Here is a 115,343-nt window from a genome sequence, read left to right as displayed (position 1 = left end):
AACCTATCAAATTATCGTTGGGAATTCTTGGCTAGATATCATTGATAATTATACCGATTTAACAGGCAAGCAGCCTATGTTGCCACGTTGGGCTTTAGGTAATTTTTCAAGTCGTTTTGGGTATCATTCACAAAAAGAAGTTGTTGAAACTATTGAAAAATTTAGAGACGATAATATCCCTGTAGATGCAGTAATTTTAGATTTATATTGGTTTGGTAAAGAGGTTATGGGCACTATGGGAAATTTAGAGTTTTACAGAGATTCTTTTCCGAATCCTGAACAAATGATAAAGGATTTAAAGTCAAAAAATGTCGAGACAATATTAATTACAGAACCATTTATTCTTTCAACGTCTAATCGTTGGAATGAAGCCGTGGAAAACAATGTGCTTGCTAAAGATTCGCTTGGAAACCCCTTTAAGTACAATTTTTTCTTTGGAAATACAGGTCTCATCGATATTTACAGTACAAAAGGAGAACAATGGTTTAAAAATATTTATAAAGACTTATCAGAACTAGGTGTCAATGGGTTTTGGGGTGATTTAGGAGAACCAGAAGTGCATCCATCTGCATTAATTCACGCCACGGGAACAGCCGACGAGGTTCACAACATTTATGGTCATGATTGGGCACGATTGGTTTATGAATCGAGTTTAGAAGCAAACCCAGATAAGCGACCATTTGTTTTAATGCGCGCTGGCTATTCTGGTTCACAACGCTATGGTTTAGTGCCATGGTCTGGAGATGTAAATAGAACTTGGGGCGGGTTGCAATCACAACCTGAAATAGCGCTTCAAATGGGCATGCAAGGCTTAGCGTATATGCACAGTGACTTAGGTGGGTTTGCGGGTGCAAATCTCGATGACGAACTTTATGCTAGGTGGTTGCAATACGGTGTTTTTCAGCCGATTTATCGTCCGCATGCGCAAGAAGAAGTTGCCAGTGAACCTGTTTTTAGAAGTGAAAAAGCGAAGGCTTTGGCAAAAGAGGCTATTATGCTTCGCTATAAAATGTTGCCATATAATTACAACCTTGTTTTTGAAAATAATCAAACAGGGAAACCTTTAATGCAACCGCTTTTCTTTGGAGAACCAGACAATACCATGTTGCAAACATATTCTGAAACCTATCTCTGGGGAAGTGATATTTTGGTTGCACCTATTTTAAAAGCTGATGTAAAAAATTTGGAAGTTTATTTCCCAAAGAGTTCAAAATGGTTTGATTTATACACTGATAAAAAGTTTGATGGCGGCCAAATCAAAACAATTCAAACAAAAGAAAATTCAATACCAACGTATGTAAGGGCCGGTGCATTTGTTTTGATGGCAATGCCTATGCATAGTACAAAAGCGTTCGATGGAAGCAACCTCGAATTACATTATTATCATGATGCTTCAATAACTGAAAGCGAGCGTTATATTTATAATGATGATGGTAAAACTCCACGAGCATTTGAAAAGGAACAGTTTGAAATGTTAGCATTTGAATTTGAATCTAAAAATAAACAAATTGAGATTGAATTTGAATCAGAAATTGGTGAAAACTATTCAACCACAAGTAAACACATCGAACTTGTAATTCACAATTTCCAAGAGGAACCAAAGCGAATAAAAATTGATAATAAAAAATCTGAATTTCGATGGAATGAAGTTAATAGAACCCTTGTCATTCCAGTTTTATGGAATTCTAAAAACGAATTAGAAATAAAAGTAACATTAAAAAACTAGTAGGATGATTAAAACCTTTAGAAATTTTTTAATATTGATTCTAGTACTAAGTTTAGCCTGTAATAAAAGTATGAAAACTGATATCGAACTTACAAAAACAGCAGTTGATAAAAAACAAAAAACAGTGGTATATCAAGTGTTTACGCGTCTTTTTGGAAACACTAACACAACTAACAAACCTTGGGGTACTATTGTAGAAAATGGTGTTGGTAAGTTTAATGATTTTACAGATAAGGCATTACGTGAAATTAAAGGCTTAGGAGTAACCCATATTTGGTATACAGGTGTACCACATCACGATGTTATAACAGATTATACTAAGTTTGGTATTTCAGATGATGATCCGGATGTTGTAAAAGGGAGAGCTGGATCTCCTTATGCGGTTAAGGATTATTATAATGTAAATCCAGATTTAGCCGAAAACCCAGAAAATAGACTTGAAGAATTTAAAGCCCTTATCGAAAGAACCCACAAAGCCGGATTAAAAGTAATCATAGATATTGTACCTAATCATGTGGCACGAAATTACCATAGTTTATCAAAACCAAAAGGCGTTGAAGATTTCGGAGCCAGTGATGATACAGCCGTTGTTTATAATGTAAATAATAACTTTTACTATAATCCTGGAGAATCGTTTCAAGTTCCAGAAGGTTTAATTACGCATAAACCTTTAGGAGGGGAAGAGAATCCGTTAAGTGATGGTTTATTTGATGAGAGCCCTGCAAAATGGACGGGTAATGGCGCTCGTGTTTCTCGGCCAAATTTAAACGACTGGTACGAAACTGTTAAAATTAATTATGGTATTTCACCTGAAGGAAGAAGGGATTTTAATTTGCTTCCAGAAGGTTTTGAAAATGAAAATTATGTCAAGCATTTTGAGTTTTGGCAAGATAAAACGGTTCCAGATTCCTGGTTTAAATTTAAAGATATTGCCTTGTATTGGTTAAATTTTGGTGTAGATGGTTTTCGGTATGATATGGCCGAAATGGTACCTGTCGAATTTTGGAGCTACATGAATTCTAATATTAAAATGATTAATAAAGAGGCCTTTTTAATGGCTGAGGTTTATAATCCAAGTCTTTACAGAGATTATATTCGAAAAGGAAAAATGGATTATTTGTATGATAAAGTTCAGTTGTATGATACCATAAAGCATATTATGCAAGGTCATGGAAAAACAGATAATATTCCACCCATACAAGAAGATTTAAAAGATATTGAACATCATATGCTTCATTTTCTTGAAAACCATGATGAACAACGAATAGCAAGTCCTGAATTTGCTGGAAATGCAGAAAAAGGAAAACCTGCTATGGTGGTTTCGGCAACAATAAGCACCTCGCCAACCATGATTTATTTTGGTCAGGAAGTTGGCGAACCAGCCGCCGAAGATGCTGGATTTGGAAAAGCTTCAAGAACCTCCATTTATGATTATATAGGCGTGCCACATTTGCAACGCTGGGTAAATAATAAACAATTTGATGGCGGGCAATCAACCAATGAAGAATTGGCATTGCGTGATTTTTATAAGAGATTACTCAATTTTACCATAAATAGTTCTGCATTGGCAAAACATTATCAGGATATTCATCTATTCAACAGAAAACATACCGAATGGTATAATGATAAAGTCTTATCATTTGTGCGTTGGAGTGAAGAAGAAAAGCTTGTTATTGTTTCTAATTTTAGTTTAGAAAAAGCCTATGGGTTTGAGTTACAAATACCTCAAGATATTATAAAAACTTGGGATTTAAAAGATGGTGAATATCAAGTTCAAGACCAGTTATATGATGAATATCATTCAACTTTAAAGATTAAAAACCAGCAAGCTACCACACGTATTGATATAAAACCTTTAGAGTCATTCATTCTTAAAATTAAGTAAGTCATGAGGTATTTAATTATTATAATTACAGTACTACTTTTTTCAAGTTGTAACCAATTCCAAGGATTAACGAATAAGGAAGCTAAAATAATTCCTTTTGTTTGGGAGGGTGCTAATGTTTATTTTTTATTAACCGATCGGTTTAATAATGGAGATTTATCAAACGATGTCAATTATGAAAGAACGCAACAAACAGGAAAACTTCGCGCTTTTGAAGGCGGAGATATAAAAGGTGTTACTCAAAAAATAAAAGAGGGGTATTTTACAAAACTAGGAATCAATGCTATTTGGATGACGCCAATAGTTGAGCAAATTCATGGAGGAACAGATGAAGGCACAGGAGTTACTTATGGCTATCACGGGTATTGGGCAAAAGATTGGACAGCTATTGATCCAAACTATGGGACAAAAGAAGATTTAAAACAATTAGTAGAAACGGCTCATGCTAAAGGTATTCGTGTGTTACTCGATGCTGTGATTAATCATACAGGTCCGGTAACTGAAAAAGATCCAGTTTGGCCAACTGATTGGGTGAGAACAGAACCTCAATGTCAATATAGCAATTACGAAAATACCATTACGTGTACCTTAGTAAAAAATTTACCAGACATTAAAACTGAAAGTAATGAATCAGTCGAGTTACCACCTCAATTGGTGGAGAAATGGATAGTAGAAGGCCGTTACGAGCAAGAGGTTGAAGAACTCGATGCTTTTTTTGAAAAAACAGGATATCCTAGAGCACCACGTTTTTATATTATGAAATGGTTATCAGATTATATTTCTGAGTATGGAATTGATGGGTATCGTGTAGATACCGTAAAACATACCGAAGAGTTTGTTTGGCAAGAATTTAGAGACGTTTGCGATGATACTTTTGCTGAATGGAAGCTAACAAATCCAGATAAAGTAATGGATGATAACGATTTTTACTTGGTTGGTGAAGTCTATAACTATACAATTTCAGCAGGGAAAGCCTTTGATTTTGGGGATAAAAAAGTGAATTATTTTGACGATGCGTTTAATAGTCTTATCAATTTTGAATTAAAATGGGATGTTGCTCAGAAAAGCAAGGAAGAGGTGTTTGAAAAATATTCTAAATTTTTAAATAACGATTTAAAAGGTTATGGCGTTTTAAATTATTTAAGTTCCCACGACGATGGTGAACCTTTCGATGCTAACAGAGAAGAACCTTATGAGTCGGCAACAATGTTAATGCTTACTCCAGGTACTGCTCAAATGTATTATGGTGATGAGTCTGCAAGATCCTTAGTTATTCCTGATACTGAAGGGGATGCTACCTTACGTTCATTTATGAATTGGGATTTTATAGCCAATCAATCAAGAACTAAAGACGTTTTAAGCCACTGGCAAAAACTTGGGCAATTTAGAGCCAAACATCCAGCCGTAGGGGCTGGCGTGCATCAAATGATTAAAGCATCACCATATTATTTCTATAGAAATTATAAAAAAGGAGATTTTAAGGATATAGTTGTCATTGGATTAGAGTTACAAAAAGGAACCAAACTAATAGATGTTACTAAAATATTTGAAGAAGGTGATACGCTTCGTGATGCCTATTCAGATACAACTGCTAAGGTTGAGAATGGAAAAATAAAAATTGACTCAGATTTTGATATCGTATTAATTGAAAAAATATAATCATGAAAATGAAACTATATATATTTCTAGTTGTTCTAGGGATTTACTCTTGTTCAGACGAAAATAATGCTGTTTTAGAGGTGTATTCACCAAGTTCTAAGATTGTTGTCAATTTTCATGTGAGTCAAGAAGGAAAACCTTTTTACCAAGTTCAGTTTAATAATAAAACCATAATAGACACTTCATATTTAGGTTTTGAATTTAAAGACTTACCTGCGTTCAATAAGAATTTTAGTATTAAAAATACGTTTACAAAATCCTTTAATGAAACTTGGCAAATGCCTTGGGGAGAACAGCTAAACGTGGTTAATAATTATAACGAACTAAACGTGGAACTTCAAGAAAAAATAAATCCAGAACGTCTTTTAAACATTGTGTTTAAAGTCTATGATGATGGCGTTGGATTTAGATATGAGTTTCCTGAACAAGATAATTTGAAAGGAGACGTTTTTATTACGGAAGAACATACTGAATTCAACCTTACAGAAGACTATAAAACCTTTTGGATTCCTGGAGATTGGGATATTTATGAACACTTATACAATACCACAAAACTTTCTGAAATTAATGCCTTGCAGTTTGCAAATCATAAAAACTTAGCTCAAACTTACATTCCAGAAAACGCCGTTAATACTCCTGTAACTTTGATTGGTGCAGATGGGACACATTTAAGTTTTCACGAAGCTGCCTTAATCGATTATTCAGGGATGACCCTGCAAGTTGATACAAAAAAATTAAATTTCGAAAGTAATATTGTTGGTTCTGAAAACACCGATTATAAAGTAAAGAAAACGGTTCCGTTTCATACACCATGGAGAACCATTCAGATTGCGAATAATGCTCCAGAATTGATAGAATCTAAACTAATTGTAAACTTGAATGAACCAAATAAACTAGGGGACGTGTCTTGGTTTAAACCTATGAAATATACGGGTGTTTGGTGGGAAATGCATTTGGGGAAATCCTCTTGGGATTATGGTATGACACAAGATATGAATACTTGGACTGATAGTGGAAAATCTCATGGCAGACATGGTGCAACCACCGAAAATGTAAAGAATTTTATTGATTTTTCTGCTAAAAATAATATTGGAGGTGTTTTAGTTGAAGGCTGGAATACTGGTTGGGAACATTGGATTGGCTTTGAAGACAGAGAAGGCGTTTTTGATTTTGTAACGCCGTATCCAGATTACGATATTGATGAGGTTGTGCGATATGGAAAAGAAAAAGGTGTAGATATTATCATGCATCACGAAACATCAGCGGCAACTGAAACTTACGAAAAACAGCAAGATACAGCCTATGCTTTAATGCAGAAATACGGTATGCATACTGTTAAAACAGGTTATGTAGGTAAAATTTTACCAAAAGGCGAATACCATCACGGACAATATATGGTCAATCAATTTAATAATGCTATTGAAAAGGCAGCAACATATCAAGTCGCGATTAATGCGCACGAACCTATTAAAGCAACAGGCTTACGACGAACCTATCCGAATACCATTTCTAGAGAGGGTCTTCGGGGACAAGAGTTTAATGCTTGGTCTAGTGATGGCGGAAACCCGCCAGAACATCTACCTATCGTTGCTTTTACCAGAATGTTGGCAGGTCCAATAGATTATACACCTGGTATTTTTAATATAAAATTTGATGAATACAAGAAAGATAATCAAGTGAATACAACGATTGCACAGCAATTGGCATTGTATGTAGTGATTTATAGTCCTGTTCAAATGGCTGCCGATTTAGTGGAGCATTATGAAGCCAACCCAGAACCATTGCAATTTATAAGAGATGTTGGCGTAGATTGGGAGACTACAAAAGTTCTAAACGGAGAAGTAGGTGATTTTGTAACTATTGCCAGAAAAGAAAGAGAAATAGGAAATTGGTTTGTTGGCGGTATCACTGATGAGAACTCAAGAACAGTTGAGATTACATTTGATTTTCTTGATGATGGTCAGGAATATATGGCTAGAATTTATAAAGATGGAGAAAACGCTCATTGGAATAATAATCCTTTAGATATTACTATAGAAGAAAGGATAATAACCAAAAATACGACCTTGAGTATCAAAATGGCTGAAGGAGGTGGATTCGCCATTAGCCTTATGAAATAGAAAAACACCTCTTTAAGAGTCACTTTTTATATGTGTAGGTTTTATCCGTTCATTAAACAACAATCTTAATAGCATGGTTTTTATTACATTTATACAAACAAATTAATTTTTAATTCCATATATAAATGACTTCTGTAAAAGACCTACTAGACCTTTTAATATTAGAAAAAGAATCTGAGACCAGGTTTATTGGCTTTAGTAAAACTGTTGGTAGTCAATATGTTTTTGGTGGTCAGGTTTTGGCTCAAGCCATAAATGCTGCATCTAGAACTATTACGAATCAACGAATTTTGCATTCAATGCACGCTTACTTTTTAGAAACAGGCCAACTAAATTTACCTATCGCATTTAATGTGAGTTTAGTAAGAGATGGTGGAAGTTTTTCTGTAAGAAGAGTTACAGCGCAGCAAAACGATAAAATTATTTTTATTCTCTCGGCGTCCTTCCATAAAAAAGAAGAAGGCTACAACCATCAAATTGACATGAAGTCTAATCTAAATCAGCCAGAAGATTTATTGAGTTGGACTGATATTTTGAATAAATATGAAGACTATTTACCAAAAAGTTTAAAAGCATTTTTTTTAATTGAACGCCCAGTGGAGTTTAAACCAACTGTGATTGTCAATCCATTGAATAGAAAGGATTTACCTCCTTTTAATGACGTATGGTTTAAATTAAAGGGAGATGTAAAAAATTTAGATTTAGCGACGAAGCAGCAGATTTTAACTTACGTTTCAGATTACAATATTCTTATTTCTGCACTAAATCCGCATGCCAGTGTTGCCCATTGGGGAAATACACAAACCGCTAGTTTAGATCATTCAATGTGGTATTTTAGAGACTTTGATTTTAATGATTGGTTATTATATTCAATGGAATCCCCAAATGCCTCAGGTGCTAGAGGCTTTGCAAGGGGTAACATTTTCTCAAGAGATGGTAAACTTATAGCTTCAGTGGCTCAAGAGGGACTTATGCGTCGAATAAATAAGTAATAAAACTTACTTTATTGTAATAAAATGCATCGTAATTCGTCTAATTATCAACATATGGAGATTCCTTTTTTTTTTTTTTTAATAAGTTTTATAAATTATTTGAAGAATATGAGAAACTGGTTGATCATAGCGATAAATTTACTGCTTGCAAAGCATAACACATATTAAAGATAGCATTTGATATCCCAGTTCTAAGAGAAGGGTTTTCTGATGCTAGCCTTCTTGAAACCTACAAGGATGAAATTCGAATCATTTTACAAGATTCATTTAGTCCTATTTTAGCAAGCAACGAAATTAAGGTGGCTTCTGTTACATTTCAAAAATGCCTTTGTACTAAGTACTGACTTGCGTTTCAATTTACGAAAGGGGAAAACAAGTTTATTACCACTTGATATTGGTTTCTATGATGGTTTTGATTACGGACGTGTTTGGTCATATTATGCTGCATCAAAAAAATGGAATACTTATATTGGCGGCGGAACTTTTGCAAGTTTATCAGAAATGATTATCTTTAACTTATTCGTATTTTAAAATTTAGATGAAATACGTATCGCTCTCAAAATGGGCTTTAATTTTTAAATATCATTACAAATGAAAATTTTAATTACGTTCTTCATTTCATTTCTATTTCTTTCTTTTAATACAAATATCTTCAGTCAGAATAATTGTAAAGTTATTAGTGAAGAAATGTCAGGAGAATACAAAGGTGAGTGTAAAAATGGGCTTGCTGAGGGTAAGGGTAATTTTACCTTTTCGAATAAAAGGTTTATGTATCGAGGTGAGTTTAAACAAGGGATGATGAATGGTAAGGGTGCTATGTATACCTTGAAAAATGGCAAATATAAATTGGTTAGAGAGGGTGTTTGGATTAAAAATGTATTTTCTCCAGATTTACCTCCATATGAAGTAAAACAGACAACGAATTTAGATAGATATACGGTAAGAAAAGTTGATTCTGGTAATAAAGTTATGATTAATTTTTTAAAGAATGGTGCACGTAATTCTGTTAGGAATCTAAATATTTTGGTTAACAATGGTGTTGAGGTTGTTGGTGGTAGTATTAGAGGATATGAAAATGTAGAATTTCCTTTTTCATGTAGATTATTGTATTATACGTCTACTAAACTAGGCACTTCTAGTTTTGAAGTAACTTTTGATGTTGTAATAAATGAACCTGGTAGCTGGGAGATAACACTTAACAATTAGATAATTAGATTAAATTCATACAAAAAGCCATCACTACCATACGCTTTTTCATCTGTAATATACAGCGTCGTATTATTTTTAAAACAAAGACCTTCTTTTTGAGAAGTATGATTTAAAGGTATTTCTATTATAGAGCCATTAAAAAAATTAGTATCCTTAAAATTAGAGAATACCCATACTGATTTTGGAGTTAGTAATGCTATAATTTTACCATCGTTACTAATGTCTGCCGCCGTAATCCAACAATCTATTTCAAAGCACGTATTAAAACTAGAAACGAATTCAGCCACATAATTACCCTGTTTAGCAGGTATTTTATATAGGTTTGTTTTTCCAAAATCGTTTTTTACATGACTTTTTGTAAATAGAAATAAGCTATCGCGATAATGGAAAAATGCTTCGCAATCAAAATACATACCCTCCTTTTTTGGTGGAAATTTTTGTTGGTTTGGATATTTAAACGAAATACGTTCAACGTCAATTTCATCTGAAGTATTCATGGAATTTTTTGTAACTTTTAAAACAGCTAAGTTTTTTCTTTTGTTATTATTATTTCCGAAATCACCAATATAAAGATTACCTTCTTTATCTGAAGTTATATCTTCCCAGTCATTATTTTTAGCCTTAATTTTCAATTCCTTTAAAATCAATCCTTTTTCATTTATACCGTACAGTTTTGGTGAATTACCACTATCATTTATCACCCAAATTAAGTCAGATATTGTGGTTATTTCATTTCCGGAAGCTTCTTTAAGAATTTCAGGTAAGTCGGCAATGATTTTTAAATTTCCAGAATTACAAGATATAAGAGATGTAAAAAGTAATAAGATAAATTGCTTAACCATAAAACAGAATTTTTAATGCTAAATTTACAGGGATTTTAAGATAAATGTAGTATAATGGTTGAAAGATGTTTAAAAATTGGACATAGAGGCGCCAAAGCTTATGTGGCAGAAAATACGATTGAATCTATTCAAAAAGCATTAGATTTAGGGGTGGATGGGATTGAAATAGATGTGCACGTATGCGCTTCAGGAGAATTAGTGGTATTTCACGATTTTACCTTAGACAGAATGACGAATGGAACTGGAGAAGTTGCTAAAAAAATACTTTCTGAGTTGAAAGAATTGCAGGTTGATGGTCATTATAAAATTCCAACTTTAGAAGAGGTTTTGGATGTCATAAATAAGACTTGTTTGTTAAATATAGAATTAAAAGGGAGGGATACAGCAGCTAAAACAGTTGAAGTTATTGAAAGATATATCAACCAAAAAGGTTGGAAATATGGCGATTTTATTGTGTCCAGTTTCCAGCACCATGAACTAGAAGATATATGTAAACTCAATAAAAAGATTCCTTTAGCAGTCCTAACAAAAGCCAGTGTCTTTGATGCATTGGAATTTGCCGAAACTATAAAAGCAGTTGCTATTCATCCAAATTTTGCATTACTAACAAGAGAGAATGTAAAGCGAGCCATATCTAAAGGGTTTAAAGTTAATACATGGACTGTTAATGATGATGAAACTATTAACCGGATGAATGATTTTGGTGTAGATGGTATCATCTCAGATGTTCCTGATAGACTATGAATCAAGTATACTATTAATCATATCGCTCGAAGAAATGATTAATAGCGAACAACATGTGACCATTGAGAAACAATAAAATAAACACATGAAAAAAGATATTATTGTCGTGGGCGGTGGTGCGGCTGGTTTTTTTGCAGCGATTAATATTGCCGAACAAAACCCAACATTAAACATTGCTATTTTAGAGCGTGGAACGGAAGGCTTAGGGAAAGTGAAGGTTTCTGGTGGCGGACGCTGTAATGTAACACATGCAGAATTTATTCCGCAGGAATTGGTATTGAATTATCCGCGCGGTGAAAAGGAATTGTTAGGGCCTTTTCATCAATTTATGACGGGCGATACGATAGAATGGTTTGAAAAACGAGGAGTAGAGCTAAAAATTGAAGAAGACGGACGCATGTTTCCAGTTTCGAATTCGTCTCAAACCATTATTGATTGTTTTCTTCAAGAAGCTAAAACACATAAGGTTGAAATATATTATAATCATTCCGTATTATCTTTTAACAATGAAAATGAATTTTGGGAGATTGAAACATCAAAAGGCAACGTCAGTACTGAGAAATTAGTCATCGCCACAGGAAGTAATACTAAAATTTGGAAGCTTTTAGAAAAATTAGGACATACCATGTCGCAGCCTGTTCCATCACTATTTACATTCAATATTAAAGATGAGCGAATAAATAGTATTCCAGGTGTTGTGGCTTCCAATGTTGAGGTGCATGTTGAGGACTCCGATTTATATTCCGAAGGACCTTTGTTAATCACGCATTGGGGAATGAGCGCACCAGCTATCCTAAAATTATCAGCTTTTGGTGCTTTGGAATTGGCCAAACGCAATTATAAATTTCAAATAGAAATTAATTTTATTAGAAAAACATTTGAGGATTGTTTGGATAGTTTGAAAATTTTAAAACAGGAATTGGCAAAAAAAACCGTGTTTAAATTATCGCAATTTGATTTGCCTAAACGACTTTGGCAACAATTGGTTTTAGCCTCTCAAATAAATATAGAAACACGCTGGGCAGATATGAATAAAATGCAATTGGAGGCCTTAGTAAATCAATTAACAAAAGCTACTTTTTATGTTGACGGAAAGAGTACCTTTAAGGAAGAGTTTGTTACGGCCGGCGGTGTTGATTTAAAAGAAGTGAATTTTAAAACCTTTCAAAGTAAGCTGTTTAAAAACCTTTATTTTGCTGGTGAAGTCCTAAATATTGATGCCGTAACTGGGGGATTTAATTTTCAAAATGCGTGGACTAGTGGCTTTATAGTAGCGAAACATATTTCAAAATAAAATGATAACCTATATTGCATTACTCAGAGGAATTAATGTTAGTGGGCAAAAAAAAGTGCCCATGGCAGCATTAACTTTGGCAATGCAAGAACTTGGTCTACAAAATGTAAAAACCTATATTCAAAGTGGGAATGTGATGTTTCAAACCGTAAAAACGAATCAGAATCAACTAGAGGGATTAATAAAGGACAAGCTATTTTCTTATTTTGGTTTTGAGGTATCTGTGTTGGTAAAGACGTGTAAACAACTTGAAGCTATTATAAGTAAAGGTCCATTTTCAGATAAAAAAACAGAGCAAAGCTATTTCACATTACTACATAATAAACCAGATAAAGATTTAGTTGAAGTCCTTAAAGTTGTTGAATATCATAATGAAGAAATTTACATCACCAATGAATGCGTTTATTTTTATTGTGCCAGGGGTTACGGAAAAGCAAAATGTAACAATAATTTTTTTGAAAGAAAATTAAAAGTAACCGCAACCACAAGAAATTATAAAACTATGGTAAAGTTATTATCTTTGTGCTCAGATTAGTAGCTATGACAGAACAAGATTTTATTCCAAAAGCATATTCCGAATCTATCGAAAAAGGACAATTTACATGGTCCTCGCCGAGTAATATTGCTTTGGTAAAATATTGGGGAAAAAAGGACAATCAAATACCTCAAAACCCTTCTATTAGTTTTACACTAGACAACTGTAAAACAACAACATCGCTTAGTTTCTCTAAGAAAAAGAATCAGGATAATTTTTCATTTGATGTATTTCTTGATGGTGATAAAAAGGATGATTTCAAACCAAAAATTGAAACTTTTTTCAAGCGTATTGAAGTCTATTTACCTTTTTTAAAAGATTATCATTTTAAAATTGAAACGTCAAACACATTTCCGCATAGTTCAGGAATTGCATCGTCTGCTAGTGGTATGAGCGCTTTAGCGATGTGTTTAATGAATATTGAAAAACAATTAAGTAATACTGTCACTCCTAATTCAGACGGAGGGTTTTTTAAATCTTATGAGGATTATTTAAATAAAAAAGCATCGTTTTTAGCGCGTTTAGGGTCAGGAAGTGCATGTAGAAGTATTGAAGGGGATTTAATTGTTTGGGGTCAACATACCGAAATTGAAGGGAGTAGTGATCTTTACGGAACAAAATATCCATATGAGGTGCATCAAAATTTTAAAAACTATCAAGACACTATCTTGTTAGTTGATAAAGGTGAAAAGCAAGTAAGTAGTACTGTTGGGCATAACTTGATGCATAATCACCCATTTGCAGAACAGCGTTTTATTCAGGCGAATAAAAATTTATCTAAATTAATTGCTATATTTAAATCTGGAGATATCGAAGAGTTTATTGAAATTATTGAAAGTGAGGCTTTAACGCTTCACGCTATGATGATGACAAGCTTGCCTTATTTCATTTTGATGAAACCAAATACCTTAGAGATTATTAATAAAATATGGATGTTCAGACAAAATACAGGGTTACCTGTTAGTTTTACCTTAGATGCGGGCGCCAATGTTCATGTGCTATATCCTAAAAAAGATGCTTTAAAAATTTTAGAATTCATTAAGAATGAATTAGTTGCATATTGTCAAAATGGGCATTATATTTGCGACATAATTGGTTTTGGAGCGAAACAGTTGTAACTTTATAAAGCCAAATAGAAAATTTAATGAAAGGACCACTTTTTTATTCTAAAATCTTACTCTTCGGAGAATATGGAATCATTAAAGATTCTAAAGGTTTATCTATACCTTATAATTTTTATAATGGTGCTTTAAAAAAAGGTAATAATCCTTCAGAAAGTGCTATAAAATCAAACCAAAGTTTAAAACGATTTGTAACATATTTAGACGGTATTAATTCAGAATTAGTATCATTTGATATTAAGTTACTTCAAAACGATGTTCATCAAGGTATGTATTTTGATTCTTCCATTCCTCAAGGTTATGGAGTAGGTAGTAGTGGTGCTTTGGTAGCTGCTATTTATGACAAATATGCCTTTGATAAAATAACTGTTTTAGAAAATTTAACAAGAGAAAAGCTCTTAAAGCTTAAATCTATTTTTTCTGAAATGGAATCATTTTTTCATGGTAAATCTTCTGGTTTAGATCCTTTAAATAGTTATTTAAGTATTCCAATTTTAATTAATTCAAAAGATAATATTGAAGCTACAGGAATTCCTTCCCAATCTAGAGATGGTAAAGGTGCTGTGTTTTTAATTGATAGTGGTATTATTGGAGAAACTGCTCCAATGGTTAGCATTTTCATGGAAAAGATGAAGCAGGAAGGGTTTCGTAATATGATTAAAAATCAGTTTACAAAGCACACAGATGCTTGCGTTGATGATTTTTTAAAGGGAGACATTAAATCACTATTTAAAAACACCAAACAATTATCAAAAGTTGTTTTAAATCATTTTAAACCTATGATTCCTCAGGAGTTTCATGAACTTTGGAAGAATGGTATTAAAACCAACAAATACTACTTGAAACTTTGTGGCTCAGGTGGTGGGGGCTATATTCTTGGTTTTACAGAAGATTTTGAAAGCGCTAAAAGATCACTTAAAGGCTATAAATTAGAAGTGGTTTATAATTTCTAATTTTACGATTACATAAATTCTTTCACAAGAGTCTTTTAATTTTTTTTTATGTTAACTAGAAGGCAGAAACATATTCTAATTAAATTTTTTAGCATGTTTTCTGTAGTAAGAGGCTACAATATTTTAATTATTGTTTTAGCCCAGTATCTTACGTCCATATATATATTAGCACATAATAAACCATTAAGACAAGTTCTATTTGATCCTAATTTATTTGTTCTTGTTGTAGCATCTGCAGTCACCATTGCTGCTGGTTATATTATCAATAATTTTTATGATTCTGAAAAAGATTTAATCAATAAGCCTATAAAATCTAAATTAGATAGATTGGTAAACCAAAACACCAAGTTATCTTTTTATTTTGTTTTAAATTTTATTGCAGTCATTTTTGCTAGTTATGTGTCTTTTAGAGCGGTGTTGTTTTTTGCTATTTATATTTTTGGTATTTGGTTTTATTCACACAAATTAAAAAGACTGCCGTTTATTGGAAATTTAACGTCTGCTATTTTAACAATTACACCATTTTTTGCTGTCTTTATCTATTATAAAAATTTTGAAACTGTCATTTTTGTTCATGCTACATTTTTGTTTTTAATTATATCAATGCGCGAGTTAACTAAGGATTTAGAAAATATAAAAGGAGATTTAGCACTAAATTATCATACCATTCCTATTGTTTACGGAGAACAAGTGTCTAAGTTTATGCTAACTGTTTTATCGGTGTTAACCTTAATTCCAACGTTCCTGTTATTGTATCGATTTGAAGTAGGTTATATGTATATCTACTTTTATTTAAGCATTATTTTGTTAGTTATTTTCTTAGTGCTTCTATGGAAATCTAAAACAAAAATTCACTATTTAATTCTTCATAATATTTTAAAATTCATTATTGTATTTGGTGTCTTTTGTATTCTTTTAATTGATGTAGATGTGGTGTTAAACAGACTCTTTTAATATTTTTCACCTAAGTAATTAGTAAATAGAATTTGAAAATCAATAAATCGTAATTTATAAAGTATCTTTGCACAAAATAAATAGAAATGAGTAGACATCAAGGTGGTAAAGGAAAAGAAAAAGTTTCAGGAAGAGGATCTAATAATAGTCGCTCAAAAAGTTATGCAAGAGGTAATGCTCCTGTAAGGTCAAAAGCGGCAACAACTAAATCTTCAGGAAACAATAAATCACAATCAGCTAAAACATCCAATCCAGATGAAATTAGACTTAACAAGTATATCGCTAATTCTGGTGTATGTTCTAGGAGAGAAGCGGATACACATATAGCAACGGGATTAGTTTCTGTAAACGGAAAAATCATTACAGAGATGGGTTATAAAGTTAAGATTGATGACGAGGTGCGTTATGATGGCGCCAGAATAAACCCTGAGAAAAAAGCCTATGTTTTATTAAATAAACCTAAAGGGTTTGCTACTACTACAAGTGAAGGTAAAGGGAGAACTGTTATGGATTTGGTTGCAAATGCGACATCATCGCGTATTAAACCAATAGGAAGGTTAGGTAGAAATTCAAAAGGCTTGTTGTTATTTACTAATGACGAAGTTATCGCTGCTAAGTTTACAAATTCTAAGAATGGCGTATCACGCTTGTTTCATATAGAATTGAATAAAAACTTAAAGTTGGAAGACTTAAAGAAAGTTCAAGAAGGTATTAAAATTGAAGGTAAATTAATTTCGGTTGAAGAAATAAGTTATATAGACGGTGCTTCAAAAAAAGAAATAGGACTAAAAATTAAGAATACTGGTAATACCATTATCAGATCAATATTTGATTATTTAAAATATGAAATTGAAAACCTTGATTGTGTAGCCATTGGTCATCTTACAAAAAAAGATATTCCAAGAGGTCATTGGAAACATCTTACAGAACAAGAATTAAATACACTTAAAATGCTGTAATTTAATCCTTTATATTTTTTTAAAAAAAATAAAAAAAAGGTTCAAAATTCAATTTTTTATATTTCATTTGTAATGCATTTAGCTGAACAATTTTGAAATATGTTTCTATGTTTGGGCTTAAGAACATTGGGAAGTCGTGTTCTAAAGCAGCTTTTAGATTAAGCAACCGAATTTTAAAGCTAACTTCCACGTATTCAATTATGTCAAGCCAACATAACTATGGTTTTGCACCTACAACATGTGCACAAAAACAAATTTGATTTCCTTATTAATTATTGAATTAATACCTTATAATCAAAATATTTTTGAGAAATTTATACTTTAAATAAAATAATGAATACGAAATACATTGATCTTATTAGCCAAACTTTTGATTTTCCTCAAGAAGAATTTAAGTTAGAAGAAAAAAACCTTAAATTTCACGACATAGATTTAATGGAATTGGTTGAAACCTACGGATCTCCATTAAAGTTTACGTATCTGCCTCAAATATCAAACAACATAAGCAGAGCTAAAAATTGGTTTGATAAAGCTATTAAAAACAACAAATATAAGGGGAAGTACAATTATTGCTATTGTACCAAGAGCTCTCACTTTAAGCATGTTTTAAATGAAGCCTTAAAGAATGATATACATATTGAAACCTCTTCGGCATTTGACATTGATATTGTTGAGAATTTAAAAAAAGAAGGTAAAATTACCAATGATACCTATGTTATAAGTAATGGTTTTAAAAGAGCGCAGTATGTCTCTAACATAGCGCGCTTAATTAATACCGGTCATAAAAACTGTATTCCCATTATTGATAATTACGAAGAAATTGATTTATTATCTGAAGAAATAGATGGTAAATTCAACATTGGTATTAGAATCGCTTCAGAAGAAGAACCTAAGTTTGAGTTTTATACGTCAAGACTTGGTATAGGATATAAAAACATTGTACCTTTTTATAGAAATCAAGTAAAAGACAATAAAAAAGTAAAGTTAAAAATGCTTCACTTTTTTATCAATACAGGTATACGAGATAATGCTTATTACTGGAACGAATTGTCAAAATGTTTAAAAGTATATACCAGTTTAAAAAGGATTTGTCCATCATTAGATAGTTTAAATATTGGTGGTGGTTTTCCAATAAAAAATTCATTAGCGTTTGATTTTGATTATGAGTACATGGTAGATGAAATACTTAATCAAATAAAACTTGTTTGTGATGAAGAAGAAGTAAAAGTGCCCAATATTTTTACGGAATTTGGAAGTTTTACGGTAGGCGAAAGTGGAGGCGCCATTTATGAAGTACTGTATCAAAAACAGCAAAACGACCGCGAGAAATGGAATATGATTAACTCATCCTTCATTACAACATTACCAGATACCTGGGCTATTAATAAACGCTTTATCATGTTGCCTATTAATCGATGGAACGATAGCTATGAACGTGTTCTCTTGGGCGGATTAACTTGCGATAGTGATGATTATTATAATAGTGAGCAACATATGAATGCGATTTATCTTCCAAAGTATAATAAGGAAAAACCGTTGTATATTGGATTTTTTAATACGGGAGCGTATCAAGAAACTATTGGTGGTTTTGGAGGATTGCAACATTGTTTAATTCCATCACCAAAGCACATATTAATTGATAAAGATGAAGCCGGAAACCTTGTTCACCGCGTATTTAGTGAACAACAAAAGAGTGAAGATTTACTTAAAATTTTAGGATATAATGAACAATAATAAAGAGTTTGCAGGAGTTTCTGTATATTTTTTTAAATTTGAATATAGATATGAATACTAAAGGGGCTATTTCTGATTTTATTGAAAAGTACTATTTGCATTTTAATGCAGCTACTGTTGTTGATGCAGCGAAAGCTTATGAAGCTCAGTTAAAACAAGGTTCTAAAATGTTGGTGTCATTAGCAGGAGCAATGAGTACGGCCGAAATTGGTAAGATTTTTGCCGAAATGATTCGACAGGATAAAGTTCAAATTATATCTTGTACAGGTGCTAATCTTGAAGAAGATATTATGAATTTAGTAGCGCATTCGCACTATAAACGCGTTCCTAATTATCGCGATTTAACCCCGCAAGAAGAGTGGGATTTGTTAGAAAAAGGATTAAACAGAGTTACTGATACTTGTATCCCCGAAGAAGAAGCTTTTAGACGATTACAACAACATATTCATAAAATATGGAAAGATGCTGACGATAAAGGGGAGCGTTATTTGCCTCATGAGTATATGTATAAAATGCTCTTGTCTGGGGTTCTTGAAGAATATTATGAAATCGATTTAAAAGATTCTTGGATGTATGCTGCAGCAGAGAAAAATTTACCAATTATTGTCCCTGGATGGGAAGATAGTACCATGGGAAATATTTTTGCAAGCTATGTTCTTAAGGGGGAGCTTAAAGCGAGTACCATGAAATCTGGTATTGAATATATGACCTTTTTAGCAGATTGGTATACCGACAATTCAAAAAATGGCATTGGATTTTTTCAAATAGGAGGCGGAATAGCTGGAGATTTCCCAATATGTGTTGTACCTATGCTTTACCAAGACATGGAACGTACAGACACCCCTTTTTGGAGTTATTTTTGTCAAATAAGTGATTCAACAACAAGTTATGGATCTTATTCAGGAGCCGTTCCAAATGAGAAAATAACTTGGGGTAAATTAGATATTAACACACCAAAATTTATTATAGAAAGTGATGCGACCATAGTTGCGCCGCTTATTTTTGCCTACCTATTAGATATGTAATTATGAACAAAAAAGACAACCGAAAAAGAGTCATAGTTGACTTTAAAAAACTAACCCCAGAAATTTTAGGGCTTTTAGTAGAAAAGTATCCTGATGGTTATGATGAAGATGATATCATATCCTTTAAAAATGCAAAGAACGAATTGGTAGAAGCCGTTGAGGTAAATACTGACGATACAAAATACCTCATTAAAGTAAGTACTAAATTAGTGAAGACTATGGAGAATTATGATGAGGATGATTATGAGGATTTTGAAGATGATGATCCAGAAGCTGTTCAAGACCCAGATCTTACAGGAGAAGAGCCAACTGAAGAAATGGACGATTTAGATTAATATTTTAGATATGTCAGAAGCTATTTTTACATCCTACAAAAATGGATTTTATACCTTTTTGTTTGAAAGTGGAGAAGAAATGATATTTGATGAAGTTCATCCCAGAGCTTTAAAACAATACGACTTAAATAACGATAAAAGCTTAATAGGTAAATCTTTTAAGGTGGTTTTTATTGAAATTGAATCCTCTAATGAGGATGAGGTGATTTACAGAGTAGAGAATTTAAAGCCGATTTAAGATATTCAAAGTAATAATAAGACTAAGGTCATTACTACACGTAAAATTAATTTTAGATTTGAGTTGTCAAATTTCTGAAATTTAAAAGCAACGTGATTTAACTTTTTCACAATCAATCTATTGTATACTTTTATATAAAAGTAATTCGTTGTTTTGTTAGTGTAAAATAAATTATAAATGCAATGGGGAAAATATATTTAGCAATAATAGCTTTTTTAGTGACGCCTCTTTTTTCGTTCACAAATTTAAAATCTGATGAACTTTGTATTCTTAATCAAGATAAGATAACTGTAGTAGCTATTTTTGATGGACATTAAGACTATGGTTATAACTTTATAGCTAAAAATATAGATGAAGATTCTGAGTATACTTTAACGTTTCATAAAATTAGTGAAGTAGTTTCGAAAGAGTTTGATTTGAATTCAGACAATGTCATTGGTGTAAAATTCAAAATTACTTATACAACTGAAACTATAGTAACAAAGGATTCTGATGGATATGAAGATGAAGATATTATTAGCACCATTAAAAACTTGAAAAACTATAAAGTATATTAGGCCACCATTTTGGAGACCTTTTTTATAAACACTTCCCAGATAAAAACACTATAAATAATAGTATATTCTAAGGTTATTACCCAAAGGTTTTCAGTATTATCTGAATTAGTATAAGCTAAATAGCTTAATATCACTGCTAAAGTCCAAATCATCGGAAATTTATATTTAGTAAAAACGCTTAAAATTAGTAGTGTAGCGATATACCATGGGTGCACTGTAGTTGCTGTAAAGTAATAAAAGGATAATACAAATAACATACTGGTTATTAGTTCAATGGTTGTTTTATTTTTTCTTAAAAAAGATATGAGAAGAACAAATACAATTACGACTATAGGAATTACTTTTCCAATAAAGCCAATTTCATTATAGCCTCTAAACAAATAACCTGCTTCTCTGGCAATATAGTAAATACTGGCATTAAACTCAAAGCGTTGAAACCATAACGCTACTGTTTCAACATAATTGTAGGTGAATTCGGTATTAATAAATGGAGTAAAAGTAAGCATGCTTACAATTCCAACGATGATATAAAAACCTAAACTCTTTTTCCAGTTTAATTTCTGAAATAAAAGTGGTAAAAATATGAGGGGAATGAGCTTAATGGAAATTGAACAAGCAAAAATAACGGCCGATAATTGCCATTTTTCTTTATGTAATAAGTATAAACTCCATACTAAAAAGAAAATCATAACACTTTCAAAATGAAGGTTTCCTGTAAGTTCAATAATGATAAAAGGATTAAGGATATACCAAAAAATATTGTAGACAGGTATATGTAGTTTTTTTAGTAGTTTCTTCCCAAAATAAAGTGTTCCAAAGTCTGCAGAAATGATTATTATTCGCATTACAATGGCAGAACCAAAAATACTTTTACCGGCAAATATGCCTGCAAAAACAAAGCATAATTGATTTAAAGGAGGGTAATTAGTAAAGTGACTCCCATTTAATATTCCCATGCCATTATATAATTCAATGGCTTGTTTTACAGGATAATTAACATCTAAAATAAAAGATTCTGGTGTATGTAAATATGGATTAAAACCTTCGAGAATCATTCTTCCATCCCAAATAAATCTATAAAAATCTTGAGAAAGATTTGGAATAGCAAAAATAAAAGCGGCTCTAAAAATAAAAGCCAAACACATTAAAAAGCCAATTTGATTTTTTAAAAGATGTACGAGTTTAAAAAACAAAAAGAATAAAGCTGCATAGAGCATTAAAAGTTTTAGATAATCTGTTCTTTCTAATTGATATGCAAATGATACGTAAAACATCAGACTTACCAATGAAATTAGGATGGGAATTTTATTAATCTCTAAAAATGATTTGGTTTTAAGCATATTTCAAATATAAGATTATTCGATAAGACCTAAAGCCTAAAAAACTATCACGTTATAGTTAATAACTAAATTAAATTTTCAAAAGAAAATGATTTCTGTCATGAATTAGAATACAGCCCTACTCTAATTTTGTTGGATAAATAAGACAAAAATAATAAAACTTATCAGTTATGAATATTTCTCATATCGAACATTTGGGTATTGCTGTTGAAAATTTGGAAGAATCAATAAAGTATTATGAAGATGTTTTAGGAATGACATGTTATTCTGTAGAGGAGGTTGCGGATCAGAAAGTAAAAACAGCCTTTTTTTTAGTGGGCAATACGAAAATTGAATTATTAGAGAGCACCTCGCCAGAGGGCCCTATTGGCAAGTTTATTGCTAAAAAAGGACAAGGAATCCACCATATAGCTTTTGCTGTAGAAAATGCTACAAAAGCGTTAAAAATAGCAGAAGAAAGAGGCGTCACCCTAATTGATAAGGAATCTAGACGAGGTGCCGAAGGGTTAGATATTGGGTTTTTACATCCAAAATCGACATTAGGAGTTCTTACAGAACTATGTTCAAAACCTGAATAACTTGAATTATTAGAACAGATAAGTAAAAATAGATACATATGGCAAATCAGGATAAAATTAACGAACTCATTGAAAAAAGAGCTAAAGCAAGGTTAGGAGGCGGTGAAAAACGAATCGATTCTCAACATGCAAAAGGAAAATTTACGGCTCGTGAAAGAATAGATATTCTCCTAGATGATGACAGTTTTGAAGAGTTTGACATGTTCGTAACTCACAGAACAAAGTCTTTTGGATTAGATAAAGAAATATATTTATCAGACGGTGTTGTAACGGGACACGGAACCATCGATGGCAGAATCGTCTATATTTTTGCTCAAGATTTTACCGTTTTTGGAGGATCGCTTTCTGAAACGTATGCCTTGAAAATTTGTAAGGTTATGGATATGGCTATGAAAATTGGCGTTCCAGTAATAGGCCTTAATGATAGTGGAGGAGCACGTATTCAAGAAGGTGTAAGATCGCTTGCTGGTTATGCCGAAATTTTCCAAAGAAATATCATGGCATCAGGTGTTATTCCTCAAATATCATCCATTTTAGGACCATGTGCAGGCGGTGCAGTATATTCTCCAGCCTTGACAGATTTTACAATTATGACAGATCAAACCAGTTATATGTTTGTAACGGGCCCAAAAGTTGTTCAATCTGTAACAGGTGAAGTTGTGACTGCAGAGCAGTTAGGTGGGGCTACAATTCATTCTACAAAATCTGGAGTATCTCATTTTTTGGCAGATGATGATGAAGAAAACCTATTAATAATCAGAAAGCTATTGAGCTATTTGCCTTCAAATAATCTTGAAGACCCACCATCAATAACAACATCCGATCCTATTGATAGATTAGATGATATATTGAACACAATCATTCCAGAAAATGCGAACCAAGCTTATGACATGGTCGATGTTATTTCAACCATTGTAGATAATAGTGAGTTTTTAGAAGTGCACAGAAACTACGCTCGTAATATTGTGGTTGGTTTTGCTCGTTTTAATGGTCGTTCTGTTGGGATTGTAGCCAATCAACCTAAATTCTACGCTGGTGTTTTAGATTGTGAATCATCAAGAAAGGCAGCAAGATTTGTACGTTTTTGTGATGCTTTCAATATTCCTATTGTTACACTTGTTGATGTGCCAGGATTCTTACCAGGAACAGGACAGGAATATGGAGGTATCATTTTACACGGTGCTAAATTATTATTTGCTTATGGAGAAGCAACGGTTCCTAAAGTTACTATCACGCTTCGTAAATCTTATGGAGGTGCTCATGATGTAATGAGTTGTAAACAGCTAAGGGGTGACTTAAATTATGCCTGGCCTACTGCAGAAATTGCTGTAATGGGTGCCAAAGGTGCTGTTGAGGTTTTAGAAGGTTCTAATATTCGAAAGATTGAAGATGCCGACGAAAAACTGCACTACATTGAAGAAAAAGAGCATGAGTATACCACCAAGTTTGCAAATCCATATGTGGCTGCAAAATACGGTTTTATTGATGATGTTATTGAACCAAGAAATACGAGGTTTAGAATTATTAGAGCTTTAGAATTATTAGCAAATAAGAAAGAAGTAAATCCACCTAAAAAGCACTCAAATATTCCACTATAATGACACATATACTATTATATACAGATAAATTAAGTGAAGGATACGTTATCCTGGTTACAGGTCTAATAATCGTTTTTAGTGGACTGCTATTGTTAACCGTGTTTTTTAAGTTTGGGTTACCGTTCATGTTATATGTCTATAAAATAATCACAAAGGGAAGAGATAAAAAGGGTAATGGGATTTCATCAAAAGTAAACGAAGAATTTACAGGAGAAGTCGCAGCAGCAATCTCGGCGGCTATCTATATGTATCTTGATGTAAAACATGATAAAGAAAATGCCATATTAACTATCAAGCAAGCTCGAAAATTATATTCTCCTTGGAGTTCAAAAATATACGGAGCCTACAATAGAAGATCTTAGATTTTTTAAGAAACCTAACGAAAGACAAAACCATGAAAAATTTCACATTTAGAATAAACCATAATAATTATAGTGTCAAAATTGTTTCGCAAGAAAATAATGCTATAGACCTCGAGGTTAACGGAACAAGTTATTCCGTTAAAATGAAAGAGGAAATATCAACACGAAAAACACCAACGCTTATTCGTAAACCGTCTATAGCGGCAGCCGTAGAACCAGTGAAGGTAAACCCAAGTTCTTCTGGAAAAGCAAAAGTTACAGCACCAATTCCAGGTGTTGTATTGTCTCTTAATGTAAAGGTAGGAGATACTATTAAAGAGAATGACTTATTACTAGTTCTTGAAGCTATGAAAATGGAAAATAGCATTGTTGCAGAAAAATCTGGAGTGGTTACGGCTATATATGTTACAGCAGGACAGCAGGTTTTACAAGGTGAAATTATGATAGAATTCGAATAAAATTAGTTAATATCAATTTAAGTAATAAGAAAGTCTTTTTCTGAGATAGAATACTTCTAAATTGATCTATATAGAAAAAAATGAAGAAAATAATATTAATATTTGGAGTTCTATCACTACTCGTTTTTATAAGACCAGTCTTAGGATTTAATACGAGTTCTGAAAACAAGGAGGTTTCTGCAACGGTTTACGACGGCGATACGACTGTTGAAAAAAGTTTTGTTTTGGAAGCTTTTGATGGAATAAAACAATTTTACCAATACACGGGTTTTGCAAATGCACAATCTGGAAATTTGTTAATGATTTTAATAGGAATCATTTTTATATACCTTGGAATAAAATTTGATTATGAGCCACTATTATTAATCCCTATAGGGGCAGGCGTTATTATTGGTAATATACCATTTGTAGCTGGAAACCAAACGGGAATTTATGAAACAGGTTCCGTTTTAAATTACTTATATTTTGGTGTTGTAAAGGGCGTTTATCCTCCCCTTATATTTTTAGGAATTGGTGCTATGACCGATTTCTCCTCACTTATTGCTAACCCAAAGCTAATGCTTCTTGGGGCAGCTGCACAAATTGGTGTGTTTGCTACATTTTTAGGAGCACTTTATTTAGGGTTTAACCTTCCGGAGGCAGGAGCAATTGGTATTATTGGGGGAGCAGATGGTCCAACCGCGATATTCCTTTCATCAAAATTAGCGAATGGTATTAATGTAATGGCAGATGGTACAACGGTTAAAAACTTAATTGGACCAATAGCTATTGCGGCCTATTCATATATGGCTTTAGTACCGGTCATTCAGCCGCCATTAATGAAATTATTAACATCTAAAAAAGAGCGCTTAATTAGAATGAAACCGCCAAGAGCGGTATCTCAAAAAGAAAAAATGATCTTTCCTATAGTGGCGTTATTATTAACAACCTTTATTTCGCCTAGTGCATTGCCGTTATTAGGAATGTTATTCTTTGGAAATTTACTTAAAGAATCTGGAAGAACTGAAAGACTTGCAGATACCGCTCGTACTAAATTAATTGATATTGTTACGATTCTTTTAGGAGTTACAGTTGGGGCATCAACACAAGCAGATATTTTTATTACTAAAGATTCTATGATGATATTTGCTTTAGGAGCTGTCTCATTTGTAATAGCAACTTGTGGAGGTTTGCTTTTTGCAAAATTTATGAACTTATTTCTTAAAGGTGATGACAAATTAAATCCGCTTATTGGAGCGGCTGGTGTTTCTGCTGTTCCAGATAGTGCAAGGGTGGTACATGCCGTAGGTCTTAAAGCCGATCCCCAAAATTACTTATTAATGCATGCTATGGCACCAAATGTTGCAGGTGTAATTGGGTCTGCAATTGCAGCAGGTATTATATTGAGTTTTTTAGGATAGAAATTAAATATTATTGAAATAAAACCAGGAATAAATTAAAATGTTTTAAAATGAAAATTCCGAATATAATGTCAGCCTCAGAAGCTGTTAAACTTATAAAATCAGGAAATAGAGTATTAATTCAAGGAGGCTCTGCGACACCACAAGCATTAATAAAAGCCATGGTGGCTCGTGCTCCAGAACTTAAAAAGGTTGAAATTTGTCATTTACATACGGAGGGAGAATGTGGATATGCAAACTCAAAACTTAGAGATAGTTTTCATACAAGTGCTTTCTTTATTGGTGGAAATTTAAGGAAAATGGTAGGCAATACTGTTGATTATATTCCTATTTTTTTAAGTGATATTCCAAGCTTGTTCCGTGAAAAATATATGGAGTTAGATGTGGTTTTAGTTAACGTATCTCCGCCAGATAAGCATGGTTTTTGTTCTTTAGGTGTTTCTGTAGATATTGTGATTTCAGCGATTGAAAATAGTAAAAAAGTAATTGCTCAAATCAATCCTAAAATGCCTCGTACCTTTGGTGATGCCTTGGTTCATTTAAATCAGTTTAGCGCCTGTGTTTTAGTTGATGAGGATATTCATGAAATGCAATTTGTTGCACCAACAGAACAAGAACAGGCCATTGGAAAAAATATTGCAGGAATTATTGAAGATGGTGCAACGCTTCAAATGGGTATTGGAGGAATTCCAAATGCGGTGTTAACATACTTAACGAATCATAAAGATTTAGGTGTTCATACCGAAATGTTTTCAGAAGGAATTGTAGATTTGGTAGAGAAAGGTATTGTTAACGGTTCACAGAAAAAAGTAAATCCGTATAAAATTATTTCTGGATTTGCTATGGGAACAAGACGTCTTTATGATTTTATGGATGATAATCCGGAAATAGAAATGTTAGATATTGCCTATGTAAATGATACAGCTATTATTCGTCAGAATCCAAAAGTAACAGCGATTAACTCTGCTATTGAAATTGACTTTACAGGTCAAGTTTGTGCCGATTCCATAGGAACAAGAATGTTCTCTGGTGTTGGTGGTCAAATGGATTTTATGCGAGGAGCAGCCTTATCCAAAGGAGGAAAACCAATAATTGCCATAACATCAACGACTTTAAAAGGGGTGTCTAAAATTGTTCCTGCATTAAAACCTGGTGCCGGTGTGGTAACTACACGAGCGCATGCTCGATTTGTGGCGACCGAATATGGTATTGCAGAATTATTTGGTAAAACCTTAAAACAAAGAGCAGAGGCATTAAGAGATGTTGCACATCCCAATCACAGAGAAGAATTAGATAAAGCTATTTTTGAACGTTTTGGAACTAATAGCGTAATGATTTAATTTTATAGTTGAAAAAAATACATATAGTATGAGTACTAATAATAAAAAACTTTTTTCAGAATTTGCTCCTATTTCAAAGGAGCAATGGGTGGAAAAAGTTAATGTTGATTTAAAAGGTTCCGATTTTGATAAAAAGCTTGTTTGGAAGAACTTAAGCAAAATCAATATTCAACCTTTTTACAACACAGAAGATAAACTAAATTATATTACTAATACAGGTGAAAATTCACAGGCACTAATCAACTACAGAACTATTATAGTTGAGTCTGCAGAAAGCGCTAATAAAAAAGCTCAAAAAGCCGTCAAAGAAGGCATTACCGGACTTCTTTTTACGATTGAAGAACATGTATCGGTAGATAAGATTTTAAGTCATATCGATTTAAATAACGTAGCTGTATCCTTCATTTTAAAAAATAATGACTCTAGTTTTGCAAGAGATTTTTTTGATTTCGCTGAGCAAAACCTAAAAGACACAAAAGATCTTAAAGGGTATTTCGATTTACAATTAATATCGCAATATGTTACTCAAGGCAGTGTTGAGGCTTCACAATTTGATACCTTATGTAATATTGTTAAATTAGGGAAATCATACCCAAACTTTAAGACCATTACAGTGTCGGGTACTAATTATTTAGATGCCGGTTCTAATCAAGTTCAGGAGGTGGCGTATACTTTAAATTCTTTGGTTTATGTTATCGAACAGTGTTTAGATAGAGATATTCATATTGAAACCATTTTTAATAATTTACATATTCAATTAGCTATTGGCTCGGAGTATTTTGTTGAAATTGGCAAGTTTAGAGCCTTCAATAGTTTATTAAACGTTTTGGGAAAACAATACGGTGTTCCAGTCAAGCATATCTTAACAGGAAAAACATCTGTTTGGAGCAAGTCTATAACTGATGCTCATACCAATTTATTACGAGCAACTACCGAAGCCATGTCTGCCGTTTTAGGGAATGTTGATGGTGTTTTAATTGATGCTTACGATAAGGAATTTAATAATCCATCAGAGTTTTCAAGTAGAATAGCGGGTAATATCCCCACTATTTTAAAAGAAGAATCTTATTTCGGAAAAGTGTCAAATCCTGTTGACGGGTCTTATTATATTGAAGAAGTAAGCACCAAAATAGCCGAAAAGGCCTTAGCGCTTTTTAAAGTGATTGAAGCAGAAGGTGGTTTTTATAAAGCGTTTGAAAGTGAAATTATCCAGAAACAAATAGCCGAGATTCGTCAAGAAAAAATAAAGCTAATAAGCCAAAGGCGATTGCCCATGGTAGGCGTTAATAAATACCCTAACCTCATGGAAACGGTATCTTCAGAAATTTTATCATCTGGGGCTGCTGAAAATCCTAAAGTTTTAAGGCCAAGACGAGCTTCTTTAGAAATTGAGGCGATTAGAAAAGTAACAGAACAAATTGTTGATGACACTAAAAAAAGGCCGATTGTTGAATTAACAAGTTTTGGAAATTTAACTATGCGTAAAGCGAGAGCTGCTTTTTCTTATGATTTTATAGGTGTAAGTGGTTTTAAAGTGTTAGCAGAGCAAAGTTTTAATAATGTTGAAAAAGCTGCGGAACGCAGTGCGACTTCAGATTCAGATGTGGTTATTATTTGTAGCTCAGAAGAAGATTACGATGCTAGCGCATTACTTTTTGTAAAAGCCTTTAGAGCATTAAACAAAGATAAAGTTCTTTTATTGGCGGGAAATCCTGTTAATTTGTTAGATGCATTAACCGAAGCAGGTTTAGACGGATGTATTCATATGAAATCGGATGTGATTCAAATCATTTCAGGAATTCAGAAAAAAGTTCAGAAAAACATTAAATCTTTAGAAGTATGAGACGGGATTTTTCAAATCTAACTTTAAATACAGTTAGTGAACAAGAGACAAGAAAGAGCACAGAGCATCAAGATGTTTGGGACACACCAGAAGGAATTCCTGTAAAAAAACAGTTTTCAAAAGACGATATTAAAAATGCTGAGCACTTACAGTTTGCAGCAGGATTGCCTCCTTTTACAAGAGGGCCTTACAGCACGATGTATGTTACTAGACCTTGGACCATTCGTCAATACGCCGGGTTTTCAACAGCGGAAGAATCCAATGCGTTTTATAGAAGAAATTTAGCAGCCGGACAAAAAGGATTGTCGGTAGCCTTCGATTTAGCGACGCACCGTGGGTACGATTCAGATCATCCACGTGTAACAGGAGATGTTGGAAAAGCTGGTGTTGCCATCGATTCTATTCTAGATATGGAAATTCTATTTGATCAAATTCCGTTGGATAAAATGTCGGTTTCTATGACCATGAATGGTGCGGTATTGCCTATTATGGCATTTTATATTGCAGCCGCTAAAAAACAAGGCGTGTCTTTAGAACAACTTAGTGGAACCATTCAAAACGATATTTTAAAAGAATTTATGGTGCGTAATACGTATATATATCCGCCATTACCTTCGATGAAAATTATTGGTGATATTTTTGAATATACCACTAAATACATGCCGAAATTCAACTCTATATCTATTAGTGGTTACCACATGCAAGAAGCTGGAGCTACGGCCGATATTGAGTTAGCATACACCCTTGCAGACGGTTTAGAATATATTAGAACAGGATTAGCATCAGGATTAAAAATAGATGAATTCGCACCAAGATTATCATTTTTCTGGGCAGTAGGCATGAATCATTTTATGGAGATTGCTAAAATGCGTGCGGCACGCATGCTTTGGGCAAAAATCATTAAACAATTCAATCCTAAGAATCCGAAATCTATGGCGTTGCGCACCCATAGTCAAACGTCTGGGTGGAGTTTAAGTGAGCAAGATCCTTTTAATAATGTCGCCAGAACATGTATTGAAGCGATGGCTGCTGGTTTAGGTGGTACACAATCTTTGCATACCAATGCTTTGGACGAAGCGATTGCGCTTCCAACCGATTTTTCTGCGAGAATTGCACGTAATACACAAATATATATCCAAGATGAAACACAAATTACGAAAGCGGTCGATCCTTGGGCTGGTTCTTATTATGTAGAGTATTTAACTCAGGAAATTGCTAAAAAAGCTTGGAAACTCATTGAGGAAGTTGAAGAACTAGGTGGTATGGCAAAAGCCATAGAAACTGGCGTTCCAAAAATGCGTATTGAAGAAGCGTCTGCTAGAAAACAAGCACGTTTAGATTCCGGACAAGATATTTTAGTTGGGGTTAATAAATTTAGAACCGACGAAAAATCGAATATAGAAATTCTTGAAGTTGATAATTCTGTGGTAAGACTATCACAAATTGAACGTTTAAAGAAATTAAGAGCGAATAGAAACCAAGATATTGTAGACGTTAATTTAAAAGCATTATCTGATTGTGCCGAAACAGGAAAAGGTAATTTATTAGAATTAGCGGTTGAAGCTGCAGAAAATTTTGCAACTTTAGGAGAAATATCAGATGCTTTAGAAGTTCATTTTGGACGACATAAAGCAGATACTAAATTAATAAGTGGCGTGTATAGTAAAGAAGTAAATAACGATGATACATTTGCAAAAGCACAGCAAGTTGCTGATAAATTTGCAGAAATTGAAGGACGTCGTCCGCGCGTTATGATTGCAAAAATGGGTCAAGATGGGCACGATAGAGGTGCTAAAGTCGTGGCGTCTAGTTTTGCCGATTTAGGATTTGACGTTGATATGGGACCATTGTTTCAAACGCCGGAAGAGGTCGCGAAACAAGCCATTGAAAATGATGTGCATTTTGTTGGTGCTTCTAGTTTGGCGGCCGGACATAAAACACTCATTCCGCAATTAATTGCTGAGTTAAAAAAACTAGGTAGACCCGATATTATGGTGTTTGCCGGCGGTGTGATTCCTGAGCAAGATTACAATTATTTATTAGAACGAAAAGTTGTGGCTATTTTTGGACCAGGTACGGTTATTTCTGAAGCGGCTATTTCTATTATGGAAAAGTATTTAGAGCAAGACTAACTCATTATATTAAATAGGAGAAGAACCCGAGGCTAATTTTAGTATTGGGTTTTTTGTTTTTGAATGATGACTAATTAAAAAGACGCTTTAAATTGGTCTATTATTTTTTGTGCAGCCTTAACGGGAGAAATTTTAGAAGAAATAATATCTTTTTTTAAAATAGTAAGTTCCCTGGCGATCTCTTTTGAACCGTAAAACATATGTTTTAATTCTTCATTAATATTATCATACATCCACCGGATTTTTTGATTATTTCTGTTTTTTATGAAGTAGCCATTCTTAGTAACCAGTTCTTTATATTTTAAGACTTCATTCCATACAGCATCAATACCAGTATTTTTGGTAGAAGAGGCTTTAGTAACGACTGGAGACCAACCAGATTCAGATTGCGGAAAAATATGTAAGGCGTTTTGATATTGTAAACGTGCTATTTCACTTTTTCTAATATTATCACCATCGGCTTTGTTGATTACCACCATATCGGCCATTTCCATAATCCCCTTTTTAATCCCTTGAAGTTCGTCGCCTGCACCGGCAAGCATTAAGAGTAAGAAGAAATCGGTCATGCCATGAACGGCGGTTTCCGATTGTCCGACACCAACGGTTTCAATTAAAATAACATCATAACCTGCGGCTTCACAAAGCAACATACTTTCGGCAGTTTTATTAGCAACACCGCCAAGGGTTTCTCCAGAGGCAGATGGACGGATATAAGCGTTTTCTAAATTACTTAACTCTTCCATTCTTGTTTTATCACCTAAAATACTTCCTTTGGAACGCTGACTACTTGGGTCTATCGATAGAATGGCCACCTTATGACCTTGATTGATTATGTGTTTTCCAAAAACTTCAATAAACGTACTTTTCCCAACACCAGGCACACCGGTGATTCCGATTCTGATAGAATTTCCAGAAGCAGGTAAGATAGCCTGAATTATGTCTTTGGCAAGGAGTTTATCACTTTCTAAATTACTTTCTATAATGGTAATTGCTCTGGATAAAATTACTCTATCACCATTTAAAACACCATCAATGTATGCCTGTGCAGTTAGCCTATTTTTTGGTTTGTATGCTTTCATTTTTAGAATAGAAAGTTAATCTTTTTTATTGGTTAACTGCCTTGGCAAAGATACTCATATTGAAAAAAGCAATATAAATAACGTAACGTTTTTCTCTTATTGTTTCAAAAAAGTAATGCAACAATTTAACTAATCAACCCATTCTGCAATGAAAAGATTTGTATCTCTTCCGCCACCATTATTTCTGTTTGATGAAAAGGCTAAATATTTTCCGTTATTAGAAAATACAGGAAAGGCATCAAAGGTTTCACCATGAGTAACACGTTCTAAATTTTTTCCATCGAGGTCAATCATATATAAATTAAATGGAAAGCCTCTTTCCGCTTCAAAGTTTGATGAAAATAGTATTTTTTTGCCAGATGGATGAAAAAACGGACTCCAATTGGCATTTCCTAAATTGGTTAATTGACGTAGGTCTGTTCCGTCAGCATTACAGATGTACAATTCCATATCGGTAGGTTCTACCAATCCATTTGCCAAAAGATCTTTGTATGCTTTTATGTCTTTATCCGTCTTTGGTCTTGAAGAACGGAAAATTAATTTGGTGCCATCAGGAGAGAAAAAAGCACCACCATCATAACCTAATTCGTTAGTAATTTGCTTAACACCAGAGCCATCAATATTCATAGTGTAAAGTTCTAAATCTCCACTGCGTGTCGATGTAAATACAATTTTATCACCTTTAGGTGATACGGTTGCTTCAGCATCATAGCCTGGCTCATTGGTGAGCTGACCAGTGATGTTTCCATCTAAGTCGGCTACAAAAATATCGAAAGAATCATAAACGGGCCAGACGTATTTTCCATTTTTTCTTAAAGGAACTTCTGGACAATTTTCGTCGACTAAATGTGTGGAAGCATAAACAAAATGTTTGTTATCTGGAAGAAAGTAAGCACAGGTTGTTCGTCCATTGCCTGTACTAATCATAGGTGGTTTAGAGGCTTTAAAAGTCTCTCCAAAATTCATTAAAAACATTTGGTCACAATTAAGTCCCCATTCTTTAAAATTAGATTGAAATATTAATTGCTTATCATCAAAACTCCAATATGCCTCAGCATTATCACCACCAAAAGTGATTTGTTGTATAGATTTAAAGTGCTTTTCTTCTGAGAAAATTAATGAATCTTTTTTTACTTCAATGGCAGATTCTGTTGTGTTTTTTTCTGTTGAGGATTCATTTTTTTTATCCGTCTTACATGATAAAAAGCAGAAAAAAATTAATAAAATTGTGGTGAACTTCATTTTTAAACTATTTTTATATAAAATTAAGGCTTTCTTACTAATTCATGAATTAGTTATTCAAAATATTTATCAAACTTAATAATAATAATTTTTTATGAAATCAATTTATTTACTTTTTGCGATAGGATTATTTATTTCTTGTAAAAAAGAAAAGGCTGTTGAAGTAACCATGAAAGATGATGTTGTTTTATTAGCATCAGATAGTCTTCATGGAAGGCAAACTGGGACGTCCTATGAGCTTTTAGCTTCGGACTATATTGCTAAACGATTTAAAAGTTTAGGATTAGAACCAAAAGGCGATAATGAGTATTTCCAAGAGTTTTCATTTAAAGATAAAAGTGATCCGCATGGTAACGTTAATTATGTTAGTAAGGTCGAAGACAGCACAATCACAGGAACAAATGTTGTTGGTTATTTGAATAATAATGCAGAAAATACCATTGTTATCGGAGCACATTATGATCATTTAGGCATGGGTATTGATGGCTCATTGTATAGAGGGGAAACGCCTCAAATTCATAACGGGGCTGATGATAATGCTAGTGGTGTAGCCGCTATGCTTAATATTGCTAAGAATCTTAAAGGAATAAATACCAATAATAATTACTTGTTTATCGCCTTTTCAGGTGAAGAAATGGGCTTATTAGGTTCCAATTATTTTGTAAAAAATCCAACGGTTGATTTAAAAAATGTGAATTATATGCTTAATATGGATATGGTTGGGCGTTTGAATAGTGAAAAAACAATTGCTGTTCATGGCGTTGGGACCTCGCCAATATTTAAACAAGTTTTGTTTGCAAATAAGGGTGAGTTAACCGTTAAAGAGCATGAATCTGGTATTGGCCCAAGCGATCAAACCTCTTTTTATCTAATGGATATTCCAGTATTACATTTTTTTACGGGTCAACATGAAGATTACCACAAGCCGTCTGATGATGCTGAAAAGTTGAATTACGAAGGTATGGCATCAATAGCTCAATTTATTGAATCGGTAATTACAGACCTAAATGATGATGGGAAATTAACCTTTAGAAAAACAAAGAATGAAAGTCAGGAAGTACCTGCATTTAAGGTGACATTAGGGGTTGTTCCAGATTATTTGTTTAATGGTAAAGGCATGAGAATTGATGGTGTTAGTGAGGATAAACCGGCTCAAAAAGCAGGGATGCAGAAAGGTGATATTGTTGTTAAAATGGGAGATAATGAGATTGAAGACATGATGAGTTATATGAAATCTTTAGGGAAATTTGAAAAGGGAAATACAGCTAAAGTAACTATAAAACGCAATGAAGAAATTATAGTACTTGATGTTACTTTTTAATACAAGATTAAGTCTTAGAGGTTATAGAATTTAAAAACACATAACCAAAACCTATAAAAAGCATTAAGTGGAATGGAAATAGGCCAAAGTCACCGCCTTGGTTTCCAACTACGAATGCACTATACATTCCAAAAGCAAAGTAGAGCATTAAAAGACCTTCAAAAATAACATTTAAAGAAATATTTTTCTTTATGTATTTGTTGTCTTTCCAACTGTCTTTTATAGAGTTTATATTAAATTTAGGAGTACGAATAAATGCACTTTTTTTACCAAAATGGCCTTCTAACACAGCAATAGAATTGTGTAGTGAAAAGCCCATAGCTATTGAGAAAAATGTAAAAAACATGCCAATGTATTTAATAAAATTCTTAATACCGCTACCATAAATGTTCTTATACATTATCCAATAACATATAAAGAATATAATGGTACTAATAACAAAGAAACTCATGACATAGAAGTATGGTTTTAAGTGAGCATATTCATTTTTAATATATAACATAGGGATGCTTAATACAGCAACTATAAGAATATTTAAAAACATGGTGCTGTTAAGTAAATGCAAAACACCGTGAATTTTGGTTTTTGTAGATATATTTTTACTCTTTAAAACACGCCAAAGCATTTTTTTGAAATTTTCAGCACCCCCTTTATTCCATCTAAATTGTTGCGATCTGGCGGCACTTATAATTACAGGTAATTCAGCAGGAGTTTCAACATCTTCAAGGTATTTAAATTTCCAGTTTTTAAGTTGCGCTCTATAGCTTAAATCAAGATCTTCTGTTAAGGTATCACCTTCCCAGTTTCCAGCATCTATAATGCAGGTTTTTCTCCAAACACCAGCAGTACCATTAAAATTAATAAAATGTCCTTTACTGTTTCTTCCAACTTGTTCTAACGAAAAATGCGCATCTAAGGCAAACGCTTGAATTCTGGTAAGAATAGAATAGTTTCTGTTGATATGTCCCCAGCGGGTTTGAACAACTCCTATTTTTTCATCTTTAAAATAAGGTATGGTTTTTTTAAGCCAATCTTTTTTTGGAAGAAAATCAGAATCAAAAATAGCAATAAACTCACCTTTAGCTGTTTTTAGTCCTTCTTTAAGCGCACCTGCTTTAAAGCCTGTTCTATCAATTCTGGTGATATGTTGAATGTCTAATCCGGTTTGTTTTAACTTTTCAATATGATCAAATGTCGATTTTAATGTTTCATCGGTAGAATCATCTAAAACCTGAATTTCTAATTTGTCTTTCGGATAATCAATTAAAGCAATGTTTTCCAATAAGCGATCCATCACATACATTTCATTGTAAACAGGAAGCTGTATGGTTACGTATGGAATTTCTTCAGAATTTGAAAAATCAAATGTAACAGAATCATCTATATGTTTTTTTGATGCCAAATAATTAAACAATAAATTAAGCTGCGCCAATGCATACAAGAATATAAGTAAGAGTGCAATGGTATAAACAACTATAGTAATTGTAGCAAAAATCATTTTTTTATACTGTATTTAAAAATCCAACCTAAGATTATAAAGCCTGCATAAACAGCGCCTTTAAGGGTTCCCGACACTTTTGAGACACCTATTCTTTCTCTGTATTTTACAGGAATCTCAACATAAGAGAACTTTTGTTTTAATGCTTTTAATTGCATCTCAACAGTCCAACCATAGGTTTTGTCTTCCATTTGCAAAGCTAACAACTTTTCATATTTAATAGCCCTAAATGGACCTAAATCTGTAAATCGACCACCATAAATAAGTTTCATTAAAAATGTAGCCAACCAGTTTCCAAACACTTGTTGTAATGTCATGGAATGTTTCGCTCTTAAGTTTTTGTCACGCGCACCTATAACCAAATCTATATCGTCATTAATAATGGGTGCTACTAGTTTAGTAAGCTCTTCGGGATAATCACTATAATCGCCATCTAAAAACACAATAATTCCTGGTTTTATTGGTAGATTTGATATGTAATCCATTCCTTTCAAGCAGGCATAACCATAGCCCTTTTTGGCTTCAGTTAATACAGTGGCACCAGCATTGGTTGCATTTGTCGCAGTTTCATCATTGGAATTATTGTTAACTACGATAACTTCGTTAACAATTTTTGGTATGTCATTAATAACATTTGCTATTGAATCTTGTTCATTATAAGCAGGAATGATGACTTTTATGATGGGCATAAAGTATTAACTAATAGGTCGCAAAAGTACAATACTTTTACGAATTTTTTAACGTTTTATTAAATCTATTAAATCAACATCATTTCCTAACAAAATATCTTTTGGGTTGATACGGTTTTTAAGGTTACCGTTTTCTAGTTTTAATACACCTCTTGGGCAAACAGCACTACAAATGCCACAGCCAACACAGCTGCTTCTTACAATATTTTCGCCTTTTTGAGCATAAGCGCGAACATCAATGCCCATTTCGCAATAGGTAGAACAGTTACCACACGAGATACATTGTCCGCCATTAGTTGTGATTCTAAATTTCGAAAATAAGCGTTGTTGAAATCCTAAAATAGCGGCCATAGGACAACCAAAACGACACCAAACTCTATTTCCTAAAATAGGGTAGAAGCCAGTTCCAATAACGCCTGAAAAAATGGAACCAATATACAATCCATAGGCAGAGCGAAGACTACTTGATTTTATTAGGAAAATCTTATCGGTAGTTCCAGTATAATGCATTATGAGAAGCGCAGCAATCACTATAAAATACCCAATAGCACCATAACGAGCATCTTTCCCTAATTCTTTGTGTTTAAATATCATTACTAAGACAAAAATTAGGGTTAAAAGAATACCAATACTTAAAAGGAACGTACTGCGTGTTAGCCAAAATTTATTTGGGTCGCTTCCTAAAAAAGTATATAGCATAGCAACAGTCATAATCACAGAAAACACTAAAACACTATGTATGAGCCAGCGTTCTAACTTCCAAACGGATAGTTTTTTGCTGCTTAATTGTCTAAATGAATCACCAGCAGTTTCTGCCAATGCACCACATCCACAAACCCAAGAACAATACCAACGTTTACCATACTTATACGTTAAAATAGGAGACACAACAAAAATAGATGTAACACCAAAAATTAAAAGTGATAAACCAAGTATTCCTGATGATAGAAATCCATTTATAGACCAGCTATCAAAAAGATAATAATTGAGTGGCCACATACTTTTTAAATCATAATAGGGTAAATTATAATGAGGACTTTCATTTAATCTTGCCATAAACTCAGGAATTAAAAAAGCAAAACCAAGTTGAAAGAACATGACCGAAACGGTTCTTAACTGTTGGTAGCGATTATGGCGATATTTTATTATGAATTTATAACCAAAAACAAGGATGGCTAACGTATAAAGTGTGCCGTAAACAAACCATTGACTCGCAGGCCTTCCGCTTAATAAATAACTTATCGGATCGAAGAGTGCTATTAAGCCCGTGTTTGATGTGCCTTTGGAAGCAAGGCCAAAGTACTGAGGATAAAAATAAAGGACAATATAGAATGAGGTCAAAACAATTCCGGTAACCCACCCTAAAACACCTTTTGATGAGATAGATTTAAACCATACACCATCATTTTTTATGCCTTTTGATTTATTTAGATACGCAGCATTTGAAAATAAAATGACTCCAATAGCAATGCCACCTAATGCAACAGTAATGAACAAACCTTTATTTGGGAAGTCGACATTAAAAAGCGCTAATGCAAAAACAAAAAGTCCTAAAACTCCAATAAAAACTGATATTTTTTGGTTTAATGTTAGGTCTTGAGCATTTGGTTTTGCTAAGGACATACTTTCTTGTAAATTGTTGTTCATTTTATACTTTTTGCAGTTGGTTTTTATAAGTTGCTAGAATATCTTTTTCAAAATGATTATAAAGTTCAGGATCAAAATTAGCTTCACTTAAATGATTTATGACATAATCAATATCACGTTTCTCTGTTAACCATGTATCAAAGGTTTCATGACGCATTCTTATTCCGAAGGTATTTATTCCTATAAATTCATTCGTAATAGTATTGTATTCAATGGTAATGCATTTTGTGTCGTCATGATGTTTCCAATGAAAATGCGCATGGTTCTCCTTCGGTTTTGCAAATACCCAACCGTAGGTTTGATATTCGATATCAAAAAACTTAGCAGAATTAAACCAATGACCCGGATTATATTCCATTATATTTCCACATATTGTTTGGGCAATAACTTCGCCCATCATTCGTCCTGTATACCAAACTGCTTCGATAGGTCTTCTGTTTCCAATAGGTTTTTGTTGTTCTGCGCAATCTCCAATAGCATACACATTAGGAATATTGGTTTCAAGGTTTCTATTTACTAAAACACCTCGATTAGTTTCGATTTTAGACGATTTAACAAACTCAATATTAGGTGATACACCTGCTGTAAGTCCAACCAGATTACAAGGAATTTCTTCTCCAGTTTCTTCTATTATAATTGATTTTACGTGACCGTTTTCATCAGAAATAATCTCTTTTAAGTTTGATGACAATCGTAAATCTATATGGTGGGTTTTAATGTGTTTGTTTATTATGGTGCTTTCACCTTCAGGTAAAACACCATTCCAAAAGCTAGATTCTCTAACTAAAAAAGTAACAGGAATATTTCTGGATCTAAGCATCTCCGCCAGTTCGATGCCAATTAAGCCACCACCAACAATTACAGCACGTTTACATGCCTTATTATTTGGTGCAAACTTTTCAATATTTTCTAAATCTTGTTTGTGGTACATCCCCAAAACCCCTTTTAAATCTTGTCCTGGCCAGCCGAATTTATTGGGTTTGCTACCCGTGGCAATAATAAGTCTATCGTACTTTAAAGTGTTACCACTTTTAAACACAAGGGTTTTATTTTCAGTATCTATTGTTTTTACAAATTCTTTTACAAGGTCAATCTTATTTTTTTTCCAGAACCAATTTTCGTATGGTTGCGTATGTTCAAATATCATATGGCCCATATATACGTACATAAGGGCTGTTCTTGAAAAAAAGTAGTCTGATTCGGCAGAAATAATGGTGATTTGTTTTTTAGAAAGTTTTCTTATATGTCTCGCGGCTGTAACGCCAGAAATTCCGTTTCCAATTATAACAACCTGCTCCATAAAAATTTGTATAATAATGATTTCGTCGTAAGATTTGTTAAAACCTTAATAACATTCCATCAGTTTGCTTAAATTTAAATATTAATTTAAACTTATGAAGTTAATTTATGCATTTTGTTTGTTCTTGTTAATGATTGGTTGCGCTATGATGCCATTTGAGGAAGCAAAAATTAATGGTGTTAGTTATGTGGCTTCGAGAGATTCTATTTCAGAAATCCATGTAAAACCCTTACTAAACATACATGCAAATTATGCCGCTGTTATGCCATTTGGTTTTATTCGTGAACTTTCGCATCCAGAAATTAAATATAATTCAAATAGACAGTGGTTTGGTGAGACTAAAGTAGGTGTTAAACAATATATTGAAACTTTAAAATATGATCATATTCATACCATGTTGAAACCTCAAATTTGGGTTTGGCGAGGCGAATTTACGGGAAATATTAAAATGAAAAGCGAAGACGATTGGAAGGTTTTGGAAGATTCTTATGCTCTATTTATTCTGGATTATGCACGGCTAGCTCAAGATACTAAGGTTGAGATTTTCTGTATTGGAACAGAATTAGAAAGTTTTATTGATGAGCGACCAAACTATTGGAAACAATTAATTTCAGAAATAAAAACCATTTACAAAGGAAAACTAACCTATGCGGCTAATTGGAATGAATATGAAAGAACTCCTTTTTGGGATGATTTGGATTATATTGGAATTGATGGGTATTTCCCCATAAGTAAATTGAAAACACCAACAGTAGAAGATTGTAATAGAGGATTAGAAGTATGGAAAACTCAAATGAAAAACTATTATGACACCTATAATAAACGAATTTTATTTACTGAATTTGGTTACCGAAGTGTCAACTTTACTGGAAAAGAGCCATGGCGTTCAGACAGGGAAATTATTGATGTAAACCTTGAAGCTCAAGCCAATGCCACACAAGCTTTTTTTGAAACATTTTGGAATGAAGATTGGGTAGCAGGAGGATTTATTTGGAAGTGGTATCACAATCATAAAGATGCTGGAGGAAAAGATAATACACGTTTTACACCCCAAAACAAACCAGCAGAAGTTATCGTAAAAGAGGTTTTTTCAACAAATTAAGCAATATTATTACGATAATAGTTATATAAAGTTTCAGATGAAGCTCCCAACCAATGTTTTAAATGGATAATAAGAAAATGATATTGTAATTTCCATACACCATGTTTTTCATACTTTCTGGCAGATGTTATGATCGGGTTTTTAATTACTTTAAATTGATTTAAATGATAAAGTCTTTTAACAATGATATTATCCTCATAAATAATATAACGCTCGTCATAGCCGCCAATATCCTGAAATAACGATTTTTTGATAAATAAACTTTGGTCACCACCTCGACAAATTTTCCATGAGAATTTGGTAAACCAACCAGTAAGTTTAAGCCACCAATGATGGCTGTGAAATTGCATCCTAAAACATCCAGCAATATTGCCTTTTTTAACAGTATCTATAATGAGATTGTCGAAATTTTGTGGAGGAAAAGAATCTGCATGCAAAAAATAAAGAATATCTCCTGTTGCATGTATTGCCCCTAAATTCATTTGTGTGGCACGTCCTTTTTTAGAGGTAATTAAAATAGCTTCTTTAAATTTGGAAACTAATTCTTTAGAACCATCAGTACTGCCACCATCAACTATAATAACTTCATTTTTATTTTGACTAGAACCACATGTAATAAGATGGTTGAGTAACTTTCCTATAGTTTCAACTTCATTAAGTATTGGAATAATGATTGAAATTTTAGTCATTTAAATTCCAATTATAGTCTTTAAATGTAATTTTGGCCTTATCAGAAATGTTTAATTGAGCGTATTGATTAAGAAAATCAATTAAACTTCCGTCATTTTTAAAATCTTTTGAAAACCATTGAAATATTTTTGAGAGTTCCAAACTGTTTTCAGTAATAGCGTTTTTAGTTGGGTCAGACAAAAAATCTTTGGCCGCTTGAGATAATTGAGTATCTAATGTTGAACTCATATAAGCTTCATTATATAATTTTGGGCAAGAAATTGATGCACAAACAATAGCAAAATGAATTCTTGGTTCATTCATTTTTCTAAGGATGTCATGCTCAATATGGCTTAATGACATTGTTTTAGCATCTATTTTAATGAATTCTTTATCCCAAGGCTTTTTAATGTCTTTAATGCTTTTTATTGGATAATTATCAATTATTAATTTTATAGTAAATGCGTTATATGCATTAATCCAAAATGCTAAGATTTGATTTTTTGACCAGCTTTCATTTGGAACCGTTTTAGTCAATTCTTGTAAGTATGCTTCAAGATTTTCAGGATGAGATTGAATGGCTTTGTAATTTACATGACCATCAACAGAAACATATTTTTGTAAAAAATCATTCCATAGCGAATGGTCAACTTTTTGTGCTTGTAATGAAAAGCTTAAAAGAAAACATAAAATCAGACTATAACGTTTTTTTGTCATTATAAATTGAATTTAACAACAGCCACCACCGTCATAATGATATGTAGATTGGCTTATGAATATATCGTTTCTTTTCAGTGAAGCTAATGCACCAGCAGTCTTATCGCAAACAGCTAATGGCTGGTTTTTAAGTAAAATATGGCCTGCATTGTCATCAAAATAAGTATTCTCCCCATAATAAATGGCTGTTTTTCCGGTAAAAACACAAGGTCCGTCACTTGGCATTGGATCTTTAATAGCTGCAACCTCAATGGACTCAATATAAATTAACTCATTGGTTGGATAGTGTTTTGGGTCTAAAATGCGATATGGTTTTCTGGCTCTAATTTCAATAGTCCCAAACCCGGCATTAGTTAATGCTTTTACATAGTCGGCAATTGTCAAACTTCCGCTAAGGCATAAAGCACGTAAGCGCTCGTCATTTCTTAATTCATCATTCATAGGTTGCTCACAGGTTGGATCACTCATTACCAATCGTCCATGAGGTTTTAAAATACGGTACATTTCAGCAATGGCTTTCTTTAAATCATCAGCTTTAAAAATATTAAAGAGACAATTTTGAGCGGCTACATCAATACTATTATCTTCAACCGGAAGATTCATTGCATCTCCTTTTTTAAGATCTACAAATTCGCTTTTAAACCAGGGGTTTAATGCTTCTGCTTCTTTGAAATTTTTACGAGAAGCTTCTAGCATTTCATCAACCACGTCAATACCAATAACGCCACTTTTTTGACGATTAAAATAAGCAAATTGAAGTAACTCCATACCACCACCAACGCCAACATATAACATTTTAGGGTTATTAGTTAAATCGCGAGCATGAACCGTACTACCACAACCATAATTCATTTCCTGCATAATTTTTGGAATTTTTAAACCAGGTAATTCCCAAATAGGGTTTGTAGTACAGCACAAACCAACATCAGGTGTTAAGGCTGCTTCTTTATAGACGTTATGCGTCGTTTCTAGATAACTCATTTTTTTATTTTTTGATATTTGGTAGCTTTGTTGTTAAATAATAGATTTTAGCTTCTCTTTTTTTTGTCATTGCGAGGAATAAATTAACGAAGTCATCTGTTAATGAGTTTCCTTCACTTTTTTTTGGAATGACGCTATAATGTTTTAATTAATTCTTTAAATAATGTGATCATATGTGGTTCTGCTTTTTCTGCCATGGCAATAATATCAGCAATAATAACAGGTTTTAAATGATTTGGGTCGCATTCATCTGTTAAAACAGACACGGCTGCGGCTTTTAATTTTAAATGATTGGCGACGATAATTTCTGGTACAGTACTCATGCCAACAGCGTCGGCACCTATGGTTTTCAACATTCTGTATTCGGCACGTGTTTCAAGCTGAGGTCCAACAACGCTGGCATAAACACCTTCGTGTAAGGTGATATTATGATCTTTCGCTATTTGTTTAAACGTTGCATTTATACCGTCATTGTAGGGCGCACTCATATCTGTAAAACGTTCTCCTAATTGTTCTACGCCTCTAAATGCTAAGGGTGAACTTCCTTGCAAATTGATATGGTCTTCAATCAGCATAAGTTCTCCTTTTTTAAAGTTAAGATTAATAGCGCCAGCGGCATTTGACACTAAAAGTGTGTGAATACCTAATTTTTCCATAATTCGAACAGGATAGGTAACGTCTTGTAATGAGTAGCCTTCATAAACGTGGAAGCGCCCTTGCATAACAACTACTTTTTTATCTTCTAAAACCCCATAAATAAGTTTGCCTTTATGAAATTCTACCGTAGCAGTTGGAAAATACGGAATATGATTATAGCTAACTTCATGCAGTATGTTAATTTCATCAACAAGTTGCCCTAAGCCAGTTCCTAGAATAATACCAATTTCAGGTTTATCAAAACCTTTAGAGATAAGGTAATCAGTTGTTTCAGTAATATATTTAATCATTTGTAGTGTAAAATTTATTCAATTCTTTGTAAGGTTTTATATCTTCAAAGGTATCAATATCGTTTAATTCATCAAGCAAACTAAAGGTACTATTTTGAATATCATTTAAGGTGTTTTTTAATACGGAAGAGGTGCCCCAATCTTTATTTTTAAATATTTTTGAATGTATATTTTTCATTCCTAAGAGATAATAGCCACCATCTTTTGCAGGACCAATAACAATATCGTGATTACTTAAAGTTTGAAATGCCTCGGTTATATGTTCGGTTGTAAGATCCAATAAATCACTTCCTATAATGATGGTTTTTTCATAGCCCAATTGAAATAATTCTAAAAAAGCATTTTCCATTCTGGCTCCTAAATCATGACCAAACTGAAGTTTTTTGCAAAAAATATCATTCTTCCAAAGGTCATCTTTTTTTATATTTTCTGAATAAAAAACGTATTTATCTGCTTTTAGGTCTTTAGAAATATTGGCCGTATGTTCTAATAAATATTTATAAATGTTTAAAGCGGCTTCATTTCCAACAGTTTTCGCTAAGCGTGTTTTGCACTTGCCTAATTCTGGATTTCTGGTAAAAATAATGAGGGCATTTGTTGCGCTTTGAAAATGAAAATCTGTCCTAAGGTTATTGTCTGAATCTGAATCTTTCGTTGTAAATAATCCCATTTTAATATACTTTAATGCCAGATGTTAGCCATTTGCTCCATTCTTTTGAGTAAGCATGCACCCTTTCCGTTTTTATATTTTCAGAATTGTAGACAGGAAAACCGTTGTTTTTCCATTCAAATATTCCACCGTATAAATTTAAAACATGGCGATATCCTGCCTTTATCAGATTAAATGCAATCGTTTCAGATCGGATTCCAATAGAGCAATACACCACAATATTTTCATCTTTATTAGGTATTTTTTCAATAACATCATCCAAAGAAAAATTATTGTTACCAACAAAAACAGCTTTTTTTATGTGACTTGTATTGTATTCTTCCTTTTCTCTGGCATCTAAAATAATCGCTTGCGTTTTAGGCATTGCCAATTCCTGAACCGTTATATAAGGTATGTTTTTGGTATTATACTTCTTTAATATTTTTGGAAGTGATTCTTGGGCATAATTAGAAAATGCTAAAAAACAACATATTATAACTATTAAATGTTTCATAATTATGTAACACTTCCTTGGCAGCTACTTCCTGCACCTGCAGTACATCCATAACAATGCTGAGAAATAACAATATCTCTATTAAACAGTAAGTCTTCATTGTATTCTGAAATGTGTTTCACCTTGCTGTTTACAGGTAATTCGAGCATTTGATTAAAATCACAATCGTATAAATAGCCATCCCAACTTACCGATAGTGTATTGGTACACATTACATTTTTAACAGCAACTGGGTTGTAAGCTTCTACCAAAGAGTACATATAATCTTCATAATTGTCAGACGCTATTAAATAATCTAAAAAACGACTGATTGGTAAGTTCGTAATCGCAAATAAATTATGGAAATGAAGGTTAAAATCTTCTAATAAGGCTTTTTTGAAATCTCTTTCTAAAGATGATTGGTTACCTGGTAAAAAAGCGCCTGATGGATTATGAACCAGATCTAATTTTAGTTTACTGTCAGGCATGCCATAACCAATGTCATTCAACTCTTTTAAGGCATCAATAGATTGATTAAAAACACCAGTACCTCTTTGTTTATCTGTTTTTCCTCTCGTCCAATGTGGCATTGAAGACACGACATGTACATTATGAGATTTGAAAAACTCAGGTAAGTCTTCATATTTTTTGTTTGCCTTTATAATAGTTAAGTTAGAACGAACGATAAAATCTTTAATGCCAACTTTTGAGGCTTCATCTACAAACCAACGGAAATTAGGGTTCATCTCGGGCGCACCCCCGGTTAAATCTAAGGTGTGTGCTCCCGTTTTTTTGATGACTTCTAAACATTGAAGCATCGTTTCTTTAGTCATAATTTCTTTTCTGTCTGGACCAGCATCAACATGGCAATGCTGACAAACTTGATTGCACATGTAACCCACGTTTATTTGAAGAACTTCTAATGCTTTTGCTTTTAAAGGAAATTGATTGGTTTCTGAAATTTTTTCTGCAAATTTGGGTAAATCACCACTTTTAAAAATACCGTTAGATAAAATTTCAAGTTGCCTGTTACTATTTGCTAATTCGCTTTCGCGCTTGTGTAAGGATGTTGTTTCCAATACTAATAATTGATTTTAGATGAATATAATAAGACGATTTAATTAATAAAACTTACATATCAAGCTTATTAACTTTATTCATCATTTGAACTCCATGTACTAGAGATGCCCCTCCACGAATGGCAGCGGCTACATGAAGCGCTTCCATCATTTCTTCTTTGGTAATACCGCGTTGTAATCCGTCGCCAGTGTAAGCATCAATACAATAAGGGCATTGAATGGTATGAGCAACAGCCAGAGCAATAAGGGATTTTTCTCTCTCAGACAAAGCACCTTCTTCAAAAACTTTAGCGTAATAATCAAAGAATTTTTTGCCTAACTCTTCATTCCAATCAGATATTTTTCCAAATTTTTTTAAATCGGCAGGATCGTAATATGTTTTTTGCATTAGATTGTATTTTTCAATAAAGATATAAATCTAATTGAATAAGTCGAAGTGTAAAATGAAACTTAAGAAACATATAAAGTTAAAAATACTAATCATTAACTTTTAGTTTACTAATTTCAGTTTCTATAAATTGCATATTTGAAATATCGATGTCTACATGTCTTAGAGCACTTTCCATAGTACTAAAAACATCATAGTGTAAATTTTTGAAGTTATCGTTAAGTTTATAAAGAGTGGCATTAGTTACCTGATTAGGATTTGATGTTAAAAGAGCCAAATTTTTATCTTTACGATTTAGAACATCTTGCACCCAATTTCCATAACGTTGAAGTTCGTTGGGAGTCATTTTTACGTCGGCAAGTCTTAAGTCTATTATAAAATTATATTCAGCATTATATTCATTATCATTCATAATAGATTCCTTTAGTTTTTTAATACCATCAAATGTTAAATCATATTGATGAAACTGAACAATAATTTTCAAGGGTTTGATAATTAAATATTTATAAATACCTAGCATAGCAGATATGGGTAAATTGGTAATTAAAGTTACATAAAATTAATTATTAATATGAACTTTTATTCTAATATGAGTATAAATATGTATTTATGTTTAGAAAAGAGAATTAATTGACATTTGTCATCTTTATTAGTAAATCATTAACTTACCTTATTACTTGCTTTCTAAACATGGAATCAGACTTTAATTATATAACTCCCTTTGTTTATTAGATTTTAATTATTGCCTGGGCTATAGTTTTAGTCTTCTATTTATTAAACTGACAGTAATTGATGGTAATGAAGCGACTAAGATTATTAAAAAAGCCTATAATCGCACAAACAGCTTATTTAACAAGTTAACATAGGGGCAAACGCAAAAATGGTACGCTTCGATGATATTATTTCTAAGCCTGTTAATTCAAATGAGTTAAAACTCTTGTAAACAGATATATTTTAAAAAGGCAGAACGATTAGCTAGTCATTAAAAAGGAAACCCTTGTTAATAATAGATTAAGAAGGGTTAGTATTTTAAAAAATTAAAACGATTATTCTAAAAGGGTCAAATTAGTTTCAAAAAATGTTCGGGGACTTCCACCAATAAATATTTTAAAATCTCCTTGTTTTACTATATAATTGCCTGTATTGTAATAAAAACCAAGCGTGTCATTATTTAAAATAAACGATATTGTTTTTAGTTTTTCCGGGGTTTAATAAAACCATTTCAAAACTTTTTTCATCTTTACCCCCTCTTACATCAAGCATCGAACCAACTCTACCATGTTCTAAATGTTTGTACTTGTTAGCAGCGTCACCTTCTTTAGGACTCGGATCAGTCACATAAATAAAAACCACTGTACTGATTCATTCGTAAAATTTTCTCATTAAGTGTCATGATGCTTAATAAGGAATTCACTTTTTTATCAACAGATAACTGTGAAGCATTATTTGATAGTGATTGACAACTAAAAATTGATATAAATATTACAACAATGCAAACAAATAAAGATATGTTTTTATTCAATGTTGTTAATTATATTTTATAATTATTGGTAAACTCTAACATAATCAACTTCCATTATAGCTTCTGTGAAATTAGGATCTATTTCAAACCAATCTCCGCCCATAGCTACGTTTAATATGATAAATTGATCTGCATTGTATGGCCAGTTATCATTGGTTTTTGGATTAGGTTTGTACCAGTACTTAAAATTATCATCAATTAAAAACCTTAATTCATCTTCAGTCCATTCTAGAGAATACACATGAAATTCTGTAGCGTAGTCTGTTATAAGGGTTTCACCAACTCTAACATCAGGACAACCACCAGAACATGCTGTATTATGAGTGGCGCTAGATGCTATTCCTGGAATATGACCCCAGTGTTCCATAATATCTATTTCACCGCAAGCTGGCCAGCTTACTGCGTCAATATTTGCGCCCAGCGTCCAAATGGCAGGCCATGTGCCAACACCTTGTGGTAATTTTGCTCTAACATCTATGCGGCCATAGGTAAATTCAACCTTATCTTTTGTAATAAGTCGGGCTGAGGTATATTCTTTGGTACTAGATTCGTAAGTATAAATTTCTTTTTTGGCTACAATTTTAAGTGTTCCATTAGATACGAATACATTAGTTTCTCTGTCTGTATAATGTTGTTTTTCACCATTAGCCCAACTGCCATTAAAAGGCGGGACAACCTCGGCGGTCCAGTTTGCCATATTAATACCGCCATCAACATCAAATTCGTCAGACCAAATTAATTGTGGTTCTGGTTCTTTTACATATACAGAAACAGATGTAAATCTACTAGTTGTATTGTTTGTACTTGAATAAGCCGTAACGGTAATGGTATAAGAATTTGTTCCTGGAGTTGTAAAGGTATAGTCGATTACACCAGTCGTATTTTGTATTTCTGGTTCTATACCAAACTTAAATCCGTATTTAACTGCATTATCTGCGGTGGCAACACATTGTACTGCTCCAGAACCATCGCCGTCCGGATTTGATGCGTCAACATTTAAAACAGTCACAGTTAGTTCTAAATTTTCTGGGATAATGTCCTGTATAGTATCTATTGGGCCGTCACCAGAACTGCCGGAACCAGAACCACTACAGGATAGAAATGCCGAACTAATAATAAAGAGAATCAATACATTTTTGATTTGCTTAAAAAATGTTTTCATATTTTGTGATTTACATTAAACACCTGTTTTATATGTGTTTTACAGGCTAGCCTAGATATAAATAAAAGGATTTTACAAACACTGTAAAATCCTTTTATTACATAATTAGTAAAAATTATTTAAATAGTCTTGAATTTTAGAATCGATAATTTTTCAATTGAGAAATTATGTCTAACAGATATTCTTTACTGGTTTTAAAAATAAAACCAGTAAAGACAATATCTCTCTCAAAACTAATTTAAATAACTCAAACTAACTCAAATTTATTAGTATTCTGTTTTATAAAACTAATTTTATAGGCCTTATTCTGCTTTAAACTTCCAAGTCCAACCAGAATCTCCACCTACTGTTAGTGGTGTCCAGAGAATAAGTTCCTCGTCAGTAAGCGAAATGATATTATAGACACCATCTCCAGGTAATCTTAATCCGTCTTGGCCACCTAGAATAGGTGCACCAATAAAATCGAGTGTTTGATTAGGAATATCTAAAGCAAAACTTCCTACTTCGCCTGTAGCCGTAGCATTACTATAATAGGTATAATTTGCTGCACCATCTAAATCAAACTTCATTTTACCATTAGGATCTGCAAGACAGCAAGTCCAAGCATCCCACCAAACAGTATCAAAGTCTTCTGGTGTTCCATTTATAGGGCTCATAAACCAAGGTTTATTATCTGCAAAAACCCAAGTTTTACCAGTAGATGTATCTTCACTTACCAAACTGTAATAATCTTGTGGAAGGGGACTATCGAGTACATCAATTTGAACATCAATGGTTTTAGTAAAAAATTCACTGCCAAGTGTTCCTGTATAGGTAAACGTTTGTGTTCCAGGAATTGGATATACAAATGAAACCTTATCAGTATAAGCTCTTCCTAGATTAAAGTCCCAATATCCTGTAATTCCAGGTGTTACCATACTTAAGGTAATACCATTACCTCCCGGACTGGTTTGAGTTGCTACCAACTCTACCCCGTCGACATCAGTTGTATTACTCAAACTCTCGTCTGTGTCTACAATAGGCTCACATGCACAAAATAGTAATGTAAGTGAGGCCATAAAAAGACTAAATATATTATTTATTTTCATATTTTTTTGATTTAATTATTTATTATAAATTATTCCCATCCAGCATTTTGACTGTAAACACCATTAGATAATCTTACTTCAGTTTCTGGTACAGGAACTAGTCCTTTCGTTGCCGTTCTATAAGTAACACTATATGTTCCAGGTATACCAGAATTGTTTACGTTAAATGAATCGCTAAATGCTGTTTCTAAATCGCCCCAACGTACAAGGTCAAACCAACGTAATCCTTCGAAAGCTAACTCGTGTAAACGCTCTTCTTTAATTGCATCAAGTGAATATCCAACCGCACCTAATCCAGCTCTTCCTCTAACAGCATTAAGTCCGTCTGCAGTTCCAGAAATTTCAGAGTGCATTAAAAGAACATCTGCAAATCGCATTAGCATATAGTCGTTTGCCGACCATAATTGCATAGGATCACCGTTATTCATATTGTAAAGATAATAAAACATTCCTTTTACGCCATCGGCACCAGGGTGTTGAATTTGCGTATATTTTTTGTTCATAAAACCTGTATGATGATCTCCAGCTTTTGAAACATCATAAGAACCTGTGCCCTGATCTGCAACACCCAATTCTATAATAGAACCTACTTTTCTTGGATCTGCATCATCCCATTGATTCCAAAGTCTAGGGTTTACTGTACACCAACCCCAACCTTGTCCGAAAGGAATCATAGAGTTGTCTCTAATTCCAGTATACAAACAAGCTATGTTGTTATATTGTTGTCCATTATCCCAATCTGCAGTTGAGTATCTTACGGCAAACATGGTTTCATTATTTCCTGTTCCAAACTTAGGGGTATGACCATCTTGTCCTACCCATGATAGGCCTTCGGTTTCAGCCCAAGGAAGAACCGTTGACCCTGCACTTTCATTAACATATGAATAAGGCCATAAGTTTCTGAAATCTGATGCTAAAGCGTAACCACTATTAGCGATACAATCGTTAAGATAATTAACCACATCTCCACTTGATAAAGAACCTCCATCTGCTAATGGTAAAGAGGTAGTTGCCTGCCCTTCAATGTTAGTCATATATCCTGTATAATATAAATAAGCACGAGCCATATAAGCCTCTGCAACCCATTTATTTGCATGCCCATAACGTTCTGTTGGTATGCTAAATTGGTTAACAGTAGGTAAGATATCAATAGCAGTTTTTAAATCGGTTGCAATTTGTGCATACGTTTCTGTAATCGTTGATCGTGGAGCATCTCTTGGATCATCTATTTTTAGAATTAATGGCATACCTCCAAAAAATTTAACGGCTCTAAAATAAAAGAATGCTCTCATAAAATAGGCTTCCCCTATAGCTTGATTCTTGAAATCTACGGCTTGCTGCTCTGTATCAAAAAACGAACTAAAATCTGCTTCAGCTGTTTTTTCAATAACTGCGTTAGCTCTTGCTACGCCATTATAAGTAGTTATCCATAAATCTCTATAGGTGTCTTCGTTAGGGTCGATAAATCCATCAGTGTTTTTGGCACCTATATCATCAGGACCGCCGCCGCCAAGCATCATATCAGAGAGTAAGTTTGCTGTAATATGTTCATTGGAGAACGGATTACCAGATAACGGAATAATCGCATTGTACACGCCAGCAAGGGCTTCATCAATATCTGTAGGCGTGCTGTAATAGTTGTCTAAACTTTTTTCATAAAGATTATCAACCTCTAAAAAGTTTTGGTCACAGCTAGTTAAAAAAACTAGTGCTCCAATGGTTAAATAATTAAATAATTTTTTCATTTTCAATTGTTTTTTTAGTTAAAAAGTAAGATTAACACCAAACATAACAGTTCTTGCTTGTGGATATAAACCTAGATCTATACCAGAACCCCAACCAGAACCACCATCATAACCAACTTCAGGATCCATGCCATCATATTTTGTAAATGTGTATAAGTTGTTAACCGTAGCATAAAGTTTTAATTCAGATAAGAAATCTACCTTAGTTAAGAATTTGCTAAAGTCATATCCTAAAGTTAAATTATTAATTCTTAAATAATCGGCATCGTGCATAAAGATATCAGAAATATTGTTTGTATTTCTGTTAGAAACAGAACTTAAACGAGGTAGACGGTTTGATGTGCCTTCACCATGCCAACGATTAAATATCTGAGTCGTGTAGTTTTGATCAAATCTATCAGCAAATGAACGATATGATTGCATTACTTGCATTCCGAATTTTCCCGTCAAAGTTGTATTCATATAGAAATTTTTATATTCTGCACTTAATTGAATACCTAGTTCAAAATCTGGGTGAGGATTTCCTAACATCACTTTATCATTATCATCAATAACACCATCTGCATTTTGATCTACAAAACGAACATCACCAGGACGTTGATCGCTAAAATAAGGATTTCCTGTTGGACCTACATAAGCCTCTACTTCATCTTGATTTTGTAAAATACCATCAGTTTTAAAGCCAAAGAAATAACCTATTGGAAGACCAACAGTGGCTCTTTGAACAGCAGCAGTTCCTTGAGATAATAAACTAGATGCGCCTTGAATAACACCATCTGAATTAGATAGTTTAGTAATCTCATTTTTATTATAAGCACCACTAACTGTTATCCCATATTTGAACTCATTATCATTGTCATTCCAAGATAACATAAGTTCAACACCTGTATTTTGGATGTCTCCCCCATTAATAAATGGTGCACCAGCACCAGCAGTTCCTTGAACAGGCGCCAGTACTAACCAGTCTTTAGTTGTTTTCTGATACCAATCAAGCGTCAATGATAGTTTTGAATTTAAGAAACGCGCATCTAAACCAAAGTTTAATTGTTCTGAAGTTTCCCATGTAACGTCAGGGTTAGTTACTCTAGCTGGAATACCAGTAGTAGAAGGAACTTCTTTGTTATCGCCAAAATAATATCCTGGGTAAATATAAGCTATTGTGGAACTATAGATAAAGTTTGGAATCGATTGATTACCGTTTTGCCCCCAACTTGCTCTAATTTTTGCAAAATCAAGGAAATTAGTCGTATTACTCATAAAATCTTCTTCGGTTAATACCCAACCTGCAGAAAATGAAGGGAATGTACCCCATTTGTTTCCTTTAGCAAAATTTGAAGATCCATCCGCACGAACAGTGGCTGATAACAGATATTTTTCTTTATAGTTGTATTGTGCTCTCGCGAAATATGATAATAAACCACCACCGCCTGCAGCCCAATCAGCTCCATAAGTATTTATAGAATTAATATCTGATTTATCAACATTATTTAAATATGCATAACGAGGGTCACCAAATCTAGAGTCAGCTTTATAGCCACCTACATTAGTATTAAGCTGATTTTTAAATACTTCAGTACCAATTACACCATCGATTTTGTGATCTCCGAAACGGCGCTCATAAGAAAGGGTATTTGTAAATGTTGTATTGTTACCCATATATTGCCCTTGAGTCACACCATCTGTAGAGTTACTGTAAAGTAAGCCTAACGCATATGTAGGGGCCCATGATCTATTATGACCAAACCATGCATCAATACCGTAAACTGATCTAAATTTTAAATTTTCAATTGGCTCAAATTCAGCATAAACATTACCGACAATAGTATTGTTTTTATTGCCTAAATTATTAAAATTATGTCTGTAAAACATGACTGCAACAGGGTTATGTTGGTCATTAGCTAGTCCATCCAATGTTGGTGTAAAACCATATTGATCTGGAGACTTGTCCCAGTATGCAGGCATAAGTGGATTTTGTACCAATGCGTTATGTAAATCATTGTAATAAATGTTACCAGTTGCCACGCTTCTGTTTTCTGTATTGGTATAAGTGAAATTTTCACCAACAGTAACTATGCTGTGTTCTTCATTTTTAGCTAAAACAAACTCTGTGTTCATACGAGTTGTTAGTCTTTTAAAACCTGCGTCTGTTAAGTCGGCTCCAAGTATTCCGTCTTGTTCAAAATAAGAGACCCCTAAGGCAAATGAATTATCCTCACCACCACCAGTAATATTAACAGAGTGACTTGATATCGTTGAGTTTTTAGATGTAATTTCATCAATCCAGTTTGTTCCTTGCCAACCGTCTTGAAGCATATCCCAAATTTCTGTACCTAATTGTGTTCCTAAGTTATCAGGATAATTGGCGTTTAACCAAGCGTTGTTTTGAAGGATAGCTTCCCAGTCATTTGGCACTAATCCATCATTAACACGACCTTCATCCATAATATACATATATTCTTGTGCATTTAATGGGTCTAGGTTTTTATATATATCTTGAAAACCGTAATAAGAATCATAAGAGACTCTTGTTTTACTACCTTTTCTACCTTTTCTTGTTGTAACTAATACAACACCATTTGCAGCTCTTGAACCATAGATAGCAGCAGAAGCTGCATCTTTTAAAACATCAATAGACTCAATATCCGATGGGTTAAGGTAATCAATATTGCCTGCTGCTACACCATCTATAATATAAAGAGGGTTTGAATTACCTACGGTTCCTAAACCACGAATGGTTACTTTAGTACCAGCACCAGGTTGTCCGTTATTTCTAGTAATACTAATACCAGGAGTAACACCCTGAAGTGCTTCCATAGCTGTCGATGTATTTAATTTAGCAATGGCTTCACCTTTTACATTAACACTTGCTCCTGTTACTAAAGCTTTCTTTTGAGTACCGTAACCAACAACAACAACTTCATCTAAAGATTCAAGAGATTCTTGTAGAATAATGTTGATTTCGGTTTGGTTACCAACTGTAATTATTTGAGTTGTATAGCCAATGTATGAGAACATAATTTGATTTGTTGGACTAACATTAGAAAGACTAAAATTACCGTCAAAATCACTAGTTGTTCCATTGGTTGTTCCTTGCACAATAATTGTAGCACCAGGTACTGGCATGCCAAAAGTATCAGTTACAAGCCCGGTGATTGTCTTTTCTTGCGAAATTACATTTTGCACACAAAAAAGTAAGCATGCAATAACTGCGAGTTTAAACTTTATTATCATATTAATTTAGTTTGAGTTAAAAATTTGTTTTGGTTTTTATTAGCAATTGAAAAGGTTTTTAAATGCATTAATTTTTAATTGCCAAATAAATGTTTTGCATTTTATTTGTGAGTTTTAAATCATAAGCGTCTTTTGTTTTGAGTTTAAAATTAGTTTTTATTGAGTTATAGTATAAATAGAATAAGAAATACTAATAGCCCTAAAATGGCGACTATCAATAGTATTTCTAATATTTGTCTTGTTTTAATATGGACTTTACTCATTACTTCATATAGAGTTAAACAAATGTTAAATTTATATTAACTAAATAATAGAAGGAATTCAGCACAAAGTAGAAGTAATGATGCAAACGTTTGTAAAAACTTGTATTTGCAACATTTGAGATATTTAATGCAACATTTATGCTATTATCTACAAATTGATTTTTAAGAGAAGTTTGTTTGGTATAATTGTTTTAAAATTGATAATCGGATTCAAGTTGACACATTTATGAGATAGAAATTAATTCTTATTGGAAATAATATAGTACGAGAAATAAGCAAATATTTACTGGTTGCTTTTAACTTCTGTAGGTAATATTCCAAAATGATTTTTAAAGCATTTGGCAAAATATGAAGGTGACGAAAATCCAACATCATAACATACTTCAGAAATATTATTGTTGCCCATTTCAATCATTTGTTTGGCTTTCTGTAACCTTATATTTCTTAAAAATTCATTGGCTGTTTGATTAGTAAGCGCTTTAATTTTTCTGTAAAACTGACTTCTACTTAAATTTAATTCAGTTGCAAGTGATTCAACATTTAAATCTGCATCACCCAAATGTTTATTAATATAATTCAAGACTTTTTCAATAAATTCTTTATCAATGGATGTTGTAATAACGTTATTAGGTACATCTGAAATTAAACTAAAATATTTATTAAAAATGAGTTGTCTGCTAGTTATTAATTGTGAAAGACGCAGTTTTAAAAGTCTCATGTCAAAAGGTTTTACCATATAAGCATCAGCACCTATTTCAATACCTTCCATTCTATTTTCTATTCTAGCTTTAGCTGTAAGCATTAGCAGTGGAATATGACTTGTCCTCATGTCTGCTTTGATATGCTTACAAAATGTATATCCGTCCATTTCGGGCATAATGATATCTGTCATAATTACGTTTGGTAGAAATTCTTGTGCTAACTTTAATCCTTCTAATCCATTTTTTGCTGTTAGTATTTTATATTCATCTTTGAGTTCATTTTTTAAGTAATTTTTAAGTTCACTATTATCTTCAACGATAAGCAGGGTATGCGAAACAGTGCTTTTTTCTTTATTGTATTGAGTATTTTGAGGTATACTATTGAGTTCTTCATTAGCAACAGAATCTTCTGGTTTGTTTATTATTATTTCATTTTCATGAAAATGTTCTTTTCCTGCTGGAAGTAAAATTCTAAAACTTGTGCCTTTGCCTTCTTTGCTTTCAACTTCTATTTTTCCTTTATGTAGTTCAACAAAATTTTGAACAACCTCTAAGCCAATTCCTGTACCTCCATAATAGGTTTTGTTTAAATTTTCAACTTGATAAAAGCGTTCAAAAATTCGTTGAGTTTCTTCTTTAGCCATTCCAGGACCTGTGTCTGATATTACGATTTCAATCACTTTAACAGGATTGTCTTTATTAACAAGAGGTAAGAGTACTAAGCTCTCTTTTGAGAATAAGTCAATATTAATACTACCATTTTCTGGGGTGACTTTAAATGCATTTGACAGGATATTAAAGATAATTTTCTCTAACATTTGTTCATCTGCCCAGATTAAAATATCGTTTATATCATAATCAACGTTTAAATGTATATTTTTTACATGGGCTTCTTCTTTAAAATGACTAATAACATCATTAGTTATATTAATTAAATTCAATTCTTTAGCTCTAATTTTAACTTTATTTATTTCTAACTTTCTAAAGTCTAAAAGTTCATTGATTAGTCTGTAAAGTCTGTTTGTGTTTTTATAAATAACCTTGTGCTTTTCTTTAATTCGTTCAGGAAGCTTTAGGGTATTGTCATTAATAATATCTTCTAGTGGATTAATAATTAGCGTGAGTGGTGTTCTAAATTCATGTGAAATATTTGTAAAGAATTGAATTTTCTTTTCATTCAGTTCATCTACCTGCAGTCTTTTTATCCTTTCATTTCTTAGTTCAGCTTTTTCTTTTAATCTTTTTTGAGTATAGTAGTTGAGTAAATAGACACCAAATAGAAAAAGAACCATATAAGCACCAATAGTCCAATTTGTTTTCCACCAAGGCGGTAATACGGTGATTTCTAGATTTAATGGTTCATTATTCCATAATCCATCATTATTGGCCGCTTTAAGTTTAAAAGTATACTTTCCCGGATCTAAATTGGTATACGTGGCACTTCTTTTTTTACCAACATAGTTCCAATCGTTTTCATAGCCCTCTAGGAAATAGGCAAATTCAATTTTTTCTGGACGCGTATAATTAATGGCTCCATACTCCAAAGTAAAAACAGATTGATTACTATTTAGTGTTAAACTTTTTGTTTCCGAAAGTACTTTTTTTAGAGGGGAATTGTCATTATTAGGTTCAATTTTTTCATTAAATATTTTCAAGCTAGAAAGATAAAGGTTCGTAGTATTTTGGTTTCTTATTATTTTATTCGGATTAAAGAAATCTATGCCTTGGTAATTTCCAAAGTATAGCGTACCACTTTGGTCTTTATGTACTGAATTTATATTAAAATCATTAGATAAAAGCCCATCATTCTTTGAGAAATTAGTAAAGCTTTGATTTTTAACATCAAACTTTGTGAGACCTGTATTTCCACTAAGCCAGATGTTATTATCTGATGTTTCAATGATGGCGCAAACATTTTCTTCTTGCAACCCGTTTAATTTATTATACCAAGTATATGTTTCTGTATTAAGGTTATATTGGCAAAGTCCCGCACCTCTTGTTCCAATCCATATCGTATTGTTCGAGCCTTCATATAAAGATAATATATGGTAAGCAGGAATCTTGTTGCCGGCAAAATCTTTTGAAATTTTGTCTGAGATTAACTCAATTGAAAATGTTTCATTTTTATTCTTTTTCATTTTAAACAAGCCATAGGTTGTTCCTATCCATATATTTTCTTGTTTATCTACTAAAACCTTCCAAATAAAAGCATCAGATAACCGAAATTCTTCTATCGTTTCAGGATTGTGGTGTGTGAATTTTTGAGTTTTAGGGTTTAAGGAGTTTAAACCACCATTTACAGAAGAAAACCAAATAGTTCCATCAGAATCTTCATCAAAACTTACAATAATATTTGAATTTAATTCGCCATTAGTATTTTCTGTATTATAGTTAATAAATTTTTTAGAACCTTTTTTTAGAAAATAAATACCTCCATTCCAACTTCCTGCCCATACATTCTCTTTGCTATCAATAAAAATAGTTATAATATAATCGCTTGTGAGACCTTCGTATTCTTTATTTGACATTGAATTTATGTGAGTAAATTTGTTTGTTTTCTCATCAATAATATCAATGCCACCGCCATCCATCCCAACCCATAATTTTCCATTTTTATCTTTTGTGATAGAGGTCACCGAACTTGTCTGTAAAGAATTTGGTTTATTATTTAAACTTTCAAAATTTTTAAATTTGTCAAAAAGTTTGTCATAAACCACAACACCTTTATTATAGGAACCTAGCCATATTCTTTCATCTTTATCTAAATATAAAGACCAAATGGAATTAGACGAAATACTTTTTTCATCAGTTTTACTTTGAATATAATTTTTAATTAGGTTTCCATTAGGCTCTAAGTGAAAAAGCCCATTGTTTTCTGTACCACACATTATTGTACCGTCGGGAAGTGAAATCATAGACAGTATAGTGTTACTAGAAATATTAAAGTTTTCTACTGTAAATACTTCATTATATTCATCAGTTTCTTCTATTCTAAATAAACCATTATTAAATGTCCCTACCCATAGAATATTATTGTTGTCTTTGATAATAGTTTTAGATGGATATCCAATAGAGGTAAAACCATTTTTAACGCTAAACTTTACTAATTTTAATGTTTTACTGTTGTAATCATATTTTTTAAGCCCCTTGTTGGTAGTAACATATAATTCGTCATGTTTATCTAATACAAAATTATATACAGAAATAGCTGAGGTTTCTGTCTTATTTTGACTTACAATTTTTTCAGATTTTAACGTTTTTAAATCTAGTTTAAACATTCCTTGCTCAAACGTTCCAATAAAAAGATTTCCCTTGCCATCTGTTTTTAATCCAAAAATTGGAACGTTCAAATTGTTATTTTCAAGATCTGAAATTTTGATTTTTGTAAATGTATCTTTGTCTTTATCATAAAGATTCAAACCTTCTTCCGTGCCAACCCATAGCCTGTTGTTTTCATCAATTATAGAACAGTAAACTAAACTACTACTTATAGAAGTTGAATCATTTAAAGTTGCTTTATAGGCATCGAAATCAATGCCATTATATTTGTAGATGCCAGAACCATTTGTCCCTATCCAGATAAATCCAAAATTATCTTGAATAATTGTGGATACACCTAATTTAGGCATGCCTTCTTTTATATTAATAAATTGGTATGATTGATTTTGTTTTTGAGACCAAACTTGGTGCTGGAATATTACAAAGAAACAAATAAAGATGTACTTAGTTAAGGTCATTGTTTTTTAAATCGTTTATAAAAAATCACTTTAAAGTTACATGTTTTTTTGTGATTTCAATCTGTTTTTATGCCCTGTAAATTTTTTTAATATAGCTTTTTCTTATCGAGAAAATAAGTCTCGAAATTGTTTTTTGTTTCAAATATTAGTTTGAAGCTTTTAATTAAAGACTTTTAAAAGAAATATTTAAAAATATAATTTTAGGTTTTTCTTTTAATTGTTTAGCCATTGGTAACCCATAACCTATAGCATTCAATTTTTTTGGTTATAACATGGCAAGGATAAATGCAAAAAAAATATCTAAATTTGATTACATAAATATATGAAAAGATGAATACATCAAAAAGGTTAATTTCGTTAGACGTTTTAAGAGGTGTTACCATTTCGTTTATGATATTGGTTAATACCCCTGGTAGTTGGTCTTATGTTTATGCGCCACTTAGACATGCTAAATGGCACGGTTGTACGCCAACAGATTTGGTGTTTCCTTTTTTTCTTTTTATCGTAGGCGTATCTATTTGGTTCTCTTTTAAAAAGTATGATACAAAGTTGTTAAAAATAACTCTATTTAAAATCCTTAAAAGAACAGCTCTTATTTTTATTATTGGCTTAATATTAAATTTATATCCATATTTTAATTTTGGTGAAGTACGGGTAATGGGCGTTTTACAAAGAATAGCAATTGCTTATGGCGTTGGATCATTACTTTGTTTAAGCTTAAAAAAAGATAAGCTATTAATTGTGTTAGGGGGAATTTTATTAGGCTATTGGGCGCTTTTATATTTTGGTTCAGAATTAAATCCGTATTCATTAGAAGAAAATGTTGTTAGGCAGTTTGATTTGTTGATATTCGGAGAAAATCATGTGTATAAAGGATTTGGAATTCCTTTCGATCCCGAGGGCTTATTGTCTACAATTCCAGCTGTAGGGACGGTAATAATAGGTTATATGGTTGGGGAAACGATTAGTCTTAAATTATCTACTGTACTAAAAATTAGAAAATTATTAATACAAGGCACCTTATTAGTTGGTTTAGGAGCTGCTTGGGGTTTCGTGTTTCCTATTAACAAAGCTTTGTGGACCAGTTCTTATGTGCTTTATACAGGTGGTTTAGGTATTTTACTTCTAGCCTTTTTGATTTTTGTTATTGATCTTAAAGGATATTCTAAATGGGCGAAACCATTTGTGCATTTTGGAACAAATCCATTGTTTATTTATGTTTTTTCTGGTCTTTATGTGAATACAATTATTTACTTAATTAAAATACCTACTGAAAATATTGACGTTAAACTAAATGGATATAGTTATCTGTTTAAAAACATATTTTCACCATTAGCTGGAAATATGAATGGGTCCTTATTGTTTGCGTTAAGTCATATAGTTGCTTTTTGGTTCATATGCTATGTGCTTTATAAGAATAAGATTTTTATAAAAATTTAAGATTCAATCAAAAAAATATAAATAAAACTATGAGGGTTAAAACGGGTCTTGATGTATTAATTGAAGACAAAGAAATTAAAAAAACATTTAAAGGTAATGTCGCATTGCTATGTCATAATGCATCTATTGATTCTAATTATACTCATGCAGCATTAACATTCAAAGCTCTTTTTGGTGATAGGTTTGTAAAACTATTTGGTCCTCAACATGGTTTTTCAACTGATGTTCAAGATAATATGGTTGAAACCGATCATATAGTTCATCCATATTTTAAGATTCCCGTGTATTCGTTGTATTCAGAAACTCGTATTCCTACTGATGAGATGCTTGAAGGGATAGACCATTTGTTTGTCGATTTGCAAGATGTTGGATGCAGGATATACACTTATATCTATACGTTGACACTTTTACTTGAAAAATGCAGTAATAAAGATATTGAAATTGTGGTCTTGGATAGGCCCAATCCTATAAATGGCATTTCTATTGAAGGGAATATTTTAGAATCAGAATTCGAGTCTTTTGTAGGTCGTCACCCTATTCCAGTAAGACACGGAATGACAATGGGAGAAGTTGGATTAATGCATCAAAAATATTGGGCAAGCGATCAAGCGAATCTCAACATTATACAGATGCGCCATTGGGACAGACATATGTATTATGAGGATACAAAGTTACCTTGGTTGTTGCCTTCACCGAATCTTCCCAGAATGCAAAGTGCACTTACATTCCCAGCTACCGTTTTGTTTGAAGGCGCACTAATAAGTGAAGGTCGCGGAACCACGCAATCTTTAGAAATTGTTGGTCATCCTAAAATTGAACCCTTTTCATTTTATGAAAACCAGTTATCTGCTGCCGTTAAGAAATCAAAATTAGAAGGTTTTGTATTCAGACCGATTACATTTTTACCAACCTTCCAAAAGCATGCCAACCGAGTCTGTGGAGGCGTTCAAATTCATGTAACCGATAAATCAAGTTTTCAACCTTGGCGTATTGGTCAATTATTAATGCGCGAATTATACCATTATTTAGGAACTGATTTTGAATGGAAGCAACCACCTTATGAGTATAATTATAATCAGAAACCAATAGACATTATTAATGGAACCGAAAAGTTAAGACATTGGATTGAAAATAATGATGCTATAGAAATACTCGATACATTTGAAGATATGACAGAATACAAATCAAGGCTTAATGAGATTAAGATTTATTAAAAAAGAGGAAATCAAAATAATCATTAAAAGCATATCAATGCAAACTATATTTATAACTTTAGAGCAAAGTTTAAAGAGAGCACATAAATGAGCGCAACACTAATTTTACTAATTGTAGCATCCTATTTTGGAGTATTATTACTCATATCTCATGTTGTGTCGAAAAACACCAGTGACCAATCGTTTTATACAGGCGACAGAAAATCACCCTGGCAAGTCGTTGCTTTTGGAATGATAGGCGCTGTATTATCAGGTGTTACATTTGTTTCAATTCCAGGAATGGTAAGCAATAATTATTTTTATTATTTACAGTTTGTTTTTGGTAATGTTGTTGGGTATGTTTTTATAACCTATGTGCTTCTTCCTATTTATTACGATTTAAAACTAATTTCAATATATACCTATTTAGAATCACGTTTTGGTATAAAAACATATAAAACGGGTTCCTTATTTTTCTTAATATCCCAATCATTTGGAGCCGCCCTTCGCTTATTGCTCGCTGCAAAAATCTTACAGTATGCCGTCTTTGATGCCTTTCGTATTCCATTTTTTTTAACGGTTATTATTATTCTCGCGCTTATCTGGTTGTATACCAATAAATCAGGTATTAAAACTATTGTGTGGACAGATACGCTTCAAACATTTTTCTTAATTGCTGCAGCCATAATATCTATTTATGTTGTTAAATGTTCTCTGGGGTTAAGCTTTTCTGAGACCATAACATCTGTTACAGAACATGACTATTTTAAAGTGTTTAATTGGGATATGCATTCTGGAAGTAATTTTTTTAAACAATTTATTTCAGGTATTTTAATTGCGATAGCCATGATTGGTTTAGACCAGAATATGATGCAAAAAACATTAACCTGTAAAAATAAAAAAGAGGCGCAACGAAATATTTTAACCTTTAGTATGATTTTGGCGGTCACGCAATTCTTGTTTTTGGGTTTAGGAGTGATGCTCTATTTGTATGCTGAAAAATTTGGCATTCAATTAGATGTTGAAAACGGAACGTTTATTAATACCGATAATTTATTTCCGATGCTTTCTTTAACTCATTTTGGGACTATAGCGAGCATTAGTTTTATCTTGGGTATAACAGCAGCGTCTTTTTCAAGCGCAGATTCTGCATTAACGGCTTTAACAACTTCTTTTACCCATGATTTTTTAGACATTCAGCATAAAAATTCAAAAGAAAAAAAACGATTAAAAAATCTTGTTTTATTTGGGTTTTCGGTGATTGTTTTTATGATAATCATGCTGTTTTCTCAAAGTAAAGGTGATGTGATTTCTACTATATTTAAAGTAGCAGGATATACCTACGGACCATTATTAGGGCTTTATATGTTTGGTATTTTTACTAAAATAAATGTAAAAGATTCGGCAGTTCCGTATATATGTATTCTTATGCCAATTGTAACCTTTGCTTTAAATTATTACTTTATTATTTGGTTTAAATTTGATTTTGGTTTTATGAATATTTTTGTAAATGCGCTTTTAACAGTAGTAAGTTTGATTATTTTTCGGAGGAATGCTATTGTAGTATAAAAAATTATGAATATTTAATGTCTGATTTAGAACGAAATAAAAGGCTGCTAAGATTATCAAAATCAATTTCAGGCGAGGTCTTTTTTGATGATTTACACAAAAGAATTTATGCTACCGATGCTTCCGTATATAGAAAAATTCCATTGGGTGTTGTTTATCCCAAAAGTAAGGACGATTTAAAAACACTCATCCATTTTGCACAAGAGCATAAAATCACACTCATTCCAAGAGCCGCGGGAACATCCTTAGCGGGTCAATGTGTAGGTGATGGTTTGGTGGTCGATATATCAAAATATTTTACTAAAATTTTAGATTTTAATGAACAAAATAAAACCGTTACCATACAACCCGGAGTTATTAGAGATGCCTTAAATGATTATTTAAAACCTTACGGATTATTTTTCGCACCTAATACATCTACCAGTAACCGATGTATGATTGGTGGTATGGTTGGCAATAATTCATCAGGCACAACATCCATCAAGTATGGGGTGACGCGTGATAAAGTCATGGAATTAAAAACCATGTTAAGTGATGGTTCCGAGGCTGTCTTTAATGAATTGAATACAAGTGAATTCAACAAGAAGCGAGAAGAACCTTCATTGGAAGGTAATATTTACAAGTCAATTTTTAATGAGCTATCCAATAAAGAAAATAAAGATGAAATAATTAAAGAGTTTCCTAAGAAAAATATCCATCGAAGAAATAATGGGTATCCTATTGATGAGTTATTACGTTATGAAGGATTTGGAGGTTCAAACAGCACTATAAATTTAGCTAAGTTATTAACAGGAAGCGAAGGAACTTTGGCCTTTACAACCGAAATAACATTACAGTTAGATACGTTACCACCTCCAAAAAGCATTATGGTAGCGGCGCATTTTAGCAGTATTCAAGAAAGCATGGAAGCTGTTGTGGTAGCGATGCGACATAATTTGTACACCTGCGAATTAATGGATAAAACCATTTTAGATTGTACAAAAAATAATAGAGAACAATTAAAAAACAGGTTTTTTGTTGAAGGCGATCCAAAAGCTATTTTGATGCTTGAAATCTGTACAAATGAAGACATAGAATCTGATGCTTTAGCAAATGCTTTGATAGCTGATTTAAAAAGCAACAATTTAGGATATGCATTTCCGAAATTAACGGATAGTGAAATTAATAAAGCACTCGAACTTCGAAAAGCGGGTCTAGGATTGTTGGGAAATATTGTAGGCGATGATAAAGCCGTTGCATGTATCGAAGATACGGCAGTCGATTTGCAGGACTTGCCAAATTATATTTCGGAGTTTTCTAAAATGATGTCAGATTTTGGACAAGATGCCGTTTATTACGCACATGCAGGTGCAGGTGAAATACACTTGCGGCCAATTCTAAATTTAAAGAAACAAGAAGATGTCGTACTGTTTAGAGAAATAACCTCAAAAACAGCTGAACTTGTTAAAAAATATGGAGGTTCTTTTAGCGGTGAGCATGGCGATGGTATTGTAAGGGCGGAATTTATCCCGAAAATGATTGGAGAAAAAAATTATGCGCTCATAAAACGCATCAAAAATACCTTCGACCCGAATCATATTTTTAACCAAGGAAAGATTGTTGATGCCTTTCCAATGGATGAGAATTTAAGATATAAAGTTGATAGAAGGGAACCAGAAATTGAGACTATTCAAGATTTTTCAGATAGTTTAGGGATTCTTAGAGCTGCTGAAAAATGTAACGGTTCGGGGGATTGTAGAAAACTTCCTGATGCGGGTGGTACCATGTGTCCGAGTTACAGGGCTACTAGAAATGAGAAAGACACCACACGAGCACGAGCCAATGCCTTACGAGAGTTTTTAACGAATTCAGAAGATAAAAATAAATTCAATCATAAAGAGTTGTATGATGTTTTCGATTTATGTTTAAGTTGTAAAGCTTGCGCAAGTGAATGCCCTAGTAATGTTGATATTGCATCTTTAAAAGCTGAATTTTTGCATCAATATTATAAAGAAAATGGAATACCGTTTAGAACAAAAATTTTCGCCAATAATGCATCCTTAAACAAATTTGGCATGATGTTGCCTTCAGTAACAAATGTTGTTTTAAATACGAGAATAACAAAAAAAATATTAGGTGTTGCGGTTGAAAGAAGCATTCCTAAATTAGCAAATAAATCGTTTTATAGTTGGTATAAAGCCAATAGTAAAAGGGTTCTTAGTAAACCCATAACACAAGGAGAAATTTACTTATTTATAGATGAATTCACAAACTACTACGATGTGAATATTGGTATAGATTGTATAGAGCTTTTAACCGATTTGGGTTACAAAGTGAATATTACCAATCATGAAGAAAGTGGCAGAAGTTTAATTTCAAAAGGAGTTTTAGATAAAGCAAAAATTATAGCTGATTTTAATGTCAATTTTTTTAAGGATAAAATTTCAAATACAGCACCTTTAGTTGGTATCGAGCCATCCGCTATTCTAAGCTTTAGGGATGAATATTTGCGACTTTCAGATGATAAACAATCCGCAAAAAGTATAGCAGTCAATACCTTTACAATAGAGGAATTTATGAAAAGAGAGTTCGAAAATAAACAGATTGTTCCTGATCGATTTACCACCAAAACTCAAGTATTGAAAATACATGGCCATTGTCAGCAAAAAGCATTGAGTAGTATAGAGCCAACGTTTAAAATGCTGTCAATCCCAAAGAATTATAATGTTACTATTATAAATTCTGGCTGCTGTGGCATGGCAGGTTCTTTTGGATATGAAAAGGAACATTATCAAGTAAGTATGCAAATAGGCGAAGATACCCTGTTTCCGAAAGTGAGAAATGCTCATGATGGCGTTATTGTTGTTGCCGCAGGAACAAGTTGCAGACATCAAATTAAAGATGGTACTAATAGAATATCAAAGCATCCAATAAGTGTTTTAAGAGAGGCCCTTTTGTAAAATATATTTTAGGCTAGGGTTATATACAGTTTAGTATAAATGAATATATATTGAAAAACTCCTGAAAAATTTAGGAACTGATAAAAGGGAATTAGTTCATGAAAATGAGTGGACAATTTTCAAATAAATTAAAAGGGAACTTGTGTTAATACAAGTTCCCTTTTAATTTATGAAATGGTCGCCAATACTCTTTCTGGAGTAATCGGCATACGGTTTACTCTGGCGCCACAAGCATCAAAAACAGCATTTGCAATGGCTGCACCTACACAAATTATAGCAGGCTCTCCGCCACCTTGTGCTTTGGCATCCATTTTATCGATGAAAACACATTCTATTTTTGGTGTTTTTGAAAACCTAGTAATTTCATAACGATTAAAATTGGTGGTGTTCATTTCGCCTCCATTAAACTCAATTTCTTCGTATAAAGCATATCCTATACCCATAGTAATACCGCCTTCGGTTTGCAAAGTAGCTCCATGTGGATTTACTACTTGACCCATATCTTGAGCGCAAACAATCCTGATAGGTTGTACCTTTCCTGTTTCCTTATCAACAAATACTTCCGCAATCATTGATACTAAAGTCCCTGCATCTTGCCCGAGTGCAATACCATAACCATGTCCCGGTTTTTTCCCTTTATCATAACCAAACGTTTGAGCCGCTAGATCCAAAGTTGCAATCATTTTTTTATTTTCCAGATTGTTCAATCGGAAATCCAACGGATTGATTCCGGCTGCATGTGCCACAACATCAATATGGGATTCCCGTGCAAAAGTGGTCGTGTTATTTCCAGGGGCCCTCCAAGCGCCCGTTCCAAACGGATGAACACCTGCTTGATTGAAAGACCTTATTCGTTTATTTGGAATGGCATAAAACAATTCGGTTCCCCTCGTTCCGGCACAATAAATATCAAAATCCCAAACTTTAAGTTTTCCCATGTTATCTGCACCCCCTGTAACTTTTACTACTGCTGCAGTACGGAAATTATCGTACATAAACTCTTCTTTCCTGCTCCATACCAATTGCACGGGCTTACCGCACAATTTTGCTATGGTAGCCGCCTCAACAGATTGTTGGCTGTTTGATTTTCCACCAAAACCACCGCCCAAAAATATTTGCTTGATATGCACTTTCTCTAAAGGCATTTGCAACGCTTTTGCGACAGCAGATCGGGTGCCAAACGGACTTTGTGTGGAAGCCCAAATAGTGACTTTATCTCCTTCAAAATAACAGGTAGCCACATGAGTTTCGATAGTTGCATGTGCTTTATAGCCATCGTGGTAGGTTGCTTCTTTGTAAATCGTTGAAACTTCTTTCCCTAATTGTAAACTTCCGTCTTTTTCAAATACTTTGCTATCTTGAATAGTATCTTCTAAATATTGAAATATGGTTTCTTGATTTGCCTTCGCTATCGGAGTCTTCCAAGTTATTTTAACGCTTTCAGCCGCTCGTTGTGACACTTCTGGGTCACTATGTACTACAGCTACCAGATTATCTTTTTCCACTAACTGAACGCCTGGGAAATCAGATAATTTTGAAGCTTCAACTTTTACTTTTTTAGAACCAAATACTTCTGGCCGTACAATAGTGGCGTGTACCATTCCTGGTAACATGATGTCTCCTGAATATTTCGCTTTTCCTGTCACTTTGGCCTCTGCATCCAAACTCCTGATGGGTTTGCCGATTAACTTAAAATCTGTGGTTTTTTTTAATTTAGGCTTCTTGGTTAAACTTCGAACGATCTTTTTGCCTTGGGTCAATTCTGCATATGCTATTTTTTTAGAGGAATCATTTTTCACTGAAACTACTCCTTGTATGACCTCTAGAGACGTTTTGTTCATGCCAAAATGTTCTGCAGCAAGATCTAGTAACACTTCCCGTGCCTCTGCAGCGGCAGCTCTCAATACCGGATCTGTAAAACGTGTGGTTAGAGAACCCCAAGTACCTGCATCATAAGGACATAATTCTGTATCGCCCATAATCATATCCACATCGTAAATTGAAACTTCCAATTCCTCTGCCACAACTTGTGCCAGTGAGGTAATAATTCCTTGTCCCATTTCAATTTTACCTGTAAAACAGTCTACTCTACCATCTTCTTTCACTCTCAGGTAGGCATTAAAATCTAGTTCTTCAACTGGCTGGCCATCTTGTGCAAAAAGTGAGCTAAAGGACATTTCACCCAAACAAAATACAACAACCACACCGCCACCTAAATTTTTTATAAATCTTCTTCTGCTATATGCAGTTTCGTTTTTAATCGCTGATTTCATAATTTCACTTTTTTAGGCATTAATTTTCCTGCTGTTTCAATAGCATCCACAATACGATTGTAAGCCCCACATCTGCATAAATTGGATTCCATTCCTGTTATAATTTTTTCGCGGCTAGGATTTGGGTTTTGCAATAGAAAACCATAGGCATTCATAATCATTCCAGAAGTACAAAAACCACATTGCAGGGCATCATGAGAAATAAATGCTTCTTGTAGTGGGTGCAATGCGCCTTCAGTACTCAATCCTTCTATCGATATAATTTCTTTCCCTTCTATATCGTCAGCAAGTACCATACACGAACGGACCGATTCATTATCGATTAATACTGTACATGCGCCACATTCACCAATACCACAACCATATTTGGTGCCAGTTTGTTCTAAGTAAATTCGAATTAGCGTTAGTAAAGACTCCTGGCCTTGCACTTCTAAGGATATTGGCTTGCCATTTAAGGTAAAATTAATCTGTTTCATCTTTTACTATTTTTTATTTGTTAGACTGAATTTGAGTGTGTTTTCAGTCTATAAAAAATCCTATACAAGTTAAGAAATAAATATCAAATTCTATAAGTCATTCTTTTCAAAATAAAATTGTCCTACAAAAAATGGCACTACTTGTATGGCATAAAAAAATAGTGAAGATTTTAAAGTATCAAACTAAAAGGAGTTATATCGAACTATTTTTTTTTGATGATTTGAATATTGAAAATAAAAAAAACCCTCCAAATTTCTTTAAAGGGTTTAAGGTTTTAATGTGGTACCTCCAGGAATCGAACCAGGGACACAAGGATTTTCAGTCCTTTGCTCTACCAACTGAGCTAAGGTACCATGATTAAATGCGGTTGCAAATATATATTCATTTTTATAATCCGCCAAAAGAAAATTATAAAAAATGGTTTTGTAAATTTACGTTTTTAATTAGATATATGAATTTAGTAATAGATGTTGGTAATTCTTTGGTGAAACTTGCTGTTTTTGAAGAAGATACGATTAAAAGTAAAAAAACAATAGAATTAAATTTTATTAGAAAAAACATAGATGATTTAAAAATTAAGTATCAACAATTAGATAAAGCCATTATATCTTCCGTTGGAAAATTAAAAAAAACAGATATTGCTCATATTAAAGAGAATTTTGATTTATTAGAGTTAAATGCATCTACCAAACTCCCTTTTAAAAATTGTTATAAAACCCCGAGCACTTTAGGAATGGATAGAGTGGCTTTGGTAAGTGCCTCAATTCAACAATACCCAAAACGTAATGTGTTAATAATAGATGCAGGAACGTGCATCACATATGATTTTGTTTCTGACAGGAATGAGTATTTGGGTGGCGCTATTTCTCCTGGAATCCGCATGCGTTATCAATCATTAAATAATTTAACGGCAAAATTACCGTTGTTAGATCTAGAAGAGCCAAAAAATATCATTGGTGATTCTACAAAAGATTCAATTCATTCTGGCGTTGTATTTGGTGTTTTAATGGAAATAGAAGGTATTATTAAGTATTATACATTAAAATTTGAAGATTTAACAGTTATTTTAACAGGAGGAAACGCTAATTTCTTGTCTAAACAATTAAAAAGTAGCATATTTGCCAACTCTAATTTTCTTTTAGAGGGATTGAACTATATTTTACAATTTAATTCAAACGAATGATTAAAAAACTTGTATTAGTTTTTATAACTTTTATTACAATTCAAAGTTACTCTCAACAAGGTACTGCTTCACCATACTCTTTTTATGGCATAGGAAGTTCAAACTTTAAAGGAACCGTTGAAAATAGAAGTATGGGAGGCTTAAGCATTTATATGGATAGTATTCATGTAAATTTAAGAAATCCAGCATCTAATGCCTCTGAAAATTTAGGGTCAAATCCTTTTAATGGAGAAAGTAGACCTGTAAAATATACCGTTGCAGGAGGACAATCATCGTTAGATTTAAAAAGTGCTACCAGCAGTGATAAAGCCACTTCATCAACGTTTAATTATTTAGCACTTTCTATTCCATTGGGTAAATTTGGAATGGGATTTAGTTTGTTGCCCCAAACATCTGTAGGTTATAAATTAGAGAATATAGATTCAGAAGGTAATTTAATAAATAGGTTTAGAGGAGAAGGTGGCCTTAATAAGGTTAATTTATCCTTAGGTTATTATCTTGCCGAAGGATTAAGTATTGGGATTGATGCGAATTACAATTTCGGAAATATTCAAAATAGTGTTATTGAATATATTTATGATACAGACGGTATACCATTACAATACCAATCACGTGAAAACAATCGATCAGACTTAAGTGGATTAAATTTAAATTTTGGATTGTCATATAAAAGAAAGCTTAATAAATATGAGCTTGTTTCTGGTGTAACTTTTAAACCAGAAAGTAATTTGACGTCTAACAATGCGAGAACTATTTCAACCATATTTATTAATTCCAATACACAAACTGAAACAGAATTAAATGCTTATGATTCTAATCTTAAGTCTCAAGGTTTAGCCAGAACAGAGTTAACTTTACCATCTAAACTATCGTTTGGAGTTGGTATTGGTCAGCCTAGAGTGTGGTTTGTAGGTGCCGAATATACGACAGAAAACACAAGTAAGTTTTTTAATCCATTATACAGTAGCTTAACAACTAAATATGAAAACGCCTCAAATATTTCTTTTGGAGGCTTTTATATACCACAATATAATTCGTTTAATAATTACTTAAAACGTATCGTTTACAGAGCTGGTTTGCATTATGAAAAAACCGGATTAAATATAAATGATGAGTCTATAAACGAGTTTGGCATATCTTTTGGATTAGGTTTACCAGTAGGGAACATATTCTCTAATGCAAATTTAGGTTTTGAAATAGGAAAAAGAGGAACAACAAACAATAATTTAATTCAAGAGAATTTTGTTAATTTTCAATTAAGCTTATCTTTGAACGACAGATGGTTCCAAAAAAGGAAATATGACTAACACCATAAAATTATTATCATGAAAACTAGAATTACTTTAATCTTAGCTTTACTATTTTTTGTAAGCAACATTAGTTTTGCCCAGCAAGACGAGGAATGTATGACTAAGCTTTCAATATTCCATGAGTATGTTAAAGCTAAAAATTATGATGCCGCTTACCAGCCATGGATGGACGTGAGAAATAAGTGTCCAAAATTCAATAACGCCATTTATATTGACGGTGAGAAAATTTTAGATGATAAAATTGAAAGATCAGTTGGAGCAGATAAAGAAGCTTACATTAATGACCTTATTTTACTTTGGCAACAAAGAGTTGAGCATTTTGCCAGTAAAACTCCAAAAGGGGAGTATGCAGCTCAAGCTTGCCAATTATTATATAACAATAAAGAAGTGATGCACAAGAGTACTGAGGAATTGTATGATTGTTTTGATGCAGCTTATAAATTAGACAAGGAAACATTTACTAACCCTAAAAGTTTATATACCTATTTTTCTTTGATGGTTGATTTGTATGATGCTCGTAAAAAACCTGCTGAAGACTTATTTAATAAATATGATGATATTGTTGATAAAGTTGACGAAGAAGTAGAAAACTATTCACAAAAACTTAATAAACTTATAACTAAAGAAGAAGCTGGTGAAATTTTAACGAGTAAAGAAGGTAAGTATAAAAGGTTTTATGAAAGCTATTTAAAGGCGTATGATCAAATTTCTTCTGGTATTGATGAAAAATTAGGAACAAGAGCTAATTGCGATAATTTAATACCATTATACAAAAGAGATTTTGAAGAGTTTAAAGATGATGCTGTTTGGCTAAAACGTGCGGTAAGCAGAATGTTTAATAAAGAATGTACAGATGATCCTTTATATATTGAGCTAGTAAAAGCCTATGATGCTAAAGCCCCATCTTCAGATACAAAATACTTTGTAGGAGGGCTATTATTAAAAGAAGGGAAAGAAAATGAAGCAATCAGCTATTTCCAACAATCTTTTGATTTGGAAACGGATTCTTATAAAAAATCTAAATTATCAAACAGAATTGGTTTAATTCTTAAAAAGAAAGGTAGATTCGGACAAGCAAGAGGATATTTTAGAGATGCTTTAAAACTTAATCCATCAAACGGTAGACCTCATTTATCAATAGCTGGGATGTACGCCTCAAGTGCTAATAATTGTGGAGATACCAACTTTAATAAAAGAGCGGTATTTTGGTTGGCTGCAGATGAAGCAAGAAAAGCAGCTAGAGTAGATGCTACGTTAACAAAGGATGCTGCACAAACAGCAGAAAATTATTTATCAAAAGCACCTTCAAAAGCAGAAATATTTTCTGAAGGTAATGGTGGATCAGTCATAAAAATTGGATGTTGGATCAACGCATCGGTCACCGTTCCAAAGATTTAATGAATTGTATTAAAAAAAATATCATTTCATATATGGTCACAGTATTTACTGTGACCATGTTTTTTTCATGTAATAATAGTTTAAATGAAGTCCAGAAAATAGGTATTTCTGAAAACGAACCTATTGGTATTGCCGAAGAAATTAATTTAAAATATACAGATTCTGGTAAGGTAAAGGCGATTCTTTTAAGCCCTAAAATGTTTGATTATAGTAATAGAGAATTTCCTTTTAGTGAGTTCCCTGAAGGGATTAATCTAGAATTGTTCGATGACGATAATCAAAAAAGCATTGTGCTAGCTGATTATGCCATTGTTTATGACAATACAGACTTGATGGATTTACAAGGCCATGTTGTTATTACTACAAAAGATAATGATACCTTATATGCAGAGCAATTGTTTTACGATCAGAAAAGAGAGTGGCTATTTACCAATAAACCAGTTACTTTTAGAACAGGTTCAGATTTAATTAATGGTAATGGTTTTGACTCTGATACTAAGTTTACAAATGCAGAGGTTCTTGAAATAAATGGTATTATAACCGTTGATGAATAATTTATACCAATAAAATTCTTCAAGGTTTTTTTAAGTATCTTTGCCTTATAATTAATATTTTACCATGATGCTAGCTAAGTTTTTTCAATATGCCTATTTAATTTTTGCCGTGTTATTTATATACGATGGTATTTCAAAATGGGGTAATGGCACTAATGGGTCATATATTTCTTTAGGATTAGCAGCCTTAGCTATTTTTATGTTCTTTTTTAGACAGAAATTCAGAAATAAATATGAAAATAAAGACAAGTAAAACTAAATGAGTCTTTATATCATTATTATCATAGTCTCCTTATTGTTATCAGCCTTTTTTTCAGGTATGGAGATTGCCTATGTGTCTTCAAACAAAATCCATATTGAAATTGAAAAAAAACAGGAAGGGTTTTTAGCTACTATTCTAACAAAACTGACAGAGAAACCATCAAAATATATTGCAACTATGCTTATTGGTAACAATATAGCGTTAGTTATTTATGGATTTTTTATGGGCGATTTATTGGTAGAATGGTTCCAGTCCATGCTTCCATTAGCCTCTAGTTTTTTAAACTACTTACTTACAGATTTAAGCTTATTAACACAAACCGTAATTTCTACCCTTGTTATTTTAATAACCGCTGAATTTTTACCTAAAGTATTTTTTCAAATTTATGCCAATACCTTAATAAAAGTTTTAGCAGTGCCAGCTTATATCTTTTATTTGCTGTTCTCATATGTTTCAGATTTTGTTATTTGGATATCTGATATGATTTTAAGACAATTTTTTAAAACTGAAGGCGATCAAATACAGTTGGCATTTACAAAAATAGAGCTAGGTAATTACATTAGTGAGCAAATGGAATCTGTTGAAGAACATGATGAAGTAGATTCTGAAATTCAAATTTTTCAAAATGCTCTTGAGTTTTCAGAAGTAAAAGCTCGCGAAGTTATGGTGCCCAGAACAGAGATTATTGCGGTAGAATTAAACAGCACAATAAAAGCGCTTAACGCGTTGTTTACCGAAACCGGATGTACTAAAATATTGGTTTACAAAGATACTATTGATGATATTTTAGGGTACGTACATTCTTTCGAATTATTTAAAAAACCAAAAACCATCAAATCTATTATACTACCCGTAGAATTTGTTCCAGAAACTGTTCTAATAAAGGATGTGCTTAATGTCCTTATGAAAAAACGTAAAAGTATCGCCGTAGTTTTAGATGAATATGGAGGAACATCGGGAATTATGACGGTTGAAGATATTGTTGAAGAATTATTTGGTGAAATAGAAGATGAACATGATACAGACCACTTAATTGAGGAAAAAATAGATGAGGAAACCTTTAAATTTTCTGCACGTTTAGATGTTGATTATATTAATGAAACGTTCAAGATAAACCTGCCTGAAAGTGAAAATTATGAAACCTTAGGTGGCTTAATTGTAAATAGGACAGAGCAGATTCCACAGCAAAATGAGGTGGTTATAATTGACGCTTTTCAATTCACCGTTTTAGAGGTTTCAAACACTAAAATAGATATGGTTGAACTTAAACTTTTAAAAGAAGATTAAATTCATAGATTTTAAGTTAATTAAAGCATCATTCTGTTTTATTATTAAATAGAAAATGGTATTTTCGCGCACAATATTTTTATAACAAACTAAACAAGCACACAATCTTTTTTTAAGGGTTTTTAAAATAATTTACAAATGGCAGTTTTAAATAAAATCAGACAACGTTCACTTTTTTTAATAATCGTAATAGCTCTTGCACTTTTTTCATTCGTATTAGCCGATTTATTTAAAAATAACAATGCATTCAGTGCAAAATCTCAAAACACGGTTGGAACTGTTAATGGAAAAGACATTACACGTGAAGATTTTTTACAGAAAGTTGAAGTAGCTCAAAAACAAGCAGGTCCTTCTGCAACCAATACTCAAGTGATGAATAGAGTTTGGGATCAAGAAGTGAGACAAGCCGTTATGGAAACTCAATTTGAAAAATTAGGTATTTCTGTAGAAAAAGATCAGATGAGAGACTTACTTAAAAATGCGTTGGCAACAAGTCCGGAATTTTTAAATGAAGCTGGTTTGTTTGATGAAAATAAATTGAATGAATACATTATTAATTTAAAAGAAACATCAGCTGCAACCTATCAGGATTGGATTAATTACGAACAATCGTTAGCTTCAAATGCATTACAACAAAATTATTTTAATCTGGTAAAAGCTGGATTAACCGGTACGCTTGAAGAAGGGAAATTAGAGCATAAATTACAAGGGGATAAAGTAGATATTAAATTTGTACAAATTCCGTTTACATCGATCCCAGATAGTACGGTTACCGTTTCTAAATCTGATATTTCAAGTTATATTAAAGATCATAAAGATCAATATCAGGTAGAAGCTTCTACGGATATTAGATATGTAGAATTTAAAGAAGAAGCAACAGTCCAGGACGAAGAAGATATTAGAACGGGTTTAAAGGCATTGATTAATGATTATGAAATATATAATGAAAGCTCAAAATCAAACGAGACGGTTACAGGGTTTTTAAAAACACAAGAGAATGAAGCTTTTGTTAATTCAAATTCTGATATAAAATTTGATAGCCGTTTTGTGTTTAAATCAGCATTGCCAAAAGCATTTTCAGATAGCATTTATAATTTAAATGTTGGTGAAATTTATGGACCATATAAAGACAACGGATATTTTAAAGTATCTAAGCTAATCGCTGTAAAACAATTACCAGATTCAGCGAAGGTAAGACACATCTTAATTCCTTATCTAGGGGCAAGAAGCGCAGATGAAACGATAACACAAACTGAAGCCGAAGCGAAACAAACAGCCGATAGCCTTTTAACGATTTTAAAATCCAATAAATCAAAGTTCCCAGAATTCGTTACAGCATTTTCGTCAGATAAAGGAAGTGTTGAAAATGAAGGACGATATGATTGGCACCCATACAATACAATGGTGCCAGAATTTAATGATTTTGAGTTTGAAGGAAAGGTTGGCGATTTAGGTGTTGTTAAAACGATTTTCGGATTCCATATCATCGAAATTGAAGGTCAGAAAAACGAACAAAAGGCAGTTCAGGTAGGAACCATTGCTAGAAAAATTGAACCATCTCAAGCAACCATTGATAAAGTGTTTAGAGACGCTTCAAACTTCGAAATTTCTTTGGAGAAAAAAGATTTTAAAGAATTAGCTGATGAAAGTAAATATGCAGTTCGTCCTGTAAACAGCATTAAAGTTTTAGACGAAAATATACCAGGTATTGGCAATCAAAGACAAATTGTTAGATGGGCATTTAATGAAGATACTGAAGCAGGTGAAACAAAACGTTTTAATATTACTTCGGGTTATGCGATAGTTCAATTGGTAGCAAAACATGAAGCGGGATTAATGAGTGTTGAGGAAGCTACAGTTTCGGCTATGCCAGCCATTAGAAAACTGAAAAAGGCTGAAATAATTAGAGGAAAAGTAAGTACAACTAATCTTGATGATTTAGCTGCTGCTCAAAACACCTCTGTAAGAACAGCATTAGCTGTAAATATGAAAAATCCAACCATATCTGGAGCAGGCAGAGAACCTTTTGTTGTAGGTGCAGCTTTTGGTTTGAAAGAAGGAGAAACGTCTAAATTAATTGATGGCAATAACGGTGTTTATATGGTTCAAGTGACTAAAATAACCCCGGCTGTTGAATTAGATAATTATCAAGCATTAGCAAATCAAGTTGAAAATCAGAAGATGAATGTTGTTAACACGAAGCTTTTTGATGCTTTAAAAGAAGCAGCGGAAATTGAAGATAATAGAGCAAAATCTCAAATTGAATAAAAGCGATTAATAAAGAAATAAAAATGAGTCTCGATTTTCGAGGCTTTTTTTATGGCTTAATGTTTTAGAATCATATCACTGAATGGAATAATAGTTTCAAAGCCTTTACTTTTAAAATAGGGTTCTGGATTCGTTTCAGATGTAACTAAAATAAAATCGCCACCCCATGCACCTAAACTTTTAATACTTCCTTTAAAATCATTGAAGAAATGAGCTTTTACGGGCTTTTGTTTTATTAATTTCGAAATTATGGTTTCGTGGTGTGTTATGAGTTTTTCAAAAAAAGAAAGAGATTGACATGAAATAATTTCAGAGGTAATATGGTTTATTTCATCAATAAAATTTGAGGCAGATGTGTTGTTAGACTTATATTGTGCAATGCCATCCCGACTATTTTGCTTTTTGTTGAGATACACAAAATATAAATCATTTTTAAAATCAGGGTTAAAGTTAACTGCATTTACTTTAGGGATGCTATTTTGTAATTGATAGGTTATCGGGTGATTGTTTTGTGCACAAGCAATATCATAACCGCTTCCGCCAAAGGTCATCTCCAGCAATCTGTAAGCATCAACTTCTGTCCATTGGGCTATATTATTTATAAGTGTTGAAGAGGTTCCTAAACCCCATTCTCTTTTAAAATCTAAATAAGTAAAAATTTCATATCCCTTACCCGAACTTAAAAAATTTGGATTAAGTTGTTGAACTGATTTTAAAATTTGAATCAGTCTTCTGGAAAAATCATTGCGGGAAAGGTCTAACGAATCAATCTGTTCAATTAGAAACGAATCTTCAAACCAGATGGTTCCTTTTTCGTCGTAACTTTTCCAAATAATTTTTGGATAATCAATAGTTGTAATCTTTAAACTTTGACCAAATTTTGTGGGTACAGCAAGTGATAAAGCACCATCTAGTACGACGTACTCGCCTGTAATAAGTAATTTTCCGTTGCTATAGAAGGTTTTTAAATTCAATTTCTAGTTCTTATTTTTTGTAATACTTCTACAACTTCACTATGTGAAACGGTATGGGTTTTAAAATAGTCAAAAATAACAGCCTTCTCTTGGTCAGTAGCTTCAAATTGATTTAAAATATTCATTAAATGCATTTTCATATGCCCTTTTTGAATACCCGTCGTAGTAAGAGATCTTAAAGCGGCAAAATTTTGAGACAATCCAGCGACCGCTACAATCTGCATGAGTTCTTTTGCTGAAGGGTTATCAAGTAATTCTAATGAAAGTTTTACAAGTGGATGTAAACCTGTGAGTCCGCCTACGGTTCCAAGAGCTAATGGAATTTCCATCCAAAATGAAAAGATGCCATTTTCAACTTTAGCATGTGTTAAACTGCTGTATGTTCCGTTTCTTGATGCATAGGCATGTACACCAGCTTCTATGGCTCTAAAATCGTTTCCTGTTGCTAAAACAACCGCATCAATGCCATTCATGATGCCTTTATTATGAGTCACGGCTCTATAGGGTTCAACTTCAGCAATATTCACGGCCTGAACAAATTTTAAAGCAAACTCTTCTGGAGAAATATCTTCATCTTCATTTAAATCTTCAACCTTACAACATACTTCAGTTCTAACTAAGCAATCAGGAACATAATTTGATAAAATACTCATGACTATTTGTATATCCTTTTCTGAATTTAAAAACCCCTCATAATTATTGGCTTCCTCTTTAAACGTTTTAGCAAATTGTTCAAGGCATGAGTTGATAAAATTTGCACCCATGGCATCAAGGGTCTCAAATGAGACATGAAGTTGAAAATATCCCTTAATATCAGCTGTTTTATCTCTTAATTCAATATTAATTACACCACCACCACGCTGTTCCATATTTTTTGTAATGGGCTTTGCATCTTTAAGAAGTTTTGGTTTTATGTAATTAAAATAAGATTTTAAATTGTTAGGGTTACCATGGTACATAAAATGTACCTGACCAATTTTTGTAGTAGAAATGACCCTAGTTTTAAACCCACCTCTTTCTAACCAAAATTTTGCTGATTTACTGGCAGCTGCGACCACAGAACTTTCTTCGATGGCCATTGGTATGGCATATAGTTTTTTATTAATTAAAAAATTTGGAGCTACTCCAAGTGGCAAGTAATAATTAGAAATGGTATTTTCAATAAACTCATCATGAAGTTGTTGCAACTTTTTATCAGTATTCCAATATTGCTCTAAAATATACGTTGCTGAAGGATTTTTTGAAAGGTAGTTATTGACAATCCATTCAATTTTTTTTGACTTAGATAGTTTAGAAAAACCAGAGATAGTTTTGTTCATTTAATAATGGTTTAAATAACAAATATAGTATATCTAGTTTTTAAATTATACAATGCTTTTAATGTTAAGAATAAATAATATTTAACTGTTAATAATGCAGGTTTTTTGTTTAATTTTTAGTAAACTTGGTAACTTTTATTGATTAAGCAAGAAATAACAGAATTTAACATGATTATTTTAAAATCAATAGAGGTATTTTTTTTGAATTTTTAACGAAGATATTTTTATGACAAGCACAGCATTAAAACCACATCAAAGAGAGCTTTTTGGTCAGCCAGTTGGTCTTTACATATTATTTTTAACAGAAATGTGGGAGCGTTTTTCGTATTATGGTATGAGAGCGCTTTTAGTTTTATATATGACAACAGCAACAGTAGGAGATGAAAGAGGTGCTGGTTTAGGATGGTCAAGTAAAGAAGCTTTGGCACTTTACGGATGGTACACGATGTTGGTATATGTCATGTCGATTCCAGGCGGAATGATTGCAGATAAGTTATTAGGTCAGAAAAAAGCAGTTCTAGTTGGTGCTGTTGTATTATGCATGGGGCATGGTGTTTTAGTTCTTACAGATACTTGGGCATTTTATACGGGTTTAGGATTGGTAATTTTAGGTGTTGGCTTATTGAAACCAAATATTTCTACAATGGTTGGTGGTTTATATAAAGAAGGTGATATTAGACGAGATAAAGGGTTTAGTATATTTTATATAGGTATTAATTTGGGCTCCTTATTAGCCACTACTTTTGTGGGTTTTGTAGTTTTAGAATGGGGTTGGCATGCGGGTTTTGGTCTGGCTGGAATTGTAATGCTTTTAGGTTTAATTAACTATTTATTTGGTCAAAAGTATTTAACACAAGTGGGAAACTTTGTGGAAACTAAGGGCGACCCTAATGAAATTTCTTATGGCAAATTATACTCTAAATTGTTCAGTTCGCCAAAACAATTGTTGTTTACTGGAATCTTACTAGCAGCGTCAATTTATGGATGGTATACATTAGAATGGGGTTATGGACTGTTATTTTTGTTTTTAACTGCGATTGCAGCTTTGCTTATGATGATTTATAAGGAATTAGACACGCAGGTATATAAAGACCGGTTTATGGTTTTATTATTATCATTTATTATGGTTATTGTATTTTGGGGTGCGTTTGAGCAAGCGGGTGGATTAATGAATTTATATACTGAATCTAAAATTGATAGGGTTTTATTTGGTTGGGAAATACCGACAGTAATGTTTCAAGGTCTTAATGCCGGATTTATTATTTTATTTGCAACGGTTGTTGCTAGTATTTGGGCTAAAAGAAAGCTGAAAGGAAAAGAAGGTACGTCTATATTTAAAATGGCTATAGGAATTATTATCATGGGCTTTGGATTTGTATTTATGGTATTTGCAGCTATGGAATTTGAAAAATCCGGATCTTCTAGTATGATATGGTTGGTGTTAGCATACTTTTTCCATACCATTGGAGAGCTTTGTTTGTCTCCAGTAGCGTTGTCATTTATTACAAAATTAGCACCTGTAAAATATGTCTCTTTAATGATGGGCGTTTATTTTGCGGCTACCGGTCTAGGTAGTAAAGTGGCTGGTGTTGTGGGAGAATCAGCCTCAGATTTTGGTGAATACGCTATTTTTTCAGGAATATTAATTTTTACTGTCATTATAGGATCCTTGTTTATATTAATCTTAAAGCCACTTAAGCGGTTAACGCATGGAGCCGAAGATCAAGAACGAGTCATGCATTCTTATGATTCTGAATAATTAATTAAGTTTATTTAAATTACATCTAAATCACATAGACTATGAGTCAAAATTCAACAGACCAATTCTTTAAAACTACAGTACTTGGTCATCCGGCTGGACTTTTTGTATTATTTTTTACCGAGATGTGGGAACGTTTTTCCTATTATGGAATGCGTGCCTTATTAGTTATGTTCTTTACAGCATCATTGCTTGATGGTGGCTGGGGTTGGCCTCGTGAACATGCCTTTGCTATTTTTGGTACTTACACCTCCCTAGTATATTTGTCTACGTTATTAGGCGGGTATTTTGCCGATAAGATTATTGGTTTTAGGTGGGCTGTTGTTGTGGGGGCTCTGTTAATGACTCTGGGTCATGCTTCAATGGCTTTAGAATCGCCATTCTTTATCTATTTAGGATTGACACTCTTGGTTTTTGGAAGTGGTTTTTTTAAACCAAATATGACTTCAATAATTTCTGAAATGTATAAAGATAGATCAGAGAAAAAAGATGGTGCCTACACTATTTTTTATATGGGTGTAAATGCTGGTGCATTCCTTGGAATTCTTTTATGTGGATATTTAGGAGAAAAAGTAGGTTGGAGTTGGGGCTTTGGTCTTGCCGGAGTGTTTATGTTTTTTGGACTTCTACAATTTTGGAAAGCTCAAAATATTTTCGGTGATATTGGAAAGAAACCTCTTAAATTACAAAAGGGAGAAAAAGTTGAACTAAAAGAAGGTGAAGTAAAATTAAATCCGTTTTCTGGATTTCAACTGTCTATTATTGTAATTGCTTCCGTATTAGGCTTGGCATGGATATTAAATGACCCTGTTTCTAAAATTTCTGGAAACGAGTATAATCTTTTTGATTTTTCAGCTATGGGTTTAGAGGGGCCAACGTTTATTATTCTTTTGGCTTTGTTATTATTCGTTCTATTATTGATAATAAGAATACCAAAATATGATAAAATAACGAGGGACAGAATGCTTGCAGTTATTTTCTTTGCCTTTATAACGATCTTCTTTTGGGCTATTTTTGAGCAATCACCTAGCTCTCTAACGATTTTTGCCAGAGATTATACGCAACGTGTACTTGAAGGCAATTCTGCAATGATTTTTAAAATTGTAAATTCATTAATGACTTTAGTGCCTTTAGGAATTATAACACGTGTTTTATGGTTGTTATTTAAAAAGACCTTTTCAAAATATGCACTGTCTAATTTAATTTTAGCAACCAGTTTTGTTATTATTTGGGCGATTGCAATTTGGATGTTATATACTGAATATTTGAAAGAAATAGCAGAAGTACCGGCATCTTGGTTTGGCGTCTTAAACTCATTGTTTATTATTGCCTTTGCACCCTTATTTTCAAAATGGTGGGAAAGTAAGTATAACCCAAATGCCAATATGAAATATGCGATTGGCATGGTATTATTAGGTTTAGGGATGGCTTGTGTAGCAATTGGTGCTATGGGAATTGAACCTGGAGCACAAACAGCGAAAGTAAGTTTGATTTGGCTCGTGCTGGTGTATTTTTTCCATACTATGGGAGAATTATGTGTGTCGCCAGTAGCATTGTCTTATGTTAGTAAATTGGTTCCTGGACGTATGATAGCGATGATGTTTGGTATTTGGTATTTGGCAGTTGCAATAGGAATGAAAATGGCTGGAGTTTTTGGAGAAGCTTCAGAAGGTATTGCTGAAACGGAAGGTTTAAGTTACTTCTTTTGGCTGTTAACTGCCGTGGCAGTTGGTCTAGGAGTTCTTTCAGCTGTTTTATATCCAGTTATAAAAAAATTAATGCATGGTATCCGTTAATCGAAAAAATAGTTAAAAATTATTCAAAATGCTCCTATCTTGGAGCATTTTTTGTAAGTTCGGTATAAGTTTTGCAACAAATAATATTATGAAAAAAATACGATTTATATTGCTTTTAGCTGTTTTTACTTCAGTTAATAGTATAGCTCAAGAGATTAATTGGATAACACTTGAAAAGGCAGTAGCGCTTCAAAAGCAAGCACCAAAAAAAATTATGATGGACGTTTATACCAGTTGGTGTGGTCCTTGTAAAATGCTTGATAAAAATACGTTTCAGAATGCCGATGTTGTAGATTATGTGAACAAGCATTACTATGCTGTTAAATTTAATGCTGAAGGGAATGAAAGTGTCGATTTTAAAGGGAAAACATTTTCTAATCCGGGATATAAGCCTGAATTAGCAAAAAGAAGAAACTCTCAACATCAGTTAGCTGGGTATTTTCAGGTAAGTGCGTATCCTACCATTGTTTTTATGGATGAAAAAGGAGATTTAATTGCTCCAATTCGCGGTTATAAAAATCCAAATCAGCTTGAGTTATATTTAAAAATGTTTAAAAGTGATGATCATAAAGCATTAGATTCTCAAGAAAAATTTAATAATTATTATACCGCATTTAAATCAGAATTCAAATAATTATTAGTGTATTAATCAGTAAAAACAAAAATGCCCTTTATAATTTTTATAAAGGGCATTTTTGTTTTTTAATACCTTTTGTTTGTAAATCTAGTAAAATAAGGATTACTCTTTCTAGCGTCGACCTTGCGAGGTATTAGTATATAAAATACCACCCAAATTTTCAAACTCTTTTTCTAAAGCAGGAATTTTATTAATAAATAAATCCGTTAGGTTAAATTTTACAGTCTCATAACCTTCTTTAGCAAGGTTAAATTGTTGTTTTTGCGATCCGGTAATATCTACCTGTGCTGAGCGACTTGTGTAAAGTGTAAATTGTAATCTACTAGAGACAGAGTTTTTTGCTCCAAAACCTCCAATTATTACCTTGGCTACCGAATCAATTTCAGTTTGCAACGTTTTTATTTTTGATATTAAAGCATCAGATTCAACGGGAGTATTTAAAAGAGTTTCCGCCATGTTTTTTAACGTATCATTCATCAATTTTATTTTATTTCTAGCAGCGTTGACTTTTAAACTTAAAGTGTTAGCTTCTTTTAAAAAAATAAAATTCGCAGCATAATTAGGTGTTCCAAGTGCGTTAGGTAAAGAATTGATTTTAAAAGTTTGGGGTTCTATCATTCTTGTAAAAATACCATCTATATTTTTATCAATAGTAACTTTATAAACCCCAGGTGGGACTTTCGGACCGCGACTAGTTAAATAGCTTAGATCCCAGTTTGTACTTTTGTAGCCTTCACTTAATGGTTCTGTAAACTTTCGTATAATCGAATTATTAGCATCGTAAATTGTAAAAACTAATGTAGGTTTCACCTCTTCCTTTTCAGCTAAAAGATCATCTTCCGAAGGATATAAAAATGCTCCTCCATCTTTATCAACAGCTTTCATGGCCTTAACGCGTTTTTGTTTTAAAGACTTAAATCCATTTTTAATATAATATTCAAAAGTTGCCGCAGGTTTTGGATTTGGCGTTCTGAAATGAACATCACCTTGATAACTTAAATTATTGGCCGGAAAATAAAGGAGTGCATCGTTTATTTCAAAGACATGAGCCTCTTTGTTTTCTATTTCTTGACTAAGCTTTCTTAATGAAGAATAATTGTCTAACACATAAAATCCTCTACCAAATGTTGCAACAACCAAGTCGTTTTCACGTTTTTGAATAGTGATATCTTTTATCTGAATTGTTGGAATTCCTTTTTTGATTTGAACCCATTTTTTACCACTGTCAATAGTTGTCCAAACGCCCCATTCGGTTCCAATAAATAGAATATTAGGATTTATATGATCTTCTTGAATACAATAAACGGTGCCCGAAGGTAAATTTGAGGCAATCGAAACCCATGACTTACCATTATCTACACTTTTTATTAAATATGGCGTAAAGTCACTGCTATTTTTTCTGCCATCAAAACATGCATAAATAGTGCCTTTTGTATGTTGAGAAGGAAGAATATAATTAACAAAGGTCATTTCTGGAACGCCTGGAAACTTGTCGTATCGTGTCCAGTTTACTCCATCATTTTCGGTAGTCCAAATTAACCCATCATCAGTTCCAGCATAAAGCATGCCTTGTTGTAATGGAGATTCTGCCAAGGCAAAAATATTACCAAATTTGGAAGTAGATAGATTTTTTGCAACGGCTTCGGGTGGCCAATATTTGCCCATCATTGGTAGGGTATTTTGATTAATACCTCTGGTCATATCTCCACTAATTTTATTCCAAGTTCCACCCATATCGGTACTTTTAAGAACATAATTCCCTCCTACATAAAGTGTTTTTGAATTGAATGCACTAATAAAATAAGGTGTATTCCAGTTCCAATTGTATTCTTCATCCGTAGTAGGCTGTGGTTTTATGGAAATACTGTTTCCGGTAGTTCTATCATATCTTTTTAATCCGCAATATTGAGATTCACAATAATGAATATCTGGATTATTTGGGTCCGGAATTGATAAATATCCATCACCTCCAATAGTATGAGTCCAATCGGCATTAACTAAATTGTTCCGATTTGTTTGAGATGGACCAAACCAAGAGCCATTATCTTGTGCACCACCATATACATTATAAAAAGGGAAGTCGTTATCCGTTCTTACATGATAATACTGGGTTATAGGGAGGTTATTTTTGAATTGCCACGTTGTCGCACGGTCGTAAGTTTCATAAATACCACCATCACAACCGGCTATATAATGATTGGTGTCATTTGGATCAATCCAAATAGCGTGATTATCAACATGTTTATTTCTACCTTCTATGTTTTTCCACGTTTTACCCCCGTCACTTGAAAGTGAATTATAAGTATCCATTAATATAACCACATCAGGATTTATAGGATCGGCATATACTTCATTATAATATTGAGGACTTCGAGGACCTTTATCACTTCTTTTTTCCCAGCTTTCACCCATATCACTCGATTTATAAAAAGCACTTTTGCTTTCGGGTAATTCAACTACGGCATAAATAATATCGGGGTTTGCAGGCGATAAGGCTAATCCAATTCTACCTATATCTCCTTTAGGTAAGCCTTTGGTTTGTTTTTTCCATGTAGAACCAGCATCTGTTGATTTATAAATGGCTGATTCGGGTCCGCCATTTATTTTAGAATACACACGTCTTTCACGCTGATGTGAAGACGCATATAAAATATCTGGATTCCTCGGGTCCATTTCCATATCAGAAACTCCAGTGTATTCTCCAATTTCGAGAATACGATTCCAAGTTTTTCCACCATCAATAGTTTTATAAAGTCCGCGTTCTCCACCAGGACCCCAGGCTTGACCTTGTGCAGCAACATAAACCGTATTACTATCTCTTGGATCTATCATTATTTTTCCAATTTGAGAACTCGTTTTGAGCCCCATATTAGTAAATGATTTTCCGCCATCGGTTGTTTTGTAAACACCATCTCCATAGGCCAAATTACGCTGGGAATTATTTTCTCCAGTACCTACCCATAATACATTTGAATTGTTTGGGTCCATAGCTAAACACCCAATTGAAAACACGGGTTGATCATCAAAAATTGGTTTAAAAGTGGTGCCATGATTAATTGTTTTCCAAAGTCCACCAGAAGCAACACCAACATAATATTCTGAGGGGTTTTCAGGATTCACAGCTAAATCAGAAATACGTCCAGAATAGGCTGCTGGACCAATACTCCGAAAGCTAAACATGTTTAACATTGAATCATTAAGTTCAAAATTAGTTTCTGATGCTTTTGTTGTTTTTTGTTTTTTTTGAGCGTGTAATCCTTGAAAGTTTATAAGCAATACTAGTGCTAATATAGATGTTACTATACATCTGTATGTTTTGGTGTGAAACATAGATTTTGATCTTAGTTTATAATCTTAAATAAGTTTTTTAAATGTATGAAAAAATGCACATTTAGTAATGCTGACATATGAAAATATTATGAATAGATGATTTAAATTTATGGTATAGTCACTTGTTAAAAATATATGCGCCTTGATTACCAGTATAATGAAATGAAACGTTATCTTTTTCGCAGGTTGTTTTCCATCGGTTAGTATAGGATTTGAAATTGCTACCATCCGCAATAATAAGGTTTGGGCGTAAGGAGTCTATTAATCTTGTTAAATTAACTTTTGGAGAATTTCGAAGTAATATAACATCAGGGTGAAGTTTTTTTAAATTATATATTCCTAAACTGTCAACTACTAAAAGTGTTTTGTTTTTAAATTGATATAAATTTCTTAGGGTGTCTTCTTTTAAATCACCTATATGGTTTTTAACCAAATAATCTGGTACAGTTCTATCATCCTTTTTAGCAAAACTATCTAAATTGTGATATAAAATAAGTTGATTAGGTGCAACCTTTCCTATCATGCTAAAACGACTTTTGTGGAATATTAAAAACTTGTTTTTTGGAGGCTCAAATTTATTATATAGAAATGTGCCTTGAAAAATAATTATAGAGATAAGAAAAAACAGTAAACGGCTATAATTTCTTTTAATTAGAACTCTTGTTAATGCAATAATTATAAGGTAAGACCCTAATACATATACTAAGCTAAATGAAATATTTTTTATTAAAAAAATATCCTGATTTGCAACCCATCCTACAACAGTATTCATAACGGTAATACAATTTCCAAAAAGAGTGGCGATAAAATCTGGAAGGAGATCAGTTACAGCTAAAATAATAACTAATATGCCAAGCCCTAAAATTAGACCGAGTACGGGTATGATTATAAGATTTGAGACAAAAAACAACCCTGGAAACTGATTAAAATAGAATATACTTATTGGAAGTATTCCTAGTTGCGCTGAAATAGTAATAGTAAATGTGTGCCAATATTTTTTTAATAACCAGTTTCTTGGTTTCCACAATTTATATAGATATGGGTCTACGCTAACAATACTTAGAACAGCCAAATAACTTAATTGAAAGCCAACGTCAAAAAGAAATAAAGGCTTAAAAAGTAATAATATAAAAATAGAAATAGCTAATGTATTATAGATATTAGCTGGACGCTTTAAATGCATCCCTATAGCTACAATACTAAACATGGTTACCGCTCTGGTTACTGAAGCTGAAAGTCCTGCGATAATGGCAAAACTCCATAAAATTAATACAAGAATAATAGTTTTAATATATAGTCCATATTTAAATGGTTCTATGGGTTTGAGCAAGGTGCTTAGTAATATTAAAATAATACCTATATGCAATCCTGAAATTGCTAAAATATGTACTGCTCCTGCATTGGTGTAACTATTGTAAACATCTTCGCTAAGATCTTGTCTTTGTCCTAAAAGAATCGCATTAATAATGGCTAATTCATCTGGTTTAAAAGGATAAGCTTTGAGTTTTGAATTAATATGTTGTCTTATTTTATAAGCAATTCCAAATATCGTATTTGTACTAGAACTAATTTTTAAGAGTTCCTGTTTTGAAATATATAGTTGATGATATATATCTTGTTTTTTTAAATAAGCTTTGTAATCAAACTGACCAGGATTTAAAGGAGGCTTTATTTCTTGGAAAACACTTTTAGTTAAAAAAACATGATCTACTTTAAAATTGTTAGTAGCGTCTTTCGGAATATTTAAAATCAATTTTCCAGAAACTTTAAGACCATTAGTTTCAAGAACATCAACAATATATTTATCAGAATATTTACTGGGTTTTATAACCTCTCTTATCCTGAAGACAATTTTATTGATAGAGTCATTCTCAATATTAATATTGTTCGTATAATGGGTAGAACGATTTCTTTGATTATGAATATTTACCGCAAAGACACCAATAAAAATGGTTATCGTATACGCTATTAATCCAAACCAAATAGTTTTTATAAACCGGTTTTTCGCAATAAGGTAGTGTATCGTTAGAATAATAAATAAGAAGACTAATGCGTATGTATTAAATTTTAACGAAACATTGAAGAAATAGCCAATAATGATTCCTGCAATGAGGCAAATAGTTAATTTAATAATTGTAAAATTAAAAAGCTTCATGAATGAAATGTCCATTAACAAATTTAAAAATACCCAAAATATTTATAAAGGACATTGCGGGAATCCTTTTAAACATTAAATATCAATAATTGAAAGATAGCAAATATCTTACAACAATCTGCGCGCTTCAATAAAAGAATAATACCAATAACGCTCAGCTAACGAAGAAATAATAACACCAAGACTTGAAGTAGAATGTATAAACTCAATATTTCCGGGAAGGGCAGTCACTATTAAACCAACATGATTAATCGTATTGCGTCTAGAATTTGTTTTAAAAAAAAGCAGGTCCCCTGTTTTAACGCTATCAATAGAAATTTTTTTGCCGTTTTTTGCCATATCTCTAGAGATTCTAGGTAAGGCAACATTATAAGCTCCAAAAGATTTATAAATTAAGCCAGAGCAATCCATTCCTTTTTTTGTAGTACCTCCAAATTTATATTTCACACCTTGAAACTGTTTTGCATAATTAACAATCGCTTCCGTTATAGTATTTCTTTCTGACGTTGAGGTAATTTCAGGAATATTTGTTAATTCTTCATCAGTATTATTTGTAGTTTGTATGATTGCTTTCGAAGAATCTTTTGTACTTGATTTTTTTTGCTTAGAAGATTTACATGAGGTTAAGGCAAGAATAGTAAGAATACAAATTATAAATTGTTTCATAGATCATTTAATCTTTAATGGAATTAAAAATTAATTTAGCTGTTTTTTCACTAGCGCCTTTCCCACCAAGAATTTTTTCTAATTCGTAATAATTCATAAAAAATTTAGTACGCTGATAAGGATCTAAAATAACATCAAGTTCTCTTTTTAAATTTTTAGTATTAAAATCATGTTGTATAAGTTCTTTAACAACTTCTTTGTCCATAATAAGATTAACTAGCGAAATAAATTTAAGTGTAATAATGCGTTTTGCAATTTGATATGATATGGCACTACCTTTATAGCATACTACTTGTGGAACCTTAAATAAAGCTGTTTCTAAGGTTGCTGTGCCAGAAGTAACTACGGCAGCCGAAGAGACGCTAAGTAAGTCGTAGGTTTTATTAGCTATAAATTTAATATTTACTGCGTTTATAAATGGTTTATAAAATTCATAATCTTGACTTGGTGCTCCGGCAATTACAAATTGATAATCTGGATACGAATCTACTAAACTTAACATGACAGAGAGCATATTTTTTATTTCCTGTTTTCTGCTCCCAGGTAACAATGCTATGATGGGTTTTCTGTTTAATTCATATTCTGCTCTGAACTCAAATTCATCAACTTGAGTTCTATCTGCAATGGCATCAATCAATGGATGTCCCACAAAGGTCACGTCGTTGTAATCGTACTTCTTATAAAAGGGTTTAACGAAAGGCAATATTACATACATGGCATCAATGTCTCGCTTTATGGCTTTTACTCTACGAGCTCTTGAGGCCCATACTTGAGGAGAAATGTAGTAATTAGTTCTAAAACCCGCTTGTTTTGCCCATTTTGCAATGCGTAAGTTAAATCCGGAATTATCAATAAAAATAATGACATCTGGGTTGAATTGGGCAATATCTTTTTTGCAAAAAGAAATGTCTTTAAATATGGTAGATAGGTTTTGAATTACTTCAGCAAAACCCATAAAAGCGCGTTCTTTGTAATGCTTTACTAAGGTCCCTCCAACTTCTTGCATAAGGTCCCCACCCCAAAACCTAAAATCCGCATTAACATCTTCTTTTAGTAATGCTTTCATAAGGTTTGAACCATGTAAGTCACCTGAGGCTTCTCCCGCTATGATATAATAATTCATCTGTTTGTATTTATTGTTTTAGAGGTCAGATGCGATACCCAAATAACCATTCTGGGCTGGATTGAAAGTTTTGTTAATGGGTATTTCATTTAAAGAATAATAACTTATAATACTTTAAAAACAAATGTTAAAACCGCTACAAATACAGTAATTAATAAGACACCTCGAGCTCTGTAATCTTGCTTTTTCTTTATAAAAATAAAGAAAGTGACTAAATTTAAAATGGCACCTAAGCTAATTAGTTTTCCTAAAAAGCCTTCGGCAGATGCCGCTTTAATCACCGTAAAGAAATCATCACCATTTCCTAAAATGGTAGCAGCCAAAAATAGCCCTATGGCGTTTGCTATTAAGCCAACAAATAATCCTATAATTACATCTTTTTTAATCATTTAAATCCCAAGTGTTTAAATTTTGAATATAATGATGAGCTGTTAAATCAAACTGTACCGGAACCACAGAAACATATCCATTTTCAAGTGCCCATTCGTCGGTATCTTCTCCTTTATCTAAATTAACAAATTTTCCGGTAAGCCAATAATAATCTCTACCTTGAGGACTCTTTCTTTTATCAAACTCTTCAACCCAATTGGCTTTAGCTTGCCTGCATATTTTAATACCTTTAATGTCTTTTTCTTTAATATCTGGAATATTAACATTGAGAACAATACCATTAGGTAATCCATATTTTAAAACATTTTCGGTAATTGTCTTAACATAAGTTTTAGTTGCACTAAAATCTGCATTCCACTTATAATTAAGTAATGAAAATCCAATAGCTGGAATGCCTTCTATACCCGCTTCAATGGCAGCACTCATAGTGCCTGAATAAATAACATTAATAGACGAGTTAGAACCGTGATTAATTCCAGAAACACAAAGGTCTGGTTTTCTGTCAAGTACTTCTCTTATTCCAATTTTTACACAATCTGCAGGTGTTCCAGAACAGCTATATTCAATTTGTTTATCACTATCTATAACGACTTTTTCAACATACAATGTATAATCAATAGTTATCGCATGACCCATGGCGCTTTGCGGACTATCGGGTGCTACAACGACAACATCACCAATAGTATTTAAAACTTCAATTAGAGTTCTAATTCCAGGGGCATTAATTCCATCATCATTTGTAACTAAAATAAGCGGCTTTTTCTTCATGGCTTGTCATGTAAAAACAGCGCAAAAATACATAAATTACTCTGCAATTGCTCAAATTGTTTGGTTTAACAAAAAATTAGTATCATTATAACTTTATTGGCATGGTTTTTTCTTTATTTTAGTCAAAATAAACGTTTTCTCTTTTTATGAGTTATTATGTGATTGATGTTTTTTATTAATAACAAGTAAGTTAAAGAGTTATAAATTTGAAAATAAAAATGAAAAATATTATGAAAAGGAACTATAAAGTATTGTTATTGCTATTGTTGTTAGCTTTTGCATCTTGTAGTTTTACTACCAAAACTTTTGCCGATCCAGATAAAGATAAATTGTTAATACAAGTCATAACCTACGTGTTGCAATCTGGTCATTTCGATCCAATAGAGATAAATGATGATTTTTCAAAAGAACTTTTTAAGGATTATGTTGAAAATCTTGATCCCGTAAAACGTTATTTTTATGAATCTGATATTAATGATTTTAAAAGGTTTGAAACCAATATTGATGATCAATTAAAGATATATGATATTACGTTTTTTAATGTAACGCATCAACGTATTCTAAAGCGTATTGAAGAAGCAAAAGAAATTTATAAGGAAGTATTGTCGCAACCTTTTGATTATTCAAAAGATGAAGTCTTTGATTTAGATTATGATAACGTTGGTTTTGTGAAAAATAAAAAGGAAATGATCGATCGTTGGAGAATGCAACTTAAATATTCAACCATTTCTAATTATGATGATATTCGTGTTCAAGAAAAAATGGCAAAAGAAAAAGATTCCTCCTATATCATGAAGTCTGAAGAAGAAATAGAAAAAGAAGCGAGAGAGGCTACATTAAAATCTATCGATATTTACTTTAATGATACTATTGATGACCAAAAACGAGAAGATTGGTTTGAGATTTATGTGAATACCATTGTTGGAGAATTTGATCCGCACACGTATTATCTAGGAGCAAGAAGTAAAGATTTATTTGATACTAGGATGTCTGGTAAATTAGAAGGAATAGGGGCGCAGTTGCAAAAACGAATGGATTACGTTAAAATTGTTAAATTAATTTCCGGTGGTCCTGCCTGGCGTAGTAATGAGTTAGAAGTTGAAGATGTTATTTTAAAAGTAAAACAAGAAGATGAAGAGATACCATTAAGTATTGTGGGTATGCCTTTAAGTGATGCTATTACTTACATAAAAGGACCAAAAGGCACTAAAGTTACACTTACTATTAAAAAAATTGATGGTACTATTAAAGATGTTACGCTTACAAGAGACATTATTCAATTAGACGAGACCTATGCAAAGGCTTCTCTGGTTGAAAAGGATAATGTCAAGTTTGGAGTGATAGACTTGCCGAGTTTTTATTTAGATTTTAATAATTATAAAAAATTAAATGCGGCAATAGATGTAAAGAGAGAAATTGAGCAACTGAAAAAAGAAGGTATGCAAGGCTTAGTTTTAGATTTACGTAATAATGGTGGTGGATCGTTACCTGCAGTAGTTGATATGGCTGGATTATTTATTGAAGACGGACCCGTCGTTCAGGTACGCTCAACAGGCGAACCAAAACGAATATTAGAAGATCGAGATAAATCCATAGTTTGGGATGGGCCTTTAGTAATATTAGTAAATGAATTATCTGCTTCAGCTTCAGAAATTATGTCGGCAGCTATGCAAGATTACAAACGAGCTATTATTATTGGCAGTAAACAAACATATGGAAAGGGTACGGTTCAAAATGTATTAAATTTAAATAGTTGGGTGCGTAATAATACCAGTGGCGATTTAGGTGCTTTGGCTTTAACAACCCAAAAGTACTATCGTATAAATGGTGGTTCGGTTCAGTTAGAAGGTGTTAAAAGTGATGTTGTGGTTCCTGGTAAGTTTAGCTACATTGATGTTGGAGAAAAGGACAAAGAAAATCCGTTACCTTGGGATGAGATTGATGCTGCAAAATATACACTCTGGAATCGTTATTTTGATTATGACGAAACAATACAAAACAGCAATAATCGGATGAAAAACAATCCTCAGTTAAAACTTATTGAGGAGAACGCTCAATGGTTAAAGAATAAGATTGACGATACGGAGCTTCCACTTAATTATGAAAAGTATAAAGCTAAATTAGCTCAGGATGAAGAAGAAGGTGATCGTTTTGAAGAATTAAATAATTACAAAACAAACCTGACTTTTGAATCGACTAATTATGAAAAAAGTCTTTTTACTAAGGACACAACCGATTTAAAAGAAAAACGTGATCGTTGGCATAAAAGCTTAAGTCAAGACGTGTATATTGAAGAAGCGATTAATGTGCTTCAAGATTTAAAAACGTCATTCAATATTAAGAAGGTAGCGACTGTAAAAAAATAATTATGTATTAAAAAAGTAGAAGAAATTAACGCAATTATTCAATGAACTCAACTGGTTTGATTTCAGAATATTGTATCATTTTTTATCGTGCTGTGTGTTTTCGATTTGCTAAGTTAAATTCAAGAATTTAATGTATCTGCTAAAGCGCGTATTTAGTCTGTTATAAAACTATCATTGAGCTGTTCAATATAATTTAAAACATCATCCTTACCAAGGTCTTTTGAAGAAGAAGTTATAAAATAATTAGGCATCTCTTCCCAGGTTTCCAGTAAAATAGATTTGTATGTATCAATATGGTTATCAATGGCCTTTGGTTTTAGTTTATCTGCTTTTGTAAATATAATTGAGAAAGGAATGCTGTTTTCTCCCAGCCATTGCATAAATTCTAAATCAATGGGTTGGGGTTCGTGGCGTATATCAACCAAAACAAATGCTGAAACCAATTGTTCCCTTAAACTGAAATATTGGGTGATAAATTTTTGAAATACTTTTTTCGCACTCTTAGAAACCTTAGCGTACCCATAACCAGGCAAATCGACTAAAAACCAGTTTTTATTAATTAAAAAATGGTTAATAAGTTGTGTTTTTCCAGGCCTTCCAGATGTTTTAGCCAAACTTTTTTTGCCGGTAAGCATATTGATCAGTGACGACTTACCAACATTACTTCTGCCAATAAACGCATATTCTGGCAATCTGTTTTTTGGGCATTTTGCCACATCAGAATTGCTCATTACAAATTCAGCAGATTTAACTAACATACAAATTGATTTGAAATTTTAAAAATTTCTTTTAGTTAACCAAGATTCAAGAATTTCATTAAATTCTTCTGGGTGTTCCATCATAGCAGCATGCCCGCATTTATCTATCCAGAATAAATCAGAATCTGGTAATAAACTATTAAATTCTACTGCAACTTCTGGAGGTGTGACTGTATCATTTTTACCCCAAATGATACATGTTGGTGTTTTCATTTTTGGCAAATCATGCGCCATGTTATGTCTAATAGCACTTTTTGCAATGGCTAAGGTCTTAATGAGCTTATTCCTATCATTTACGGTTTCATAAACTTCATCAACTATTTCTTTAGTCGCCACTTCAGGGTCATAAAAAACGTCTTGTGATTTCTTTTTAATAACTTCATAATCACTGCGTTTTGTATAGCCGCCTCCCATAGCGCTTTCATATAAACCAGAACTTCCAGTAATTACTAGCGCTTTTACTTTTTTAGGATATAATTTTGTATGATATAAGCCTATATGACCTCCAAGTGAATTTCCTAATAAAATAACATCATCGTTGAATCCTTTAAATTCTATAAAATCGTGTAAGTATTTAGCAAAACTTTTAACGTTAGTTTTAAGTAAAGACATGGAATAAATTGGTAATTCTGGAATGATAATTTTATAACCCTTGTGACTAAAATGTTTAGTAACAGAATCAAAATTACTTAAACCACCCATAAGACCATGAAGAATTATTATTGGTGTGCCTTCTCCAACTTCAATATAACTGTAATTTTTTTCTTTTTTTAAAAGATGCATATTTAACTAGTCTAACAGTTGTGTTGAAAACAAATATAGTTATTTCATTGATATTTTAACTATTAAATTCCTCTTCTAAGGCAAATATTGAGTTAAGAGATGTTAACATTTTAAAAGCTTTCGATTGAAAGTTTATAAACTCTTGAAAACAAGTATTTAAGCACGTCTTTCAAAAAAAAGGATGGTTGCGACATACCATTAATCGAAAAATTATCAACAAAGTGGTATATTGTGGTAAAAAGTGGTAAAATTTTCAATATATTTGAATATTAAAGAAAAAATCTAGAAATAGCCGCTTTTGAATTCATTAATAGGAACATACGAATGTAAGGTTGATGCTAAAGGAAGACTTATGTTGCCTTCAGCATTAAAAAAACAGTTAAGCCCTGTTCTTCAAAATGGGTTCGTGTTAAAACGTGCTGTTTTTCAGTCGTGTTTAGAGTTGTATCCTATGTCTGAGTGGGAAATTTTAATGCAAAAGGTTAACAAATTAAATAAATTCAAAAAGAAGAATAATGATTTTATTCGTCGTTTTACAGCAGGTGTAAAAGTAGTTGAAATAGATTCAAATGGCCGCTTGTTAATACCAAAAGATTTAACTGTTTTTGCAGATATTTCAAAAAATATTGTAGTGTCTTCTGCTATAAATATTATAGAAATCTGGGATAAAGACAAGTATGAAAAGGCTATTGATGATGCTACTGGAGATTTTGCAGATCTAGCTGAAGAAGTTATGGGACAAGATGATGATGACTATGGAGTATCATAACCCTGTATTGCTAAGAGAAACCGTAGAAGGTTTAAATATCAAAGAAAACGGGATTTATGTTGATGTCACTTTTGGAGGTGGTGGACATAGTAAAGAAATATTGAAACAGCTTGGAGAAAACGGAAAGTTGTTTGCTTTTGATCAAGATCAAGATGCTCTTGTAAATACAATAGACGACGATAGGTTTGTTTTAATTAATGAAAATTTCAGGTTTGTTAAACGATTTTTGAGATTTTATGGTATTAAAAAAGTAGATGGGATTTTAGCTGATTTTGGCGTGTCATCGCATCAATTTGATATTGCAGAACGTGGTTTTTCTACGCGTTTTGAGGCCGATTTAGATATGAGAATGAATCAAAAAAATCAATTGTCTGCCTATCATGTTGTTAATGAATATGATGAAGAGCAATTAAGAAACGTTTTTTATCAATATGGTGAATTAAGAGCAGCTTCTGCAATGGCTAAAGTGATTGTTGAACAAAGAAAAGAACAGGTTATTAAAACTAGTGAGCAGTTAAAATTAATATTGAAAAAGTTTTTACCGCCAAGACATGAGAATAAAGTGTTGGCTCAAATTTATCAAGCCATTAGAATTGAGGTTAATCAGGAAATTGAAGCATTAAAAGAGTTTTTAGAGCAAACACCTGAACTTTTAAATCAAGGAGGAAGATTAAGTGTTATTTCATATCACTCATTAGAAGATAGATTGGTTAAGCGTTTTATAAGAAATGGATTATTTGAAGGTGAACCAGAGCGAGACGTTTTTGGGAATTTTGAAGTGCCATTAAAAAAAGTAAATGGACTAATAGTTCCATCAAAAGAAGAGATAAAAGCAAATAGCAGGGCGAGAAGTGCTAAACTCAGAATAGCTGAAAAGATATAAATGAAAAAAAGTATTTATAGCATTTTAAAAGGAACTTTTTTAGTAAGTGATGACTCTTTTAAAAACTGGAGACTCATCATTTTCATATCATGCTTGGCTATCGTTATGATTGCAAGTTCTCATAGTGCAGATAAGAAGGTATATGAAATTGCACGATTGAAAAATGAAGTGAATGAAATGAGGTCAGAGTTTATAGATAGTCGCTCAAAACTTATGAGACTTAAAATGGAATCAGAGGTTATAAAAGTAATGAGTAAAAAAGGAATAGCCCCCTCTGTAATTCCTCCAAAAAAAATAAAAGTTAAAACACAGTAATAAAAAGGACCTTGGCAGTTAACGAGAAAAACATATTAAACCGATTGTATTTTATAGCTGCATGTATGTTCATATTCTGCTTAGCAGTGGTGTTTAAACTGTCTACTATTCAATTTGCACAAGGGGATAAGTATAGAGCTTTAGCAGAAGAACGTATTATAAAAGATGTAGCCATTCCTGCGAATAGGGGGAATGTGTATTCCGCTAATGGGAATTTGTTGGCAACGTCTATTCCAAAATATGATATAAGAATAGATGCGTTAACGCCTTCTAACAAAACATTCGAAAAATATTTAAAACCATTATCTGATTCGTTATCAAAATTTTATGGTAAACCGTCCAGTTATTTTCAAAATAAAATAAGAAAAGCGAGAGCTAATAGGAATCGCTATTTTCTTTTAGCAAGAAATATAGGGTACTCAGATTATATTAAAATGAGGAGTTTTCCAATGCTGAAACTTGGAGCGTTTAAAGGCGGATTAATTGTTGAGCAAAGAACAAAGCGGGAGCATCCAATGGGTGGTATTGCACAGCGTTCTATAGGCTATGAAAGGTTTGATGATCAAGGTAATGTAACAAGAGCAGGTATTGATGGTGCTTATGGCGTAAAATATTTGCGAGGTAAAGATGGTAAGAGAGCTAAACAACAAATAGGTAAAGGACAATGGAAACCCATTGTAGATTATAATCAAATTGACCCTCAAGACGGATATGATGTGTATACCACTATAGATGTGAACATACAAGATATAGCACATCATGCATTGTTGGAACAGTTAGAAAAATATAAAGCAGATCACGGTTGTGTGGTTGTTATGGAAACCAAGACAGGAGAAGTAAAAGCCATATCAAATCTTGGAAGAAATAAAGAAGGATATTATTACGAAAGACTTAATTACGCTGTAGGCGAAAGTCATGAGTCTGGTTCTACATTTAAATTGATGGCTGTTACAGCAGCATTAGAAGATAAAGTGATTGATACCAGTGATGTTGTAGATACAGAAAAAGGAGTCGTGTCATTCTACGGAAAAAAAGTGAGAGATTCTCATCGAGGTGGTTACGGTAAAATTTCAATTTCAGAAGCGTTTGAGGTGTCTTCAAATACAGGTATTGTAAAAGCTATTGATGGCGCTTATTCTAAAAACCCAGAGAAGTTTGTAGATAGGCTTTATGCCATGAATCTTAATAATGATTTGGATCTTCCCATTATTGGGGAGCCTAAACCTATTATCCCAGATCCCAGAATTAAAAACGGTCGATGGAGTGGTATCGCTTTACAATGGATGGCTTTTGGTTATGGAGTTCAGTTTACACCGCTTCAAACCCTTACTTTTTATAATGCTATTGCCAATGATGGTGAAATGTTAAAACCTCAGTTTTTAAAAGAAGTTAGAGAATTTGACAACGTCATAGTGCCATTTAAAAAAGAGGTTTTAAACAAACAGATATGTTCTAAGGAAACCATTTTAAAAGTAAAACAATTACTTAAAAATGTGGTTGAAAAGGAACATGGTACAGGTCATAAGCTGTATTCAGAAAACTTTTCAATGGCAGGAAAAACAGGGACTTGTCAAAAGGATTACAGGGATAAAGAAAAACTTAATTATATCTCGTCGTTTGCCGGATATTTTCCTGCCGATAACCCAAAATATTCATGCATTGTTGTTATTCACGAACCTGAAAAAGGTATTGGGTATTATGGAGCAGACGTATCGGGTCCTGTATTTAAAAAAATAGCACAAAAGATTTTTACAGATACACCTATTATTGACGAAATAGAATCTTTAAAGGTTAATTACGCATCTGCAGAAAAGGAATTTGAAGAGTTTTATAATACGGCGCAAACCTATAAAACTATTATGCCAAGTGTTGTGGGATTACCAACTATGGATGCTGTCGTCCTTTTAGAAAATATGGGTTTAAAGGTTAAGATGACAGGTGTTGGCATTGTTAAAGGACAATCTATTGAAAAAGGCAAAAAAATAAATAAAAATCAAACAGTTGTACTAGATATTTCGTGATAGCTTTAAAAGACATATTGTATAAGGTTACTATAAATGCCGTGGTAGGAAGCACGTTTGTAGATATTAATGCGATTCATTTTGATTCAAGACATGTGAGTGCAAATGATGTGTTTGTTGCTATTAAGGGAACGATGACTGATGGTCATAATTTTATAGAAAAAGCTATTGAAAAAGGGGTTTTAGCTATCGTTTGTGAAAAGCTTCCTCAAGATTTCCATAATGATGTTACTTATATAGAAGTTGAAAATGCATCTCATGCATTGGCTCATATGGCTTCAAATTATTATAAGGTTCCTTCGGAAAATTTAAAACTTGTGGGTGTAACAGGAACGAATGGTAAGACAACCGTTGCAACATTGCTGTATCAACTATTTAAAAAAGCTGGATATAAAGTTGGACTGCTTTCAACAGTAAAAATATTAGTTGATACTAAGGAATATAAAGCGACGCATACCACGCCAGATTCTTTAACTATTAACAAGTATTTAAAAGAAATGAATGATGAAGGGGTAGAGTTTTGTTTTATGGAAGTGAGCTCACACGGAATTCATCAATTTAGAACGGAGGGGTTACAGTTTGCAGGTGGAATTTTCACTAATTTAAGTCATGATCATTTAGATTATCACAAGACATTTGCAGAATACAGAGATGTTAAAAAATCTTTTTTTGATAATCTTCCTTCAACTGCTTTTGCATTGGTAAATATTGATGATAAGAACGGTTTAGTAATGCTTCAAAATACGCAAGCCAGAAAATACACGTATGCTTTAAAAACCTATGCAGAATACAGGGCTCAAATATTAGAGAATGAATTTGGTGGGTTGCTATTAAAAATAAATGATAGTGAGGTATGGACAAAACTTATAGGAAGTTTTAATGCCTATAATATGCTTGCTATTTATGGTACTGCAGATTTACTAGGGCTTGATAAAACTGAAACGCTTCAATTAATAAGTAGTTTAGAAAGTGTAAGTGGTCGTTTTCAATATTTGATTTCAGAGGAAAAAATTACCGCTATTGTTGATTATGCGCATACACCAGATGCCCTTAAAAATGTGTTAGAGACTATTAATAGTATTCGAACCAAAAATGAAGAATTAATTACAGTTGTTGGTTGTGGTGGTGATCGAGATAGAACAAAGAGACCTTCAATGGGAAATATAGCTTCTGCATTAAGTACAAAGGTGATTATTACAAGTGACAATCCAAGAAGTGAAGAACCAGAATCAATAATTGAAGAAATAGAAAAAGGGGTTGAGCCTCAAAATGTGAAAAAAGTAGTTTCTATAGTTGATAGAAAACAGGCTATTAAAACGGCATGTCAATTGGCGCGACCAAATGATATCATTTTGATAGCAGGAAAAGGTCATGAGACCTATCAAGAAATTAAAGGAGAACGTTTTGATTTTGATGATTATAAAATAGTACAAGAATTTTTAAAACAGTTACAAAAATAATATGCTGTATTACCTATTTGAATATTTAGAAAAGCAATTTCAATTACCTGGCGCATCGCTATTTGGGTTTTTAACCTTTAGAGCTGCTTTGGCTATGATATTATCATTGCTTATTTCTACCATTTATGGAAAACGCATTATCCGTTTTTTACAAAGGTTACAAGTTGGTGAAACCATACGTGATCTTGGTCTTGATGGTCAGCGGGAAAAAGCAGGTACACCAACCATGGGTGGATTCATCATTATTTTAGGAACATTAATCCCCGTTGTATTACTAGCTAAATTAGAAAATGTTTATATCATCTTACTTATCGTTACTACCGTTTGGATGGGAACCATTGGGTTTATTGATGATTATATTAAAAAATTCAAAAAAGATAAGGATGGTTTAAAAGGGCGATTTAAGGTGCTTGGTCAAATTGGCTTAGGAATTATTGTCGGTACTACGCTCTTTTTTCATAAAGATGTAACCATAAAGGAAAAGTTACCTATTCAAGTACAGCAGGAAATGCTAGCCGCAGATGCCAATGTATCACCAACAAAACTTTTTAAAAATGAGGAAAAGTCAACTAAGACAACCATTCCCTTTGTAAAAGGAAATGAATTTGAATACTCAGACCTCATTACATGGATAAGCCCAGGTTTAGATAAGTATGCCTGGATAATTTTTATACTCGCTACCATATTTATAATTACGGCCGTTTCAAACGGGGCAAACCTAACCGACGGTATAGATGGTTTGGCTGCAGGAACCTCGGCTATCATCGTTCTTACTTTAGGAATCTTCGCATGGGTTTCTGGTAATATCATTTTTTCAGATTACTTGAATATCATGTATATCCCAAGAGTAGAAGAAATTACCATTTACATCGCTGCTTTTGTTGGAGCGCTTGTTGGGTTTCTTTGGTACAATGCATACCCGGCTCAGGTTTTTATGGGTGATACAGGAAGCTTAACCATTGGAGGGGTTATCGCGGTTATTGCAATAGCCGTTAGAAAAGAATGGCTTATTCCTGTGTTGTGTGGCATATTCTTAGCAGAAAATTTGTCGGTAGTTATGCAGGTGAGTTATTTCAAATACACTAAGAAAAAATATGGTGAAGGAAGACGCATTTTTAAAATGTCACCATTACATCATCACTACCAAAAATCAGGATATCATGAAAGTAAAATAGTCACTCGTTTTTGGATTGTAGGCATTTTGCTAGCCATCATATCTATCGTGACCTTGAAAATTAGATAGATGAAACGATTGGTGATTCTAGGTGGAGGAGAAAGTGGTGTAGGTACAGCGCTTTTAGGAAAGGCAAAAGGCTATAACGTTTTTGTTTCAGACAAAGGAGCAATTAAAGAAAAATATAAACACGTTCTTATACATAATGAGATTGAATGGGAAGAAGGGAATCATACAGAATTAAAAATTCTGAATGCAGACCTTGTTATGAAAAGTCCCGGAATACCTGATAAAGTTCCGTTGGTAAAAAAGCTAAGAGAGAACGGGGTTTTAGTGGTTTCTGAAATTGAATTTGCAGCAAAATATACGAATGCAACTATTGTAGGAATCACAGGTAGCAATGGTAAAACAACCACGGCAACATTAACACATCATATTTTAAAACAGGAATTAAATGTGGGATTGGCTGGGAATATTGGCGATAGTTTTGCAAAGCAGATTCTTGAAAAGGATTATAAAAACTATGTGTTAGAAATCAGCAGTTTTCAGTTAGACGACATTGTCGATTTCAAACCGCACATTGCGATAATTACTAATATAACACCAGATCATTTAGATCGATATGATTATAAGTTCGAAAACTATATCGCTTCAAAATTCAGAATCGCAGAGAATCAAACAAAAGACGATTATTTGATTTATGATGCAGATGATGATGTGATTTTAGAGTGGTTAAAAAATAACAAAGTTCAATCAACATTATTGCCATTTTCACTAACAAAAACTATTGAAAACGGCGCGTATTTAAAAAACAATAACATAACAATAACAATTGATAACAACCAAATAATTATGCCAACATCAAATCTAGCTTTAGAAGGAAAACACAATATTAAAAATGCTATGGCTGCTTCAACAGTAGCTCATTTATTAAAAATCAGAAAGCAAACCATAAGAGAAAGTCTAGAGAATTTTCAAGGTGTTGAGCATCGATTAGAGCATGTGTTAAAGATTAATAAAGTGCAATATATTAATGATTCAAAAGCAACCAATGTTAATGCAACCTATTATGCTTTAGAGAGTATGGATGCGCCTACGGTTTGGATTGTTGGCGGACAAGATAAGGGCAATAATTACGAAGAGTTATTCCCTTTTGTAAACGAAAAAGTAAAGGCTATTATTTGTTTGGGTGTTGATAATGAAAAGCTTATGAATACGTTTGGTAATATGGTGGATATTATTGTTGAAACTCAATTTATGTCTGAAGCTGTTAAGATTGCATATAAAATTGCTGAATCTGGAGACTCCGTATTGTTATCGCCAGCTTGCGCCAGTTTTGATCTGTTTGAAAACTATGAAGATAGAGGACGTCAATTTAAAGCATCTGTAAGAAACCTATAAAATTAATAGAGGCATAAAAATGCAAACACTATTTAAAAACATAAAAGGAGATCGATTAATTTGGGCAATCGTCGCATTGTTAGCCATTTTTTCGTTTTTACCTGTTTATAGTGCTGCAAGTAATTTAGCCTATACTGGCGGAAACGGAAATACGTTTTCATTTTTTGTAAAACATTTTATGCATTTGTTTTTAGGGTTTTCAATTATGTATGGGGTTCATAAAATCCCATATAGATATTTTAGAGGATTATCAATAATAATGATTCCTATAGTTTTGGTATTGTTAGCAGTAACCATGTTTCAAGGTGTGACTATAGATGGTGCTAATGCCAGTAGGTGGATTCAAATTCCTATAGTTGGCATGTCATTTCAAACATCAACGTTAGCATCCGTGGTTTTAATGGTTTATGTAGCGAGATACTTGTCAAAAATGCAAGATAATGATATAACATTTAAGGCTTCGATCTTGCCCCTGTGGTTACCTGTTTTTTTAATATTGGTTTTAATCCTGCCAGCTAACTTTTCAACCGCAGCCATTATGTTTGTAATGGTTGTTGTGTTGGTGTTCTTGGGAGGTTATCCAATACGTTACTTACTTGTAATTATAGGCTCTGGTTTGCTTGCTTTAACCCTGTTTGTTTTAGTTGCAAAAGCATTTCCCGATGTTATGCCAAATAGAGTAGATACCTGGATGAGCCGATTAGAAAGTTTTACTAATGGCGAAGACTCAGAAGCCGATTACCAAATAGAAAAAGCAAAGATAGCGATTGCCTCTGGAGGTATTCAGGGTGTTGGACCAGGAAAGAGTATACAGAAGAATTTTTTACCACAGTCATCATCCGATTTTATTTTTGCCATTATCATTGAAGAATATGGATTGATTGGCGGATTTTCAATCATTATTCTGTACATGTGGTTATTATTTAGAGTTATAATCGTAGCTCAAAAAGCAGATACAATTTTCGGCAAGTTGTTAGTGCTTGGTGTTGGACTTCCCATAATATTTCAAGCTATGATAAATATGGGAGTTGCTGTTGAGTTATTTCCAGTAACTGGACAAACGCTACCGCTTATTAGTAGCGGAGGGACATCCATTTGGATGACCTGTTTAGCCATCGGAATTATATTAAGTGTCAGTTCAAAAAGAGAAGAAATAAAAGAATTTGAAAATAGTGAGGACAACCCATTAGAAATTTTATCAGAAACAATTTAACATTGTAAACGAGTGTCAGAAAAACAAAAAGCATATAAAATTATTCTTTCAGGAGGCGGAACAGGTGGACATATCTATCCTGCCATTGCTATTGCAAATAGTTTGAAAGAACAGTTTCCAGATGCTGAGTTTTTATTTGTGGGCGCTAAAGATAGAATGGAAATGGAAAAGGTGCCACAAGCTGGTTATAATATTAAAGGACTTTGGATTACAGGTATTCAACGAAAACTCACACTAAAAAATGCGATGTTTCCTTTTAAACTTATAAGTAGTTTATGGAATGCAAGAAAAATTATAAAATCATTTAAGCCAGATGTCGCTATTGGTACTGGTGGATTTGCAAGTGGACCATTATTATATGTAGCGGCTTCAAATCATATTCCTTGTTTAATACAAGAGCAAAATTCATATCCGGGAATTACCAATAAATTATTATCTAAAAAGGTTCAAAAAATTTGTGTAGCCTATGATAATTTAGAACGGTTTTTCCCAAAAGAAAAAATAATAAAAACCGGTAATCCTGTTCGTCAAGATTTGCTAAATATAGATAGTAAAACTGTTGAAGCTAAAGATTTTTTCAATTTAAAACACGGAAAATATACCTTATTGGTTTTAGGAGGAAGTTTAGGAGCCAGAAATATTAATAGTTTAATTGAAACCGAATTAGATTTTCTAGATACGCAGAATGTTCAGATTATTTGGCAATGTGGCAAACTGTATTATTCTCAATATAAAATTTATAGTAATACTAAAGATGTGCAGGTCTATCCATTTTTAAATAATATGGATTTTGCATATGCAGCGGCCGATATTATTATTTCTAGAGCAGGAGCTAGCTCAGTTTCAGAGTTATGTATTGTTGGGAAGCCTGTGATTTTTATTCCATCTCCCAATGTTGCTGAAGATCATCAAACAAAAAATGCCATGGCCATTGTTGAAAAGGATGCCGCTATGATTATTAATGAAGATGTCTTAGATGTTGATTTTGAAAATAAATTTTCACAATTAATTCAATCACCACAAAAGCAAAAGCAATTAGGAGCAAATATTAAGAAATTAGCATTAGTTAATGCTACAAAAGATATAAGAGATGAAGTTATTAAACTTCTAAAAAAATAAAATGAATCTAAATAGCATACATAACGTTTATTTAATAGGTATTGGTGGTATTGGTATGAGTGCCTTAGCCCGATATTTTTATGCAAATAACAAGTATGTTGCTGGTTATGATAAAACGTCTACAGAGTTAACCAATACGTTAGTAGCACAAGGCATTAACGTTTACTTTAATGATTCTATAGAACATATTGACAAACGGTTTTTAAATCCTGATAACACATTGGTGGTTTATACACCAGCGGTTCCTAAAAATCATAGTGAGTTAACCTATTTTAAAGCCAATGGATTTAAAGTTTTAAAACGCTCTGAAGTTCTTGGGATAATTACAGAAAACACATTTTGTCTTGCAGTAGCTGGCACTCATGGTAAAACAACTACAACGAGTATTCTTGGGCATTTATTATTTCAATGTGATGTTCCGTTAACAGCGTTTTTAGGTGGTATTAGTGAAAATTATAATTCAAATATAATTATTAACGGCACCGAAGTTTCGGTTGTAGAAGCAGATGAATTTGATCGTTCGTTTTTAACCTTATCCCCCGATATGGCTTGTATAACATCAATGGATGCCGATCATTTAGATATTTATGGCGATGCCTCACATTTAATACAATCATTTATAGATTTCTCAAAACGCGTAAAACCAACAGGGAAATTATTTGTAAAAAACGGACTTCCATTACAAGGAATAACGTACGGAATTGAAGACGATTCAGATTATTCCGTTCAAAATATAAAAATACAAAATGGTGCTTATGTTTTTGATGTAAAAACACCAAAGACCATACTTGAAAATTTAGTTTTTAACCTGCCTGGTAGACATAATTTGTCGAATGCATTAATAGCTTTGGCGATGGCTGTCGAGTATGGTTGCCCTCACCAGCAGCTCGCCAAAGCATTAGCATTGTATAAAGGTGTTAAACGAAGATTTACATACCATATAAAAACAAATGATTTTGTTTTTATCGATGATTATGCGCATCACCCCGAAGAGATTAATGCGGTGTATCAAGCGGTTACCGAAATGTATCCAGGGAAACGAGTTTTAGCCATTTTTCAACCTCATTTATTCAGTAGAACCAGAGATTTTGGTGATGAGTTTGCGACAAGCTTATCGCAGTTTGATGAAATTATGCTGCTGGATATTTACCCGGCAAGAGAACTGCCTATCGAGGGTATTTCGTCAGCCTGGTTGTTAAATAAAATAAAGAATCCAAATAAACAGCTTATAAGTAAAACAGACCTGTTATCAAAAATACACGCTAGTAAAGCAGAAGTTCTGTTAACTATTGGTGCTGGTGATATTGGAGAAGAAATTAATAACATTAAAAAAGAATTTAGCATTGCGAGTTAATTGGAATTATATAAAAATGATCGTGCTTTTATCCGTCGTGATATTCTTGTTTGCATTTGCTTCCAATAGGAATGCAGTAAGAAAAGTGTCTCGTGTAGAGATTCGATTTAAGGGAGAAAACAATCTTTTTGTCACCCATGAGACTGTTAGTAAATTGTTAATACAAAATCAAAGTAGTGTTAAAAATTTATCCAAAGAAACTTTAGATTTGAATCAACTAGAGAAGTCCCTAAATTCTAATCAAATGATTAAGTCAGCTGAGGTGTATATAACTGTAAATGGAACAGTTAGGGCTGATGTTGAACAAAAAACACCTATAGCAAGAGTTAGCACTCATGAGTCTTATTACATTGATGACGAAGGATTTTTTATGCCTTTGTCAAACAATTTTACGGCAAGAGTGCCTTTGGTAACTGGATTTATAAAAAAGAATTCATTGAAAAATGTTTATACCGTTGCCAAAAAAATTAAAGAAGATGAGTTTTTGACGAAAAATGTTATTGAAATTAGACAAGATGTTGATGAGACATTATATCTAAAACTTCGTCAATGTAATTTCGTTGTAAAATTGGGTAAGGTCAATTTTTTAGATAAAAAAATTAATAATCTTAAAGCATTCTATCAAAAAAACCTACATGATAAAACGCTTAATAATTACAGTAAAGTTAATTTACAATTTGATAATCAAGTAGTGTGTACCAAAACGTAAACAATGGAGCATAATATAGCAGTAGGATTAGACATAGGAACCACAAAGATTGTGGCCATGATTGGTCGTAAAAATCAATACGGAAAAGTTGAGATTTTAGGTATCGGAAAATCTAAAAGCTTAGGTGTTCATCGTGGGGTCGTAAATAACATTACGCAAACCATACAGTCTATACAGCAAGCTGTTCAAGAAGCAGAAGTGGCTTCAGAAACTAAAATTGAAGGGGTAACGGTTGGTATTGCAGGTCAACATATTAGAAGCCTTCAGCATAGTGATTATATTACCAGAGCAAATTCAGATTTGGTTATAGACGAAAGTGATATTGATAAACTCATCAATCAGGTTCATAAGTTAGTGATGCTTCCAGGAGAAGAAATTATCCATGTATTACCGCAAGAATATAAAGTAGATGGGCAAGCCGAAATTAAAGAGCCTATTGGTATGTATGGGGGACGTTTAGAAGCTAATTTTCATGTGGTAGTTGGCCAAGTGTCATCCATTAGAAATATTGGTCGTTGTGTACAAAGTGCTGGTTTAAATTTAGAAGGCATAACGCTTGAACCCTTAGCATCTGCAAATGCCGTATTGAGTCAAGAAGAAAAGGAAGCCGGCGTTGCACTTATTGATATAGGTGGTGGAACCACCGATTTAGCCATTTTCAGAGATGGCATCATTCGGCATACCGCCGTCATTCCTTTTGGAGGAAATGTGATTACAGAAGATATCAAGGAAGGTTGTTCTATCATAGAGAAACAAGCCGAATTATTAAAAATAAAGTTTGGGTCTGCATGGCCAGGAGAAAATAAAGACAATGAAATTGTTTCTATTCCAGGATTACGCGGTAGAGAACCGAAAGAAATTACCTTAAAAAATCTCTCAAAAATAATACATGCTCGCGTTATTGAAATTGTTGAGCAAGTGTATGTGGAAATTAAAAATTACGGGCACGAAGAGCAGAAGAAAAAATTAATAGCAGGTATTGTTTTAACCGGTGGTGGAAGTCAATTAAAGCACTTAAAGCAATTAGTTGAATACATTACAGGCATGGATACCAGAATTGGGTATCCAAACGAACATTTAGCAGGGGATAGCGACGAAGACGTAACGAGTCCGTTATATGCCACCGCTGTAGGTTTAGTGCTTGATGGATTAAAGCGTCAAGACAGAAAACGTGCAGAAGAAATTGAAGAGGCAAAGTTAGAAGATTTAAAGCCTGAAGAACTTTTAGATGAAAAACCATTGAAAGAAAGACGCTCTTTTCTTGATAAATTAACAGAGAGAGTAAAAGATTTTTTAGATAATGCAGAATAGAGAAAGCATCAAAAAAGAATAAAGCCATCCATTGAATAATAAAAGAAATTAGTATTAATACCAGTAAAACAGAATTTATGAGCAGCAAAAAAGAATTCGAAAGTATCGCATTTGATTTACCAAAAAACCAATCAAATGTCATTAAAGTTATTGGTGTTGGAGGTGGTGGCAGTAATGCCATAAATCACATGTTCCAACAAGGCATTAAGGGGGTAGACTTTTATATCTGTAATACAGATGCACAAGCGCTTCAAAATAGTGGTGTACCCAATAAAATACAATTAGGAGTCAATTTAACAGAAGGGTTAGGAGCTGGAGCTAACCCAGATATTGGGGAACAATCTGCCTTAGAAAGTTTTGATGACATTACACAAATGTTAGACTCTAATACTAAAATGGTTTTTATTACTGCAGGAATGGGTGGCGGAACAGGTACGGGTGCTGCACCTATAATTGCTAAAATGGCTAAAGATTTAGACATTTTAACGGTTGGTATTGTTACGATGCCGTTTCAGTTTGAAGGAAAAATGCGTATTGAACAATCTCAAAAAGGGATTGAAAACTTAAGAAGTGTTGTAGATTCTTTAATTGTTATAAATAATAATAAACTTCGTGAGGTTTATGGAAATCTGGGATTTAAAGCTGGTTTTTCAAAAGCAGATGAAGTGTTAGCTACCGCTGCTCGTGGTATTGCAGAAGTTATTACGCACCACTACACACAAAATATCGATTTACGTGATGCTAAAACTGTATTGAGTAATAGCGGAACTGCTATTATGGGTTCTGCTTTAGCGTCAGGACAAAATCGTGCTCAAGATGCCATAAGAAAAGCTTTAGATTCCCCTTTACTTAATGATAATAAAATAACCGGAGCTAAGAATGTCTTGCTGCTTATCGTTTCTGGTTCTCATGAAATTACCATTGATGAAATAGGCGAAATTAACGATCATATTCAAGATGAAGCTGGGCACGGTGCTAATATTATTATGGGTGTTGGAGAAGATGAAGCCTTAGAAGAGTCTATTGCCGTAACCATTATTGCGACAGGGTTTAATGTAGAACAGCAAGATGAGATTTCTAATACTGAAACAAAAAAAGTGATTCATTCTTTAGAAGATCAAGATTTTGCGCCTAGAGATAAAGAACCTGTTATTATAGCGCCTAGTATAGAATTAGAGAAAAAGGAGCTGCCGGTTAAACATGTTTTAGATCTTGAAGATTGTAATGAAGAAAATAATCACGAAAAACAAGCCCTAACTAAGAAATCAGAGACTATATCAAATGAAAATGAATTAATTCCTACTACAGAGCATATAAAAAATATTAGTGTGGACTACGAAGCGCTAAAAGCGAATGTTCAGGATGAGGATGATTTTATTATCAAGCCGGTTACAACTATGATTTCTGAAGTAGAAGAAACAGACGAAGAGCAACAAATTACCTTAACGTTCGATTTGCCAATTTCAAATAATGACGTTGATAAAGAGAATAAGGAAGATGTTATTGAATACAAGCTTGATGACGAAGAATTAAAAGATATTTCTGTAAATGATTATGTTGAATTAGTTACAGTAAATGAGACAAATGAGAATGGCGATGTGCGTTACGCATTAGATGACTATGTTGAAGTAGAATCATCCATGAATAAACAACAAAAGGAAGTTAAGGAAGAAATCATGGAGGGTTTTGACCAAGAAGTTGTTTTTGAAAAGAAAGTTATAGCAACAGAACCTGAAAAACAAGTAGAAGAAGACATAGACCCAATGAACACGCCTATTTCTGAAATGCTTAAAGAACGCGCAGCAGAGCGCAGACGTAAAATGAAGGATTTTAATTATAAATTCAACAACGCTAAGATTGATGATATTGAAAAAGTACCAGCATATAAGCGTCAAGGTGTTGATTTAAATGAAGTAAAGCATTCTTCAGAAACCGATATCTCAAGAACGAGTATTGGTCTTGATGATAATGATGAAGTTCAATTAAGAAACAACAATTCATTTTTACATGATAATGTTGACTAAAAGGAAAACTTTTTAACCTACAAGGTTTTTATTTAACCCCGTTAAGTTCCCTCATCTTTTCGGGGTTTTTCTTTATCAAAAATTTTTAAGTTGGTCAAGGCACAAATCTTATTTTCTTAGTATCTTCGCATTCTATTAATTATTTACAAAGACGATGAGTTTACAAGAAGATATCATGACCGCAATGAAAATTGCTATGAAGGAGAAAAATACCACGGCACTAACAGCGTTAAGAGCTGTAAAGTCGGCTATTTTATTAGCTCGAACAGAAAGTGACGCAGCGGCTGAATTAACTGAAGAGCAAGAGCTTAAGTTACTTCAAAAACAAGTGAAGCAGCGTAAAGATAGTGCTGCCATCTATTTAGAACAAGGGAGAGAAGATTTGGCGGCTCCAGAATTGGCAGAAGCAGACGTAATAAGTCAATTTTTACCAGAGTCACTTAGTGAAGAGGAAATAGAAAAAGTTGTGGTTGAGATCATTCGGAAAATTGGTGCAGACGGCATGAAAGATATGGGTAAAGTTATGGGTGCGGTTAGTAAACAATTAGCAGGAAAAGCTGATGGTAAGACCATTTCAACTTTAGTGAAAGCTAAATTGGCCTAAGCCTAAATGTTTACATAAGGAAGTGGAAGAGAATTTTTAAAGGATACATTGTAAAAATAAATATTGGCTGCGTAGTTCAACTGGATAGAATATCAGATTTCGGCTCTGAGGGTTGGGGGTTCGAATCCCTTCGCGGTCACTGAACGGGACAAATTCTTAATATAAGAATTGTCCCGTTTCTTATTTGTTTCAAAACCCTTATTAATACTGGATATTTTTAAAAGCAATGGGTTGATATCAGCGGTTTGAACTTTTTTATTTTGAAAACTGAATTTATTTGGAAACATCAAACCGGTAAGGAGTCTTTTGTTGTGTATATCACCTTCAATATATTGTTTATCAAAGTTTTGTAAGTTAGACAATCCTTTTTTGTAGGTTTCAAAAATATCTTTCTGTTTATTTTGATTCTCTTCTAAACACTGAAGCTCATCAAGTATATCCTGATACCTTTTTTTAGCTTGTGAATACTCTTTTTTATTTATTTGCCCATCAATGAATAAATCCTGAAGCTTTATAAGCTTATTACTTATAAGAGTCACTTTTTCGTAATGCTTAGGACCCAGTTTAGTAGTTTGGAGCTGCTTTTTTAGTTGGTCTTTAATAATAATCTGTAAAAGTTCAAGAACAGGTTTTTTGAGACTGATGCTCTTTAAAAAAGAAACAAATGCTGTTTCCGCTTCCTCCAAACGATATCTACCCTTGCAAGGACTAATACAATGGTAATACGAGTAATGTTCAGAACGTCCTTTACATACACTGGCAGTAAGAGGTCTGTTGCACTCCGGACAAAGCAAGAATCCCTTTAATGGAAATTTAGGATTAATTC

Annotated in this window: 93 protein-coding genes and 2 tRNA genes (1 of these 95 running past the window's edge); 59 read left to right on the top strand and 36 right to left on the bottom strand. The window is 32.8% G+C overall.

From position 1 onward, the window contains the following. The 7 genes from AC15TD_RS05940 to AC15TD_RS05910 form a co-directional block, all read left to right on the top strand. On the top strand, positions 1-1,726 hold the 3' portion of the coding sequence (locus AC15TD_RS05940) for a TIM-barrel domain-containing protein (RefSeq protein WP_484451217.1). It extends 662 nt beyond the left edge of the window; only the last 1,726 of its 2,388 coding nucleotides appear in the window; the start codon falls outside the window, past its left edge; its stop codon occupies positions 1,724-1,726. 70 nt (positions 1,727-1,796) lie between these two features. After that, a complete protein-coding gene (locus AC15TD_RS05935) occupies positions 1,797-3,611 on the top strand; it encodes an alpha-amylase family glycosyl hydrolase (protein WP_484451216.1) in 1,815 nt (604 codons plus the stop codon). 3 nt (positions 3,612-3,614) lie between these two features. Next, positions 3,615-5,270, top strand: coding sequence for an alpha-amylase family glycosyl hydrolase (locus AC15TD_RS05930; RefSeq protein WP_484451215.1), 1,656 nt, complete (start codon positions 3,615-3,617; stop codon positions 5,268-5,270). A gap of 2 nt (positions 5,271-5,272) precedes the next feature. Then, positions 5,273-7,390 carry a glycoside hydrolase family 97 protein gene (locus tag AC15TD_RS05925; protein WP_484451214.1) on the top strand — a complete coding sequence of 706 codons (2,118 nt, stop codon included), beginning with the start codon at positions 5,273-5,275 and terminating at the stop codon, positions 7,388-7,390. Positions 7,391-7,515: 125 nt separating this feature from the next. Continuing rightward, positions 7,516-8,382, top strand: coding sequence for an acyl-CoA thioesterase (locus AC15TD_RS05920; protein WP_484451213.1), 867 nt, complete (start codon positions 7,516-7,518; stop codon positions 8,380-8,382). 345 nt (positions 8,383-8,727) lie between these two features. Next, the gene (locus AC15TD_RS05915; RefSeq protein ID WP_484451212.1) at positions 8,728-8,913 is read left to right on the top strand and encodes a hypothetical protein; all 186 of its coding nucleotides are present in this window, start codon (positions 8,728-8,730) and stop codon (positions 8,911-8,913) included. Between the two features lie 60 nt (positions 8,914-8,973). Further along, entirely contained in the window at positions 8,974-9,588 is a 615-nt protein-coding gene (locus AC15TD_RS05910) for a hypothetical protein (protein ID WP_484451211.1), read from the top strand. On the opposite strand, the gene AC15TD_RS05905 is transcribed toward AC15TD_RS05910, so the two are convergent. Next, positions 9,585-10,433, bottom strand: a complete 849-nt coding sequence (locus AC15TD_RS05905; RefSeq protein WP_484451210.1) for a hypothetical protein — start codon at positions 10,431-10,433, stop codon at positions 9,585-9,587. The two genes, AC15TD_RS05910 and AC15TD_RS05905, sit on opposite strands and share 4 nt — an antisense overlap. A gap of 54 nt (positions 10,434-10,487) precedes the next feature. Here AC15TD_RS05905 and AC15TD_RS05900 point away from each other — a divergent pair, with 54 nt between their 5' ends. The 12 genes from AC15TD_RS05900 (at position 10,488) to AC15TD_RS05845 (ending at position 20,882) form a co-directional block, all read left to right on the top strand. Further along, positions 10,488-11,177 (top strand): glycerophosphodiester phosphodiesterase, encoded by a 690-nt coding sequence (locus AC15TD_RS05900; protein ID WP_484451209.1) that lies wholly within the window; start codon positions 10,488-10,490, stop codon positions 11,175-11,177. A gap of 85 nt (positions 11,178-11,262) precedes the next feature. Further along, positions 11,263-12,471, top strand: coding sequence for a BaiN/RdsA family NAD(P)/FAD-dependent oxidoreductase (locus AC15TD_RS05895; RefSeq protein ID WP_484451208.1), 1,209 nt, complete (start codon positions 11,263-11,265; stop codon positions 12,469-12,471). 1 nt (position 12,472) lies between these two features. Continuing rightward, complete coding sequence (locus tag AC15TD_RS05890; protein WP_484451207.1) at positions 12,473-13,006, top strand: DUF1697 domain-containing protein; 534 nt, start codon at positions 12,473-12,475, stop codon at positions 13,004-13,006. Positions 13,007-13,011: 5 nt separating this feature from the next. Next, positions 13,012-14,124, top strand: a complete 1,113-nt coding sequence (locus AC15TD_RS05885; protein WP_484451206.1) for a diphosphomevalonate decarboxylase — start codon at positions 13,012-13,014, stop codon at positions 14,122-14,124. A 26-nt stretch (positions 14,125-14,150) separates the two neighbouring features. Continuing rightward, positions 14,151-15,080 (top strand): mevalonate kinase family protein, encoded by a 930-nt coding sequence (locus AC15TD_RS05880; RefSeq protein WP_484451205.1) that lies wholly within the window; start codon positions 14,151-14,153, stop codon positions 15,078-15,080. Between the two features lie 48 nt (positions 15,081-15,128). Continuing rightward, positions 15,129-16,034, top strand: a complete 906-nt coding sequence (locus tag AC15TD_RS05875) for a geranylgeranylglycerol-phosphate geranylgeranyltransferase (protein WP_484451204.1) — start codon at positions 15,129-15,131, stop codon at positions 16,032-16,034. An 86-nt stretch (positions 16,035-16,120) separates the two neighbouring features. After that, positions 16,121-16,993 carry a pseudouridine synthase gene (locus tag AC15TD_RS05870; protein WP_484451203.1) on the top strand — a complete coding sequence of 291 codons (873 nt, stop codon included), beginning with the start codon at positions 16,121-16,123 and terminating at the stop codon, positions 16,991-16,993. A 333-nt stretch (positions 16,994-17,326) separates the two neighbouring features. Further along, the gene (locus tag AC15TD_RS05865; protein ID WP_484451202.1) at positions 17,327-18,727 is read left to right on the top strand and encodes an arginine decarboxylase; all 1,401 of its coding nucleotides are present in this window, start codon (positions 17,327-17,329) and stop codon (positions 18,725-18,727) included. Positions 18,728-18,777: 50 nt separating this feature from the next. Continuing rightward, positions 18,778-19,752, top strand: a complete 975-nt coding sequence (locus AC15TD_RS05860) for a deoxyhypusine synthase family protein (RefSeq protein ID WP_484451201.1) — start codon at positions 18,778-18,780, stop codon at positions 19,750-19,752. A 2-nt stretch (positions 19,753-19,754) separates the two neighbouring features. Beyond that, positions 19,755-20,087 (top strand): hypothetical protein, encoded by a 333-nt coding sequence (locus AC15TD_RS05855; protein WP_484451200.1) that lies wholly within the window; start codon positions 19,755-19,757, stop codon positions 20,085-20,087. A 10-nt stretch (positions 20,088-20,097) separates the two neighbouring features. Beyond that, a complete protein-coding gene (locus AC15TD_RS05850) occupies positions 20,098-20,325 on the top strand; it encodes a hypothetical protein (RefSeq protein WP_484451199.1) in 228 nt (75 codons plus the stop codon). Positions 20,326-20,741: 416 nt separating this feature from the next. Beyond that, a complete protein-coding gene (locus tag AC15TD_RS05845; protein ID WP_484451198.1) occupies positions 20,742-20,882 on the top strand; it encodes a hypothetical protein in 141 nt (46 codons plus the stop codon). On the opposite strand, the gene AC15TD_RS05840 is transcribed toward AC15TD_RS05845, so the two are convergent. Then, entirely contained in the window at positions 20,879-22,222 is a 1,344-nt protein-coding gene (locus AC15TD_RS05840; RefSeq protein ID WP_484451197.1) for an MptA/MptB family glycosyltransferase, read from the bottom strand. The two genes, AC15TD_RS05845 and AC15TD_RS05840, sit on opposite strands and share 4 nt — an antisense overlap. Before the next feature lie 170 nt (positions 22,223-22,392). On the opposite strand from AC15TD_RS05840, the gene mce reads away from it, so the two are divergent. The 8 genes from mce to scpA all read left to right on the top strand — a co-directional run bounded on the left by mce (position 22,393) and on the right by scpA (position 31,933). Further along, positions 22,393-22,800, top strand: a complete 408-nt coding sequence (gene mce / locus AC15TD_RS05835) for a methylmalonyl-CoA epimerase (RefSeq protein WP_484451196.1) — start codon at positions 22,393-22,395, stop codon at positions 22,798-22,800. A 38-nt stretch (positions 22,801-22,838) separates the two neighbouring features. Next, positions 22,839-24,398 carry an acyl-CoA carboxylase subunit beta gene (locus AC15TD_RS05830; RefSeq protein ID WP_484451195.1) on the top strand — a complete coding sequence of 520 codons (1,560 nt, stop codon included), beginning with the start codon at positions 22,839-22,841 and terminating at the stop codon, positions 24,396-24,398. Further along, complete coding sequence (locus AC15TD_RS05825) at positions 24,398-24,760, top strand: OadG family protein (RefSeq protein ID WP_484451194.1); 363 nt, start codon at positions 24,398-24,400, stop codon at positions 24,758-24,760. Before AC15TD_RS05830 ends, AC15TD_RS05825 begins: the two co-directional genes overlap by 1 nt. A gap of 32 nt (positions 24,761-24,792) precedes the next feature. Continuing rightward, positions 24,793-25,218, top strand: coding sequence for a biotin/lipoyl-containing protein (locus AC15TD_RS05820; protein ID WP_484451193.1), 426 nt, complete (start codon positions 24,793-24,795; stop codon positions 25,216-25,218). Positions 25,219-25,298: 80 nt separating this feature from the next. After that, entirely contained in the window at positions 25,299-26,618 is a 1,320-nt protein-coding gene (locus tag AC15TD_RS05815) for a sodium ion-translocating decarboxylase subunit beta (RefSeq protein ID WP_484451192.1), read from the top strand. Between the two features lie 50 nt (positions 26,619-26,668). After that, on the top strand, positions 26,669-27,958 hold the full coding sequence (locus AC15TD_RS05810) for an acetyl-CoA hydrolase/transferase family protein (RefSeq protein ID WP_484451191.1): 1,290 nt from the start codon (positions 26,669-26,671) through the stop codon (positions 27,956-27,958). Between the two features lie 28 nt (positions 27,959-27,986). Then, positions 27,987-29,801: a methylmalonyl-CoA mutase family protein gene (locus AC15TD_RS05805; protein WP_484451190.1), complete on the top strand. Its 1,815-nt coding sequence runs from the start codon at positions 27,987-27,989 to the stop codon at positions 29,799-29,801. Then, positions 29,798-31,933, top strand: a complete 2,136-nt coding sequence (scpA, locus tag AC15TD_RS05800) for a methylmalonyl-CoA mutase (RefSeq protein ID WP_484451189.1) — start codon at positions 29,798-29,800, stop codon at positions 31,931-31,933. The genes AC15TD_RS05805 and scpA overlap by 4 nt, the downstream gene beginning before the upstream one ends. 74 nt (positions 31,934-32,007) lie before the next feature. Here scpA and meaB read toward each other — a convergent pair whose 3' ends face one another. Continuing rightward, positions 32,008-33,012 (bottom strand): methylmalonyl Co-A mutase-associated GTPase MeaB, encoded by a 1,005-nt coding sequence (gene meaB, locus AC15TD_RS05795; RefSeq protein WP_484451188.1) that lies wholly within the window; start codon positions 33,010-33,012, stop codon positions 32,008-32,010. A gap of 129 nt (positions 33,013-33,141) precedes the next feature. Continuing rightward, positions 33,142-34,254 carry a TolB family protein gene (locus AC15TD_RS05790; protein WP_484451187.1) on the bottom strand — a complete coding sequence of 371 codons (1,113 nt, stop codon included), beginning with the start codon at positions 34,252-34,254 and terminating at the stop codon, positions 33,142-33,144. Positions 34,255-34,348: 94 nt separating this feature from the next. On the opposite strand from AC15TD_RS05790, the gene AC15TD_RS05785 reads away from it, so the two are divergent. Beyond that, on the top strand, positions 34,349-35,575 hold the full coding sequence (locus AC15TD_RS05785; protein ID WP_484451186.1) for a M28 family peptidase: 1,227 nt from the start codon (positions 34,349-34,351) through the stop codon (positions 35,573-35,575). Positions 35,576-35,582: 7 nt separating this feature from the next. Here AC15TD_RS05785 and AC15TD_RS05780 read toward each other — a convergent pair whose 3' ends face one another. The 4 genes from AC15TD_RS05780 to AC15TD_RS05765 are packed head-to-tail and all read right to left on the bottom strand — an operon-like array spanning position 35,583 to position 40,709. Then, positions 35,583-37,073 carry a cellulose synthase family protein gene (locus AC15TD_RS05780; protein WP_484451185.1) on the bottom strand — a complete coding sequence of 497 codons (1,491 nt, stop codon included), beginning with the start codon at positions 37,071-37,073 and terminating at the stop codon, positions 35,583-35,585. Beyond that, on the bottom strand, positions 37,070-37,762 hold the full coding sequence (locus AC15TD_RS05775) for a glycosyltransferase family 2 protein (RefSeq protein WP_484451184.1): 693 nt from the start codon (positions 37,760-37,762) through the stop codon (positions 37,070-37,072). The genes AC15TD_RS05780 and AC15TD_RS05775 overlap by 4 nt, the downstream gene beginning before the upstream one ends. 48 nt (positions 37,763-37,810) lie before the next feature. Beyond that, positions 37,811-39,409, bottom strand: a complete 1,599-nt coding sequence (locus AC15TD_RS05770) for a 4Fe-4S binding protein (RefSeq protein ID WP_484451183.1) — start codon at positions 39,407-39,409, stop codon at positions 37,811-37,813. A 1-nt stretch (position 39,410) separates the two neighbouring features. After that, positions 39,411-40,709 carry an NAD(P)/FAD-dependent oxidoreductase gene (locus AC15TD_RS05765; protein WP_484451182.1) on the bottom strand — a complete coding sequence of 433 codons (1,299 nt, stop codon included), beginning with the start codon at positions 40,707-40,709 and terminating at the stop codon, positions 39,411-39,413. Between the two features lie 94 nt (positions 40,710-40,803). On the opposite strand from AC15TD_RS05765, the gene AC15TD_RS05760 reads away from it, so the two are divergent. After that, a complete protein-coding gene (locus AC15TD_RS05760) occupies positions 40,804-41,811 on the top strand; it encodes a glycoside hydrolase family 113 (RefSeq protein WP_484451181.1) in 1,008 nt (335 codons plus the stop codon). On the opposite strand, the gene AC15TD_RS05755 is transcribed toward AC15TD_RS05760, so the two are convergent. The 15 genes from AC15TD_RS05755 to AC15TD_RS05685 form a co-directional block, all read right to left on the bottom strand. Further along, positions 41,808-42,500, bottom strand: a complete 693-nt coding sequence (locus AC15TD_RS05755; protein ID WP_484451180.1) for a TIGR04283 family arsenosugar biosynthesis glycosyltransferase — start codon at positions 42,498-42,500, stop codon at positions 41,808-41,810. The two genes, AC15TD_RS05760 and AC15TD_RS05755, sit on opposite strands and share 4 nt — an antisense overlap. After that, a complete protein-coding gene (locus AC15TD_RS05750) occupies positions 42,493-43,197 on the bottom strand; it encodes a DUF547 domain-containing protein (protein ID WP_484451179.1) in 705 nt (234 codons plus the stop codon). The genes AC15TD_RS05755 and AC15TD_RS05750 overlap by 8 nt, the downstream gene beginning before the upstream one ends. 12 nt (positions 43,198-43,209) lie before the next feature. Further along, complete coding sequence (gene arsM / locus AC15TD_RS05745; protein ID WP_484451178.1) at positions 43,210-44,178, bottom strand: arsenosugar biosynthesis arsenite methyltransferase ArsM; 969 nt, start codon at positions 44,176-44,178, stop codon at positions 43,210-43,212. Positions 44,179-44,312: 134 nt separating this feature from the next. After that, on the bottom strand, positions 44,313-45,125 hold the full coding sequence (locus AC15TD_RS05740) for a purine-nucleoside phosphorylase (protein WP_484451177.1): 813 nt from the start codon (positions 45,123-45,125) through the stop codon (positions 44,313-44,315). Beyond that, complete coding sequence (locus AC15TD_RS05735; protein ID WP_484451176.1) at positions 45,118-45,795, bottom strand: TIGR04282 family arsenosugar biosynthesis glycosyltransferase; 678 nt, start codon at positions 45,793-45,795, stop codon at positions 45,118-45,120. Before AC15TD_RS05735 ends, AC15TD_RS05740 begins: the two co-directional genes overlap by 8 nt. Position 45,796: 1 nt before the next feature. Beyond that, complete coding sequence (locus AC15TD_RS05730; RefSeq protein ID WP_484451175.1) at positions 45,797-46,288, bottom strand: rhodanese-like domain-containing protein; 492 nt, start codon at positions 46,286-46,288, stop codon at positions 45,797-45,799. 2 nt (positions 46,289-46,290) lie between these two features. Beyond that, entirely contained in the window at positions 46,291-47,346 is a 1,056-nt protein-coding gene (gene arsS / locus AC15TD_RS05725) for an arsenosugar biosynthesis radical SAM (seleno)protein ArsS (protein ID WP_484451174.1), read from the bottom strand. A 52-nt stretch (positions 47,347-47,398) separates the two neighbouring features. After that, positions 47,399-47,734 (bottom strand): arsenosugar biosynthesis-associated peroxidase-like protein, encoded by a 336-nt coding sequence (locus AC15TD_RS05720; RefSeq protein ID WP_484451173.1) that lies wholly within the window; start codon positions 47,732-47,734, stop codon positions 47,399-47,401. 88 nt (positions 47,735-47,822) lie between these two features. Further along, entirely contained in the window at positions 47,823-48,218 is a 396-nt protein-coding gene (locus tag AC15TD_RS05715) for a hypothetical protein (protein WP_484451172.1), read from the bottom strand. 683 nt (positions 48,219-48,901) lie between these two features. After that, positions 48,902-49,087, bottom strand: coding sequence for a hypothetical protein (locus tag AC15TD_RS05710; RefSeq protein WP_484451171.1), 186 nt, complete (start codon positions 49,085-49,087; stop codon positions 48,902-48,904). A 191-nt stretch (positions 49,088-49,278) separates the two neighbouring features. Next, the gene (locus tag AC15TD_RS05705) at positions 49,279-50,418 is read right to left on the bottom strand and encodes a family 16 glycosylhydrolase (protein WP_484451170.1); all 1,140 of its coding nucleotides are present in this window, start codon (positions 50,416-50,418) and stop codon (positions 49,279-49,281) included. A gap of 302 nt (positions 50,419-50,720) precedes the next feature. Then, positions 50,721-51,506 (bottom strand): hypothetical protein, encoded by a 786-nt coding sequence (locus tag AC15TD_RS05700; RefSeq protein WP_484451169.1) that lies wholly within the window; start codon positions 51,504-51,506, stop codon positions 50,721-50,723. A gap of 29 nt (positions 51,507-51,535) precedes the next feature. Next, positions 51,536-53,251 (bottom strand): RagB/SusD family nutrient uptake outer membrane protein, encoded by a 1,716-nt coding sequence (locus AC15TD_RS05695; protein ID WP_484451168.1) that lies wholly within the window; start codon positions 53,249-53,251, stop codon positions 51,536-51,538. A gap of 18 nt (positions 53,252-53,269) precedes the next feature. Continuing rightward, entirely contained in the window at positions 53,270-56,434 is a 3,165-nt protein-coding gene (locus AC15TD_RS05690) for a SusC/RagA family TonB-linked outer membrane protein (protein ID WP_484451167.1), read from the bottom strand. A gap of 594 nt (positions 56,435-57,028) precedes the next feature. Beyond that, complete coding sequence (locus AC15TD_RS05685; RefSeq protein WP_484451166.1) at positions 57,029-61,183, bottom strand: hybrid sensor histidine kinase/response regulator; 4,155 nt, start codon at positions 61,181-61,183, stop codon at positions 57,029-57,031. 330 nt (positions 61,184-61,513) lie between these two features. On the opposite strand from AC15TD_RS05685, the gene AC15TD_RS05680 reads away from it, so the two are divergent. The 4 genes from AC15TD_RS05680 to AC15TD_RS05665 all read left to right on the top strand — a co-directional run bounded on the left by AC15TD_RS05680 (position 61,514) and on the right by AC15TD_RS05665 (position 68,324). After that, complete coding sequence (locus tag AC15TD_RS05680) at positions 61,514-62,623, top strand: acyltransferase family protein (protein ID WP_484451165.1); 1,110 nt, start codon at positions 61,514-61,516, stop codon at positions 62,621-62,623. Between the two features lie 29 nt (positions 62,624-62,652). Continuing rightward, the gene (locus AC15TD_RS05675; RefSeq protein WP_484451164.1) at positions 62,653-63,837 is read left to right on the top strand and encodes an exo-beta-N-acetylmuramidase NamZ family protein; all 1,185 of its coding nucleotides are present in this window, start codon (positions 62,653-62,655) and stop codon (positions 63,835-63,837) included. Between the two features lie 87 nt (positions 63,838-63,924). After that, positions 63,925-65,385: a sodium:solute symporter gene (locus tag AC15TD_RS05670; RefSeq protein ID WP_484451163.1), complete on the top strand. Its 1,461-nt coding sequence runs from the start codon at positions 63,925-63,927 to the stop codon at positions 65,383-65,385. 17 nt (positions 65,386-65,402) lie between these two features. Then, complete coding sequence (locus AC15TD_RS05665; RefSeq protein WP_484451162.1) at positions 65,403-68,324, top strand: FAD-binding and (Fe-S)-binding domain-containing protein; 2,922 nt, start codon at positions 65,403-65,405, stop codon at positions 68,322-68,324. 167 nt (positions 68,325-68,491) lie between these two features. Here the strand turns inward: AC15TD_RS05665 and AC15TD_RS05660 are convergent, their stop codons facing one another. The 3 genes from AC15TD_RS05660 to AC15TD_RS05650 form a co-directional block, all read right to left on the bottom strand. Then, positions 68,492-70,597: a xanthine dehydrogenase family protein molybdopterin-binding subunit gene (locus tag AC15TD_RS05660; RefSeq protein ID WP_484451161.1), complete on the bottom strand. Its 2,106-nt coding sequence runs from the start codon at positions 70,595-70,597 to the stop codon at positions 68,492-68,494. After that, complete coding sequence (locus AC15TD_RS05655) at positions 70,594-71,073, bottom strand: (2Fe-2S)-binding protein (RefSeq protein ID WP_484451160.1); 480 nt, start codon at positions 71,071-71,073, stop codon at positions 70,594-70,596. Before AC15TD_RS05655 ends, AC15TD_RS05660 begins: the two co-directional genes overlap by 4 nt. Before the next feature lie 281 nt (positions 71,074-71,354). Continuing rightward, positions 71,355-71,427, bottom strand: a tRNA-Phe gene (locus tag AC15TD_RS05650). A gap of 98 nt (positions 71,428-71,525) precedes the next feature. On the opposite strand from AC15TD_RS05650, the gene AC15TD_RS05645 reads away from it, so the two are divergent. The 7 genes from AC15TD_RS05645 (at position 71,526) to AC15TD_RS05615 (ending at position 79,336) form a co-directional block, all read left to right on the top strand. After that, entirely contained in the window at positions 71,526-72,257 is a 732-nt protein-coding gene (locus AC15TD_RS05645) for a type III pantothenate kinase (RefSeq protein WP_484451159.1), read from the top strand. After that, positions 72,254-73,564, top strand: a complete 1,311-nt coding sequence (gene bamG / locus AC15TD_RS05640; protein WP_484451158.1) for a BamG family beta-barrel-assembly machinery protein — start codon at positions 72,254-72,256, stop codon at positions 73,562-73,564. The genes AC15TD_RS05645 and bamG overlap by 4 nt, the downstream gene beginning before the upstream one ends. An 18-nt stretch (positions 73,565-73,582) precedes the next feature. After that, the gene (locus AC15TD_RS05635; protein ID WP_484451157.1) at positions 73,583-74,965 is read left to right on the top strand and encodes a hypothetical protein; all 1,383 of its coding nucleotides are present in this window, start codon (positions 73,583-73,585) and stop codon (positions 74,963-74,965) included. Between the two features lie 32 nt (positions 74,966-74,997). After that, positions 74,998-75,519, top strand: coding sequence for an LPS export ABC transporter periplasmic protein LptC (gene lptC / locus AC15TD_RS05630; protein ID WP_484451156.1), 522 nt, complete (start codon positions 74,998-75,000; stop codon positions 75,517-75,519). A 64-nt stretch (positions 75,520-75,583) separates the two neighbouring features. Beyond that, complete coding sequence (locus tag AC15TD_RS05625) at positions 75,584-75,772, top strand: hypothetical protein (protein WP_484451155.1); 189 nt, start codon at positions 75,584-75,586, stop codon at positions 75,770-75,772. A 6-nt stretch (positions 75,773-75,778) separates the two neighbouring features. Further along, positions 75,779-77,068: a hemolysin family protein gene (locus tag AC15TD_RS05620; RefSeq protein ID WP_484451154.1), complete on the top strand. Its 1,290-nt coding sequence runs from the start codon at positions 75,779-75,781 to the stop codon at positions 77,066-77,068. Between the two features lie 138 nt (positions 77,069-77,206). Continuing rightward, on the top strand, positions 77,207-79,336 hold the full coding sequence (locus tag AC15TD_RS05615) for a peptidylprolyl isomerase (RefSeq protein WP_484451153.1): 2,130 nt from the start codon (positions 77,207-77,209) through the stop codon (positions 79,334-79,336). 56 nt (positions 79,337-79,392) lie between these two features. Here the strand turns inward: AC15TD_RS05615 and AC15TD_RS05610 are convergent, their stop codons facing one another. After that, entirely contained in the window at positions 79,393-80,310 is a 918-nt protein-coding gene (locus AC15TD_RS05610) for a GYDIA family GHMP kinase (protein WP_484451152.1), read from the bottom strand. After that, positions 80,307-81,629, bottom strand: coding sequence for a hydroxymethylglutaryl-CoA reductase, degradative (locus AC15TD_RS05605; protein ID WP_484451151.1), 1,323 nt, complete (start codon positions 81,627-81,629; stop codon positions 80,307-80,309). The genes AC15TD_RS05610 and AC15TD_RS05605 overlap by 4 nt, the downstream gene beginning before the upstream one ends. A gap of 226 nt (positions 81,630-81,855) precedes the next feature. Between AC15TD_RS05605 and AC15TD_RS05600 the strand changes: the two genes are divergently transcribed. From AC15TD_RS05600 to AC15TD_RS05590, 3 genes are all read left to right on the top strand, one after another. Further along, on the top strand, positions 81,856-83,388 hold the full coding sequence (locus AC15TD_RS05600) for a peptide MFS transporter (RefSeq protein WP_484451150.1): 1,533 nt from the start codon (positions 81,856-81,858) through the stop codon (positions 83,386-83,388). Between the two features lie 41 nt (positions 83,389-83,429). Continuing rightward, the gene (locus AC15TD_RS05595; protein WP_484451149.1) at positions 83,430-85,184 is read left to right on the top strand and encodes a peptide MFS transporter; all 1,755 of its coding nucleotides are present in this window, start codon (positions 83,430-83,432) and stop codon (positions 85,182-85,184) included. 88 nt (positions 85,185-85,272) lie between these two features. Beyond that, positions 85,273-85,818, top strand: a complete 546-nt coding sequence (locus AC15TD_RS05590; RefSeq protein WP_484451148.1) for a thioredoxin family protein — start codon at positions 85,273-85,275, stop codon at positions 85,816-85,818. Positions 85,819-85,932: 114 nt separating this feature from the next. On the opposite strand, the gene AC15TD_RS05585 is transcribed toward AC15TD_RS05590, so the two are convergent. The 6 genes from AC15TD_RS05585 to surE all read right to left on the bottom strand — a co-directional run bounded on the left by AC15TD_RS05585 (position 85,933) and on the right by surE (position 94,253). Then, the gene (locus tag AC15TD_RS05585; protein ID WP_484451147.1) at positions 85,933-89,151 is read right to left on the bottom strand and encodes a WD40/YVTN/BNR-like repeat-containing protein; all 3,219 of its coding nucleotides are present in this window, start codon (positions 89,149-89,151) and stop codon (positions 85,933-85,935) included. Positions 89,152-89,269: 118 nt separating this feature from the next. After that, positions 89,270-91,321 (bottom strand): ComEC/Rec2 family competence protein, encoded by a 2,052-nt coding sequence (locus AC15TD_RS05580; protein WP_484451146.1) that lies wholly within the window; start codon positions 91,319-91,321, stop codon positions 89,270-89,272. Positions 91,322-91,414: 93 nt separating this feature from the next. After that, positions 91,415-91,972, bottom strand: coding sequence for a C40 family peptidase (locus tag AC15TD_RS05575; protein ID WP_484451145.1), 558 nt, complete (start codon positions 91,970-91,972; stop codon positions 91,415-91,417). 7 nt (positions 91,973-91,979) lie between these two features. After that, positions 91,980-93,095: a lipid-A-disaccharide synthase gene (gene lpxB / locus AC15TD_RS05570; protein ID WP_484451144.1), complete on the bottom strand. Its 1,116-nt coding sequence runs from the start codon at positions 93,093-93,095 to the stop codon at positions 91,980-91,982. 104 nt (positions 93,096-93,199) lie between these two features. Further along, positions 93,200-93,484 carry a hypothetical protein gene (locus tag AC15TD_RS05565; RefSeq protein WP_484451143.1) on the bottom strand — a complete coding sequence of 95 codons (285 nt, stop codon included), beginning with the start codon at positions 93,482-93,484 and terminating at the stop codon, positions 93,200-93,202. Continuing rightward, positions 93,477-94,253: a 5'/3'-nucleotidase SurE gene (gene surE / locus AC15TD_RS05560; RefSeq protein WP_484451142.1), complete on the bottom strand. Its 777-nt coding sequence runs from the start codon at positions 94,251-94,253 to the stop codon at positions 93,477-93,479. Before surE ends, AC15TD_RS05565 begins: the two co-directional genes overlap by 8 nt. 230 nt (positions 94,254-94,483) lie before the next feature. Between surE and AC15TD_RS05555 the strand changes: the two genes are divergently transcribed. Further along, positions 94,484-96,619, top strand: coding sequence for a carboxy terminal-processing peptidase (locus tag AC15TD_RS05555; protein ID WP_484451141.1), 2,136 nt, complete (start codon positions 94,484-94,486; stop codon positions 96,617-96,619). A gap of 152 nt (positions 96,620-96,771) precedes the next feature. Here AC15TD_RS05555 and yihA read toward each other — a convergent pair whose 3' ends face one another. Beyond that, positions 96,772-97,377 carry a ribosome biogenesis GTP-binding protein YihA/YsxC gene (gene yihA, locus AC15TD_RS05550; RefSeq protein WP_484451140.1) on the bottom strand — a complete coding sequence of 202 codons (606 nt, stop codon included), beginning with the start codon at positions 97,375-97,377 and terminating at the stop codon, positions 96,772-96,774. Between the two features lie 18 nt (positions 97,378-97,395). Continuing rightward, positions 97,396-98,160: an alpha/beta fold hydrolase gene (locus AC15TD_RS05545; RefSeq protein ID WP_484451139.1), complete on the bottom strand. Its 765-nt coding sequence runs from the start codon at positions 98,158-98,160 to the stop codon at positions 97,396-97,398. Between the two features lie 298 nt (positions 98,161-98,458). Here AC15TD_RS05545 and mraZ point away from each other — a divergent pair, with 298 nt between their 5' ends. The 15 genes from mraZ to AC15TD_RS05470 all read left to right on the top strand — a co-directional run bounded on the left by mraZ (position 98,459) and on the right by AC15TD_RS05470 (position 114,656). Further along, a complete protein-coding gene (mraZ, locus tag AC15TD_RS05540; protein WP_484451138.1) occupies positions 98,459-98,929 on the top strand; it encodes a division/cell wall cluster transcriptional repressor MraZ in 471 nt (156 codons plus the stop codon). Then, a complete protein-coding gene (rsmH, locus tag AC15TD_RS05535) occupies positions 98,904-99,812 on the top strand; it encodes a 16S rRNA (cytosine(1402)-N(4))-methyltransferase RsmH (RefSeq protein WP_484451137.1) in 909 nt (302 codons plus the stop codon). Before mraZ ends, rsmH begins: the two co-directional genes overlap by 26 nt. Continuing rightward, complete coding sequence (locus AC15TD_RS05530; protein WP_484451136.1) at positions 99,813-100,127, top strand: FtsL-like putative cell division protein; 315 nt, start codon at positions 99,813-99,815, stop codon at positions 100,125-100,127. Positions 100,128-100,192: 65 nt separating this feature from the next. Further along, positions 100,193-102,148 carry a penicillin-binding protein gene (locus AC15TD_RS05525; protein ID WP_484451135.1) on the top strand — a complete coding sequence of 652 codons (1,956 nt, stop codon included), beginning with the start codon at positions 100,193-100,195 and terminating at the stop codon, positions 102,146-102,148. Next, positions 102,145-103,608: a UDP-N-acetylmuramoyl-L-alanyl-D-glutamate--2,6-diaminopimelate ligase gene (locus AC15TD_RS05520; protein ID WP_484451134.1), complete on the top strand. Its 1,464-nt coding sequence runs from the start codon at positions 102,145-102,147 to the stop codon at positions 103,606-103,608. The genes AC15TD_RS05525 and AC15TD_RS05520 overlap by 4 nt, the downstream gene beginning before the upstream one ends. A 1-nt stretch (position 103,609) precedes the next feature. After that, a complete protein-coding gene (mraY, locus tag AC15TD_RS05515) occupies positions 103,610-104,851 on the top strand; it encodes a phospho-N-acetylmuramoyl-pentapeptide-transferase (protein WP_484451133.1) in 1,242 nt (413 codons plus the stop codon). After that, positions 104,852-106,183, top strand: coding sequence for a UDP-N-acetylmuramoyl-L-alanine--D-glutamate ligase (gene murD / locus AC15TD_RS05510; RefSeq protein WP_484451132.1), 1,332 nt, complete (start codon positions 104,852-104,854; stop codon positions 106,181-106,183). It begins immediately after the preceding gene. A 19-nt stretch (positions 106,184-106,202) separates the two neighbouring features. After that, positions 106,203-107,396, top strand: coding sequence for an FtsW/RodA/SpoVE family cell cycle protein (locus AC15TD_RS05505; RefSeq protein WP_484451131.1), 1,194 nt, complete (start codon positions 106,203-106,205; stop codon positions 107,394-107,396). Between the two features lie 12 nt (positions 107,397-107,408). After that, positions 107,409-108,515 (top strand): undecaprenyldiphospho-muramoylpentapeptide beta-N-acetylglucosaminyltransferase, encoded by a 1,107-nt coding sequence (gene murG, locus AC15TD_RS05500; RefSeq protein ID WP_484451130.1) that lies wholly within the window; start codon positions 107,409-107,411, stop codon positions 108,513-108,515. A 1-nt stretch (position 108,516) separates the two neighbouring features. After that, positions 108,517-109,869 carry a UDP-N-acetylmuramate--L-alanine ligase gene (murC, locus tag AC15TD_RS05495; protein WP_484451129.1) on the top strand — a complete coding sequence of 451 codons (1,353 nt, stop codon included), beginning with the start codon at positions 108,517-108,519 and terminating at the stop codon, positions 109,867-109,869. Positions 109,870-109,885: 16 nt separating this feature from the next. Beyond that, positions 109,886-110,578: a cell division protein FtsQ/DivIB gene (locus AC15TD_RS05490; protein ID WP_484451128.1), complete on the top strand. Its 693-nt coding sequence runs from the start codon at positions 109,886-109,888 to the stop codon at positions 110,576-110,578. Positions 110,579-110,581: 3 nt separating this feature from the next. Continuing rightward, positions 110,582-111,889, top strand: coding sequence for a cell division protein FtsA (gene ftsA / locus AC15TD_RS05485; protein WP_484451127.1), 1,308 nt, complete (start codon positions 110,582-110,584; stop codon positions 111,887-111,889). 77 nt (positions 111,890-111,966) lie between these two features. Then, entirely contained in the window at positions 111,967-113,913 is a 1,947-nt protein-coding gene (gene ftsZ, locus AC15TD_RS05480; protein ID WP_484451126.1) for a cell division protein FtsZ, read from the top strand. A gap of 154 nt (positions 113,914-114,067) precedes the next feature. Next, positions 114,068-114,517 carry a GatB/YqeY domain-containing protein gene (locus AC15TD_RS05475; RefSeq protein WP_484451125.1) on the top strand — a complete coding sequence of 150 codons (450 nt, stop codon included), beginning with the start codon at positions 114,068-114,070 and terminating at the stop codon, positions 114,515-114,517. Positions 114,518-114,582: 65 nt separating this feature from the next. Then, positions 114,583-114,656 (top strand) — tRNA-Arg (locus tag AC15TD_RS05470). Positions 114,657-115,343 lie beyond the last annotated feature (687 nt).

This window comes from Yeosuana sp. (assembly GCF_057126245.1).
Note: the sequence above shows the minus strand (reverse complement) of the source record. Positions and strands in the feature narration are given on the sequence as shown.

Bases quoted from the DNA above. Each gene is read 5' to 3' on its own strand.
- AC15TD_RS05935 (WP_484451216.1), top strand. From the start codon at position 1,797: ATGAAAACTGATATCGAACTTACAAAAACAGCAGTTGATAAAAAACAA.
- AC15TD_RS05930 (WP_484451215.1), top strand. From the start codon at position 3,615: ATGAGGTATTTAATTATTATAATTACAGTACTACTTTTTTCAAGTTGT.
- AC15TD_RS05925 (WP_484451214.1), top strand. From the start codon at position 5,273: ATGAAAATGAAACTATATATATTTCTAGTTGTTCTAGGGATTTACTCT.
- AC15TD_RS05920 (WP_484451213.1), top strand. From the start codon at position 7,516: ATGACTTCTGTAAAAGACCTACTAGACCTTTTAATATTAGAAAAAGAA.
- AC15TD_RS05910 (WP_484451211.1), top strand. From the start codon at position 8,974: ATGAAAATTTTAATTACGTTCTTCATTTCATTTCTATTTCTTTCTTTT.
- AC15TD_RS05905 (WP_484451210.1), bottom strand. From the start codon at position 10,433: ATGGTTAAGCAATTTATCTTATTACTTTTTACATCTCTTATATCTTGT.
- AC15TD_RS05900 (WP_484451209.1), top strand. From the start codon at position 10,488: ATGGTTGAAAGATGTTTAAAAATTGGACATAGAGGCGCCAAAGCTTAT.
- AC15TD_RS05895 (WP_484451208.1), top strand. From the start codon at position 11,263: ATGAAAAAAGATATTATTGTCGTGGGCGGTGGTGCGGCTGGTTTTTTT.
- AC15TD_RS05890 (WP_484451207.1), top strand. From the start codon at position 12,473: ATGATAACCTATATTGCATTACTCAGAGGAATTAATGTTAGTGGGCAA.
- AC15TD_RS05885 (WP_484451206.1), top strand. From the start codon at position 13,012: ATGACAGAACAAGATTTTATTCCAAAAGCATATTCCGAATCTATCGAA.
- AC15TD_RS05880 (WP_484451205.1), top strand. From the start codon at position 14,151: ATGAAAGGACCACTTTTTTATTCTAAAATCTTACTCTTCGGAGAATAT.
- AC15TD_RS05875 (WP_484451204.1), top strand. From the start codon at position 15,129: ATGTTAACTAGAAGGCAGAAACATATTCTAATTAAATTTTTTAGCATG.
- AC15TD_RS05870 (WP_484451203.1), top strand. From the start codon at position 16,121: ATGAGTAGACATCAAGGTGGTAAAGGAAAAGAAAAAGTTTCAGGAAGA.
- AC15TD_RS05865 (WP_484451202.1), top strand. From the start codon at position 17,327: ATGAATACGAAATACATTGATCTTATTAGCCAAACTTTTGATTTTCCT.
- AC15TD_RS05860 (WP_484451201.1), top strand. From the start codon at position 18,778: ATGAATACTAAAGGGGCTATTTCTGATTTTATTGAAAAGTACTATTTG.
- AC15TD_RS05855 (WP_484451200.1), top strand. From the start codon at position 19,755: ATGAACAAAAAAGACAACCGAAAAAGAGTCATAGTTGACTTTAAAAAA.
- AC15TD_RS05850 (WP_484451199.1), top strand. From the start codon at position 20,098: ATGTCAGAAGCTATTTTTACATCCTACAAAAATGGATTTTATACCTTT.
- AC15TD_RS05840 (WP_484451197.1), bottom strand. From the start codon at position 22,222: ATGCTTAAAACCAAATCATTTTTAGAGATTAATAAAATTCCCATCCTA.
- mce (WP_484451196.1), top strand. From the start codon at position 22,393: ATGAATATTTCTCATATCGAACATTTGGGTATTGCTGTTGAAAATTTG.
- AC15TD_RS05830 (WP_484451195.1), top strand. From the start codon at position 22,839: ATGGCAAATCAGGATAAAATTAACGAACTCATTGAAAAAAGAGCTAAA.
- AC15TD_RS05825 (WP_484451194.1), top strand. From the start codon at position 24,398: ATGACACATATACTATTATATACAGATAAATTAAGTGAAGGATACGTT.
- AC15TD_RS05820 (WP_484451193.1), top strand. From the start codon at position 24,793: ATGAAAAATTTCACATTTAGAATAAACCATAATAATTATAGTGTCAAA.
- AC15TD_RS05815 (WP_484451192.1), top strand. From the start codon at position 25,299: ATGAAGAAAATAATATTAATATTTGGAGTTCTATCACTACTCGTTTTT.
- AC15TD_RS05810 (WP_484451191.1), top strand. From the start codon at position 26,669: ATGAAAATTCCGAATATAATGTCAGCCTCAGAAGCTGTTAAACTTATA.
- AC15TD_RS05805 (WP_484451190.1), top strand. From the start codon at position 27,987: ATGAGTACTAATAATAAAAAACTTTTTTCAGAATTTGCTCCTATTTCA.
- scpA (WP_484451189.1), top strand. From the start codon at position 29,798: ATGAGACGGGATTTTTCAAATCTAACTTTAAATACAGTTAGTGAACAA.
- meaB (WP_484451188.1), bottom strand. From the start codon at position 33,012: ATGAAAGCATACAAACCAAAAAATAGGCTAACTGCACAGGCATACATT.
- AC15TD_RS05790 (WP_484451187.1), bottom strand. From the start codon at position 34,254: ATGAAGTTCACCACAATTTTATTAATTTTTTTCTGCTTTTTATCATGT.
- AC15TD_RS05785 (WP_484451186.1), top strand. From the start codon at position 34,349: ATGAAATCAATTTATTTACTTTTTGCGATAGGATTATTTATTTCTTGT.
- AC15TD_RS05780 (WP_484451185.1), bottom strand. From the start codon at position 37,073: ATGATTTTTGCTACAATTACTATAGTTGTTTATACCATTGCACTCTTA.
- AC15TD_RS05775 (WP_484451184.1), bottom strand. From the start codon at position 37,762: ATGCCCATCATAAAAGTCATCATTCCTGCTTATAATGAACAAGATTCA.
- AC15TD_RS05770 (WP_484451183.1), bottom strand. From the start codon at position 39,409: ATGAACAACAATTTACAAGAAAGTATGTCCTTAGCAAAACCAAATGCT.
- AC15TD_RS05765 (WP_484451182.1), bottom strand. From the start codon at position 40,709: ATGGAGCAGGTTGTTATAATTGGAAACGGAATTTCTGGCGTTACAGCC.
- AC15TD_RS05760 (WP_484451181.1), top strand. From the start codon at position 40,804: ATGAAGTTAATTTATGCATTTTGTTTGTTCTTGTTAATGATTGGTTGC.
- AC15TD_RS05755 (WP_484451180.1), bottom strand. From the start codon at position 42,500: ATGACTAAAATTTCAATCATTATTCCAATACTTAATGAAGTTGAAACT.
- AC15TD_RS05750 (WP_484451179.1), bottom strand. From the start codon at position 43,197: ATGACAAAAAAACGTTATAGTCTGATTTTATGTTTTCTTTTAAGCTTT.
- arsM (WP_484451178.1), bottom strand. From the start codon at position 44,178: ATGAGTTATCTAGAAACGACGCATAACGTCTATAAAGAAGCAGCCTTA.
- AC15TD_RS05740 (WP_484451177.1), bottom strand. From the start codon at position 45,125: ATGATTAAATATATTACTGAAACAACTGATTACCTTATCTCTAAAGGT.
- AC15TD_RS05735 (WP_484451176.1), bottom strand. From the start codon at position 45,795: ATGGGATTATTTACAACGAAAGATTCAGATTCAGACAATAACCTTAGG.
- AC15TD_RS05730 (WP_484451175.1), bottom strand. From the start codon at position 46,288: ATGAAACATTTAATAGTTATAATATGTTGTTTTTTAGCATTTTCTAAT.
- AC15TD_RS05720 (WP_484451173.1), bottom strand. From the start codon at position 47,734: ATGCAAAAAACATATTACGATCCTGCCGATTTAAAAAAATTTGGAAAA.
- AC15TD_RS05705 (WP_484451170.1), bottom strand. From the start codon at position 50,418: ATGAAAACATTTTTTAAGCAAATCAAAAATGTATTGATTCTCTTTATT.
- AC15TD_RS05700 (WP_484451169.1), bottom strand. From the start codon at position 51,506: ATGAAAATAAATAATATATTTAGTCTTTTTATGGCCTCACTTACATTA.
- AC15TD_RS05695 (WP_484451168.1), bottom strand. From the start codon at position 53,251: ATGAAAAAATTATTTAATTATTTAACCATTGGAGCACTAGTTTTTTTA.
- AC15TD_RS05685 (WP_484451166.1), bottom strand. From the start codon at position 61,183: ATGACCTTAACTAAGTACATCTTTATTTGTTTCTTTGTAATATTCCAG.
- AC15TD_RS05680 (WP_484451165.1), top strand. From the start codon at position 61,514: ATGAATACATCAAAAAGGTTAATTTCGTTAGACGTTTTAAGAGGTGTT.
- AC15TD_RS05675 (WP_484451164.1), top strand. From the start codon at position 62,653: ATGAGGGTTAAAACGGGTCTTGATGTATTAATTGAAGACAAAGAAATT.
- AC15TD_RS05670 (WP_484451163.1), top strand. From the start codon at position 63,925: ATGAGCGCAACACTAATTTTACTAATTGTAGCATCCTATTTTGGAGTA.
- AC15TD_RS05665 (WP_484451162.1), top strand. From the start codon at position 65,403: ATGTCTGATTTAGAACGAAATAAAAGGCTGCTAAGATTATCAAAATCA.
- AC15TD_RS05660 (WP_484451161.1), bottom strand. From the start codon at position 70,597: ATGAAATCAGCGATTAAAAACGAAACTGCATATAGCAGAAGAAGATTT.
- AC15TD_RS05655 (WP_484451160.1), bottom strand. From the start codon at position 71,073: ATGAAACAGATTAATTTTACCTTAAATGGCAAGCCAATATCCTTAGAA.
- AC15TD_RS05645 (WP_484451159.1), top strand. From the start codon at position 71,526: ATGAATTTAGTAATAGATGTTGGTAATTCTTTGGTGAAACTTGCTGTT.
- bamG (WP_484451158.1), top strand. From the start codon at position 72,254: ATGATTAAAAAACTTGTATTAGTTTTTATAACTTTTATTACAATTCAA.
- AC15TD_RS05635 (WP_484451157.1), top strand. From the start codon at position 73,583: ATGAAAACTAGAATTACTTTAATCTTAGCTTTACTATTTTTTGTAAGC.
- lptC (WP_484451156.1), top strand. From the start codon at position 74,998: ATGGTCACAGTATTTACTGTGACCATGTTTTTTTCATGTAATAATAGT.
- AC15TD_RS05625 (WP_484451155.1), top strand. From the start codon at position 75,584: ATGATGCTAGCTAAGTTTTTTCAATATGCCTATTTAATTTTTGCCGTG.
- AC15TD_RS05620 (WP_484451154.1), top strand. From the start codon at position 75,779: ATGAGTCTTTATATCATTATTATCATAGTCTCCTTATTGTTATCAGCC.
- AC15TD_RS05615 (WP_484451153.1), top strand. From the start codon at position 77,207: ATGGCAGTTTTAAATAAAATCAGACAACGTTCACTTTTTTTAATAATC.
- AC15TD_RS05605 (WP_484451151.1), bottom strand. From the start codon at position 81,629: ATGAACAAAACTATCTCTGGTTTTTCTAAACTATCTAAGTCAAAAAAA.
- AC15TD_RS05600 (WP_484451150.1), top strand. From the start codon at position 81,856: ATGACAAGCACAGCATTAAAACCACATCAAAGAGAGCTTTTTGGTCAG.
- AC15TD_RS05595 (WP_484451149.1), top strand. From the start codon at position 83,430: ATGAGTCAAAATTCAACAGACCAATTCTTTAAAACTACAGTACTTGGT.
- AC15TD_RS05590 (WP_484451148.1), top strand. From the start codon at position 85,273: ATGAAAAAAATACGATTTATATTGCTTTTAGCTGTTTTTACTTCAGTT.
- AC15TD_RS05585 (WP_484451147.1), bottom strand. From the start codon at position 89,151: ATGTTTCACACCAAAACATACAGATGTATAGTAACATCTATATTAGCA.
- AC15TD_RS05580 (WP_484451146.1), bottom strand. From the start codon at position 91,321: ATGGACATTTCATTCATGAAGCTTTTTAATTTTACAATTATTAAATTA.
- AC15TD_RS05575 (WP_484451145.1), bottom strand. From the start codon at position 91,972: ATGAAACAATTTATAATTTGTATTCTTACTATTCTTGCCTTAACCTCA.
- lpxB (WP_484451144.1), bottom strand. From the start codon at position 93,095: ATGAATTATTATATCATAGCGGGAGAAGCCTCAGGTGACTTACATGGT.
- AC15TD_RS05565 (WP_484451143.1), bottom strand. From the start codon at position 93,484: ATGATTAAAAAAGATGTAATTATAGGATTATTTGTTGGCTTAATAGCA.
- surE (WP_484451142.1), bottom strand. From the start codon at position 94,253: ATGAAGAAAAAGCCGCTTATTTTAGTTACAAATGATGATGGAATTAAT.
- AC15TD_RS05555 (WP_484451141.1), top strand. From the start codon at position 94,484: ATGAAAAGGAACTATAAAGTATTGTTATTGCTATTGTTGTTAGCTTTT.
- yihA (WP_484451140.1), bottom strand. From the start codon at position 97,377: ATGTTAGTTAAATCTGCTGAATTTGTAATGAGCAATTCTGATGTGGCA.
- AC15TD_RS05545 (WP_484451139.1), bottom strand. From the start codon at position 98,160: ATGCATCTTTTAAAAAAAGAAAAAAATTACAGTTATATTGAAGTTGGA.
- rsmH (WP_484451137.1), top strand. From the start codon at position 98,904: ATGATGATGACTATGGAGTATCATAACCCTGTATTGCTAAGAGAAACC.
- AC15TD_RS05530 (WP_484451136.1), top strand. From the start codon at position 99,813: ATGAAAAAAAGTATTTATAGCATTTTAAAAGGAACTTTTTTAGTAAGT.
- AC15TD_RS05525 (WP_484451135.1), top strand. From the start codon at position 100,193: ATGTTCATATTCTGCTTAGCAGTGGTGTTTAAACTGTCTACTATTCAA.
- mraY (WP_484451133.1), top strand. From the start codon at position 103,610: ATGCTGTATTACCTATTTGAATATTTAGAAAAGCAATTTCAATTACCT.
- murD (WP_484451132.1), top strand. From the start codon at position 104,852: ATGAAACGATTGGTGATTCTAGGTGGAGGAGAAAGTGGTGTAGGTACA.
- AC15TD_RS05505 (WP_484451131.1), top strand. From the start codon at position 106,203: ATGCAAACACTATTTAAAAACATAAAAGGAGATCGATTAATTTGGGCA.
- murC (WP_484451129.1), top strand. From the start codon at position 108,517: ATGAATCTAAATAGCATACATAACGTTTATTTAATAGGTATTGGTGGT.
- AC15TD_RS05490 (WP_484451128.1), top strand. From the start codon at position 109,886: ATGATCGTGCTTTTATCCGTCGTGATATTCTTGTTTGCATTTGCTTCC.
- ftsA (WP_484451127.1), top strand. From the start codon at position 110,582: ATGGAGCATAATATAGCAGTAGGATTAGACATAGGAACCACAAAGATT.
- ftsZ (WP_484451126.1), top strand. From the start codon at position 111,967: ATGAGCAGCAAAAAAGAATTCGAAAGTATCGCATTTGATTTACCAAAA.
- AC15TD_RS05475 (WP_484451125.1), top strand. From the start codon at position 114,068: ATGAGTTTACAAGAAGATATCATGACCGCAATGAAAATTGCTATGAAG.